The following is a 90475-nucleotide window of genomic DNA, read 5'->3' on the forward strand; positions in this document are numbered from 1 at the left end:
TAAGTAATCTACCTTACCCAAGATAACGTTGGTCTTCTTCGGGTTATAATTCAATACTAAGCTAGTGACACCATCAATTTGTTTAATCGCCTCTGCTACTTTTGGTAACTGAGGAAAATCTTTGTGCAAGCAAACTAAAATCACCATGATTTCACCGGTAGCCTTGCTCCGACGAACATCTAAATACCGTACTTCACCTTTGTTGTGCACTTCATCATATGCAGGTACGCGGTACTGACACAATATATCCCTAACTGCAACCAAAACACGGTCAATTTCCGGATCAGTAGTAAAGAAATTAGTTAGTGGCACTAAATCGTGTGAATGACGTCTGAAAAAGCCGATTTCAAGTTGCCCATTAACTTCTCTTACCGGAACTTGTGCCTTGTTACGGTAGCCCGTTTCTTCAGGACTAGGCAAAGTTTCGCCTACTTCTACATCATCTAAGTGTGCCTTTTTCAATAAGTTCACTACTTGGTTACGTTTGAACTCTAATTGCTTATCATATTTGATATGTGCTAAAGATGCTAACCCTGTTTGAACCCACTGGTTAAGCTTAATGTTCACTCGGTCAGGACTTTCCTTTACAATTTCTTCAATTTTAGCAAAAGCAAAGTTCTTTTTGACCTTTAAAATTTTGGCTTTAACTGTCTCACCTGGCAGGGCATTAGTGACAAAAACAGTCATGCCTTCATAATGGGCTACACCCATTGCTTCATATGATAAGTCAGTTATTTCTAAGTCGATAATTTGATTTTTTTCCATTTTTTGTCCTTTTTTACAAACAATAATTAACATTACTATTTTACTAAAAAAACTGGTTAAAGTAACGACATTGCTCATTCTTAACATTGATTTAATTTACAACAAGATCGCTTCACTCTTTACTCAAACTGTGTTAGGTTTATTATTAATCTTATTTATAGAGAGGACGTTAACTATGAACGATTTTGATACTAATTCAAATAAGCGACAAATTCACAGTATTTCTGAAACCAACGGCTTTTTAACCAAAATGTATTCACTAATGGCTGTAGCCGTATTGATTTCGGCCTTAGCAGCTTACTTAACAATGACCGTTTTCAGATCTGCAGTAATGAATATGCCTGTAGCTATGATGTGGCTCATTTTGCTAGTTCCACTTGGTTTATCAATGGGAATTAGTTTTAATGCTAACCGTAGTCCGATTGCTAGCATGATTATGTTGGCCATTTTATCTATTATCTATGGTTTTGAGTTTGCATTAATCGCTGGTTTTTACACCGGCTCTCAAATTACTACTGCTTTTGTTTCATCAGCAGCTGTCTTTATTGCAATGGCACTCTTTGGTACATTTACCAAGAAAGATTTATCTAATTGGAATGCCTATCTGGGTGCAGCTTTAACTGGCTTTTTAGTAGCTTGGCTTGTTAATATGTTTTTAAACAGCCCAGCAGTTACATACGTATTTTCATTTATTGGTGTAATTATTTTTACTGGTTTAGTTGCTAGTGATGCTAACAAAATGAAAATCATTTATAGCCAATACGGCAATCAAGTTTCAACTAATGGCTTAGCTGTTCTTGGCGCATTGCAACTCTACCTTGATTTCGTGAACATCTTCATGTTCTTATTAGAAATTTTTGGTGGTAGCGGCAATAGCAGCAATAACTAATTTGAAGCTAACCTAACTATTTAAAGACTTTGTCACTTAATCAGGTGGCAAAGTTTTTTTATGTTCCAAAAACTCCATATACAATTATGATGAGTAAATTACTATCTTTCTTTAATGTTTTTCTTAATATAGCTTGAATTAAGTCTTCAACACTCTTATACTTTTAACATATACATTAATTTATATAAATATTTTTTATATAGCTAATTAAGCGGGAGGTTGCAATATGATTGGTTGTAGTAGTTTTACACTGGAAACAAAAGATCATAAACACCTATTGTCACGAACAATGGACTTTATGATGGAAATGGCAGAGCAAGTTGTCTTTGTTCCAAAGAACAAAACTTTTGCCGTTTCTTATGACGATAAAGAAGAAATCACTAGTAAGCATGCTTTTATCGGTATGGGCAGCATTCAGGAAGTTGATAATGCACCAGTAACTTGTGATGGTGTTAACGACGCTGGTGTTACTGCTGGTGTCCTATACTTCCCTGGCTATGCAAGCTATAAGGAAAAGGCTACGGACAACACTTGGGCTGTTTCACCAGACAAAGTAATTTCAGCTGTTTTGTCTCAAGCTGCTTCACTTGCAGAAGTTAAAGAGTTATTTGACGAGAAGATTTCAATTGTTAATGAAGCTAGCGTAACTTTGAAAGTAGTTCCACCACTACACTTCATTTTCTCCGATACTTCAGGCAAGAGTTTAATTGTTGAACCAGAAAAAGATGGTGTTCATGTTATTGAAGACTCAATCGGTGTTATGACTAACAGTCCTGACTACCACTGGCATGAAACTAATTTACGTAACTACCTATCTGTTCAACCAAAGCAACATGAAGATATTGAATTTTTGGGTAAAACATTGAAACCTTTCAGTCAAGGTTCAGGAACATTTGGCTTACCTGGTGACTTTACGCCAGTTTCACGTTTTGTCAGAACAGCTTTCATGAAGAACAATGTTGAGCAGCCAGCAGATGAACTTTCAGCAGTTACTCTTTCTCACCATATTTTGGAATCAGTTAGCATCCCTCGTGGAATTGTTGTTACTACAGATGATACCTTTGACTATACTTGCTACACTGCTTATATGTGTGCTGAATCAAGAAGTTACTACTACGCAACTTACGGCAACCAACGAATCAGATGTGTAAGATTAACTCCTGAATTGGAGAAAGAAACTGATTATCGTGAATTCAAGGTTCAACCAAAAGAAGACATTGATTACGCTAATTAATTAAAAATAAGCAATAAAAAAGATCGCTCGTTTATGAGCGATCTTTTTTATATTTGCGTTTTATTCTCCAACAAAGAATTCAATTCGTTGCTGTAAATTTTTAAAAGTAACTGGACAGTAATCACCAATTTCACCATCAAGATTGACTGGTAGCTTTTGTCCTAAGCTTTTACCTACCAGCTCAATCTTTAAGCTACGGGTTTTAGTGTAAATAATATCCGGATCATCAACGTGCTTACCGTTCATGGCTAAAGCCATCAGTTTCAACAATTTAACTGGCTCAGATGGCTTAACAATAATCAATTGAAACAGTCCATCACTAAGCTCTGCATCAGGCATAATTTGTTCAAAACCACCAATTGAATTGGTCATACCCAATAATAGCATTGATAGTTTACCTTCATACACACCGGCATCATAGGTAAGACGTAGTTCATTTTCAGTCAAATGAGGTAACATCTCCGCTCCTTTGATTAGGTAAGCAGTATAGCCCAAAGCTGATTTAACTTCGGAAGGAACATCATAAGTTAGTTCTGTTAACGAGCCACAAGCGGCGATATTAACAAAATACTGTCTATCCTCACCAAATGTTGCTTCACCGATATCCATCTTACGGGTTTTGTTGTTGAGAATGACCTTAGTTGCACCTGATATACTATCACGCGGTATGCGCAATGCACGAGCATAGTCGTTAGTTGTTCCTGCAGGAATAATCGCCATTTTTGGACGCTGTTCCAAAAAGGCAATCCCATTAACAACTTCATTGATTGTGCCGTCACCACCAGCTGCAACAATTAAATCAAAGCCAGCTTTGGCTGCACGCGTTGCTTCTTTTTGAGCACTTTGTTTTTCAGGTGTTGTTCGATAAGCACTTGCTTCATAGCCTGCTTGCTCTAACACGTCTAAGATGTCAGCGACATTCTTGGGCATCTGTTCGTGACCAGATACAGGATTATAGATTAATCTTGCTTTTTTAGTCATAGTTACTACCTTATTACTTAAAAATTGACATTAACGTTTTTGCAATTCATCGTTTAGCAATTGGTTAATCACTTTAGGATTGGCTTTACCACGAGTTTGCTTCATGATTTGACCAACTAAGAAGCCAATTGCACGATCCTTACCGTTCTTGAAGTCTTCAACGGATTGTGGGTTGTTATCAACGACTTCCTTAACCATTGGTTCCAAGACACTGGTATCAGATAACTGAACCATTCCTTGATCTTCAACATATTTCTTCGGATCAGTTCCGTTAGCAATTGTTTCAGCAAAGACCTTCTTAGCAATCTTGGAAGAGATGGTACCATCTTTAATCAACTTGATCATTGCTGCCAAGTTCTCTGGCGTCAACTTAATGTCAGCAAGTTCAACACGGTTATCATTTAGGTAACCATTAACTTGGGTGTTCATCCAGTTGGCTGCTAATTGAGGATCAGCACCGGCAGCAACAGTTTTATCAAAGAAGTCAGAGCTTTCCTTTGTTTGAAGAAGAACATTTGCGTCATATTCCTTCAAACCGAATTCATTGACGTATTGGTTGTAACGTTCTTCAGCCGAACGAGGTAAGCTGGACTTAATTTCTTCAATCCATTCGTCACTGATGTGATCAGGTGCAATATCTGGTTCAGGGAAGTAACGGTAATCTGCGTCACCTTCCTTAACACGCTCCAAAACAGTTTTACCAGTTGCTTCATCAAAACGACGAGTAGAAATTTGAACACGACCACCCGAAAGCAAAACTTGAGCTTGACGTTTTTCTTCATATGCAAGTGATTTACGTACGTGTTCAAAAGAGTTAAGGTTCTTCATTTCGACCTTGGTACCAAGTTCTTTTTGACCGGCAGGTCTAATTGAGATGTTGGTATCAACACGCATTGAACCCTCTTCCATCTTAACGTCGGAAGCACCAGTGAATTGAACAATTTTACGCAATTTTTCCAAATATGCATAACCTTCATCAGGATCAGAAATTTCAGGTTCAGAAACAACTTCAAGAAGTGGGACACCTTGACGGTTTAAGTCAACATATGAAAAACCGTTAGTTCCGTGAGTGTTCTTACCGGCATCCTCTTCAATATGCATTTCGTGAATACCAATACGTTTCTTCTTACCATGTACTTCGATTTCAACATAACCATCACGAGCAAGTGGTTGGAAGAACTGTGTAATCTGATATGCCTTCGGACTATCTGGGTAGTAGTAGTTCTTTCGATCAAAGTGTGTTGTTGGCAAAATATGTGAGTGCGTTGCTAAAGCAACCATAATTCCCAAACGGTAAACATCTTTATTAACGTATGGTAAAACACCAGGCATACCCCAGTCGATTACGTTGGTTTCTGTGTTAGGCTTTGCACCATAACTAACTGGTGAAGGTGAGAAAATTTTACTCTTAGTTTTTAATTCGAAGTGGACTTCGAATCCAATTGTTGATTTAAAGTTCATTAATTAATCCTCCATTCCAGCTGGTGTTTTTTCATAAAACTTATTGTTACGTTCAATGAAGTCTGCAACTTGGAAAATGCTACCTTCATCAAAGCGCTTAGCCATCACTTGCAAACCAACTGGCATGCCATCAACAAGACCAGCAGGCACACTAGCAGCTGGAATTCCAGCCAAGTTAGCAGAAATGGTTAAAATGTCGTTATTGTACATTTTAATTGGATCAGAAATTTCACTACCAATGTTAAATGCAGGCGTAGTTGTGGTTGGCCCAACAATTACATCGTTATCAGCAAAAATCTTATCAAAGTCATTGCAAATCAATGTTCTAACCTTAGAAGCTTGTCTAAAGAAGCGGTCATATGAACCAGCTGATAAAGCAAACGAGCCCAGCAAAATACGACGTTGAACTTCTTCGCCAAAACCTTCTGAACGAGATTTTACATATACATCCAACAAGTTCTTGGCATCTTCAGCACGGTAACCATAACGAATACCATCAAATCTCTGAAGATTTGATGAAGCCTCACTTGAAGCGATAATGTAGTAGTCAGGAACAACATATTTTGTTAATGGTAATGAAACTTCATTAATAATTGCACCAGCATCCTTTAAAACATCAATTTGTTTTTGGATTACTTCATGCATCTCACCATCAACGGCATCCATGTATTCTTTAACCACGGCAACACGCAAGCCCTTAACGTCCTTACCAATGTACTCTGTAAAGTCTGGCACTGCTCTTGTGGAAAGAGTTGAATCATGATCATCTGCACCAGCAATAACGTTAAGAACTTGTGCAGAAGTCTTTGCACGTTTACTCATAACACCAATTTCATCAAGCGATGAAGCAAAGGCAATAAGACCCCAACGTGAAACACGACCATAAGTTGGTTTAATACCAAAAATACCGTTAAAAGCTGAAGGCTGACGAATTGAACCACCTGTATCAGAACCTAGTGCAGCAACTACTTGACCAGCAGCAACAGCTGCAGCTGAACCACCAGAAGAACCACCTGGAACCTTATCAAAGTCCCATGGGTTATGAGTAGCACCAAAATATGAATGCTCTGTTGAGGAACCCATGGCAAATTCATCCATGTTAGTCTTACCAACAAAGGTGACATGAGCCTTCTTCAAGCGATCAATAACAGTTGCATCATAAACAGGAATATAGTTATCCAAGATATGACTAGCTGCAGTTGTTTTGACATCTTTAGTGATGATGTTGTCCTTAATAGCAATTGGAATACCAGCTAATTTATTATTAGCAAAATCCAAGTCTTCATCAGGCTTTGCATCCTCTTGAACTGTAATCCAAGCATTTAGCTTTTCATCAGTCTTCTTAATATTCTCAACGGTGTCTTGCGCCAATTTGTCTGCAGACAAAGTTCCTTGGGCAAGTTTTTCATTTAATGAATCAATATCTTCGTTTAAGTAGTTCATTACTCGTCCTCATCCTTATTAATAATTACAGGAACCTTGATAAAGCCATTGGCCTGTTCAGGAACATTTTTCATTAATTCTTCGCGAGTTTCCCAGTGCTCAGGTTTATCTTCTCTAAACACAGTGTCACGATCAACTACTTGTACTGTTTCTTCAACACCATCAGTATCAACTTCTGATAATTGATCAGCCATGTTGATAATTGAGCTCATTTGCTCAGTAACTTTACCTATCTCTTTTTCATCAATTTCAAGTCGCGATAATCCCGCAACGTGCTTAATTGTTTCTTCTGTAATTTCCACGCATATACCTCCTTATTCGCCGCCATAAATATGGACTTGATAACTACTATCTCCTGATTCTTTCGCAACCAAGGCTTGAACATCATTAACAGAACCGATCTTTATTTCAAGAGGAACATTGTTAGGCAGATATTTTTTCGCCGTAGCCAAAACAAGACGAGTAAAACTCTGAATTTGTTCATAACCATAAAATTGAGTAGTAATTGAAATATTTTCTTGAACCAATTTTCCGTTTTCATAACGCAACGATGCTGTCACACCACTGATATTTGGAAAATAATTTTGAATTGATTCTTTAAAACTGTTAAAGCTGGATGCATCGTTACTGTTGATTGCCTTTTTACCACCAATCGTCGGTAACACTTCTGTTTGGGTATTAATAGTTTTCCATTTAGATATTTTACTACTATTAGCAGCCGCTGTCCCGCTCAAAAAGTAAGTTCCACTGACCAGTGAGTCCTTACTCTCTTTTGAAAAAAGGCCAATTGTGATTGGAATATTCTTCAAAGCTTTTTTCTTGCGCAAGCGTGCCACAACTTCTTGGGCTATTTTTTGCCCATATTGCTTTTGGTTTGAACGAGAGATGGCCATTTGATATTCAGGGCCATCTTTTTTCTTCTGGTAATAATCAACCGAATTAATCGCTAGGCCAATGCTCATCCCCGCAATATGATAACTTGAGCCTGAACCATTCAAAAAGTCTTGTTCAATTATTTCTTCAAGATAATATGGATTATATTTTTTCTTTGAACCAAGTTCAGGATTTAGCCCTAAAGGATTGCTCTTCGATTTACGCCCCAGCCAATCATTGGCCACAGTCGTATTAATATATTGTCCCTCTTGGAAAACATAAGAATTAGGTGAATATACACCCTTCGAAATTTGAACCAATCCACGTTCAAGTTCGCGCGTATCAACTGAATTATCATTACTAGTTGCAGTTAAACCAGTAATTGGACTAGTTACATAGTGACCATTTTTTAACAATACTGTATAGCCATTGTTACCAGTTTCGGTGGTTTGATAGGTTTTAGTATTCGTATTTGTTGAAGTTTTGGCATTATTAGCCAAATTGGAATTTTTTAGATTCCCACAAGCACTCAAGCTAAGTGCCGCACCTAAAACTGCTATTATCTGTAAATACTTTTTCACTTTAATTGTTCCTTTATTTAACTTGAGCAACTGCTTCTTCCTCAGTTAATAACGCTACACCAAGCTTTTGGGCCTTAGTATACTTAGAACCTGCATCCTTACCATAAATTACATAATCGGTTTTCTTTGAAACTGAACCAGTCACTTTTGCACCTAAAGCCTGTAATTTTTTCGTAAATTCACTTCGTGTGAAATGGGATAGTGTTCCAGTTAAGACAACTGTTTTACCCTTAAAGTAATTGTCAGGAATGTCTTCAATTTGCTCTTCTGTTTCGCCTAAGTAATCCATATTAACGCCACTAGCTTGCAATTCTTTAACTAGTTCAACCACTTCATCCTGAGCAAAATAGGTTGTTAGCGATTCAGCAATTGTCATACCTATTGTATCGATAGCAGCAACCTCTTGCACGTCAGCTTCCATAATCTTTGCCATATTTTTAAACTTTTGCGAAATTAAACGGGCTGCCTTTGCACCGACATGATCAATTCCTAGACCAGTAAGCAAAAGTTCAACAGAATTACGCTTTGAATTATTAATTGCTGTTAACAGATTATTGATAGACTTATCTTTAAAATGATCAAGCTTAGCCAAGTCACTTGCTTGCAAGTGATATAAATCTGCCACGTTATGGACAAGATCGTTAGAAATTAGTTGGCGCACAATTTTGGGACCAAGACCATCAATATTCATTGCTGGCCGAGAAGCAAAGTGTGTAATTTCCTCTTCCATCTGTGCTGGACAAGATGGGTTCACACAACGTAAAGCCACTTCATCTTTTAAGTGAATCAATTTTTCCCCACAAGATGGGCATTCAGTAGGGATTGGATATGGTTCAGAATCGTTAGGTCGTTTTGCTAACACAACTTCGGAAATTTCAGGAATGATATCTCCTGCCTTGTGCAGCATAACGGTATCACCAATTCGCACATCTTTTTGTTTTAACAAATCTGCGTTGTGCAAAACGGCATGTGAGACCGTTGTTCCAGCAAGTTGTACAGGATCCATTATAGCAGTAGGCGTTACAACACCGGTACGACCAACCGTCCATTTAATTTCATGAACCACAGTTTCCTGTTCTTCTGGCGGGAATTTATAGGCAATTTCCCAACGCGGAATTTTAACCGTGTTGCCCAGTTCACTTTGTAAGCCAAGGTCATCAACTTTTAAAACAATTCCGTCAATTCCATAAGCAAGTGAATCTCTTTTGGCTGTATATTCGTCGATAAAATCAAAAATTTCATCCATCTTCGAAAGACGACGACCAGTTAAATCAGTGTGAAAGCCTAGATCAGTCATTTTTTCAATTGCTTGGTGTTGGCTCGTAATTTCTTCAGGGGGATTAACCCAAGTGTAAATATAGGTGCTTAGATTGCGATGCTTCGTAATATTGGCATCAAGTTGGCGCAATGAACCCGCAGCAGCGTTACGTGGATTAGCAAAAGTTGTTTCGCCTTTTTCATCACGCTCTTGGTTTAACTTCGCAAAAGCTTCTTTTCCCATGTAACACTCACCACGCACTTCTGTCGTGAGTTTTTCAGGCAAGGTTTGTGGAATGTCGGAAATAAAACGTGCATTAGCCGTTACGTCTTCTCCAACTTGGCCATTACCACGGGTTGAAGCCCGCATTAATTTACCATCTTGATATTCAAGGTTAATTGATAAACCGTCAATTTTTAGCTCAACGTTATATGCAACCTCATGACCAACTTGCTTTTGCACCCGTTCATCAAATTCACGTAATTCCTGTTTCGAGAAAACGTCACCCATTGAAAGCATAGGAATCTTGTGCGTAACTTTGGTAAATTCACTACCGATTTGTCCACCAACTCGTTGAGTAATTGAATCCTGCGTTACGAGTTGGGGAAACTGTTGCTCGAGTTCGACCAAACGCTGATAGTTTTGATCATAAACATTATCTTCAACTTCTGGTGCATCATTGGAATAATATGCGTTAGCCCATTCGTCAAGTTTATCTCTGAGGGAAGCAACTTCTTTTCTAGCCTCATCAAGAGTTAAGTCTGCCATTTTGTTCCTCCTGATTAATTTTTATTTATGTCTTTCGCTTTAATTATACCTTTTTAATAGGAGCAAATGCTGCTAGAAGGCGCTTAATTCCTTTATTTGGAAACGCAATATCGAGCTCCATGTCTTCGCCTTCGCCGTTAACTTTCGTTACAACGCCGTGGCCCCAAGCTTTATGTTCAACTTGATCGCCAACATTCCAGCCTTTCTTTTCGGCACCAATTGCACCACCAGCAGGTTTTGCCTTTGGTGTGTAAACTTGAGCACGCGCACGTTCATCAACGTTAGCAAAAGGAGCTGTTTGAACTTGGAAATCAGCATTTCCTACACCCTCTGGAACTGAGTTTTGCATGTCAAGATCATCGACATCAATTTCTTCCAAAAATCTTGAAGGTGGATTGTTTTGCATCCGACCAAACATCATTCTGGAATAAGCATTGGTCAAAAAGAGCTTTTCTTTGGCTCTAGTAATTCCAACATAGGCAAGTCTGCGTTCTTCTTCTAGTTGATCATCTTCTAAAAGGGCACGAGAAAGTGGGAATAATCCGTCTTCCATCCCTACCAAAAAGACCACTGGGAATTCCAAACCTTTAGCTGCATGCAAGGTCATTAATGCGACCTGATCATCATTATTTTCTAAATCATCCTGATCACTTAACAATGAAACTTCTGCTAAAAAGTCACTTAAAGCGTTAGCATCATCTTCTTCAGGTTCATATTGATCGTCAAAACGTTTAGTAACTGAAAGAAATTCATCCAAGTTTTCTAGTCTTGTTTCGGCTTCAATTGTATGTTCTGCCTTAAGTGCATCTGTATAGCCAAAATCCTGCAAAATCTTTTCGGTTAGGCCTGTAACACTATGATCTTTGGCATATTCAATTGCATCACGTAATTTAGCACCAAAGTCACTCATTTTAGCTGCAGCACGGGTTGAAATGCCTGATATATTAATGTGCTTAAAAGCGTCGATCAATGACAAGTTGTTTCCTTGTGCGACATCCATAAATTTGTCAACACTAACACGACCAATTCCCCTTTTTGGCGTATTGATGATACGATTAAAACTCATTGAATCGTTTGGATTAGCAACCAGCTTGAGATAAGCCATGATGTCCATAATTTCTTTTCGATCGTAGAACTTGTGACCACCCACAATTTGATATGGGACATTTGACTTCACAAAAGCTTCTTCGACTGTTCTTGACTGGGCATTGGTCCGATACAAAACAGCAAAATCTTTGTAGGAGCGGTTATTATCATCAACTTCATCTTGAATCTTGGAAATGATAAAGTGAGCTTCATCGTCACCACTTTGGGCACGGTAATAAGTAATCTTTTCGCCATCGCCCTGATCAGTCCACAAGTTCTTTTTCTTGCGATTACGATTATTGTCGATTACTGCGTTGGCTGCGGACAAAATATGACCAGTTGAGCGATAATTCTGCTCTAATTTGACAGTTTGAACTCCAGTATCACGGTAATCATTTTCGAAGTTCATGATGTTTTCCATATTGGCGCCACGCCAGCCATAAATAGACTGATCTGCATCACCAACAACACAGATATTCTTATATTGTGCCGCTAATTCATGACATAATTCATATTGTGCTTGGTTAGTATCCTGATACTCATCAACGAGCATATAACGGAATTTATTTTGATAATAATGTAAAACTTCAGGATCTTTTTTAAAGAGAACCAATGTCTGCATAATTAAATCATCAAAATCCATAATTTGGTCATGTTTCAACCGTTTTTGGTATTCCTGATAGACTTTAGCAGCCATTTTTTCAAAAGGTGATGCAGCACTATCCTCAAATGCTTGTGGCGTTAAAAGGTCATTTTTAGCATTTGAAATGGCAGACAAGATACCTCTGGGTTCATACATTTTAGGATTAATGTTCAGTTCTTTTTCAATGTGCTTAACCAAAGTCAATTGTTCGGCTGAATCCGCAATTGAAAAATTACGACCATAACCTATCTTATCTGAATCACGCCGTAAAATACGGACACATAAAGCATGGAAAGTTGACATCCAAATATCATTTGCGGCAGGACCAAGGAGTTTTTGTTCACGCTCGCGCATTTCGCTGGCTGCCTTATTGGTAAAAGTAATTGCCAGAATATTCCAAGGCAAGACTTGTTTTTCTTCTACTAAGTAGGCAATTCGTCTTGTTAATACGGAGGTTTTGCCTGAGCCTGCACCAGCCACAACCAAGAGTGGACCCTCTGTCGTTTTTACGGCCTCTTTTTGTTGCGGATTTAATCCTGCCAAAATCGATTCTTCGCTCATTATAATTCCCTTCACAAATAAAATTATGTAACTAATTCATTGTACCAAAAAAGCAGGCAGCTTTTAGCAAGAATACCTGTTATTTATCAAAACGATCAAGGTTGTACTCCTCGATTAATTTAATTAATTTGGCCGCGTAATCAGGATCTGTGGCATAGCCGTCCTGAACTAATGCATGCGCCTGCTTTTGATAGTTTTTAGCAGCTAGAACATGCTTATACTGTTGACTATTCCATGTAGTACCTTTTTGGAAAAGACGAGCATGCGCACGAATTGACGCTTCATAGGAGTCATAGATTTGGAAGCGTGCCTTCACGACAATCCACTTACCCTTTTGGTATTCCTTTGTCTTCAAAATCGCTGAGGTATTAGGATTGCTGCCTTTCACGCCAAACAGATTATTGTACTTTTGTGACAGACTGCTCTGACCATAGTCACTCTCAAGGCATGCCTGGGCAATTGTAATACTTGGAAGTAACTCAAATTCCTGATCAACTTCCTTGGCAATTGGTCCAATTTCTTTAATAAATGCTTTGTGCTGCCTAATAATCTTTTGTCTAGCTTCTTCACGGGCAAGTTGCTCTTGTCTAATTTGCTCTGTTTGAATTGCTTGCCGCCGATAATATCTAAACGCTACAAAAGCAATAATTAAAACAAATAAAATGATAAATGTTCGCAAAATAATAATAAAATTTGATTGCTTTTTGCCCCTACGTTTTTTTGGCATAGAAATTCCCTTACTCTTTTAGTTATTACTTTTTAGTATAACCTCTTTCGGACATAAAAATGTGCAATGTAATTAATTTTTAAAATAAAAAAGCACCTTTTTAGTAAAGGTGCTTTTATCGGATACAAAAAATAGAGCCGAAGCTCCATTAATTAGTGCGGGCAAGAAGACTCGAACTTCCACGATCAAAAAGCGATCACAAGATCCTTAGTCTTGCGCGTCTGCCAATTCCGCCATGCCCGCAACACATTCAATACTATACCTCAAAATGAAGTTTTGCACAAGACTTTCTGGCAGTCTTTTTTACTAATCAACCATCTGTTCATTAACATAGCGCGCATATAAAGGATGTGATTTCATTAATTCATGATGAGTACCATGGCCCGTTATCTGACCATGTTCGATAAAGTAGATTTGATCAGCATTCACAATTGTGGCTAGCCGGTGGGCAATGACCAGCGTGGTACGATTTGTCATTAATTGGTCAAGTGCCTGTTGCACCTTGCGCTCTGATTCAGAATCCAAACTAGCAGTTGCTTCATCTAACATCAAAATCTTGGGATTACGCAAAAATGCACGTGCAATTGCAATTCGCTGTTTTTGTCCACCAGATAGTTTGATGCCTCGTTCACCTATTTCAGTGTCTAATTGATGCGGAAAAGCACGGACAAAGTGATCGGCATAAGCAAGCACTAACCCATGCCAAAGCTGCTCATCAGTCAGTTTTTGATCTAGTCCATAAACCAAATTATCTCTAATCGTACCAGAGAAAATAGCGCTATTTTGGGACACGTAACCAATTTGTGAACGCCAACTCGCTAGTTCAATCTCATCAATATTTTGCTTGCCAATCAAAATTTGTCCAGTTGTTGGGTGATAGAAGCGCTCAATTAAGGCAAAAATGGTCGACTTTCCTGCGCCACTTGGTCCAGCAAACGCAATTACAGAATTGGGTTTGGCAACAAACGAAATTGAACTTAAAACTGGTTCATCCGTCTCATAATTGAAACTTAGGTTTTCTGCCTTCAAAGTTCGATTAGCTATATCTGTTGGCTGACTTAAGTAACTTTTTTCTGATTCAATTTGTAAAATTTGTTGGATCCGTTCGGTGGAACCCAACGCTTTTTGAATCTGGGAGAAAAAGGTTGCAAAGTTGGCAAATGGCGCAATCACATTAAACAAGTAAAGTAAAAAGGCAACAAGTGATCCGCTTGTTAATGAACCTTGCCCGACACGAATAAGTCCAAAAGCTAAAATGCCAGCAAATGCTGCCATCATCAGCGTTGTCATAATTGGCTGTAAGATTGCTTCAACACGGGCATCGATTACTCCGATGTTAAAGATCTTATTAATCATCCTTTTCCCACTTTGCTCTTCAAACTTTTCGCCGTTACTTGATTTAATCAGTCGAACTTCTGCTAATTTCTCACTGACATCACCGTTGAATTCGGCTGTTGCAGCTTGTAGCTTACGTCCAAGTCGCGCCATAATACGACCGACCGGAAAAAGGATCAGAATGACAACTGGCACAATTGTAAAAATTAAGACCGCCATTTGCCAGTCCATCACAAAAAGAATAATTAAAGAAAAAAGCAGTTGAATGGCACCGGTAATAAAGTTGGGAAATTGTGAAGCAATCAGGTCTTTAATTACTCCAGTATCATTAACAAGACGTGAACTAGTTTCCCCAGCCTTATTTTCATCAAAATAAGAAATCGGTAATTTTAACAGGTGCGACCAAAGTTTTTCACGTAAGCTTTTTACGACACTTTCACCAAAGTAGCGCAAAATATAACCACCAAGTGTGCCCAAAACTAGCTGAGCAACAAAAACAACAATGATTAACACCATACTCCGGTAGTTGAACTTATTCCATTTACTTGTATCAACTAAATTACGTGTCAATAATGGCAGTAGCAGATTAGTTGCACTCGTAACTAAGCTGAAAAGCAAACCGGCGGCAAAAAGCCCTTTTTTCACTTTTAGTCCTTTTAAAAGTTGTAAAAAGTCTTTCATTTTAACCGTTTTTGTCTTAGTTTGGTCAGACTTAAATGTCATTAGTAGTACCGGCTTCCTTAATTAAAAAAAGCTTTTCAATTACTGAAAAACTTTTTCTTTATTCTAACTACAATTCGTTATCTTCATTATGCCAAAATTCACGCCAAAAGTCGCGGTCGCCATGCCAATTTTTGTCAAAATCACAGTACTTCTTAAAATCTTCACTATTATAATCATGACAGTGATCACGATAATGATGGTGCCCATGCATCCGGTGACAGAGATCTCTCATCTCTTCTTTTGAATACTCATGATTTTCAGCATACTTGCGCCATTTGCTATAAGCCTTCATACGGACTGTTGGATCAACAAACTTTTGCGCATGTTGCTTAAAGTCCTCGTCCCAACCATCAGCTATTTTTTCCAAGTAATGGCTAAATTGGGTTTGCTCTTCTTCATCTAGACCGGCAAAAAATGAACCTGTATCTTGGGCCTTCTTTAATTCGTCTAAACGAGCTGCTTCTTCTCGGCCTTCTTCAGTTAAATAAACCCTTTTAACTCGTTTATCCTGCTCATCTGTCTCACGTCGAATGGAGCCCTTAGCTTCCATTTTCTTTAAAAGCTCAGCTAAGGATCCAGGTTTAAGCGCCAGAATTTCAGCTAAATAGTTTTGGGTTAAGCCATCTTCGAGTCTAAGGACTGCCAAGACACGTTTTTGACCAGAAATAGGCTGCTTATTCTCAAACATAAAGTAGCGACTGGCACGCATAATAAAATAAAGTTGCTTCATTAACTTATCACTTGTTTGACTCATGATAAAACTCCTTTTGTTTTTCTATTTTTATTTTTGTTAGGTACCTAATTTCTATAATTTGATTATAGTTTGGCACCTAACGATTTGTCAAACAAAATCTATGAAAACGGTAACTTTATTTTTAAATTAGCTTTTTAACAGCCTTAAAGGGCCTCCACATTTACCGCAAGCATAGCGGCGTACGTTAATGCGGCGAACACGTTTAAACTTTTGGCCACAGTGCTGACATTTATAAACAAATTTTGGGTTTTGCTTCTTGCGCAATCCAATATCAGGTGCATAGCGACTGCCTCCAACCTTTTTCAGCAATAACTTAAAATCTGTATCACGGTGGCGGTAACCGCGGTTTTGCAGGTGTAAATGATAGTGTGTTAGTTCATGTTTAATGATTCCAACCAATTCATCATGATATTGCGGTTGTAAAAAATGCGCGTTTATCTCAAGGTGATGATCAGTTAAATGATAGCGTCCCCCAGTTGTGGTCATTCGCCGATTAATCTTGGCTTGATGCAAAAAAGGACGGTCAAAGAATGACAATGAAACATGTTCAACTAATTCTTGCAATTCTGATTCAGTTAGTTCACCTGAAGAGTTTGGCATAAAGCGCCGCCTCTTTTTGCGTTTTAATTCTTACTTTGAACGCTGTAACAAGTTTTCTTTTTAGTGGCTTCTCGCCTTCCATCCAAGTACCAGTAAATACATGGATAGTCTTAGAATCAGCTGATGGGTTGCATAAAACGCCATCTGGGTAAACATGAATTCCCTCTTTAAGCTCTTGTTCTTGGTTGTTAGGCTTAGCACCATACTTGTTTTTTAAAATTTCCGAAACAGAGACTGTGTTAACCCCAGCCAATTGATCGGCTCGATCGAAAGTAAAGTCGCGATCATCGTAATAGTCCAGCATATCCTTCAGTAGTGGATGGTGTTTTTCAGCACCAAAAACTGCCGTAAAAGGATTGTCCTTGTTTTCAAAACCAACAAAAGCGCGATTATTAAGCAAACTTGTCAAATCGTCAAGGACGAGTACATCAGTATCCAAATAAATGCCGCCGTATTCATAAACAGCCTTGGCACGAATATAGTCGGAAACGAAGGCCCATTTTTTTGCTTGATAGGCTTGTTCAACGTATTTGTTTTCATGAATGTCAAAATTATCCTCGTTCCATTCGATAATTTTATAGTCCTGCAAGTGTTTGCGCCAAGTTTTTAGACATCGTTGAATATTTTTGGGCTTAGGATTGCCTCCAACCCAAACATAATGAATTATTTTCGGAATCATTTTTAACCTCTAGTAAAAAGTTTCTTAACTAACATAATAATGTCCTGATTAAAATCAAGCTTAAATAGGAACATAAGGGCAAAATATAGGATGAACATTACAATTGATTTGATGGCCATATTGAAAAAGGCTGACGAAACAAGCTGCGGAATAAGCATCCCCACTACTAAGACAATCAGAGCTATCAACAGATATTTCGGAATCTCTTTAAAGGAATACTTAAAATCATATCCGTCACGCACTATCCACAACCGCAAAATCAAAACGATGAATTCAGTAATCAAAATTGCAATCATCGCCCCCGTTGCACCATATAATCTGTCCAAGAAGTAACTTAGAACTACTTCAAGAACTGCACCAACTATTACTGGGATGGCATAGTCTTGATCGCGATGGTTTGCCAAGGCGAACTGGTTAGCAAAAACGCCCCCAGTTGGTATCATCACTATTGTTAGTGCAAAGAAGAACATTAACGGCGTCATCGGAATAAACTTATGACCAAAAAAGAAAGGAACAAATTCTTTTGTATTAGCCATGATAATCACTGCAAACAATGTTCCCAGCATGACCGTTGCTTCAAGCGATTTTTTCAGAATAACACGCTGCTCTTTTTTACCTTCACCAGCCATTTTGGGCATAATAACTAGTGAAATACTTGTAACAACTCCCAAAACCATATTTGAAATACGCTGAGAATTGTCGTAGTAGGCCACCTGAGTTGAATTTTGGAAAAGACCTAAAATCGGCTTATCAAGTGAAGTATAGATTTGCGTCGCAATTTGCGGAATTAATAATGTAATAATGGATTTAATTGTCGCTTGATACTGATAAAAGTGCTTAACTGGCCCCCCAACATAGCGCCGAATATCAAACCAGAAAACAAATGAACCAAGCATCGTTGAGACCGACATAATCAACATATATTTCCACAAGTCGCCTGGTTGCTTAACCCATAATAAAATCAAAACAACTGAAACTAGTTTAACCGCCGTATTTTTTAAAACAACACGGCCAAAGTCTGCCAATCCTTGGAAAAACCATGAAATATCAACTTGAGCTGAGATTAAATATGGCACCATCAACAAGATGTATTGCCAATACTTAATATGGAAAAAACACGCAACTAAAACAACAATTAGAATCGTAACCAAGCCAGCTAATGCTTGAAAATACCATAAACCCCAAAATGCTTCAGTTAATTCTTGTGGGCTTTTAAATGCCCGTGTTTGCGAAATTGTCCTCATCCCAATATATGAAACTGATAATGTACAAAAGATCATTAAGAACTGGACAATATTATTAACATTACTATAAATACCATAAGTTTTGGGACCTAAAATTCGCGATAAGTATGGCACCGTAATTAACGGCACTAGCACAAGGAAAATTTGGTAAACCGCATTATACAAGATATTTAAAAAAGTTTTTTTCACAACTTACCCTCTAATGCTCTTCATTAACTTAACTACATTTTCGCAATTTGAATCAGCTTGAACTTGGTTGGATAGGTTTAGCCAATAATGTCGCTTTTGCTGAAACTGGTCAGATTTGTCCAATGCTTCTAAAAGCTCTTGCTGGGTTTTCACACATATTCCAGGGACAACATCTTCATATGGTCCCATTAGTAAACCGCGCTTTTCTTCATATTGCTTCAAGTAGTTAGTGAGGAAAATAATTGGCTTATCAATTGTTAAATAATCAAAGTAAATTGACGAGTAATCAGTAATCAAAAAATCAGTATTGCCTAACAATTCGTACAGGTCAACATCTTGCTGGTTGAGATAATCATTGTTAAGAAAGGTAATATTAGAAAAATTACTATGAAGATCTTCAAATAAGCGCATTTCATACGGATGCAATTTAACAATTAAATACTGCTGATTTTGTTTTAAATTATGATTCAATTGTTCAATATCAAAGTCAGCCAGCGTTAAAAAGTTACCCTGTTCAACCTGTCTCATAATCTGACTGTCTTCCATTTCATAGCGAAATGTTGGCATGTAAATATCAATTTTGGCATCAGCATCTTCGACTTTAAACAAATCCATCAGTAGCTGCTTTTTGCTAATGGCAGGACTTTTCAAAGCATCGAGTCGAGGAAAGCCAGTTTTTTGATACTTATTAGTTTCAATGCCGCAGCACGCACTCATCAAACTTTCGTATAAGTCACTACTTGAACAAACAATATCAGCATTTTTTTGCCATAGTTTAGCGTTGCGCTGATCCGTTTTTCTGGTAGTATTATTTGCCATTATTCCCATTCGTTTAAGTGGAATACCATGCCAAAACTGGATGTTAATCTGCTTAGCATGAACTTTAAACGGCTGGTGCGTAGTCAAAACAAATTTGGCTGCACCGATTTCGCGCCAAGTTTTAAGCGGTAAATGCGAAGACGGCCACGGTTCAACAAGTGTAACTTCATATTCTGGATGGCTTTTTTCCAGGTACTTGCCAAACAAATAGCCATTTGAGCCTGACCTACCTGCCCCATTAAGAATGACCACTTTATTATCTTGCATTGGCATAAAACGAGCAACTAGCTTCATTAATGCCAGATATAATCGAAACAAAAAACTCTTCATTATTTAACTTCCCAATTTCTTACTTAGTATAAGAGTACAGAAAAAGCTTGAGCGAACTCAAGCTTTTTTGCTTTATTTTTTAGTTTTTTAATCATTAAAAAAGATTTTTGCATCAGCCAAAATAATCTCATATCGACTAATGAAACTTTACCATTAACATTCTCAACTCACTAGTTTTCAAAAAAGACCAGTTGATTGCCTAGTAAATCGCAAGTGGCTCCTTATGATCAGGCTTTGGGTAAGCTTGGTCTAAAGTTTGCAAATCTTCTTGAGTTAATTCAATCTCTAATGCTTTTACGTTAGACAATAAATGCTCTGAGCTACTGCTTTTAGGAATCGCTAAAACATCTGGTTGCTGCATTACCCATGCTAATAAAATTTGATAAGCAGTCGCATGATGTTGCTCAGCAATTTGCAAGACTGACTGATTTTTCATCATTGTACTTCCCATTTTTACACCTCGTCCCAATGGGCTGTATGCAATTAGTGGAACTTGCTTTTCTCTTTGCCAAGGAAGCAAACTGTATTCAATTCCTCGAGTTTCCAAGTTATACAAGTCTTCATTAGCAGCGCAATTACGTCCGCTAGGTAATTGCCATAGTTCTTCCATATCAGCTAAGTCAAAATTTGAAACCCCCCAAGCATGGATAAGGCCTTCATCTTGTAAAGACTGTAGCTCAGCAATAGTCTCTTCTAATGGTATTGCTCCGCGCCAATGGTAAAGATACAAATCAAGATAATCTGTTTGAAGTCGCTTTAAACTATTTTCTAGACTTCGTCTCATATGTTCCGCAGACGCATTTGAAGGTAAAACTTTAGAAATCAAAAAAATATTAGACCGTTGGTAAGTTTTGATTGCCTCACCTACCAACTTTTCAGAACGACCATTGCCATACATCTCAGCCGTATCAATTACGCGTAAACCCGCATCAAGTCCAGCACGAATTGCAGCAATTTCTTCAGTTCTTATTTCTGGTTTATCGCCCATTTCCCATGTACCAATCCCTAAAGCAGGGACTTCATGATGAGCAATTTTAACAGTCTTCATAAAATAGCTCCTTTCTACAAATATTATTTGCATACTACTCATTTTTGATTTTAGCACACTCTTTATTGTAACCGATAACAATCCGAATTCTGAAGAAGTCCCACAATTCCTTTTCTTATCTTTTGAAACTTGTGCATTTTACACAAGCAAGGAAATTGTATTTCAACAATATAGTCAATAAAATGAGACTAGTAAGAGGTGGGAAAAATGAATAATTCTTTTACAAATATCAATTCAACTAAATTAACCTTTAAACAATGGCTAATAATTCTGGGCTCAAACCTTCTAGCCTATTGCTGTTTAATGATGCCTGGCATCCAAATCCCAGATTTTTTAATCTTCGATGAAAACCATCCAACTTTTGTAAGTGGTATATTTCAAATACTAATAGTTGCGCTTTTTCTTGGAATCCAAATTTTGGGTGTTCAACTAGCTACTGGTAATAGATGGCACCGCTTATTTCATGGTATTAAGCTAAAAGAGTGGCTCTGGGTTCTAGCTTTCTTTATTTTAGCTTACATTATTTCTGTTTTATCGGGGATGATTGCGCAAAAACTATTCGGATCTGTTTCTGGTAATGCCGCAGCAGGCTTAACAATGAAAACACCACACGTCTGGCTTATCTTCCTTTATCAAAGATTTAGTAGCGCTATCCAAATTTTAGGTGAAGAGTTCTTGGCAATTATGCCACTATTGGCAGTCACGCAACTAGCTACCTCTGCAAAGTTGCCGCACCCGCTATTATGGGGAAATATTGCTTCTACTTTAATTTTTGCGCTACTTCATCTATCAACATACGATTATAACCTTGGCTATGTCATTTTAGGTTTAGCATTTACACGACTAGTTCTAAACTGGTCTTTTACAAAAACTCATAATATTTGGGTTAGCTTTTTAGTTCACTTCTTATTCGACACATTATCCTTTTTGATTTTATTACTAGCTACGAAATAAAAATAATCTAGTAATTAAAAGGCAGCTAACTGAATTAGTTATTCAGCTGGCTGCCTTTTGTCTTATTGAAATCAATTTATTTTTCATTGTTTAGACGAAACTTCCCATCAACATTCGAATTGATGATATAAGTCATTTCATCTCCACGTACCACATAATGTGAAAATTCCAATGGCTGATCGAACTGATTATAAACTGTCTTATTGACCTCAAATAATGGTATTACCTTATCGAGTTTAAGCAGACTAGTTTGTTTTGCAGTTGGCAGACTTGTACTAATTTCACGATATGAATTTGCTGGTAATTCATGATATTTCTGTTCAAGATATTCATATAAAGAAGAGTCAGAGTTAATATTAACTAGCAAATCAGGAAACCGCTCAGCAGATAACCAAGCTTCATCTATCCCCAAAGGTGTTTTTTCAATTTCAGAAAGTCGTTTGATGTAAATTAAATCCGCATCATCAGGTAACATTAATTTCCTGGCAATATCGACGTTCTTGATGATTTCACGCTTCAAAATTTTGGTCTCACTCTTTTTATCAAGCGAAAGCGCAAATTCTGAAAAGCCTTGAATCTGGTCTAACTCACCTATCATCTTCTTAGCGTTAACATATGAGCCCTTACCTTGAACGGTGACAACTAATCGTTCCTCAGTTAACAACTTTAAAGCTTTACGAACCGTTATCCTACTTACGTTGTACTTTTGACACAAGTACTGTTCACTAGGCAATTTTTGTTCCGGCTTTAACTCATTATTTTGAATTTGCTTTTTTATATCAAGATATATCTTGCGATAAAGCGGAACTACTGTTTCAATTGTCTCATCAGATCTCATTACAACACTCCTCAATACCACAATATTACTAAATTAAAATTGAAATAACAAACACTAAGTGCTTACTTTTTATTGTTAAAAACAGGAAAACCGTTAGCCAAAGTGCTAACGGTTTTTATTCTATCTTACTTTATAGATCTCTTATATTTTCTTAGCTTCTTCAAAGCCCATTCATAGTGACTAGAAGTATTGGCAATAAAATATGTACCTAGAGCATTATTGCCTGTCCATGGGAAAACATTCTTTTGGAATAGTTCATCATTTGTATAGGAGTCAATTAAAGCCATTGTTTTCTTATGACTTTGAGCAAGTAGCTCTTCCATTTCTTCAAGAGGAATTGATTGGTTGTTCTTCCAAAACTCTTGGTTCATTTCGCCATAATTACGCCAATTATAGCCCTCTGGTAAATATTCTTTTGGTTTGCCAGCTTGATTACTATCAATCCAGTCAATTAATAATTTTTGCCATTCATATAAATGAGCTAATACGTCTCTAACGTTGTGGTCGCGTTTCCAATGTGCTTCTTTTAATTTACTAGTATCAAAATCAAAGTCAGCTGTACGTGCCTCTTCAGGTAATGAAGCAATTAAATCAACTATCTTTTGATATGCTGTATTACTTGCTTCAATTAAATCAGTTTTATTTGTTGGTCGTGCCATCGATAAACTCTCCTATAAACTTGTTTTACGTTTCGACCAGCCAAGTATAATTAAATAAGTAAACTTTTGCAATTGTTATTTAACCGTGCTTCTACGACCACGAGCCATCATCCAAAACCATGTGCCCATTGCCAAGGTCAACCATCGTCTTATTTACATATTGATGCCGATGTGCATGATAATCAGACAGCTGCTTTTTCTGCTCAGCAATCGGATCTGTAATCGGAATTGCGGTCAACAAACTTTTAGTATAGGGATGCTTCGGGTGATCAAAGATTTCATCTGTAGGACCTGACTCAACGATGTGCCCTAAGTGAATAACTCCAATGTGACTTGAAATGTGCTTAACCATTGCCAAGTCATGCGCAATAAACAGCATCGCACTTCCAGTTTCTTCTTGAATATGTTGCAGCAAGTTAACAACCTGAGCCTGAACTGAAACATCAAGGGCTGAAATTGCTTCATCGGCAATAATTAAACGAGGCTGCATAATAACAACACGCGCAATGCCGACCCTTTGTCTCTGCCCACCAGATAGTTCTTGTGGGTAACGGTTGATAAAAGAGCTATCGAGACCAACGACTTTTAGCATTTTAAGAACGCGCTCTTGCTTTTCCTCTTTACTTAATTCTGGATAGTGGATATCGAGGCCAAGCTTTATAATGTCGCCAACTTTTTTCCTTGGATTTAACGATGACATCGGATCTTGAAAGATCATCTGCATATCTTTACGTAACTTTGAAGTACGCTTTTTATCTAAAGTGCCACCTATCTGTTCACCTTCAAAAATTACTTCACCGTATGTTGGTTTGTAAAGTCTGATAATTGAACGACCAATTGTCGTTTTCCCACTACCGGATTCACCAACAAGGCCAAAAGTTTCACCGCTAGCAATATTAAAAGAAACATCATCAACGGCTTTAACTACTTTTTTCTTCCCAATTGGAAAATACTGTTTTAAATGGTGTACTTCAAGAATATTATTCGCCATCAGTTTCAGCTTCTTTCTTCATTTTTTCAATTCTCCTTTTAAGTACCGTCGGTATTTCTACTTTAGGTGCTCTTTTATCGAGAAGCCAAGTAGCAGCATAATGATGATCATTAACTTCAAACATTGGAGGTTGTTCTTTAAAGTCAATATTTAATGCATACTTGTTTCGTGGTGCAAAAGCATCACCAACAACTGGTTGGGTTAAATCTGGAATTGTCCCAGCAATTGTTGGCAACTCTTTAACCGATTCATTAACATCAGGTACTGATTCAAGTAGACCCCAAGTGTATGGGTGACGCGGATCAAAGAAAATATCTTCAGTCGTACCAGTTTCGACAATCTTACCAGCATACATAACATTAACATTAGTAGCAATATTGGCCACAACACCTAGGTTGTGTGTAATAAAAATTACTGATAACTTACGGCTTTTTTGAATATCTTTAATTAAATTCAAAATTTTAGCTTGAATTGTAACATCAAGGCCTGTTGTCGGTTCATCACAAATCAATAAACTAGGATTCCCCGACAATGCAATCGCAATAACAATTCTTTGCCGCATCCCTCCTGACAGTTGATGTGGATACTGTTTCTTTACCACGTCAGCATTTTGAATTCCTACTGTCTCAATTAATTCTAGAACACGTTTATTTAATTGTTCCTTATTAATTTTGGGATTCGATGCTTTTACTGCCTCAGCAATCTGCTTTTCAATTTTCATTGTTGGATCAAGTGAAGTCATTGGATCTTGAAAGACCATGGCAATTTCCTTACCCTTAATCTGACTTTGGACTTCTTTGGGACTTATCTTTAAAAGGTCAACTGTCTTTTGTCCATTTTCAGTTTGGTAGGTAAAGTTAATTTCACCTGATTTAATTACTTGATTAGCTTCCTTTTCACCCATAATCGGTTTAACGCTAGCTGACTTCCCACAACCAGATTCACCGACTAAAGCAACAGTTTCCCCTTTATTTACCTTGTAGTTAATCCCTCTAACTGCTTGTACATCACCGTGTTCGGTATGATACTCAACTTGTAAGTTTTTTATTTCTAGAACTGTTTCAGTCATGGTTTCACCTAGCTTCCTTCAATCGCATCACGTAAGCCATCAGCAATGATATTGAAACTTAACATGATTAAGGCCAAAAATAGGACTGGGAAGAATACCATGTAAGGATAAACGATCGCCTGCGTATAACCATCATTAATCATCGTTCCCAATGAAGCTAGTGGAGCAGGAACACCTAAACCAATAAAGGCCAAAAATGCTTCCAAAAAGATTGCATTTGGAATTGACAGCATGAAAGTTGTAATAATCTGACCAAGTGTGTTGGGCAAAATTTGCGAGAAAATAATCTTAAAATTAGATTCCCCCATTGTTCTGGCCGACAAAACATATTCACGCGACTTCAATTCAAGTACTTGAGCCCGAACTATTCTACTCATGTTAATCCAACCAACAATCATCATCGCCGTAATAATACTAATTAGCCCTGGTTTCATTACCAAAACTAAAAGCGTAACGATAATAATCATTGGAATTGTACTTAAAATTTCAGTAATTCGTTGCATGAATAAATCAATTTTGCCGCCGAAGTAGCCTGAAATAAGTCCATAGCTCGTACCTATTACTAAGTCGATAGCCATCGCAACCAAGGCAACTCGTAATGAAACGGAGGTTCCGGCTGCTACCCTAACAAAAATATCTCTCCCTAAATTGTCTGTACCAAACCAATGGCCATTTGTACCTGGAGCTAAATTTGATTGATTTGGATAAGGTGTAGTTGGAGAAAACTGGCTAAAATGCGGTGCCAAAAAGGCAATTAACGTAATAATAACCAGTACCACAACACTGACAACTGCTCCCTTATTTCTTAAAAAGCGATGCCAAATTAATTGACCATATGAATATGATTTACCCGAATAATGGTCCTCGACTTCGGGATTTTGGGCAAATTCAAAATCATTATTTTTATTATCTGTCATCTTATTCACCCTCATCTAATCTAATCCGTGGATCAATTAAACCGTATAAAATGTCAACAACTAGCATGATACCAATGAACAAAACTGCGTAGAAAAATGTGATTCCTAAAACAACATTGTAATCATTAGCTTGAATTGCACTGATGTACAAAGTACCTAAGCCAGGAATAGCAAAGGCTTTTTCAATAACCATACTACCAGCAATTAAATCGATCATTAATGGTGCTAACACAGTAATTACAGAAATTAAGGTGTTCCTGATTACATGGTGCATAATTAATTGATACTTTTTAATTCCCTTTGAATCAGCTAATCGATAATAGTCAGAATCCATAATCGTAATCATGTCATTACGGACATATCGTTCGATACTTGCCATTGTAAATGTACTCAATGCAATTGTTGGTAAAATACTTGAAACAAACGGTTGAGTCTGTTGGTAAGTTCCAGGTAAAACCATTAATTTGTATGAGAAGATTAGCGAGATAATCAAGGCCACAACGAAGTTGGGTAAACTAATTCCTAATACCGAGATTCCTGTCATTAGGTTATCCCAGATAGTTCCTTTTTTAACTGCTGCAAGAACACCCATGAAGAAACCAATAATTGAACCTAATACAGTTGCTTGTAAACCAATTTGTAATGAAATCTTGAAGTGTTGAAAAATCATGGTTGTTACTGGAGTGTTTACTTGGACTGTGTATGAAACACCAAAATCACCAGTAATCATATTTTTCAAATAATTAAAGAATTGTAGCCAAATAGGTCCATCTAGCCCGTATTTACGGTAAAGGGCAGCAACTTGAGCGTGTGACATTTTTTCATCATTAAATGGAGAACCTGGCATTGCCTTTTCCATTACAAATAAGATTAATGTAATTAAGAATAAGGTTACTACCGCGATTAAAAGTCTTTTTAAGACATATTTCTTCAAGTTCTTCCCTCCCTTTCATCTAATCAAACAGAGCTGAGATTAAATCCCAGTTCTATTTGTTTTCTAATTTAATTTATTTAATTTGAACGTACTTAAAGAAGTATGGAATACCAGAAATGTGCATTGGCATATCTTTAATGTTTGAACGTTTTAAGACTGGAGCACCATTTTGGTATAATGGTGGACAAGCTGCACTATCAATTAGGATATCATTTGCTTTTAGCAATTCTTGGTATCTCTTAGAAGCATTAGCTTCTTTATTAGCTTGGTCAACTAAACTATCAAATTCACGGTTTGACCACTTGCCATAGTTGCTGGCATTATTAGTTGTGTACATGCCTAAAATAGCTGACGGATCGCCATAGTCAGGAGCCCAACGAGTAATCGCTACATCATAATTTGATTTTGCCATTTTATCTAATCTGGTCTTTTTAGCAACTTGTTGTAAGTTTACCTTCATTCCAGGTAAATTTTTTTCAACTTGAGCTTTTATGTATGCCGCAATATTAGAATATACAGGATCACTGTCATCATAGAGCAAAGTAAATGATCTTAACTTAGTTTCAGTTTTTGCCTTATTCCAATATTTCTTAGCTTCAGCAGGAGAATACTCAGAATACTTAGTTGAAGATTCATCAGCAAAGTCCTTACCAGTAGTTGGATTCTTAGCTAACCCCTTCATAACCATTGAATGAATAGGAACTGAGCCATCCTTCAAGATATGAGTAGTAATTTCTTTACGATTAAGGCTAACTGAGATTGCCTTACGCAAGTCTGCGTTATTCATTCCCTGTTTTTTAACGTTAAACATTAAATAGTGATTGAAATTACTTATTTCGTTAGTATAATTTTTGTCTTTGCGATACTTAGAAACAAGTTGACCACCTAAGCGAACATAGTCTGCACTACCGTTTTCAAACGCAATCGCTGCTTTTTCTGGATCTGTAATAATGTCAATTTTAACTTCTTTGACTTTGACATTCTTTGCATCCCAGTACTTTGGATTTTTAACTAGTTGTACAGTATTGTCACCTAATTTCCAATCTTTAACTTTGTATGGTCCGGTTACTAACAAATGATTTGAATCTTGGGCAAATTTTTTACCAGTTTTTTCAAAGTATTTTTGATTAACAGGTGCGAAAGTACTGAAGGAGAGAATTTTACTTAAATAAGGAACTTTATGCTCCAATTCAACCACTAACGTCTTTGGTCCTGTTGCTTTAACTCCTAAAGCGCTAGTTGGCTTCTTACCAGCTATAATGTCAGCTGCATTTTTAATTCCAGTTGCAACTAGTTCGTAGTTATACGGGGAACCAATCTTAGGGTCTGAAAATCTTCTCCAGCCAAAGACAAAGTCGTTAGCCGTCACTGGATCACCATTAGACCACTTGGCATCATCTCGAATTGTAAAAGTTTTAGTTAACCCGTTGTTACTTGTTTCTACCTTTGAAGCTGCTCCTAATTGTGGCTTATCATTTGCATCAATTGAATACAAGCCTTCAGTCGTGTTTGTAACTACCATACATGAAGTAATTTGATATGCTACTGACGGATCTAATGAATCTACTGGTACATTTTGCACCACAGTAATCTTATCCTGATTTTTAGTTCCTGAATTAGAACTCTTTTGACATCCTGTTAGCAACATTCCAACACACGCAATTGCGGCTGAAACGATCACTGCACTTTTTTTCATAAATTCCACTCTTTTCTATATGTTTCAAGGTAATGGGATACTATCGAAAAATTAAAAGATATAGCTCTAGCCGATTAGTAGAGCCAGGCACTATCTGTTTAGACTCCCAATTCTTCATCGCCATATATGATAAGATAATAAGATATTTTTCATCTGTCAACCTAAACTATAAAAATAATTTAATGTTTTTATTATCAAGATTAAGCGAAGATTTTTTACCTTGATCATATTTTGTGAGTAAAAAAGAGGCCTAGGCCTCTTTTTACAGTCATTCAATTTACTTAATCGATGCATACTTGAAGAAGTATGGAACACCTGCAATATGCATTGGTAAGTCTTGGATGTTAGCTCTCTTTAAGACTGGAGCACCATTTTGGTACAATGGCGGACAAGAAGCACTATCAATTAAAATATTATTTGCCTTTAGTAAAAGTTGATATCTTTTAGCTTGATCTATTGTCTTGTTTGACTCTGCCATTAACTTATCAAATTCAGAGTTAGCCCATTTACCGTAGTTACTATCATTCTTACTTTGGTACATACTTAAAATTGCTGTTGGATCAGCATAATCTGGCCCCCAACGTGTAAGTGTAACGTCGTAAGTTGCTTTTGACATTTTATCAAGTCTAGTCTTCTTGGAAACTTGTTGTAAATCAACTTTCATTCCTGGAAGATTCTTTTCAACTTGTGCCTTCACATATGCGGCAACGTTAGCGTAAGCAGGATCACTATCATCATACAATAAGGTTATTGATCTTAAGTCAGTCTTGGACTTAGCTTTGTTCCAGTACTTCTTTGCATCAGCAGCTGAGTACTCTGACAAATCAGTCGTAGACTCATCGGCAAAGTCCTTACCATTTGAAGGATTCTTAACTAAATCTTTCATTACCATTGAATGAACTGGAATAGAACCGTCTTTCAAAATATGTTTGGTAATTTCCTTACGATTAATGCTACTAGAGATTGCCTTACGTAAGTCCTCGTTATCAAGGCCTGGTTTCTTTACATTGAACATAAGGTATTGGGTAAAGTTACCAACTTCATTTTCGTAATTTTTATCCTTACGGTACTTAGGAACAAGTTGTCCGCTAAGGTGAACATAGTCAGCACTACCATTTTCAAAAGCAATAGCTGCTTTTTCAGGATCAACAATTACATCAAGTTTTACTTCGTTTAGCTTAACGTTTTTAGCATCCCAATATTTCTTGTTTTTCACTAATTGGATACTGTTATCGCCAAGTTTCCAGTCCTTAATCTTATATGGACCTGAAGCAATCAAGTGATCTGAATCTTGAGCGAATTTCTTACCTGCTTTTTCGAAGTACTTTTGATTGACTGGTGCAAAGTCACTAAATGCAAGCAGCTTGTTCATATAAGGTACTACATGATCTAATTCAACGACTAAAGTCTTTTCATTTGTAGCTTTAACGCCTAATGAATTAACAGGTTTCTTTCCCGCAACGATGTCATCCGCATTTTTAATTCCAGCTGCACCTGGTTGGAAGTTGAAAGCTGAGGCGTTCTTAGGATTAGCCAAGCGGCGCCATGCAAAGACAAAATCATTTGCTGTAATCGGGTCGCCGTTTGACCACTTAGCATCTTCACGAATCGTAAAGGTCTTAGTCAAACCATGATTACTTGTCTTCACGTTTGAAGCCAAACCAAGTTGAGGCTTATCGTTTGCATCAATTGTATAAAGACCTTCAGTCGTGTTGGCTACAACTACAGACGAGCTGTTTGAATAGGCCAAGATTGGATCTAGCGAATCCACTGGGGCATTTTGTACAACTGTAATTTTATCTTGCTTTTTTGAACTAGAATTGCCTTTGTTCTGACAACCAGTCAACAGCATCCCGAAGCATGCAACGGCTGCTGTAGCAAGTACTGCACCTTTTTTCATGTTCATCACTCTTTTCTAAAAAGATTTCTGGTGACCAAAGCCTCCAGATAATTGACAGGTAACTGCAGCGTTTTTGCTTGCAGCTTCTGCCGCTAATACTAAATTATTCTTATCTAAGTAAGAAACTAGAAAACCAGCAATAAAACTGTCACCTGCACCCATCGTGTCGACAACTTTTATTTTTTGCGGTTCTTGGTAATAAGATTCTTGTGAAGTTAGCAAAAATGCAGGTCTTTCTCCCCTTGTAATAACAACAACTTCTGGACCTAAGGTTAAATATTTTTTGGCAAATTCTACAGCTTGGTCATCACTCATGTCTGACCCAGAGAAAAATGCAAAATCAACATTAGGAAGTGTCTTTTTAAAGTAGTCCTTATCCCGAGAAATGGAAAAGTCAAAGGAAACTTTTACTCGTTTATGTAATTCTGGTAGATACTCATCAATTCCAGAATCAATTCCTGCATGAACAACATCGAAACCATCGATTGTTGTAAAGTCATCAGGAGTTAATCGTAAGTTTAATAAGTGTAAGCCTGAATTCTTCGGACCAGCTTCAAAGGTTCGATCCCCTTCAGCAGTTAGGAAAACTCGCGGCTGCGCCGTAGGAGCATAAACTTTACGACAGTTAACTAATTCAACCTGCTCTTCTTTTAATGATTCTTCAATATGGCTAGCACGATCGTCATTACCTAAAATGCCGAGATAAGCAGAAACTTCTGCTCCAGCTTTTTTTGCATCAACAGCAACATTGACACAATTTCCACCAGGAAAATAAACTCTCTGCTTAACATAGGTGTCAGCTACATTATCTCCAATTGAAATTATTTTCATTGGACTAACACTAATAATCTAAATGCCACATGTAACGACGAGCTTCTAGAGAATGACCTCTTTCATATGAAAAGCCTTCAGCAAGTTGACGGAAGACTACACCTGAAAGAATCTGTGAATAATATTCTTTAAAGTCGTCATCAATTTCGTGCATATCAAAGTCTGCATTATCAATTACATAAACTTTCTCGCTGTGCTTCTTAGCAAAGTCAACCGCACGTTGGTCCATCTTGCGAGTAACACCCATTCCTTCACAGATAATGAAAGGAACATCAAAGTCGGTAATTTCAAAAGGACCATGGAAATATTCAGCTGAATCAATGCAGCTACTGTTAATCCATTGCATTTCTTGGAGCCAGCATGCTGAAAATGAGTATGTCTCACCCAAGTTAATGCCTGAGCCAATTGCGTAAATCAACTTCTCACGCTTTAATTCACTGGTCCACTTCTTAGTTGTATCACCGAATTGTTGGCGAGTTCTTTCAGCAATTGCTTCCAAGTCGTCAAGTGCTTTCAAGCCCTTGTCATACTTAGCATCACCAGTCACAGCCTTTAACAGACCAAAAATAAAGCCATAAAGTACACCGGTGTTTAAATCAGAAGCGTCTGTACCTTTTCCCCAACTGTAATGCAAAGTATAGTCAGAGTTCTTCTCCAAGTCTGAATCAGGTGTGAAGGCAATTCCAATTGTTAAAGCGCCTTTTTCTTTAGCAAATTTGGCAGCTTCATTAGTTTCTGGAGTACTACCTGAGTGAGAACAAGTTACAACTACACTATGCTCGCCCAAGTCATGAGGATCACGTGTGGTAAATTCACGTGATGGCAAAATAGTTGCAGGAATGTCGCACTCGCGGTTAATAATGTACTCTGCTGGTTGCATAAAAGCCATTGAACCACCACATGCCGCAAAATAAATATGATTGATGCCGTCAATCTTTTGACAGGCTTTAATCGCATTTGTTATTTCTTCTTGATATTGTTTCTTCATTGTTTACCTCTTATCTATTAATTGTTATATGATGTTATATAATAAGATAAGTGTATATTTTTAATCTGTCAATACTTTTTCTAAAAAAAATCTAATTAATTGTTTATTTATAATCGGATACTCAGTCATAAAAAGCTTTATATCAACAAAAACACACAAAAAAAGGATTTCACAGTGTGAAATCCTTTTTAAGAAAATAAATCAAAATATTTAATTTTAAGTCAAATGTTTTCCAATTACGTTGCCAATCACTGAAAGTGTAAAGCAGACGATGAAGTATAGTACTGCTAAAGCAGCAAACATTGGCAAAATATAATTAGAATTTTGTCCATAAATAACTTGTGCATGCTGCATCATTTCTGGAACAACGATAATTGTTGCTAACGAAGTATCCTTAATTAGCGAAACAAATTGACTAATAATTGTTGGAATCATGTTCTTATATGCCTGTGGCAATACAACATGCCATAATGCTTGAACAAAGGACATTCCCGTTGATCTTGCACCTTCCATTTGTCCGGTAGAAACTGATTGAATTCCTGAACGAACAATTTCTGCAATCATGCTTGATTCAAAGACCGTCATTGCAATAACTGCTGCTGGAATCGTTTCTGGTCTCAACCCAAAGTTTGGCAAGCCAAAGTAGGTAAAGAAGATAATCAAAAGTAACGGTACGTTACGGATAATATCAATTATAAAACCAACGATTTTTGAAACAAACTTGATTTTTGAATATCTAATAATTCCCAAAATTGAGCCAATAATGAAACTCAAAATAACTGAAATTACTGAAATATAGATAGTAACCCAAAGGCCCATTAATAGAAAGTGCACGTTTAGCCATGAAAAGGCGCTAATCCAATTTTGCATTTCACTGAACCTCCTCTCAGGCTAATTTCTTTTCCAAATACTGCATGTAGTAGCTAAGTGGTAATGTAACAATCAAATACAAAACCCCAACGACTAAATAGCTGTTAATCTGGTCAAAAGTAGTCGAAGCAATTGAGTTTGCTTGGTACATTAAATCAAATCCTGCAACGAAGGCAAGAACTGATGAGTTTTTGACTAAGTTAACAAACTGGTTCCCAAGTGGTGGAATAACGATCTTGAATGCTTGTGGCAAAATAATGTAACGCATTGCTTGCCAATAAGTCATACCTGTAGAACGAGCACCTTCCATTTGTCCACCAGAAACAGATTGGATACCTGAACGAATCGTTTCAGCAATAAATGCAGAAGTATAAAGCGTTAAACCAATTGTTCCTGCAGTAAAACCATTAATCTTCATCACATATTTTGGAATAACAAGATAGAAGAACATCGTAATTACCAGCAGTGGAATGTTACGCAATATTTCTACGTAAGCACGTCCAATGAAGCGAGCTATTTTACTAGGAACAACTTCCATAATTGCAAATACAGTTCCTATAATCAAACTGAAGAATAATGCAATCACACTTGAAAGTATCGTCCAGCCTAAACCAACAAATAATTGACCACTAAATCTTGTAAAAATATCAATCATCGGCGATACAGCTCCTTATACTTAAATCCTGGAACATCGCCAAACCACTTTTTGATTAAGCGGTTGTATTCACCATCGTGCTGCATCTCAAGAACTGCCTTGTCAACAGCCTTAGTAAATCCGGTTTGTCCCTTATTAACCGCAACACCATAAGGTTCAACGGTGAAAGTTCCACCACGAACTTCATAGCCTGGGTTCTGAACTGCTAACCCAAATAAGATACCATTATCAGTAGTCAAAGCATCACCTTGACCTGATTTCAATGCATTCATAGCTTGAGCATAATCTTGTAGTTCAATCACTTTTGCCTTAGGAGCTATCTTTTTAATGTTGTCCACTGAATTAGCACCAACTACCCCAATAACAGTCTTACCATTTAAATCTTTGGCACTTTTAATTGAGGAATTTTTAGCAACTAATATTGACTGACCGGCATCAAAGTATGAGTGTGAAAATGAAATAATCTTTTTACGCTCTGGAGTAATCGTCATCGTAGCAATTATTGCATCGACATTACCATTCTTCAGAAGCGGTATTCTTGATTGTGACGTAGTTGTGACAAATTCTGCCTTGCCTTTGGGCCCTAAGATACGCTTAGTAATTGCTTTGGCCATGTCAACATCAAAACCTTTTTGTTGACCATCGCGGACATCAATCAAGCCAAAAAGTTTAACATCACCTTTAACACCCCAAGTAATCGTATTAGACTCTTTAACATTATCTAAAACAGATTGATCACTTAGGCTCTTACCACATCCAGTTAGCATCAATACACATGCTAGTAAAGGAAGCAACCAAAATTTCTTTTTCATAATCGGCCTCCTTAGTGAGAGATGATCTTACTCAAGAATTGTTGTGCCCGTACTGTCTTAGGTTGTTCAAAGAAACTTGCGCTATTCTCATCTTCAACAATTTGACCTTGGTCCATGAAGATAACTCGGTTGGCAACCTCTTTAGCAAAACCCATTTCGTGGGTAACAATCAAGGATGTCATTCCGCTCTCATTTGTAACTTTCTTAATAACTTGCAAAACATCATCAATCATTTCTGGGTCAAGCGCACTAGTTGGTTCATCGTAAAGAATAAGCTTAGGACGCATGGCCAATGTTCGAGCAATGGCAACACGCTGTTTTTGACCACCTGAAATTTGTGAAGGCATATTGTGTGCCCATTTTTCCAGACCAACCATTTCGAGCAGTTCCATTGCTCGTTTTTTGTTTTCTTCTTCTGGAATATGGCTAACAATTCTTGGTGCCAACATAATATTTTCAAGTACATCTTTATTTTTGTACAGGTTGAAGTGCTGGAAAACCATCCCAACATCACTTCGAAGAATGTTAAGGTTAGTCTTTGGATCAGACAAATCATGACCGTTAACAATCAATTGACCTTTTTGGATTGTTTCAAGGCCGTTCACGGTACGTACTAAAGTACTCTTACCTGAACCTGATGGTCCAATTAAAACCACCGTCTCCCCTTCATCAATTTCCAAATTAATGTCGTGCAGTGCATGAAAATGGCCATAATATTTTTGCACGTCATGGAACTCTATCATCGACATTGTTATCGCCCCTTTCATTATCTTGCAATAAAATAAGTCATTGAGACCATTTTACTATAGCCGTTAAGATTTTTAAAAATTATACACCTTTTTTAATGAAAATTTATACATTTTTGTAATTTATTTCTTACAAATCACAAAGTTTCTTAGGTACCAAATCATTGTTAAATCTTATATTAGCAGTGATTTTAGTGCTACCACACATTTCATTATAGCTTTTTTATAACGGCTTGTTCAATCTTACACATTTGAAATCAAAAAGTAAATACTTTGTTTGACTTTTAAAAATCACCCTCTTAGTTTAGACTTAGTCAAAAAGGAGAAAGCTAATGGACAAACTTGAACGTTATCAACTGCTACTTAAACAAGCACAAAGCCTACTTGAAGATGAGCACGATTTGATCGCCAATATGAGTAATATCAGTGCCCTTCTGTTTAATAATTTGCCTGATGTCAGCTACGCTGGTTTTTATCGTTATCAAAATCATGAATTAATTTTGGGACCTTTTCAGGGTCCTGTTGCATGCATGCACATTGCAATAGGCAAAGGTGTTTGCGGTACAGCCGCTAAAACAAGAGAAACGCAAATTGTCCCTGATGTTCATAAATTCGCTGGCCATATTGCTTGCGATGCTGCTACCAATTCAGAAATCGTCATTCCAATCATGAAAAATGAAGTTTTGATTGCCGTCTTAGACCTTGATAGCAAGGTCTTTGCACGTTTTGACGATATTGACGCAGAATACCTAACTAAAATTGCTAACTGTATTTAAACCAGCTTTTTAAAATTAATAAATGCAAAAAAACTGGTAAACTACTGCTTCTATAGCGTAATTTGCCAGTTTTTTAGTTATTTTATTTTTGTCCAGTTTGACGTTGGAAGAATTTAACAATTTCAACAATGATAATCATACAAGTTCCTGCTCCTAAGACAATTAACCATTGCATGCCATTTAATTCTGTAACATCAAAGAACTTAGTCATAAATGGTAATTCTACTGCGGCCATTACTATTGCTGAAATTAGGATAGCCCAGTTAAACCATTTGTTTGTAAGTGTGTGCTTAGAAAAGATTGATTGATGGATATATTTTGAGTTAATCGCATGGAATAATTGGATTAATCCTAAAGTCAAGAATGCCATAGTCAATGCATCCGCATGCTGTAAGTTAGCACTGTTAACATGCGGACCAAATTTCAAGCCTAATTGATAAGTTGCTAAAACTAAAATACCTTCCAAAATTCCTTGGTAGACAATTGAACTAGAAACACCACCACTAAAGAAATTGGATTTCCGACCACGTGGTGCCCTCTTCATGATGCCTTTTTCCACTGGTTCAAGTCCAAGCGCAATAGCTGGCAATGTGTCAGTAACAAGGTTGATCCAAAGAAGTTGAACGGGTGCTAAAATGTCCCACCCAAGCATTGTCATCATGAACACTGTCAAAACTTCACCAACATTACAACTCATTAAGTATAGAATTGCCTTTTGAATATTGCTGAAAACTTTACGACCTTGCTTAACAGCTTCAACGATTGTGGCAAAGTTATCATCGGCCAAAATCATATCGCTGGCACCCTTGGAAACTTCAGTACCTGTGATACCCATACCGATGCCAATATCAGCTTGCTTCAAACTAGGAGCATCGTTAACACCATCACCGGTCATCGCAACAATTTTACCACGAGCTTGCCATGCCTTAACAATTCGAACTTTGTGCTCTGGCGAGACACGAGCATAAACGCTGTAATCAGGTACATGTTCTTGCAAGTATTCATCACTAACTTCATCAAGTTGAGCACCAGTAACCACGCGTTCATCTTGGCCTGGTTTTAGAATTCCAAGTCGCTCAGCGATTGCTTGTGCAGTCACTTGGAAGTCTCCGGTAATCATAACTGTTCTGATTCCTGCATCATGTGCTTCTGCGATTGCCTTTTTAGCTTCAGGTCTTTCTGGATCAATCATCCCAACCAAACCAACAAAAATTAAATCTTGTTCAACGTTATCAGTAGAAGGAGCATCGTATAGCTGATCAACTGTCTTATACGCTAAACCTAAGACTCTTAAGGCTCTTCTTGCCATTTTTTGGTTAGAAAGTAAAATTTCTTCTTTTTGTTCAGCAGAAATCGGTTCTACCTTGCCATTAACTTCGATTTTAGTAACTCGTTTAAGTAATTGGTCAGGTGCTCCCTTAACGGCAACAAAATATTGTCCACCATTTTCATTAACCGTACTCATTAACTTACGACCAGAATCAAAAGGAACTTCTTGAACCCGTTTGTGCTGGTCAAGTAGCTGATGAACATCAATCTTTTGATCTAAGGCATATTGAATAAGTGCCGTCTCAGTTGGATCTCCCAACAATCTATTTGTGTCATCAAGCTTAGAGTCGTTAGCTAAAACCATTGACAACAACGTAGGGTTAGCTTCAGAAATCTTCTGGTCTGCTTGATGAGCTTCATTGTCATAGTAGACCTGCTCAACTGTCATCTTATTTTGAGTTAATGTACCAGTTTTATCTGAACAGATAATATCAGTTGCACCCAAAGTTTCAACTGCAGGTAATTTACGCACAATCGAATTGTGCTTAGCCATTACTTGCGTTCCCAGCGCCAAAATGATGGTAACAATTGCAGGTAGTCCTTCTGGGATTGCCGCAACTGCTAACGAAACTGCAACTAAGAACATATCAATTGCTAATTTTTGTGTTGGCTCTGTACCCTGCTTGGTAAAGAAACCGACAACGAAAACAACCGCACAAATCAGCAAGATCATAATTGTTAATGTCTTACCTAATTGGTTAAGGTTGCGCTTAAGTGGTGTATCCGTTTCATCGGTATTATTAAGCATGGTGGCAATTTTACCGACTTCAGTATTCATCCCAATTTCAGTGACAATTCCTTCACCACGACCATAGGTAACATTTGTATTGGCAAACGCCATATTATCCTGATCGGCTAAAGCAACTTTATCCTCATCAATTTGGTCGTGCTCTTTATCAACAGGTACTGATTCCCCAGTTAATGCAGACTCCTCAATCTTCAAGCTTTCAGTGATTGTCAAACGCAAGTCTGCGGGAACGACATCTCCAGCTTCAAGTAAAACAATATCACCTTGCACTAATTCGGTACTTGGAATCTCAACCACTTGCCCATTTCTTCGCACATGCGCATTCGGCGTGGCCATTTTTTTCAGAGCATTAATTGCTTCTTCAGAACGAGTTTCTTGGAAAACACCCAAAACAGCGTTCAGGATAACAACAACCATGATAATCGCAGCGTCTGTCCACTCTTGAGCGACAAAGCCTGATAAAAGCGCAGCAATGATCAAAACAATGATCATAAAGTCCTTAAATTGTGCAATAAAACGTTGCAACATACTGGTTTTCTTCTTACCAGCAAGGCTATTAGGACCATATTTTTCCTGAAGCTGCTTTACTTGCTCCGAATTCAAACCATTTTCACAAGATGTTGAAAGCTCTTGTTCAATATCTTTAACTGACTGATTATAAAAATTTTGGGGCATTTTTTCCTCCTAAAAATAAAAAAGAGACTTATATGTTTAACACACACAAGTCTCACTAATTAAGATAAGTCCAGAAGTATATCTTCGGTTGTTGGGCTTATCGCAGGTAATTGCTGTTACTCCCTTATGATGTTTTTATTATAAATAAAAATCTTCAGATTAACAAGGAGAAAGCTAATTAAAATGAATAAAATAGACCAGCCAATGCCCCATTAAGAATGCTGACTGCTGTTGCCACCAAAAATAGTCTTAATGCATGACTTGCAATAGCTTCACCATGCTCTTCATCAACCATTGTATGCATGATACCTAATGTAGTACCCAAGTTTGGTAAGTTAGCAAAAGAAATCAAGAAAACACTAACAATTGCTTGCGTCTTAAGCGGAACTGCGTGCATATTAATTTGGTTTATTGCGACAAAGATATTGGTAAATGCTTTGGTAGCCAGAACTGTACCAGCACTAACAATTGAATGTGGATCTACTCCCATGATAAAAGCTACAGGAGCACAAACATAACCAATTAAGGCCGTTAAGGTTTTACCACAAACTGATTTGAAAATAATGTTGACAAAAGTAATTAACGAAACAAAACCAATAATTGAGATTGAAATGTTAATTGCCAGTTTAAATCCAAGGTTCATGCTGTCAATCAAACGCGTAATCAATGACTTTTGATTAGTGTTCTTAGTCGAAATTTCATAGTTAACTTGCGAAATATCGTATGGTGCAACTATTTTAGCAACAATAATCGAAGTGAAGAGGTTAAGTATCAAAGCAACAATAATAAATTCAGATTTAATAATATGCATATATGAAGCAATCATTGTTACTGTAGTATTTGATAAAGTATAAATTGATAGCGTAAATAATTGATTTGGTGACATGTCTTTCATTTGATCCTTGAAAGGAACAAAAACACCATTACTTACAAAAGGATAACTTAAAATCGTAAACGCATTAATTTCATCAATATGGAACAGCTTTTTCAGAACTTTACCAACATATTTAATAATAAAAGGTAAAATACGCAAATACTGCAACAATTCAATCAGTGCACAAATAAAAATCAATGGTAATAAGACATTTAAGAAAAATTGTGAAGTAGCACCAGGATTTTTCAAATCACCGAAAACGAAGTTTACACCCTTACTACTAGACTGACTGATAATGTTTAAACTACCGGATAATCCCTTAATGATCCAATTACCAATTGTTGTCTTTAAAATCAAAAACAGGATTACTAATTCTGTTACAAAAAGATAAATAAGTGATTTGTAGTCGATGTGCTTGCGATCAAAACTTACCAGATAAAGTAGACCCAACACTATAATAATTCCAATTACTCCCATTACTTTCTCCCTAATTGCGCTGCGTTAAATAGTATGAATATTCATCAAAAATATTATCAACAAATTGATCCGTCAACCGATATTCTGGTACTTCATAAGAATTCGTCAGAACCAAAAAATCGTGAGCATTAGAATCATAATTTTCTTGCTTAAGAGCCCAATCTTGTTGGCTGAAAACCTGATATTCTGACGAAGTCAGGCGATAAATTCTAACACCATATGGAATGGTAAAAGAATCTATTACTTGCTGCCTAGTTTTCCCTTTTAAGCTAATAAAAATTCCTAAATGCTCGCGAGCAAATTTTTGTTTTAAAAACTCTACTAAATGACTGAGATCAAAATCTTCTGCAAGCCAATTTTGATAATCTTCTTCTGAATAAAAATCGCCTGTTTTGGCTGGCAGAGTCTCAGTTAAGACGATTTCTTCTTGACGTTTTACAATTTCATTTTGATTGTTAAATTCAAACGTCATGTGACCAAAACAATTACCTCGGTATCCGCCTTGAACAACAAGGGTATCACCTATTTGACCATGATTAATACGATGCTGGTGACCACAGCTAAAACCATCAATTCCTGGTGTTTGCGATACTAATTTAAAAGTTTCGTCCTCACCCGTTGCATAGTTAGTTTCATCGTGTGTCCTCAAATCTCGTTCAATCCCGCCGTGATAGCCGACTAAAATCAAATCGACTTGGTCGCGTAAAGCTGCTACCTGTTTTTGTAATTCAGGTAATGCTTCCTTAACTACTACTCCAGTGGTTACATCAAAGTCACTGATCATTGACATTCTACTTGTCAGTAAACCAATTACTCCCACTTTGATGCCATCAATTTCTTTAATGGTAGACGGTGAAAAAATCCAATTTCCTTCTTCATCAAAAACATTACAACAAACATAGTCAGCATTTAAATGGCTAACCTGACGCTTTAAATAATTCAGTCCATGATCAAAATCATGGTTCCCAGGTACCATGACATCAAATCCAACCTTATTGGCATAATCTACTATTGGAGATACTTGCATTTGATCACAAAAATAAGTGGTCAAAGGATTACCAACAAAAAAGTCCCCACTATCCATTAATAGCGAGTTAGGATATTTTTCCTTTATTCCTTGCAACGCTAAGGCAGGTGGCTGCCCCTCATTAGAAATAAAGCCATGGATATCTGTCGTAGTTAACACATTTACTAGTTTATTCACTGTTTCCTCCTTTTTTAAATTTGTTAAAAAATACCAACAATTTAATTTTATACTAAAGGATTTATAAATAGCAATATACTTCTAAAATGTTCTTTTTAAGTTCATTGACAATTACTATAGAGTTAAATTATAATATTGCTTATTTTTTAAAATATAATGAGATAATCCAAAAGTTATTCTCATTAATTTTTATAAGTGGGAGAATGTATGAATAATATTAATGGTGAATCAGAGGCAATTTTAAAATATGTTGGTGGACCAGATAACGTCAATAATTTGGTCCATTGCGTAACTAGATTGCGCTTTGACTTAAAAGACGATAGTAAAGTCGATAAAGACAAATTGAATTCCTTGCCTTGCGTTTTAAGTGTCGTTAAAAGTGGAGGTCAAGAGCAGGTCGTAATTGGTACTAATGTGGCAGATTATTATGACGTCATTCAGAAAAAACTGAGTGATCACAAGACAGCTAACTCTAAAGAAGAAAAAACAGATAAAAAAGCTAAGTTGTCAATAACTAAAACTATTTCCGGGGCTTTTATGCCACTTCTTTCGGTGATGGCTGGGGCTGGAATGGTAAAGGCCGTTCTAACAGTTTTAGCTAATTTGCATTGGTTATCTGAAACTAGTACAGCCTATCTTGTCTTATCTGCAGCTGGGAATTCAGTCTTTTACTTCCTACCTATTTTCGTCGGTATTACTTTAGCCAAAGAATTTAAAGCAGATCCATTTGTCGGTGGAGCTTTGGGTGCAGCACTGTTAGAACCAAATTTTACTCAATTGGTCGGAAAGCACGGGCTTAGTCTTTTTGGCATGCCATTAGACGCAATTGACTATTCCACCACAGTATTTCCAATTTTCGTTATCATTGGAGTTTACATTTTACTTGATCGTTTATTGAAAAAGATTATTCCGCAACAGGTTCAGATTTTCCTGAATTCAATGATTTGCTTAATTATCTTAGTACCAGCAACCGTACTAATCTTTGGTCCATTTGGTGATACTGTAGGTAAATGGATTTCAGCTATTATCATGTGGCTATTCGGTAAAAGCAGATTAGTTGCTGGCTTGCTGCTAGGCATGGTCTATCCTTTCTTAACCGTACTTGGTTTACACTGGGGCCTAGTGCCAATCACATTGCAAAACCTCAAAATGTACGGTGGTGATGTAATTGGTGGTGTGGCAGTTGCAGCCGTTTGGGCACAAATCGGTGTTTCCCTCGGTATCTTTTTATACAGTTTACTCAAAAAGAAAGATGCCAAACTCAAGGGACTATCAGGATCTGTTACAATTACAGGTATTTTTGCCGGTGTAACTGAACCTATTTTGTACGGTTTAATTATGCCCTCAAAGAGATTAATGATCATCACAGCAATTGCAGGTGGAATTGGTGGTGCCATTAATGCCTCACTTCACGTAGTTGTTCGAGCATTCCAAATTGACAACATTTTCTCAATCTTGATGCTAATGTATAAGCCAATTGGCTTTATGATTTTAGGCTCCGCAATATCTCTAATTACGGCAGCAATATTAACCTTCTTTTGGGGAATCAATCCAAAAGATCAATAACAATTTTCAAAGCAAAAAACGTGGTTCCGGGTGGAATCACGTTTTTTATTTATAAGTAAAATGAGATGTACACTTAATTTATTTTAAGCCTGTCCATTTCCATTCTGTTACTTCTGGCATATCTTTACCATTGTCACGAATGTATTGGTGGTGCTTAGCTAATAAGCGATCCATTTCTGCAACAAAGCCTGCGCTCTTTTCAGCGTATTCTGGCATACTCAAGACTGCATCCTTTGCTAAATGGAAACGATCAAGTTCATTAACAACTCTCATATCAAATGGAGTAGTAATGTCGCCTTCTTCTTCATAGCAGTGAATATGAACATTGCTACGATTACGACCAAACCAGATTGATTGCATCATTGCCTTGTAGCCATGCCATGCAAAAATTACTGGCACATCAGTAGGGAATAATTCTTCAAATTCCTTGTCGGAAATTGCTTCTGGATTATCTGTTGTATTCATTAACTTCATTACATCAATGACGTTAATGTAACGAATTTTCATTTCTGGGAAATTCTTATGCAAAATGTCAATAGCAGCTAAAGACTCCATAGTTGGCTCAGTTTCAGTTGAAGCAAAGACAACATCAGGCTTAGCATTTTGATCAGTTGAAGCCCAATCAATATATGATAAACCGTGGTTAGCAATCTGAGTTGCTTCATCGATTGAGAACCATTGTGGACGTTCTTGCTTAGAAGTAACCAAAACGTTGATACATTCACGATCAGTAAATGCTTTTTGCGATACTGCTAATAAAGAGTTCGTATCAGCTGGTAAGTACTCGTGAATCAAATCTGGACGATTCTTTTCATATAAGTGAGTTAAGATACCTGGATCTTGGTGAGTATAACCATTGTGATCTTGTTGGAAAACAGTTGAAGTTGCAACAAAGTTCAAAGATGGGTAATCCTTACGCCAATATTGTTCCTTGGCTTTTCTTAACCACTTCATGTGCTGGGTTAACATCGAGTCAACAACACGTCCAAATGATTCGTAAGTTGCAAAGAAACCATGACGACCAGATAAAACATAGCCTTCAAGCCAGCCTTCGTCTTGATGCTCGGATAATTGAGAATCAATTAAACGACCACTTGGTGCCAAGTTCTCATCGTTTGGTGTATGAACTGAACCTTCCCATTGACGCTTTTGCTCATCAATAAATTTGAACAAACGATTTGATTTGGTTTCATCAGGTCCAAAGCCACGGAAATTGTCTGGGTTAAGTTCTGCAATTTCATTCAAATATTTTGCCCATTCAGTCATATCTTCTGCTTCAACTGAACCAGGTTGATCAAACTCTAAGGCATATTTACGATAATCTGGAAGGTTGAGGCGCTTAGCTTTGTCACCACCACCATTTGTAATTGGGTTGACTGCCATTCTGCTATCACCAGTAACATTATCAGCAGTTACCAATTCAGTTGGTACACCATTTTCATCAAACAATTCTGCTGGTTTATAGCTTTCAAGCCAATCAACCAACATATCTTTATGTTCCATGTCATCTTGAGCAACAGGAATTGGAATTTGGTGTGCTCTAAATGAGTTTTCAATAGGATTACCGTCAAGATCGGTTGTAGGTCCTGTCCATCCCTTTGGAACGCGGAAGATAATCATTGGCCAATGTGGTAAAGTCTCATCATTATTTTCACGAGCATTCTTTTGAATGGCTTTAATTTCTTCAATTACAGTATCCATTAATTTTGCCATTTCTTCGTGAACTTGCATGTGATCTTTATAGCCGTCAAATTCACCACCATTATATGCAGAAATAATGTAAGGATGCCAACCCATACCTTCAAAGTACTTGGTTAGTTCTTCATCTGACATTCTTGAAACGATGGTTGGGTTAGAAATTTTAAAACCGTTGATTTGTAAAATTGGTAGTACAGCACCATCTTTGATTGGGTTAATGAACTTATCACTAAACCAACTTGCAGCTAGTGGGCCAGTCTCAGCTTCACCATCACCGATTTCAACTGCTGCAATCACATCAGGATTGTCTAAAATTGCACCGGTACCATGTGAAAGTGAGTAGCCAAGCTCGCCACCTTCATGCATTGAACCTGGGGTTTCAGGAGCAGCATGAGAAGCAGAACCACCAGGAAAACTAAAGCGTTTGAATAACTTAGCCATTCCCTTTTCATCTTGTTGAATTTCTGGGTAAAGCTCACTGTATGAACCGTCAAGATATGAGTTAGAAACCATTACTTGACCACCGTGACCGGAGCCTTCGATATAAAACATATCCAAGCCATACTTTTTAATGACGCGGTTTAAATGTGCATAAATAAAGTTTTGTGGTGAGATTGTCCCCCAGTGTCCGATTGGTTTAGGCTTAACTTCACTTGCTTTAAGGTCATGCTTTAAAAGCGGGTTATCCATCAAAAAGAGTTGACCAACTGACAAATAGTTAGCTGCACGCCAATGGGCATCTACGCTCTTTAAAAATTCCTTTGAATCATAATCTACTGCCATATTATTTCTCCTATTTAGAAATTATTTACTTAAACTTTCTTTATACGGTTATTATACCAATTTTGTATTCAATATCAACCATTTCAAAAATTGGTTCGTTCCAATTTTAAAATAAGCATTTAAGCAAATTCCTTTTTTAAAAATATTGATTTACCAGTCTTTTTAACTTTAAACTTCAGTATAATTTTAGTTAAACACAAACAAACACATAAAATCCAATATGAAATACTGACTATTTGATTCTTAAAAAAATAAAAAATGCTAGATTATTTTTAGGAGAAATATTATGACTCAAGAAGAACGAATTCGCGAAATCAAAAAATTATTAGAACAAAAACATCACTTAGTTACAAAAGATTTAGCAGACTACTTTAATGTTTCGTTTGATACAGCCCGGCGAGATGTTCTTAGATTAACTTCCACAGGTCAAGCGATTCGAGTTCACGGTGGGTTACTGGCTAACAGTCACGACAATGTACCTAATTTCATTACCAGGAATCACATCGATTCCCCTATTAAAACGAAAATGGCACAGATGGCGCTCCGCTTTGTTCATCCAAATCAATACGATTTTATTGGTGCTTCAACTACGCTGAAAAAGCTATGCGAATTAATTTGTGGTATGGATTTGCAGATTGTGACAAATTCAATTGATAATTCCCTGGAATTGATGCAATCAAGACTCCCTGATGTTCGTCTTTTAGGTGGAAAAATCGACAAAGAACATCGCTTTAATTATTCAGTCACATCGATTGATACTTTAAAGCGAATGAGCTTTAATACAGCATTTTTTGGCACATCAAACGTCAAAGAAGATGGTGCTTATCTCACAAAGATGAGTGATGCAGAATTAACTCGTGTCGCTGCTTCGAGGGCAAAACAAGTTGTGGTAATCGCAGAAAATTATAAGTTCAACAGTCAAAATACTTCTCCGTTTATGTCAATCCCCTTGAGTCAGATCGATGTACTTATTACTGATAATCCGTTACCCCAAGAGCTAAAAGAAAAATTTGCGCCTAAAACACAAATTATTTCTGTACTAAGGAAGTGATGTAATGAGTGTTCACTTAATCGGTGCTTCATCTCCAAAAGAAAAAATGCTGATTAATGAAACATACAAAGAATTAGATCAATTTTATCGTAGTTTTTTTAATAATATTTATAACGAATTAAATATTGCAAAATATCGGCCAATTCGAGATGCAATCGGACTAGTTATGCAAAAATTCGAGTCAAATGATCATCCGCTGCAATATACTGGTAAATTAGTGCTGTATATTCAGGCTAACACTGCGCTTAATCATCTGCACTTATCCAATTTTCAGCAAAAGCTCCTACATAGTTTAAGTAACAAAACCAAACAGATAAGTTTAAATTTTGTTTACACTAGTCCCATCACGGACATAAGCGAATTTAAATTTAGTAATATTTAATTTCCTTCCTTTAAATAGAATGTATCCAAAAAAGCAAGTAATGCTTGAACCTATATGGTCCACTTTTACTTGCTTTTTATCTTATATTGAAAGTTTAATTGAAATTAAATCGTATGGAGAAATTTGTTGCTCGTCACTTGGCTCTTCAAGTGCGTTAACAACTTGACCTTTATCCCTAATAAAGTCTGGTAACATGACTGCTTGATTAGTCAAATTTTCCAATCTTAGAATATAACTATTTGAATCTGTCACCGAAGGATACAGCGCTGAAACCATTATTTCTTTCGGTAAGTTCAATAGTTCAATGTGTTCAGGTATCCTAGGAGTCTTTTCTATTGCCCAAATCTTGTTATCTAAACGATTGATAAAAACATTTAGACCTTGTAACTGGTATGAAATATTTGGCTGCAACCATTTATTTGTCAATTGATTATTTTCTTCTTCACTAAATTTGCCATCATCAAGTTTAAATGCAAATACAAATTTATTTTGTCCCTTTTCTTGAGCTGAAGGAGTTGCCATCATAATATGCCCCTGACTAGTCGTGTCACCAGATGCTCTTCCAGGCCGCCACTTTAAATTAGGTTTTCCTAATTCTCCTGTTGTTGCCATCAGCGTAACTTTAAGTCTTCCGTCTTCATATTGATACTCTTTTTGACCATATCCCCAAAAAGTGAAATGTTTATCTGCATCAATTAAGTTAAGAGATTTATCAAAATTGTATAAATTGACTGGCTTCTCAACAAACTCTTTTTGCCAATCAGAATCAATTGGCTCGTTTTTAGTTGTAACATAGCCTGCCTGAATCTCTGCTCTGACTTCTTCGGTATTTATTTGTGGTGAAAAACAAACTCTTAATCGATGAGAATTAATTTGATTATCAACCAGTAATTTAACCGCAACTTGTCCCAACTCATTAAACCAAATATCTAATGAATACGATAATTTACCATATCTAGGATTTTCTTCTGTATAATCAACCAAATCCAGTGGTAAACTAGCACTTCCTCTCAGAGTCATTACATCATGCTTGCCTTTGCTAATACCTACACTTTGAAAAGGTAGCGCCTGTTCTTTAAAGTCTTTATACGGGGAAAAATCATAAGTATCACCATCATTGGGTTGATCCAGTAAAGAAACAAAGTTTTTGATTTTAGTGTCATCATTAATTAAGGTAATCTCACCATCACAAAATTCAATAGCTTGCTTACCATTCGAAATAATGCCGTAACTACCAAATTTCCCCGCGGTAATTTCTGGTAATTTTTCATTGCTACCTATTACTTTGAAAACTTTATAGCCAAAGGCTGGTAATTGAACTTTACCTCTGACTCTTAATTCATAATAACTAGGTTCATCAGTATAATCCTCTCCATGGGGCGTTTGCATTAAAATGTGCTCTCTTGCAGGGTGATACTTACTAGAAACAATTTCTGCATCTTCCATCCCCTTAATTTTGATTTTTTTGGTTGGAGCAACAATATCCACTTCTTTATAACCGTCAAATTCATGTGGATCTGTATTAAACACTAGTAATTGAGATGAGGTTAATTTTAAGCATTGAGCAATTTTTTTCTTAACCATGTTCTCAATCCCGTCAACTAGCTCATCAACTTCTTTATATCGCTGCCAAATATCTTTTGCTACATTTTCTGAAACACTGCCACCAAGAGAATCATGTGGTTGACACTTTAATAATTTTTTCCAAGCTTTGGTCAGCAAACCATTACCGATATTAACTCCTACCTTGTGACCAATTACGCATAACGGCTCCACTCGTTTCAAAAGTTTCTGCTCTAGTCTAAAATTTTCTCTCTTCAATTTGCTTCTGACTGATCCAATTGACCGATGAACACGCGCATATGTAGGTAGGCGCAATTCTCCTCGATATTCTGGCAGACTCTCAGACCTATGACGAATTAATTCGACAAATTCAGGATAAGTAGAAATTTCGGTATAATATTTACTAATACTATTAATTTGTTCAACCGTCTGATTGATATTTTTAACTATATTCATCTGATCAATTCCAGAGGGAATTAAAACATCTTCATTTTGGTCATGCTCAGATTCAAATTTAATTGCTGGATCATATTTTTGTTCAACAAATTCATTTAACTTTTGTTTTGCTTCTGGCGTAATTTGACCTGTAAAATACCCAAATGGAAAATTAAGTGCAACTATTTCTTTGTTACCTATTCCATGCCAGCGAAAATAAGTCGAACCTGCTTGTCTTTTAAAGTTAATTCCTCGCCAGAAGACCATATTATCAATACCAACTTGTTTTAATAAGGTCGGCATCTGCGCATTAAAACCAAATGAGTCAGGCAAATAGCCAATCATCATTGGCTTACCATAGTTTCCTTCTGTATCCTTAATGCCAATAATTAAATTGCGAATAATTGATTCCGCAGTTGGCATCAGAGCATCAGTTTGAGTATACCAAGGGCCAATAAATAGCCTACCTTCATTCACTAAACGTCGAATTCTGGCCTTAGCTTCTGGATGAATTGCAACATATTCATCAACAATTGAAACTTGTCCATCCAAGCAAAAATTTGCAGTTGGATGTGCTTCCAGTTCGTCTAAAACTTCTGTAAATAATTGCTCTCCTAAAACTTGCTCATCCATAATCGAAAAATACCATTCTCGATCCCAGTGGGTATGATTTACCAAATAAGCAGTTGTCATTTTTATCTCCTTTATTATTTTAAAAAAGAGTGCACGTCAATTAACAAGTTGGTTAATACATGTGCACTCTTTTTAGGATTATTGTTTTAATAAATTTTTAGCTAACGCAAAGTCGCCAACTGTAGCTGAACCATTATTAGCAATAGCTGGCATAACAATGTACTGGTCTAAATTTGGGACTTTGACATAACTATTCAGCATCTTAGCAAAATCAGATCTAACTTTCTTTAAGAATGCTTCACTAACTACGCCCCCACCAAAAACAATTTTATCAGGACGTAAAATCAATGTAACTTGTAAAACTGCTTGGGCCACATAATAACTCAATATGTTCCAAACAGAATCAGTCAATGGTACTTCTGATCCTGGCTTGCCAACTCTTGCCTCAAATGTTGGTCCAGACACAAGTCCTTCCAAGCAGTCCTGATGAAATGGACATATTCCTAGAAAATCAACATCATCGGGATGCCTTTTTAACAAAACGTGTCCCATTTCTGGGTGTCCTTGACTGCCAACTAATTGACCATCAATTATGGCTCCACCACCCACTCCAGTACCAATCGTGTAGTAGACCAAGGAATCAATGTCTTCATTCGAAAGCAATGACATAACATATTCACCATATGCAGAACCATTTACATCAGTTGTAAAGAACATTGGAACATCAATGTCTTTTTTCAAAAAGCCAAGGAAATCAGTATTTTGCCATCCATTTTTGGGCGTGTCCGTTATGTAGCCATATTTAGAAGCCGTTTTGCGTATTTCAATTGGGCCAAAAGAGGCTATTCCAATCGCTTCTACAGGATACTTTTTAAAAAAAGCAGTTACTTGCTGAAGCGTTTCTTGCGGAGTTGTAGTAGCTATTCTAATTGAGTTTTTTACTTGATAATTTTCATTGCCAACAGCACAAACAAATTTTGTCCCGCCGGCTTCTACTGAACCTAATAACATTATTTTTACTTCTTATTTCTTTGACAAATTTCAATAGTTTCATTATTAGGACCATAAAAGTTAAAGTAACTAATTCCATGCTCCCAAAAAGGTAAGTGCATCACCTGTTGATCAATTAGCTTAAAACCTGCATTTTTAATCTTTTCGAACGCTTCATCAATTTCATCGGTATCAATAGCATAATGGTTAATTGCACCATTTACCGGGTTGGTCTCAGCTTCCCAAACTTCAAGCATTAAATCACCTAATTGGAAAAAGCCCGTCGCACTACCATTATTATCTTCTTGATTTATTAACTTAAAGCCAATCTTTTCATATTCAGTTACACTCTTAGCAAAATCATTAGTTGGAATCCCTACATGGGAAATCCCTTTAAAAATACTCATATTCAAAACCTCATTAAATCAAATCATACTTTTGTAAACCTTTAATTATCCCTAGTTTATCATTTGTATCAGTGACATACGTAGCAGAATTTTTAATTGCATCATTTCCATTACCCATTGCAATACCATAGTCCACTGCTTCAAACATGCTTAGGTCATTGTTACCGTCTCCAAAAGCGTAAGTTGGAACATGAAGATCCTCACTTTTAATTAGGTCAGAAATTCCTTTTCCTTTTGAATTACCTTTTAGAACTGTATCAATTGAATTAGGACCAGTTATCATAAAGTTTAATTCAGGGAAATGATCACTATACTGTTGATCAGCACAATGCGCTATTACCAAAATTTGATTAACGGGGTTTGTCCGGTAAAAATCGGGTGCTACTTGAGGAAATGATGAAGCAATGTTTTGATAAAAATGCCGAGATAGCGGCTGATCTTCAGAGATAGCAATTTGTTCATAATTGTAAAAACCAATGATGTCATCTCTGCTGTTTGCATAAGTCAGTACCTGCTGACACAAGAGTGACGGAATAGTTCGATTAAACTTCACTTGACCATTAAACTCTACATATTGTCCATTAGTCGCAATCAGAGAATCAATTTCACATTCCGCCATAATTTCACGAACTTCAAAAGCGGCACGACCTGTACAAACTATTGGAATATTTCCGTTAGCTTTTAAGCTTCTTACAGCAGCACTTACTTCAGGTAAAACAGTAGAATTACTCGATAGAAGAGTTCCATCCAAGTCAAAAAATACTAGAGAATTAATTTTATCTGCCATAAACAATTACTTTCTCAAAGTAATATTTGAAAACTCTGCTTTACCGTTAGATACGGCTAATGTCAAATCATCACCAAATTTTTGGTACACACGTGCAATTAAACTAATACCATTTACAACGATAACAGCTATGTCATCATCAACCATCAATTTAATGTGCATTTTTTCGAATTCACTCTTTGCAAGTGGGCGATCAAGTCCCTTATTCATCATTTGGAACCATGGCCACTCCGGACTTTTATCAAAGACAAGTCTCCGATCGTCAGCTGACAGCAGATATTGATATGATTCATCAGTTTCGACATTTTTAAAGAATCGCAAAGCAATATTGCTAATGCCGTCTTGACAAGTTACATCCATATCTAAAACAAAATGTTTACCAACGTTTTGAGCAATTATTTTTTCAGTTCTTCCAGTTTGATTATCAATTAATAAATCAGCAAGGTGTGTTTCTTCTGTAAATTGGTTGGTTAATTCATCAGGTAATTTGGTAGCTAGAGTTCCATCATTTCTTTGCACTAATTCTAATGGAACATACGTACCGCCCCATTCCCAGTTAACCTTGTCACCTTTGCCTTCTTCTCTGGTCGGTACCCAACCAAATAAAACTCTTCGTTTACCATCAAAGGCCGTTCTAGCAGCATAATATGCACGACCGTCAAAGGAATCATCTTGAGGCTTTAACCATGGACCATCAATATTCTTGCTCATCCGGTACCTAGTTTTGCTTTGCTCGCTATATTCTGTATATAGTAAGTACCACCAATCTCCCATTTTAAAGAGATCTGGCATTTCCAGCCCTGTGTACAGATTTGGCGCAAAAAAGTCGCCTTGGAATGTCCAGTCTTTAAGATTTTTGGAAGTGAAGGAAACAATTCTGCCAGTTAATTTGGATTTTGGACCTGCTAATCTTGTCCCCAAAATCAGCAAATATTCTTGCTTATCTTCATTCCAAATTACCCAAGGATCTCTCCAATCTGTTTTGTCATAACCTTCTTGAGCTGGTAATAACAATTTATCAACATTTTTTTGAAAATGATCGAAATCAGTACTTACACCATGAAGTAAGACTTGGGAAGCTCGTCCTTCCTGCTCAGCTTTTTTATTATAGCCTGTGTAAAAAGCTTGTACTTTTCCATCAGCTTCAAAAACAGATCCTGCATAAATCCATTGTGCTGGATCGTCTGCGCTACCTGCAGGTATTGCATCCCCATGATCATCATAATTAACAAAATCAGTTGTAGTTGAGAGCGACCAGCCAAATGGTTCATCATTATCAGTCAGAGGACCAGGTTTTCTAGGGTCTCTTTGGTGATACAAATAAAACTTTCCGTCTTTACCAAAGGGCATAATATCGCCCATCCATTTATCTTCTGTAGGTTTATAAAAAACTTTGTACATTTTTACTCCTTTTATTTAATTTGCCGCAGCTTCTGCTGCAACTTTTTGGTCACGATGCATTAATTTCTTAAGGAAATTGCACATTACTGCTCCAACTACAACGCCAATTACGATCGATAAGCAATACAGCAAAATATTTGAGTCAAATGGAGCCGCCATAAATGTTGATAGAGCTGTTTTTTGCGTTGTACCAAAGAAAGCGTTTAATGCACTAGCTAGTCCTGAGCCAACCATACAACTAGGAATAACAGCCAGTGGATCTGAAACTGCAAACGGAATTGCACCTTCTGTTGTGGCAATAATACCCATAATTAAAGCTGTAGTAGAATTTTCTTTTTCGTCTTGACTATAATACTTTTTACCCATGAAACTTGCTAAAGCCATGATTAATGGAGGAATACCAATTGCAATAAAGCAAGCTGTACTAATTGCATATCCACCTGAAGTGTATGAAGCCATACTAAATGTATATGCAACTTTGTTGATTGGACCACCCATATCTGTAGCCATCATCGCTCCAATAATTGCAGCAACTAAGATTTTGTTTGAACCACTAATACTTGCTAGCCATGAAGTTAAACCGTTTTGCATTCCTCTAACAGGATCACTGAAGACATAGAAGATTACTAAACCACCAATTAACACTGAAGTTAGTGGAATGATGAAAATTGATTTTAGCGAAATTAAACTCATAGGCATTGGTAACTTTTTCAGCCAATATACTAAATAGCCGACTAAAACACCAACTACCATTCCACCAATAAAGCCCATACCTAATTTGTTAGCAACCAAGCCAACAATAAAAGCAGGTGCAAGCCCTGGTCTATCAGCAATCGAGTATGAAATATAGGCGGCGATCATTACAGGAATAAATCCTAATCCCTGCTGACCGATCATTCTTAAAATTCCCCAAATGTTACTGGTTTGATTCCAAACTCCGTTGCCACCACCAATAACGGCAATTGAAACAATCAGTCCGGAAGCAGAAACCAGTGGAATCATGTAAGACACTCCTGTTTGGAAGTGGTCTACTAAGTCCTTAAAAAATTGTTTTAACTTGTCCATTTATATAACCTTTTCTTTCTGTCTTTATCAGTTGTCAATAATTTCGTGCGCTTTTTCAATCGCTTTGCTACCGTCTTTCACGACCTCTGATGTTCCCATTTTCACAATTTTTTTACCATCAAAGCGTTCTTTTTCTCTAACATTTGTATCGACCGCAAAAATGACGGCATCTGCTTCAGCAATATCCTTAGCACTAAGTTTATTTTCAAAACCCATTGCACCTTGAGTTTCAACTTTTATTTGATCACCATTTTTTTTGGCATATTTCTTCAAGTTTTGTGCTGCCATATATGTGTGTGCTACTCCTGCAATACAAGCAGTTACTGCTACGAATTTACTCATAATTTTTCTCCTAATCTTCTTCTATTTTTTTAAAGATATTAACTAACTTATCTGGATCATTTTCTGCCTTGATTTCTTTGACAAAATCGTCATCCATTAATTTTCCTGCGACTGTAGCCAACATTTTCAGATGTTCTTTACCAGTATCTTTTTCTCTAGCCGCCATCAAAAAAATTATTGAAACTTTGCTACCATCTAAGGAATTCCACTCTAGTGGCTTGGTTGTTTTTGCAAACATTAGCGACGCTACATTGACAGTAGAACTTTTACCATGTGGAATAGCGATATTATTGCCTATTCCTGTTGTTGTCTGACTTTCACGTTCTAACACATCATCTCTAAATTTTTTTGCATCACTTACAATTTCATTTTTTTCCATTATTTTTGCTAATTGCGTGATTGCATCTTCTTTAGAAGATGCATTTAAACCAATGACAATATTATCTTTCGAGATAAAATCATTACTTTTACTATTCAAATTCTTCACTTCCTAAAAGCCTAATTATTTCCTGTTTTGATGTTAATCTACACAAACTTTTTAACATTTTTTTATCTTCAAGAATTGCATTGAAGTAGTTATAAATTTGGTCAATTGAGCCTTTGATACTTTCGTTCATTGCCATAAAGAAAACGATATTTACCTTACCTTTATCCCAATCAATACCATGTGAATTAAGATAAATTGCAATCCGAGGAGTTTTAACATATTTAATTGGCGCATGTGGCATTGCTACAAAATCCATTTCAGTACTCGCAACTTTTTCCCTTTCAATCGCAGCCTCTGCAATTCCAGAAAGTGCATAGTGTTTATCGCATAGACGTTTGCAAACTTTTTTTATTGCTTGATCACGATTGATTTTTTGGTTATCAACTATGATTAAATCGGGCTCAACCAATTTCATAAATTCTGTTGCTTTTTCTTGAAATTTATTCAGCTTGTCAAGAGCAGTTTGTATCTTTCTTTTAGACTGAACGTCTAGAAATGGTGGTACAACTACTACATTTTTTTGCCTAATATCTAAATCTACTGTACTTATTATTAAATCTTCAGTAATTGGTGCTGCCATTAATTCAGAAACAGATACCACCCGGTTAACTTCTAGTTCATCAGAAAAATATTTCTTAATTCTTTGCTCTAAAAGTCTGGCAGTTCCCAGTCCTGTGCTACAAACAATTACTGTCTTTACTCTTTTTTCTTCTCTCCTTTCTAAGAAACTCTCAATATGTAGGGCAATATATGCAATTTCATCATCATTGATGCTTACTGAAAATCTTTTTTCGATTTCAATACTTAAATCAACTGCTTGGTTGTATGCATAAGGAAAGTTCCCTTTAATACTATCTTTGTATGGATTTTTTATACTAAGCCCCAGCTCAAATCGATGCAAAGCTGGTACTAAATGTAAAATCAAATTATTAACAAGAACTTCATCATAGTGGGTTAAATTGCTTTTTAGAAACTGGCTTAATTCCCCATTCTTAGAGTTTTCCTTATCTTTTTTTGGACTTGAATGTGCTTTTTGATCCGATTCAGCTGCAAGAATATGAATATTAATGTACGCCTGTTCAGCTACGGGAATAGCAAAACCAAAGTTTTCTTCAAGCAAATTTGAAAGCAAAATTGTATTTTTGGATAAAGGATGACTACTCAGTTCAGAATCAGCCTTTATAATTTCCTTGTTCTTTATTCTTTGAATTGCAATCACTAGATGGACAGCCAAAGACTGAAACTGATAATCATTGAGTTTAATTGAACTGACCTTCTGAAACTGATTAAGTGTAGTTACAACATCTTTAAAAATCACCTGATCAAAAATGCTTTTCAGTTCATTTGGAACATTGATAACCATCTTTAAATCAGTATTATGTTTGACCTTTAAGCTATCACCCCAATAAAAGCCAAGGAGCTGTGTCATTAATTTCCTTCGAATATTTTCAGAAGCCTTAATAAAAATCCCCTTTTCATCACTCTGTAACTTAGCTCCTTGCTTTTCTATTAGACTTTTAATTTGCTTTAGGTATCCTTCCAAAGTTGTTCTACTCACATAATAACGATCAGAAAGTTTTTGAATTGTTATATGTTCATTAGTTGTTAATAGCAATGAAAGTATTGCCAATTTTATTTCTTGCGGACTTTCATTATTTGCCTTTAGTTCACCATCTTGTAAAGAAGAACGAATTTTTGCGGTATCACCAGCAAAATAAATGCCTACGCTTTGTTTTCTAACGAGTTCGACATTAAATGGCTTAATTTCTTCGGCAATTTCATTTAAATACTTATTAACAGTCTTTCTAGACATTCCAATATTATGTTCAATATTTTTGTAATGAGTTACACCTTCATCCAAGATTTGCTTTACAATTTTTACTTCATTCTCATTAATAGGATCACCTTCCTCCTGAATACGCTTTCAATTATAGGTCAAGGATATTCATTTAGATACATGGCAAAGTAAAACAATGAAAGTATACTTTTATAAACAAAAGACCGAGAAATTGATTCTCGGTCTTTAAGATATGCTCTATTTATTTAAATTTACGAACGTGTTGAACTTCATGTATTGGTAATGAATACGCATCGTTGATACCTCAAATGGTGTACCATCATCCAAAAAGAAGATACCCTCAATTACTCCAACAGGTTCTGTTTCTTTTAACTTTAGTTTCTCTTGATCCTCATTACTTGAAGGTTCAACTGTGATATTGAGAAAGGCTTTAGTAACAACCTTATTCTGTGAATCCTCTAAGTAATTAAACAGCGATTTTTTCAAATGTTCAGGCTTTAATTCAGGAACAATTTTAATCGGAAGGTAGCCTGTCTCAATTAAAAATGGTTGTTCATCAAGAAATCTTAATCTCTTAAACTCATAAACAAAATCATCTTCATTTAAAAACAGATCTTGCCTGATTGCCTCTGGAGCTTTGATGACATTATAGTCTAGTAATTTAATGCTCTGCTTTTTGCCAGGGACTTTTAGACTATCAGTTAACCCTAAATTAGAGCCCTCATAGCGAAATAAGGATTGGTTCTTTAAATATAAAGGATTAATGAAAGTCCCACTTCCCCTTTTTTTAAAAACAATTCCTTGCTGAGATAGAAGCTCCATTGCTCGTTTCATTGAAGAACGACTAACCTGATAATGTTCAGCAAGACTTCGCTCGTCTGGGAGACGCATCCCTTCATATTTGTTATCCAATATATTTTGTTTTATATCGTGCATTACTGTGCGATAAACGAAATCTGCCATTTGCTACCTCAATTACTTTGCCTTTTTAATTGCACTAATAAACCAGTCTTCAAAAGCTTGACGATCAACTTTCACACCGACTTCTGCATTAGCAGGCTGATGATAAAAATCGTCAAAATCAATTAGTGAAGCTCCATAAGAGTACATGCTTTTGGTGTCAACTGCAACATATGCAGACTTAAAGGTGTACATTTCTGGCTTGATTAACATTCCAGCTGCAAGGGCATCGTATATTTCACGCCCATCACCTTCTGTTTCATCATGCAGATCAGTCAAGATTTGATATAACATTTCCCCTGTCTGATTCAACGTTTTAATTTGCTTTAGCGTATCAGGTGTAATAAAAGCTTGATGTCCTAGTTCTAGTGGTGCAAGCAAAATTTTCAGTCCACTAGAAAAAACAATCTGTGCTGCTTCAGGATCACCAGCAACATTGTACTCACTATACGGACTCCAATTGCCGCGACCTATTGCGCCACCCATTATTACCAGCTGCTCAATATTAGCTAAATCCTCTGGGTATTGTCTGAAATACAAGGCAAAATCAGTTGCTGGTCCAATTTGCATTAAAATTACTTTTTCACTGCTATTTGCAACTACCTCATGAATGGCATCTGCCGCAATCCCAGCTTTTAATAGCGACATATCCGGTTCAGGAAATTCATAGCCACCTAAGCCGCTTTTACCATGAACATCTGAAGCATCAATTTGTTGTCTCAGAAGTGGACATGAAGCGCCTGAAACTACAGGCACATTCGTATTCAAAAAAGCCTCTAATTTCAATGTATTAGTCAATGTTTTTTTAAGTGGCACATTGCCCCAAGTAGCGGCAATTAGCTTAACATCAAGCATATCTGAAAACAGAGCAATTATAATTGCTGCAACATCGTCAATACCAGGATCAGTACTGATAATTAATGGTTTTTTAGTCATTAAAATCCTCTTCTTTAAAGCGAACGCAATTCATCATGCATAATATGCAGAATTTCACTACATTTACTGCTTCTTTCGATCTTCAATTTGGCCGTTTGAATGCGCAATAATCACTTCATCACACACCTCAAGGAAAAGCCCGTTTTCAACTACACCAACAACTTTATCTAGGTAATCCGCTAAACCGTATGGGTCTGGAATTGGATCAATATTCAAATCAATGATGTAGTTACCATAATGAGTAACAAAGCGCTTTTCGCCATTCATACGCCATTGTGGCTTCAAGCCATCTTCTTTAAACAAACGGAAATTCTGCTCGCAAGAAATTGGCAAAACTTCGACAGGTAATGGAAAATCACCCAATTGATCAACGAGTTTTGATTCATCCACAATCCACATATTTCTTTCCGAATTAACCGCAACATTTTTTTCTAGTGTCAGTGCACCACCGCCACCCTTAATTCCATCGAAATTACTTGCAAATCGGTCAGCTCCATCAATTGTTAAGTCAAGATGGTCAACTTCAGCCAATTCACTAACTTTAAAACCACAGCTCTCCAATTGTTTCTTGCTTCTACTTGAAGTTGTCACTACTGTGGCTATGTTTAGACCTTCTTGGTCCTTACGTTTTCCAAGCTCTTCAATCAAAAAGGCAACAGTCGAACCTGTTCCAACGCCTAATTTCATTCCATTTTCTACTAAACTAGCTGCCTTTTCGGCTGCTTTTTGCTTTAATTTGTCCTGTTCCTGCTTATCCATTGTTTTTTGCTTTCTTTTCATCAACTATTTGTCATTGAGTAAGTTAATTTCATTATAGCAAAAATAATTTTAAAAGAAGACAACAAAAAAGGCAGTTAACAAAAACTGCCTTTTAAAACTGGTTTTTATTCTGGATCAATTTCAGGTGCCTTATTTATTTCTCCTGACATCATCCAAATCCGTTTTTCAACATCAGCAAGGAAACCTGTTAATAAATCATTTGTCGCATAGTCTCCTTCTTCATCACTAACCTTTATTCCCTCACGATAAAGATTTTCAAGGTAGTGGTAGCCATCGATGATTTTAGCGTAGCGCTCATCAATTGTTTCATCCCAGTTTCCTTTTTCATCCTTGATATTTGTTTTTGCTGCGATCTCACTCAAAGTAGATACTGGCGAACCGTCTAATGTAATTAAACGTTCAGAAACTTCATCCAGTTGATCAGCTAATTCATCCATTACCTTATCTAAATATGGGTGCAATTTCAAAAAACGGTTGCCACGCATATACCAATGATGTTGATGAACAATCATGTGTAATTGTGTCAAATCAGCAACTAATTGATTTAAAACTTCTTTAGTCTTTGGATATTTCATATAAAAGTGCCTCCCAAATCTAATAAATTTGTTACACCTTTATTATATCGAGTGCACCTTGTTAATACTAAAATATTGATTGTAAATCGTGTTAAAGCAAAAATATTAAGCTAATTGCCTGCCGCAGATACTCTTTTGAATCAAGTCCAGTGCTGCCTTAGTCTTAGCAGTACAAGTTTGATTGTCATAAACCTTATCACGAGCAGATGAAATATATTTCTTTTGTCCACCATCAAGTTCCAATTCAATTCCATAAGGGTTTTTAATAACAGAAACTTTTGTCAGGAACGGTAAAGAAATAATTGGATCAAACAAAGCAACAGAAGGTAGCTTTTCTACACCACTTTCACCAAAAGTTTTTGCATCTTCAACTTCATCCATGTTTAAGCTCTTCATTGGGGTATTAGGTCCTAAAAAAATCATCTCAAACTTTTTCAGCCGAGTACTAAAGTCATAGTATCTAATTTGGTTAGCAGAAATTTCATAATAACTGTAATCATATTGAAGTGCTGTTGGGTAATAAATGCCTGAAACAAATAGAAAAACTGCCACTGAAACACCTAAAGACCAAATAACTGCATTAACACCAGTTGTCTGGAAAAGAATTAATGCAAATGGAAATACAAAAAGTGCCCAAAAAATTGAGAAAAACAATGGCCAGTAATTCATCTTTTTACCAAAAGTGATCATATAAATCGCTCCCTTCTATTAATTTACCAGTATTCTAGTCCCTTTTAATAGAAAGTTAAAGCAGTATAGCAACTTTTTTAAAATAATCCCGATATGTTCTTCAAGGCGATTAAATTATAAACCTAGTAAAGTCAGCAACAGATTTGCGAACCTTTGGCCTTCCAGGCTCATTTGCTTTTCCAAATGGAATAATTAATATTGGCAACCAATCATCAGGAATAGATAAGAGCTCCTTAATTCCAGCAAAATTTACACCTCTCATTGGGGTGCCATCATAGCCATATGCACGAATAGCGGATAATAAGTTCATTGAGAATAAGCCACAATCTAATTTAAGCGCTTCTGGACCTTTGTCGATTGGGGACATTTCATAAAATTTCGTCATTTTTTCTTTGAATTTTTCTATTTCTTCAGGAGATAAATGCTCATTACGCGCTTTATAATCTGCTAAATGATCCACATCATATTCAAGTGGATCCCCAAAAACGATAAATATTGCTGCTGCATCTTCAATCTGACTTTGATTAAAAGATAGGGGTACCAATTGTTTTTGTACTTCCTTGTTCATAACTGTAACAACCTTCCAAGGCTGTGTGTTATTTCCTGACGGCGCTTTTGCCGCCAAAGACAGTATTTCTTCTATTTCCTGCTTTGAAATACGATGACTAGTATCAAATTTTCTAATTGATTTTCTCTCAGCTAAAAAATCAATAAAATCTTCCTTCATAGTTTATTCTCCTTATATTCTTTGATATAGTAACTTTAAACTACAGTAAAAAATAAACAAGTACTAATCTTTTTGTTACTGTAAATGGAGGAATATTAATGAATCAAGTTTCACAGACCAGTTGTGGCATTTCCAAAGTAATGAGTCAGTTAGGTGGAAAATGGAAATTTTTGATAATCTGGCGAATTCATCAGAATGAAGGAATTAGATTTAATCAATTACAACGAGATACTAACGGAATCACTAATGTAATGCTCAATAGATGCCTAAAAGAACTTACCCAAGACGGTTTCGTATTAAGAAAAGACTTTCATTCCGTACCACCACATGTGGAATATTACCTTACCAAACAAGGAAAGAGTTTCATTAAGATAATGGAGGCTATGAATGATTGGGGTGAAAATAATCTTTAATAGACTTTGGACTTTTTGATATATCTTTACACACAAAAAACACTCTATTTCATTAAATAGAGTGTTTTTATTAGTTAATATTAATTTTATTCAGCGGTAGCAGTAGCTCCTTCTTTTTCTTGTTTTAGTAAGACATTATCATAGTGTTTAATGAATGGGTACCAAACAAGGAAAGCAACTATCGCACAGACAATTGAAAGGACTCCACCTTGCCAACTAGTTGTTGCAATAAAGCCCCCCAGACCGACAGGCGTTGGCCATGGTTGCTGAACTCTAATTACTGGAACTAAGTGCGACGTAATAGCAAGGTAGGCCACAATTCCTGAAGCAAGCGGAGCACAGATAAATGGAATCATCAAATCGATATTGTAAACAATTGGCAACCCAAATATTAGTGGCTCATTGATGTTGAAGATAGCAGGTACAATTTCAACTTTACCAAGTTCTTTCAATTGAGAAGATCTAGCTCTAAGAACTAACCAAATTGCAACACCAAGCATTGCTCCGGAACCACCAATAGTGATAAATGAGTTAGTTGGGTCTCCTGCAAAGAAGTGTTGCCCACCTCTTTGAGCATTGTCAGCCATATTAGCTAAAACGATTGGAGTCGTAAACGAGCCAATAATAGTTGCACCATGGATTCCAAACCACCATAAGAAGTGGATTAAGAAGACAATAATCAAGAAGCCCCACCATGTGTCTGCAATATTACTAATGAATGAAAATGGAATAAATAGCAAGTTAAACATGTCGGTGCCAGCAATGACTAAAGCGCCATTAAGTATAGCGACTACAACAGCTACACAAAATGCTGGAATCAAAGCACTAAATGAGTTTGCGACTCCTGCTGGAACTGAATCCGGCATCTTAATTTGCCAGTTATGTTTAACTGTATAACGGTAAATTTGAACCGTTAGCCAAGCTATTACCAAACCAACAAAGATACCAACAGCACCTATTCTGTATATACCTGCTGTTGAAGCTTGATAACCACCAACCACCATCTTAGTCTTGGTGATAGATTGCAAAAATTGCATTCTTCCATCTTTCCAGACTAATTGAGCAACGGTGATGAAAAAGCCCATTAAGAACATCATTAATCCGTTCATTGGAACTAAATTGATTTGCTCTTCATCACGATAAATTTTTGTATATGAAAATGCAAACGTTCCTGAGAAAACTAATGCAATAATCCCCATTGTCGCATTATAAACAGACTGAAATAAGTCAGTAAAACGCCCAATTGTATTAGCATAAAAGCTAATAAAACCATTAACACGAATAACTTGTGGTAATACTGTCAAGATTAAGAAAAATGCACCAACAATTGAAAACGAGATAACGCTGTATCCTGCATCCATGATTGCTCGAACAAATCTTGTAGCAGCAAATTTACCGGCAACTTCAGCAAACCGATCCTTCAACGGCTTTTTTGTTGTTTCTGCCATAATAATATAAACTCCCCTCTATTTCTTAGTTTGTATCCTAACTAAGTTAATATTATTGTAAGCCTTTTCATGAATAAAATAAATATCTATTTTTCCTTTTTATATGTTTCAATTAATTTTTTATATTTATCTTTCCCTATTATAATATTGTGAATTCTCCTTTCACAAAAATAAGCAAGAATAATCCCTGCAAACAGAAAGGCAAGCATCAAATAAAGCGAATCTGAATTGGTAACAAATGGAAAAAGTTGTACCCTTATTGGCACAAATAAACATATTGCTAAAATCAAATTTAAACCAATTTGTGTCCAAAAATAGTAACGTGTCACTGGAACGTCAAGTTTGCGATTATGCATCTTCGTTAGCTGCTCAATTCCAGCTGCAGCCGAAAAAAGCGTTACTAGGCCTGATAACAGAATACCAACCCATGTCCGATACTGAATTAGGATTAAAAACCAAAACAAATTCACGAATAAGAATATAACTACACTATACCGTAGCATTAAATACCGACTAAAATAGAGATATTTAATGCTATCTGCGTGTTTCTTTTGCTCAACCGTTTTTGGTTGCGAATTATCTGCCATTACTTTCTCCTTAGATATGCAATATATTCTGTATTATTATAACGCTAAAAATAAAAAATGATTACATTTATAATAACTTGATTGGATTACCTTATTTGTTTAAAATATATTTGTTAAGCGCTATCAGTAAAAATATTAAAAAGGAGATTTAAATGTACTCAGCAAAAATGCCAGACGGCTTTTTATGGGGCGGCGCTGTTGCTGCTCATCAATTAGAAGGTGCTTGGGACGTTGACGGCAAAGGTATGTCAGTTGCCGATGTTATGACTGTTGGTTCAGCCACTAAGCCTCGTGAAATTACAGATGGAGTAATTCCAGGTAAAAACTATCCTAATCACAGTGCTATTGATTTTTACCACCACTACGAAGAAGATATTAAGCTAATGGCTGAAATGGGCTTCAAAGCTTTCAGAACATCGATTGCTTGGACAAGAATTTTTCCAAATGGTGACGACGAAAAGCCAAATGAAGCAGGATTGAAGTTCTATGATGATTTATTTGCTACTTGCCATCACTATGGCATCGAGCCGGTTATCACCCTTTCTCACTTTGAAATCCCATACAATTTAGTAAAGAAATATCATGGCTTTACTAACCGCAAGTTGATTGATTACTTTGTACGCTTTGCAACAGTTTGCTTTAACCGTTACAAAGACAGCGTTAAGTACTGGATGACTTTTAACGAAATTGATAATCAAGCAGCCTATAATGAAGACTTCTTAATGGCTACTAACTCAGGACTTATCCTTGATGGTATGACTGATCAAGAAAAAGAAGCAGCAATGTACCAAGCAGCTCATTATGAATTAGTTGCTTCAGCCTTAGCTGTCAAAATCGGACATAAGATCAATCCTGATTTCCAAATTGGCTGTATGATTAATTACTCACCAGTTCGTCCACTAACTCCTTCATCAGATGATGTATTATTAGCTGACAAGTTTGAGCAAAGACGTGACTGGTTCTCAGATGTTCATGTTTTCGGTGAATATCCAAAAGAAGTTGAAGCATACATTACTCGTAATGGTTACCGTCCAGACATCACTGATGAAGATCGTGTTGTTTTAAAAGAAGGTACAGTCGATTACGTTGGCTTCAGCTATTACCAGACAACTACTGTATCGGCCGAAAAGGTTAAACCTGATAAATTAAACGATTTATCAAAAGCAATCGCTAAGAATCCAACTTTGGAACGTAGTGACTGGGGCTGGGAAATTGACCCAGAGGGACTTAGAATTGCATTAAACCACTTAACTGATCGTTACCACATCCCACTATTCATTGTTGAAAATGGCTTGGGTGCATATGATAAAGTTGAAGAAGATGGCTCAATTCATGATGATTACCGTGTTGATTATATGAGAAAGCATATTTCCGAAATGGAAAAAGCCGTTGAAATTGACGGTGTTGACCTGATGGGTTATCTTCCATGGGGACCAATTGACCTAGTTTCTGCAGGAACTGGACAAATGGACAAGCGTTACGGCTTTATCTATGTTGACAAAAATGATGCTGGTGAAGGAACATTGAAGCGTTCACGCAAAGATTCCTTTAACTGGTATAAAAAAGTTATTAGTTCAAATGGTGAAGATTTAGACTAGTAAATTTAAAAATCAATCAAAAAGCGAAGTTCTTACTAACTTCGCTTTTTTGTATCTTACAAAATAGGGAAAATATTTTTTAGAACTCGATTACTGTTTAATTAAAATAAAAACCAGATAACCTTATTTAAAGGTTATCTGGTTTTTAGAAGATATAAAAGTTTTACTCTTTAGTTATCTTATTTTTTCAAAGTACCGTTTTCATACAATTTTTCGTACAAGTCAACCATTTCACCGGCTAAATCTCTGAAAGTAATTGCATTCATTAAATGGTCTTGTGAGTGAACTACTAACAAGGTGACTTTAGTATGGCCTCCCTGAGCTTCCTTGGTAAGCATACCAGTTTGAGAATTGTGAGCTTCATTTAATGACTCATCTGATTCCTTTAATTTTGCTCTAGCACCTTCAATGTCACCAGTTTTAGCCAAACGAATTGCTTCAAAAGCTAAACTCTTTGCATTACCACCATTGGCAATTAAACCCATTGCTGATTCTAAAGTAGCTTGTTCTTCTTGTTCAGGTGTCATATTTTCTGCCATCGTATTCCTCCGTTTTAACCGTTAATTAAATCTTCTGCTTGTTGTAAAACTTTTACGCCATCCATCATACCATAAGCGCGCATATCAATTACGGCAAAAGGAATATCTTTTCCATCTTTACCTTGACCCTGTACTTTGTTCTTGAAGTCACTTTCCATGTAACGAATTTGTGGCCCAAGTAAAATACAATCTGGATGATCCTGCTCAATATGTTGAGTAGCTTCTGAAGCTGGGCAAGCAAAAATATTTGCATCAATTCCTTGATCTTTAGCAGCTTGTTGCATCTTGGTTACTAGCAATGATGTACTCATTCCTGCACTACAATTCAGCATAATAGTTTGTTCTGCCATAATAATTTTTTCCTCCTAAAATGTATCCGTAATTTAATTACATTATAACACTTTTAGGTTAGCGCTTACTATCAAAAAGATAATATTTAATCCTATTTTCGTCTTTAATAAAAAATTGGTTTACTACTTAAAAAGTAGTTACAACAACGAAAATTCCCACAACTAATAAAATCAGCCCGAAGAATAACGAAAAGGCCATCGAAGCTGGGGCGAAGCCATTGCTAGTCCCATTTTTAATTACACCCTTGCTATATCTTAAGCTGAAAAGCAATTCAACTACACCTAAGATAATTAAAACAATTCCAACTAAGCGACCAGTAACATTGCCCTTTAATAAGGTTGCCAAACTAGAAGTTAAAAGCATGATTCTGTCCTCCTCAATTAAGTAAGTATCTTTATCTTTAGTAAAAGATTAGTAATTGAAAGTTATTAGACTTGCACTGTCTTTTTCTAAGGAGTGGTACTACATCTATTTATACTTTTATGATAGCACTTCCAGCAAATAATGGCTCATTTTTAGCAAAAAAAAGCCATATCTCGGTCAAGTACCGAAATATGGCTTTTGAATCATTTTTTTAATAAGATTATGGTTTAATACTCAAGCAAACGGTAGTAGCGTCTTGTTTTAGCAGATTTGCCTGTTTTAATTGAATACATGTTGAAAAGCGTGTCAAAGTAATGGTTTAAAGCATAAGCTTCAATGAACACCTGTAAGTCACTATCAAATTTATCTAGTTTAAAAACCTTCATATCAATGATCAAAGGATTTTTAGCAAATTGTTTAACAAAGTTTACTACACGCATGTCTTCTTGGCGATTCGAATTACTGTTAACAACAACACTAACACTTTGATTATTATCAATAATTTCAAAAGGTCCATGGAAAAACTCACCAGAGTTAATTGCTTGTGCTTTAATGTGCTGAATTTCTTCCATTAAGTAATTTGCAAAGCAGCAAACTTCTCCCCAAACATTTCCTGAACCAACCCACATTTGCATCTGATCAATATCAGTATTATTGACGTGATCTAAGGCAGCAGGAACAAGTGCTTCTATCCCTTCAGCTACATTTTGTGCCATTTCTTTAAGCTGCTGTTTTTGGCTTTCATTTGTTTTATTATCTGTCTCTTGTGCAAAGTGAATTAAAAACCAACCTAATTCAATTAAATTTGCATCCGTATCAAACGATTTAATACGCTCATCAATAAGACCTTCTTTTTCTAAGGTACTGTTTTCGTCTCCGATAAAACTAATAATCGTTGACTTAGGAAAATCTTTTCTGATTTTTTCAATTGCTTCAACCAACTCTGTCGTTTCACCGGTTTTTGTACCAGCTAAAATTAAACTATCATTGGTTATATCATCATGATATAGGTCACATAATTCTTCAGGTGTAGTGACAACAAAAGGAATAGACAATTTTTTAAACATTAACGGACGTAAGTTAACAAACTTGGTATATGAACCTCCACATCCAGTAAAGAAAATATTTTTGATATCCTTTTTTCTTAATTTTGCTAGAACTTCATCAACGTGATCAAGTTCCTTCACGGCAGAATTATAATTAGTTAAAAACTCATTTTTATCGAAATACATTTATTTTTTCCTTTCAATCCATTAAGGCTTTAAGAAACCACAGAATGTGCCCAAAATACTAATAGCTAAGATTGCTAGCAAAATCCACATCATCTTGACATGCTTTTTCTTTAGTAACCAAGCAATGAAAAAGGTAATTGCTAAAGGCATTAAATCGGGCATAATTGAGTTAAGCAATGACTGAATTGTTTCGGGATTTTTACCACCACTAAGTTGAACAGGGATATTAATAACAACCATTGAAGCCACCATAGCGCCAATAACAGTATTTCCCAAAATATTAATGGCATACGTAATTGAATTCATCAAGCCAGATGCCATCTTGTCTACAAATGTTGTTCCTAACTTGTAACCCCACATTGTGCCATAATATCTAACTAATAAATTTGGAATGTTATAAATTAGAATGAACAAGATTGGTCCCAAAATGCTTCCTTTTTGAGCAAGAGAAACACCGATACCACTCGCAATAATTCTTAGACTACCCCAGAAAATTGAATCACCAATCCCTGAAAGAGGGCCCATTAATCCAGTTTTCATTGTGTTAATTGAACTAGGATCAAATTCTGGATCATTGGCATTTTTTTCTTCCATTGAGGCCAATACACCAGCAATAAATGGTGATGTGGCTGAAGTACAGTTAAAAAATTCAAGATGCCGCTTAATTGCCTGTTTTCTATCTTCTTTTTTGTCGTAAAGCTTATTAATAATTCCCGTCATAGTATAGGCAAAACCCATACTCATCATTCGTTCATAATTAAATGATGCTTCCATTGGCATGCTACGCCAAAAAATTCCTTTTAAGTCTTTTTTGGTGAGTTTCTTTTCCTGAGTATTCTCTTTAATATTAGAAGTCATCTTCTTGCACCTCCGTAGCGCTATTTGAGTTTCCACCATTACTGTTATGAATTTCTTCAGTAATCAGATACATGATGCCCGCAAAGATAGCTCCAATAATTGATGCTGCAATCATGTCTAGCTTCAAATATGCCGCACAAACAAATCCAATAAAGAAAAATGGTGCAACTTTTTTCGAGAAAGTCATGTTAATTAACATTGCAAAACCAACGGCTGGCAAAATTTGCGTAGCAACAGTTATACCGTCAATCAAAAACTTCGGAATCAATTTAACGAATGCACCAACTAAGTTGCTACCAAGAGCAAACGAAATAGTCGTTACTAGTGCCATCATAATGACTCTCGTGAATGATGCCCAAATATGCATATTTCCTGCTTTAGTCACTTCACCTTGGTCCGCATAATCATCTGCTTTATGTGCCATTGCAGGGAAGATAACAACATAAAGCAAATTTTTAATTAATAACCCTAGGGTTGCAATTGGTAAAACCAATGTAAGAGCCACACTGACTCCATAACCATTTTTTAATGCTAAAGCTGTTGCCAAAATTCCTCCGATTATTTCATCAGGAGGGACGGTAGCTCCAACACCCATTAAACCTAGAAAGGCTAATTCAAGTGTTGCTCCAATAATTAATCCTTGTTGGACGTTTCCAAAAATCAAGCCAATAAATAAACAAGTAACAATTGGTCGTCCAATAAAAGATGAACCAAGAAAATCTTGCATATTAGCAATTAAGGAAACAAGAAAGATACCAATAATTTGTAAAACCATTTTTTTCTTCCTCCTAATTAATCAGTGAAGAAAATTCTGTATCAGGATCGCCTGGCGCCTGTTTTACAAGAACCTTTACTCCATCATTTTCAAGTTCAGTAAGTTGTTCAATGTCCTTCTTTGTTACATAAACTGACTTTGCAATGTTAGTTGAACCCTCTTTTTCACTCGATAATCCTAAGTCAATTAATTTTATTTCAGGAACAAGTTTAGCCAAACGGTACGCGTCATTGATGGTTTCAACCACGATAAAAACACGATATTTATCAGTTACGCCACTTGCGATTGCTTTAGCAGAATCCTCTATTGTTTTAAATATCAACTTAGCATTCTCTGGTTTAGCCAATTGAAATGTCTTTTTACGAAAACTATCTCCTGCAACCTCATCATTTGCAATTAAAACTGCATTAGCCGATAGGTTATTGGTCCATGCGAAAGCAACCTGTCCGTGTAATAACCGATAATCAATCCTCGTCATCGCAATCATAATTTATAATCCCCTTTCAAATTAAAAATCTTCTTCTTCATTTTGATCTTTTAATTCAACTAGCTGTAATCCTTCTCTACCTGTTTCAACTAAAGAAGCTAACTTAGCTTTAATTTCTTCCAAATCGTCATCTGGATAAGCAATTGAATAATTAAGCAGTTCTAATACAAAAGGCAAATTCATACCAGAAACAAGAAACCAATTTGGTTTTTCAGCAACAAATTTGGTAAGCTCATTATTAACAGAACCACCCACAACATCAGTAACAAAAACAATTTTTTGATTTGAAATCTCATCAGTTGTTTCTTTCAATTGGTCGCAAAAGTTAACACTATCATCTAAATATGCAGTTATGTAGTGCAGGTTTTTTGACTTTCCCATAATAAGTGAAGCAGTATCATACATTCCACGAGCTAAAGTGGAATGGCTTGCTAATACTATTTCCATGCGACTTTCCTCCCTTCTTTTCTTCATAACTTTAATTTAGTACTTAATATTATTTTAGGCAATAGAAAAAGGAACCGCTTTCTAAAGTAGTTCCTTTTTTGCAACCAATTTTAAGACCAATTTATCTTTTTACTTTTATTTTATAGCTAATAAAATCGGGGTTATACCATGACTTTGTGTATTCAACCATCTCTTTTTTATCTGAAAAACCGCGATACTCCAAGAATAATAAATAGGCGTATTTAGATTTATCTAACTTAATTGTATCCTCTACAAACTGATTGTCACTAATTGGCCGAGCTTCAATTCTAGTCTCAAATTTTGTCGGTTTATGATTCTTAAAGTCCATATAATCGTATAAAGACATATTACTAAAATCATATCGGTGTGCATCTTCAAACAAACTAAAAGGAATATACGATTTCTGAACGGCCACAACAGTATTGTCTACTATGCGTGTTCTAATTAGTTCATAAAAGTCGCTATATTTATCATCAAAAATAATAGCTAAATCTTTATTATCATAGATTAATTTAAACGACTCTACTCTATTGACCACTTCTTGGCGATTAATTTTAACAAGCTGTGTAAATGAATTCGGGGAATCATCTCCTATTTCAAATGAGTTATTTACATTCTCATTCACTAGATACGTTCCATCTCCCCTTCTTTTTTCTAAAATATTATCTTCAACTAATGAATTAATTGCATTTTTTATAGTTGAACGTGTGTAGCCTAATTTCTGGGCAAAAACTCGTTCATTCCAAATTTTAGAGTTTGGTTTAAACTCGCCGCTGGCAATTATGTCCAATATTTTTTTCTTGGCTTCTTGATATAAAAATGAACTCATAGCTACCCCTTTTGCAAACAAAAAACATCAGGTAACATCGCATCTTCCTCATACCTAATTATGTCATTATTCGCATTAACAAAAAGAGCCTTTCGTAAGATAACTTGAAACTTTTCTTGCGTTTGATTGCTTAAAAACAATTTTTCTTCGTCATTACTGGGCCAAGTAAGCATAATATCATTATAAATTTCTGTACTTTTTTGTATTTTGTCTGTTTCCTCTTCAATATCATCAATACGTGGATTGCTAATGAACTTTTGTGGGATTATTGAAGTAATTACAGAAACTATTTTTCCATTTTCAATAATTGTAAAAAGTCTTTTCCTCAATGATCCAGTTTCTCCTTTAAAAATGGAATTATAAAATCCAGAAGCCTCGATTGTAGTGTCCGAATATATTTTTACCCTAATATCTTTATCAACTACTTGAAATTCAAATGGTGTTAAATACTTCTTTAAATCAATTATTTTCATTTAGAGGCCCTCCACATTACTTCTCCTGCTGCGCAATAAAAATACTGAATCTTTTATTAGGTTGAAGTTTACCATTATTCATATTTTCTACCAAATACTATTTTATTCTTCCTGAACACAAAAAACGATTAGTTTAATTTATCAAGTCTTTTATTTTTTAGACTTATTAAGTTGTAATAAATTTTAAAAACTCACGTAGAACCTTTCTTTTTCCCCTAAGTATTGGTAATTCAAGGAAAAGTAAAGTAAAATGTTTATTGATAAAAAAGGAGTAGCTCTATGTCTAAACTTGAAAAACCTGTTGTGATTGGAATTACTGGTGGTTCTGGTAGTGGAAAAACAACAATTGCCCATAAAATTGTTGATCAAATGCAAGAAAATGAACATGTCTTGATTATGACGCAAGATTCCTACTACAAAGACAACACAGGCATCCCAATGGATATCAGACAGAACATTAATTATGATCATCCCGATGCCTTTGATGTTCCCCTTCTAGAAGAGCAAATTGGTTGTTTGTTAAAGCATCAACCAATTGAGATGCCTGTTTATGATTTTAAGGAACATACAAGAAGCAAGAAAACAATCCATACGGAACCTGTTGATATTATCATTTTGGAAGGTATTCTTGTATTAGCTAGCAAGGAAATCCGTGACTTAATGGATATTAAAGTATATGTTGATACTGACGACGACATTCGTTTTATTAGGCGTTTAGAGCGCGATATTAAGGAACGTGGTCGTTCAATTGATTCGGTAATTGAACAATACCTTGATACTGTTAAGCCAATGTACCACCAATTTATTGAGCCAACCAAACGCTATGCGGATATTATCATCCCTGAGGGTGGCGAAAATAACGTTGCAATTGACATGCTGACTACCAAGGTCCATTCTGTCTTAAGTCAAAACGCTAAATAATTATCTCAACATAAAAAGACCAAGTTCATTAGAACTTGGTCTTTTTTTTTAGTCAATTGCTAGACGTTCGATTACTTCGGTATATTTTGGATACTGCGTTAACAATTCTTTTCTCTTAAGCATCTCAAAGTCATGATAATCAAAACCTGGTGAAACAACACAGCTAACTAAGCAAAAACTGTCAGGTTTAGTTACTTCAGAAGCAAAAATCGTTTCTTTAGGTACTTTAAATTGCATCACTTCACCCTTGGTAACATCCTTACCTAGTCTAACAGCTTGATACTCTCCTTCGGGTGAAATACAGTGGATGGTGATTGGTTCCCCATCATGGTAATACCACAGTTCATCGTGATTTAAACGGTGAAAATGAGAGCAACTGGTATCATCTAGTAAGAAATAAATTGAAGTGTAGTAATAGCGATCACCTTTACTATCTTCAGCGTAAAACTGCTCGTCACTAGTATAAATTTGGCGAAACCAGCCACCCTCTTGGTGGGGTTCAAGGTTTAAATTCTTGATATAATCTTCGCGATTCATTTTTTCTCTTTTCTTCAAATACTATTTATCACAGGCAAAAAACTAAACTAAGTAAATGTTTTGCATCTGCTCCTTAAAATCAGCTGGCAAGTCAAGACCTTCCACAAAGTAGCGGTCAAAGTCGCCATAGTTCTTTTGGACAGTTTCAAAGTAACGTTCCAAATACTGACGTTCAACCGTTAAGGCAATCGCAACATCTTTGATATTCTTAGGATCCATTTTGTCTTTTAAATAGTCCAAAATTTCTTGATTTGCTTCTTTACGAGCCTCAATTGTTTTCAAGTAATCTTCAAAAATTTGGTCTTCGCTAACATCCAAACTCTTCAAGATTAATGCTGCTGCAACACCAGTCCTGTCTTTCCCAGCAAAACAATGAAATGCAACTGGTACAGGATCATTAATTAGGTCCATCAGAAATTGATGGTAACCTTCACGTGCAGAATTTGATAAGGCTAGCTCTTCGTATGTCTTGAGCATATCAGATTCCACATGACTGTTAGCCGAAACAATTTCATCTACACTTGCCTGATTTGTACCTGAATCTTTTAAAACATCTAAAATCACATAATCAAGACCTGGCCAAACATAGTCTGGGTATTCTTTTCGTTCATCATCACCACGTAAATCAACAAGTCTCTTAAGTTGATAATGATTTTGAACCAAATCTTTTTGCTCGTCGGTTAAATCAAATAACTGACCGCAACGAAAAAGCATCTCCTCTTTAACCTTTTTACCTTCGGCACCAACATAGCCACCTAATGAACGCCAATTTGTGATATTCTCTGCCATAATTCTCCTTATAGTATCTTTGCACTCTACTTACTCATATAAGCATTAATTATAATTTTTCTTCACAATTTAGTCCATGGCTTTTGTAGCATTAAAAAACGCTAATTATTATTAGCGTTTACCTTATTTAGTCAATCTTAGGCTTTAGTGCTCTATCAAATAAGTTGGTAATTAGTTTAATCAATACCCCATCAAAAAGCAGCGCCGATAGCAGCATTGTCACAAACATAATAATTTGCAGTTTAACGCTGAATTTACTCCAGCCATATAAAAAGTATGTTGGTATAAAACTACCTAGCCCTGCAAAAAAGGCACCCGTTAAAACACTTTGCCAAGAAAACTTTTGATATCTTTCTTTTTTAGGGAAAAAGCCAATTTCATTAGTAGCGCCTTGAATTAGTCCAGAAAGGACCGTTGTAGCGCCCCATTGACCACCAATCACCATTTCCACAATTGCAGCCAAAGTTTCACCAACAACGCCAGAGCCTGCTGTAGGTACAAAGTACATTGCAAGGGGTCCTGCAAGTAACCAGAGGCCAGAAAAGACTGCATCAGTCACTGGTGCGTAGCCTGTTGGCAATAACATCATTTTTACCAGGTTAAACGCCCAGTTAAACCCATAGGTGTAAATTACCCCTAAAATAATTCCAATTAACGCAAGTAAAATAATCGATTTGACATTCCACTTTGAAGATCTTGTAAACATAAAAATACTCCTAACAAACTTCACCAGTCATTAGGAGTACATGAAAAATCTATTTCAACACTTCCCTAGCGCAGGTATTATCCCGTTCAGGTTCAGAGGGTATTTCTCAGCTAAATGTGGCACCCCTAGTGACTTTATTTTTTCTATTATAACATAGCCAAGTATGCTTGACTTAAAAGATTAGTAATCAACCTTGAATTTAAAATTGACTAAAACTAGCTAATTTCTCTTTGGTTAAATCACGGATAATAGCAACAGTTAAATCAACTGATGCCTTGAAGTCCTGATATGCACTAAAGCAATATGGTGAGTGCTCATAACGTACAGGAATTCCAATAACAATTGTTGGTGCACCATTTTCGTAGTAAATTGCTGCACCATCTTGTCCACCACCAGTACGAACTGAACGAGTGTAAGGAATATTGTTTTTATCAGCTATATCACAGGCATATTGTTGGAATTTAGGATTAGGTAAAAACGATGTATCCATGTCACGAAGCATTGGCCCACGTTTTAATCCAGTTTGAGATAACCATTCTGGAGTAAAGGTATCATCAGCGGGACATGATTCAAGAACGATTGCCAAGTCAGGCTTAACAGCCTTAGCAGTAACATATGCCCCTCTTAAACCAACCTCTTCTTGACTAGATAAGGCAGCAACTACGTTAAAGTCAACTTGCTCACCATTTAAATTGTCAAGTACATCAGCCATTGCAGCAGCACCAAAACGATCGTCAAAATCTTTACCAAAGAAAAGACCAGTTTTTTCATTGTACTCGCATTTTACATCGACAAAGATTGGGCAGCCTGTATCAATTTGATAATCATTAATCGTTTCTTCACGTGAACTTGAGCCAACATCAATCGACATGTCTGCAACATCGGGAACATTATTACGTTCTTCTTCAGTCATAAAGTGAGGCGGCTTAGTTGCAACAACGCCAGGAACATATTCACCAGCACGATTTAAAATTTTAACCCGCAAAGCTGGAATATTATATTTTACCCAACCACCAAGTGGGACAAACTTAATCATTCCGTTTGGTCGAACAGCCTGAGTGATAAAGCCAACCGAATCTGAGTGTGCATCAAGCTGAATAACTGGACGATCTGGTTGATTCTCCTTTTTTGAAGCATATACGTTCAACATTCCATCCACTTTAACATCGGCAATGTCTTTAACAGTTTCAGTAAATAATTTTACAAACTCTTCTTCAAAGCCAGAAGTTGAATTGGCATCTGAAAAAGCCTTTAGCATTTTGATTTCTTGCTCTTTTTTCATACTTTTAATACCTTTCGCTTGATCTAATTACTTCTTCCATTGTAGCAAAAACTGTTAGCCCATAACCATTAAATTAAAAAGCATTTATAATAATCTTACTATTTTTCATTTAATTTAACTTTTTGTACGTAAAATAGGCAATAAACTGTGAAAAAGTCTAATTTACGGTACTTTTTTATATGAAAAATGATATAATCGGTTTTATCAAGTAATTTTGAGTTTATTTAAGTGAAGGGTAGATAAATGCCGAAAAACGACAATATTGATAATATTATTGATCACAAACTATTTTCTGAAGATGATATTCATCAAATGTGTGTAAGACTAGGTCAACAACTAACTGAAGATTATGCTGGAAAGAATCCATTAATTGTTGGAGCACTTAAAGGTGCAATTTTCTTTTTAACTGATCTGGTTCGTGAAATGGATGTAAAAGAGCAAATCGATTTTATGGATGTTTCAAGTTATGGTGATGGGCTTGAGTCTTCAGGCAAAGTTGAGATTGTTTCTGACTTAGCAACTGATGTAAAAGATCGCGATGTCTTAATTGTTGAAGATATTGTTGATACAGGATTAACTTTAAAATTTATGAAGGACTTACTCAAAAAGCGTGGTGCTAAAAGCGTAAAATGCTGTGTTCTACTAAATAAAGAAGCTAACCGTAAAAATGATATTGAAATTGAATATTATGGTTCCAAGGTTGGTAATGAGTTTGTAGTCGGCTATGGTCTCGATTTTATGAGCTTTTACCGTAACCTGAGTTACATTGGTGTTTTAAAGCCTGAGGTTATCAAATTAGCTCAAAAATAATTATTTTTAGCACTTAAAAAGGACTTATCTTTTAAGAGATAAGTCCTTTTCTTTTTATTCTTGTTTTTCTTCTGACTTTTGCTTTTTATCTAACTGCTTAACCACAAACCAGCGCATAAAACCTTGCTCAATACTCTCAAGTTTAAATTCAAAGTTTTCTAATTCAACAGTTTCATTCTTCTTCAAATCAGGATAATGCTCCATCATATATCCACCTATAGTGATGATGTCGCTGTTCTGAAAACTCTTTAAATCCTTGTGGAAATATCGCGCAAAATCGTATAACGTAGTCTTGCCGGAAACATGAATATTATCATGCTTATCCTTGATAATGTAGTCATCTGAAACATCATCAATTTCATCTTTAACCGTTCCAAATAACTCTTCATAAATATCTTTATCAGTTACAATTCCGCTAGTTCCACCGTATTCATCCACAATCAGCACAATTGGTGTGTGCTTCTTGATCATCAGATGCAAAATGTCTTGAATCGGCATTGATTCAGGAACAGTAATCATCGTCCTAATAATCCGCGTAACTGGAACATTTTCATCAATTTGACTTTGCTGGACCACGTCGAAGGCATAGATATAGCCAACCACTTCGTCTTTATCATTATCACGAACAACTGGAATTCGGCTAGAGCCTTCATCAAGATACATTTTTAGCGCTTGCTTAATTGTGTCTTTCGAGTTAATAACAACTAGCCTTGTTCGGTCAGTCATAATGTCTTTGGCGACTTTATCATTTAACTCAAAAGCGCGTTGCATGTAAGTCAAATCGTTCTTATCAAGCGCACCGCCATGAACGGCTTTACGAGAAAGCTTGATAATTTCTGATTGCGAATAAACTTGATTTTCTTCATCAGCCTGATCAAAGCCAAGCAGTTTTAACAGTCCATTAGAGCTGGTATTAAGCAGCCAGACGAATGGATAAACCAGTGTATGGAAAAGCTGAAGTGGTGTACAAATTGCTAGTAAGATTTTTACTGGCATATCAATTGCGATATTCTTGGGAACAATCTCTGTTACCACCACTTCTAAATACGTCAAGAAAATCACTCCTAAAAGTGCACTGATAGAACGCACAAGAGAATGATTTAATTGGGTTAAATTAAATAATCTAAAAAATAAAGCCGCAAACGTGTCAGCTGAAAACCAACCTAAAACAACACCGACAAGTGTAGTTCCCACCTGCGTTGTTGATAGATATTCATTTAAGTTGTGAGTCATATGCAAAGCACGCTTAACTTTACGCTTGCTTCCCACATTATTACTCAACATGTCTTCAAGCTGACTTGATCTTGTTTGGACTAAAGCAAATTCTGCAGCAACAAAAAAAGCTGCAAAGACAAAAATTACTAAAGTTGCTATTAAATTAGTAACTATTTGGGTTGTACTCAAAATTTATATCACCTTTTAAAAAATCCTTTGATATATATCTTAGCATTAATAGCACTTTATTTTTATAAAAAGAAGATTTATTTTACGAGTTTATAAATCTTTTCAAATGGTAAACGATCTGGAATAAACTTTGGATCATTGACCTCGGCTGTTTTATCTTTATATCCTAAACCGATAGCCATTCCTACAATTTCATTGTTAGGAATTTCTGCATATTTCCGAACTAATTCGGGAAATGAAACCATTGAATGAGCCGGCATAACAGCCAAGCCTTCATCAACTGCTAAAAGCATAATGCTTTGAGAAAAAATGCCCAAGTCAAACACTGACCACGCTGGTGAAGCTTTTGGAATTGTTAGAAAAACAACATCTTGAGCATTGAACATTGTATCATTTGAATTTTTAAATAAATCCATCTTATTGTGAAAAAAATAAGGCTGAGAAGCACCAACCACAGCCAAATTTTGACTAGGATATGGATCCCAATTAAGTGCTAATATTTTAGCAAAATCTTCATGAGGCTCTACACCTTCATCTATTTGCTTTTTAACCTCTTCTTTTAAGCAACTAAGTGGTTCACCTGTTAGAACATATGCCTTCCACGGCTGTGAATTAAGTAATGAAGGGGATTGCTGTGCTTTCTTAATAATTTTAGCAAGTAATTTTTCATTGACTTTTCTGTTAGTAAATTTACGAGTTACTCGTTCCTGGTCATATACATCATTAAATTCCATTACAATTCAATTCCTTACATACTTTACTCTATACTTAGCATACGAACAAAGTTCATTTAGTCAGACAATTATACCTTTAAATAACAAAATTAATCATAAAAATAAAAAAAACACAACAAATGCAGCGCTTTTTGCATAATTTCACTATATTCAGTTATTATTGCGTCATAAATAACTCTTATCCATACTAATAATATAATAAATATCCATACATAATGCAATGCTTAACAAGAAAGATATCATAAAAAAATTAAGGTTTGTTTTTATTAAATAACAGTTAACTATTATTATTTAAATCTATAATAAATGTTCATGTATACTTATGCGTTTGATTATAAAAGACCAAGTTTTTAGCAGCAACCATTTATATACTAAAAATAAGTTCTTTTACAAAAAAAGCAGTTTAATTGATTACCCAATTAAACTGTTTTTCTAAAATTTGTATTGTCGACGTAATTCACGTTCCTGGTCACGCTTCTTGATAGTCTCACGTTTGTCATACTTTTTCTTTCCCTGGCCCACGCCAATAAGAACCTTGGCAAAGCCATGTTTAAGATAGACTTTGAGCGGAATTATTGCAATACCACGCTCTGCTTGTTCTTTAGCCAAGCGTACAATTTCTTTTTTGTGTAAAAGTAACTGCCTTCTGCGTAGTGGCTCATGATTATAACGATTACCTTCTTTGTATTCACTAATGTGAACATTTTCTAGATAAGCAGAGCCATTAATAATTTGGACATAACCATCGCGAAGATTTATTCGTCTGGCACGTACTGATTTGATTTCTGTACCCGTTAATGCAATACCAGCTTCGTATGTCTCTTTAACGAAATAGTCATGATGCGCTTTTTTGTTTTGAGCAATTAAATTTTCTTGCTTTTCTTTTTTCAATTTTCCGTCCTAATGATTATATTTACTTATATGTGGATGATTACCATTTTTCCGAAAATTGCTACGATTTCTATCATTATTGCGGCGACCGTGGTCGTTGTGAAAGCCACGGCTCCCACGACGACGATTGTTGTTACCCCGATCGTGATGTGCCTTTTTAGGTGCGTTAGGGTCATAAATTTCAAAGTCTAGCTGATGCTGCTCAATATTTGCATTAGTTAGCGTCACCTTGATTGGCATCCCAACATGATACTGCTTATGTGTCCCGCGACCAGTTAATGTCATACTCTTTTCATTAAAACTGTAAAAATCATCAGTTAAGTTAGAAATATGAATTAAACCTTCAACAGTGTTAGGTAATTGAATGAACATCCCAAAGCTAGTCACAGAAGAGACAACTGCGTCAAAATGTTGACCCACTTGATCAGCCATATACTCAGTCATCTTCAGATCATTAGTTTCGCGCTCAGTATCAATTGAGACACGTTCCTGGGTTGAAGTTTGTTCTGCAACTTCAGGCAAGCAATTTGCAAAGTGATCTCTGACTTCCTTATCAGTTCCTTCTTCAGCGTATGCATGAATCATTCGGTGCACCATTAAGTCAGAATATCTTCTGATTGGAGAAGTAAAGTGCGTATAGAATTTAGCCGCAATACCAAAGTGTCCTAGCGGCTCTTCCGAATAATGAGCTTGCTTTAAGCTACGCAACATCATCATTTGCACAACGGCTTCTTCGGGAGTGCCTGTAGTTTTTGATACCACCTTTTGTAAATCGAGTGGCTTAACATGGTTTGGATCTGCAGTAATATTTAGACCGAATGCGCTACAAAATTCGAAGAAGCTCTTAATTCTTTCGCCGTCCGGAGTTTCGTGCACACGGTAGAGAAATGGCACATGCTTTTTATAGAAGGCTTCAGCAACTGTCTCGTTAGCAAGCAACATGAAAGATTCAATCATTTTTTCTGCTGTACCACGATCATGCAAGACGATATCGGTTGGTTTGCCTTGATCGTCTACAATGATTTTTGCTTCTGGCTCTTCAAAGTCAATTGCACCACGTTGATGACGCTTTTTATAGAGTGCGTTATGCAATTCAGCCATTTCTTTTAACATTGGCGCTAACTCAACGTACTTTTCTTCCAATTCATCATTATTGTCAGGGTCTAACACCTTGTTAACATTATTATACGTCAAACGGCCATGTGAGCGCATGACTGACGGATGAATATCGTAACTAACTCGATCACCTTCAGGGGTTAATTCCATCTCACACGAAAGTACTAAACGATCAACACCCTCATTTAATGAGCAAATACCATTTGAAAGTCTAAACGGCAACATCGGAATCACGCGATCAACTAGGTAAGTACTATTACCACGTGTATATGCTTCTTTATCCAGTGGGGTATTCTCTTTAACATAATGCGCAACATCAGCAATATGAACACCCAAATGATAATTTCCGTTTGGCAGTTGCCATAAAACAACAGCATCGTCAAAGTCCTTAGAATCGTCCCCATCGATAGTAACAGTTGGTTGGTCACGAATATCTTCGCGATTAGCCATATCCTCTGGTGTAACATGATCAGGAATATTGTTTGATTGCTCTAACGCATCCTCATTCCATTCAGTTTTAACATCATGAGCTGACACAATTGCCATTATGTCAACGCCAGGCAAACTCTTGTTACCAATGACCTGAATTACCACACCGGTCATTGAGTCAGGATTGTCTTGGTCAGGATAATTGCTAATTGAAACCTTGACCATATCACCTTTTTGCGGTTTAAGCCCGTTTTCACCAATGTAAACACGGTAATTTGCTAATTTTTTGTTCGTACTTAATACGTAACCGATAAAGTGACTTGTCTTGACTTGTTCATCCGTCATTGGGTGGAATTCACCAACTAGTGACGTTAAATTACGTTCAACAATTTCCTGAACTTGTCCTTCTGGACCTTTTCCATTCCAAGGATTGCCACCAGCGGTAATTTTCACGCGGACCTGATCGCCATCAACTGCGTAGGCAGTATAATCTTTGGCAACAAAAATATCATCAGTCTCTTCATCTTCAACCCTAACAAAGCCAAAACCTTTGCTATTAGACTTAAAAATTCCGTCGACTATTGTATTTTCTTGAGCCAGTTGATAATGTCCGTTACCATCCGTGATAAGTTTCTTTTCTTGCTCAAGAAATGACAGAGCCTTGACGATATCAGAAAAGTTACCTAAACGGTCTCGTTTAAGCATCCGATCAATCTGTTCTACTTGATATTGTTTTTTAGGGTTGCGGCGAAAGATCTCTAAAACATTAGCGAGAATTTTTTCGTTCTGTGCCATTCACTTAAGCTCCATTCTTTGATAAAAAGATAAAAAAAATCCTCCCATCGTTTGATCGGGAGGAACCATTACTATTTTGAAGACAAATAAGCTAATACAATAGCAAAAATGAAAAAGAGAGCTAGTAATACTGATGTCACTTTCTCCATAAATGCTTCAAAACCACGTTTCTTCGTTTGACCACTAAATACTGCACCGCCGGATAAGGCATTTAATGCATCTTGTTGCTTCTGCGGCTGCATCATTGTTGCAATGATAATTAAAATTGAAACAATAATTAGTAGCGTCATAAATAAATTGTACAATACGCTGCCTCCAATATACAGATACGATTACTGATAAATTTTAGCACAAAATATGTTTTATTTCGAGCTTTTATTTTTCTAACTCTGGCGCATCAGTTTTGAACTGCTTCTGAGTTGTTTTCTTGTGATTTTGATACCACAAAGATGTTTTAGTTTTAGAAGAGTATAGCTGTTTAAGCGCCTTTTTTTCATTATAGTCATAATCATGTGGATTTACTTTTTTGAAGCCTTTAGGCTTATAAAAACGTAGCAAATCACCCGCAATGACACGATCAGACAATGACAATTGAGTAGTTACCTTATTTGAAATTGCTACCAGCTTAGTCTTAAGCTTTTTGTCTGGTTTCTCAATCTCTTCACCGGTTTTGGTGTAGTAATAGGTACCGCCCACCTTAGCATATTCAGGCGTAATAAAGTCACCATTACGCTGGGCAACAATCTGCGGCGCCTTTGAGCTAAGCAAATCGTGCCCGAATTGAATAGTGTCCTTGTCGTTAATGCCAAGCAAGTTTAACAACGTTGGCAAAACATCTATTTCGCCGCCATATGTGTCCTTTATGCCACCTTTTAGTCCCTTCATATGGAACATTAAAGGTACTCGTTGAAACTTCAAATTGTCAAAATTGGTGAACTCGTCTTGCTTAAGTAATTCGGCACTGGCCTTATGGTGATTTCCAGAAATACCGTAGTGGTCACCATAAAGAACAAGTATTGTTTTCTTATCAAGACCAGTTTTCTTCATCCATTGTAAAAATTCACCAATTGCCTGATCCAGATAATGCGCCGTTTGAACATAACCGTCAACAGTTTCATCCCCAGTGTCAGTTGGATCAATTGACTGATTCTTTTTATCCAAATCATATGGATAATGATTAGTGACAGTAATTAACTTAAGATAAAACGGTTGAGGCAAACGCTCAATATACTTGATTGATTGCGATAAAAAGATTTTATCCTTTAGACCGTAACCAATATAGTACTTTGGCTTGTTCTCGTAATAAGACAGTGGCATAAAGTAATGGTAGCCGAATTGCTTATAGGCATTATTTCGATTCCAAAATGATCCTGCACCACCGTGCATTACAGCAGTAGTATAGCCTCCAGCTTGATTTAAAATTGCTGGTGCACTTTCAAATGTGTTTGAAGTACCATAACTCGACATTGCTGAACCTGATTGCAGCCCATATAAAGAGTTCTCTAGCATCATTTCAGCGTCAGAAGTCTTACCTTGACCAACCTGGTTATAGAAATTGGAGAAACTCAAAGTATTCTTCGAATGATACAGCTTATTTAGGTTAGGTGTTACTTCCTTACCCTTCCATTTATAGCCAATCAAAAACTGTTGGAAACTCTCCAAGTGAATTACAATTACGTTTTTACCTTTAGCTACACCGGTATATTCAGGATTAGGTTTAACATAATTAACCTTCAAGTACTTTTTAACAGAACTCAAATCAGAAACATTTGCCTTGGCCATCTGTTCACTTGTCTGTGCTGTTTTAAAGGCATCATACACAGCATATTGATTCATCCCTAGATACTTAACAATATAGCTGTTATCAAACGTTCTAGTCAAAAGCCCTGAGCGATCTTTTTGCGCCATCATCAGATTAACGCCGATTAAAGCCACGGCTAATCCTTCAAGTAAAAGATTAAATTTCAGTTTTAAAGGCCTTAAATCGTATTTGATAACTTTACTTGCCATCAAACCTATAATGACTGCTACATCAAGAAAAGTTAAAAAATCACTTATTTTTGTTATGCCAACAATACTTTTACCTAGATTATCTGCAGTTGAACCAGACGTCTTAATAATTGAAAGTGACAAAAAATTGGAAAATTCACGGTAATATAAAATATTCGCAAATAGCCATGTACTAAGGATTAGATCAATTGCAATAATAATCCAATACGATTTTCGTCCTTTGAAGAAAAGACCTATCCCTAGTAGCAATAGTGCAGCAGGCAGTGGGTTAATGAACAAAAGAAAGTTTTGCATCGCTCCGACTGCACCGAGATTGAATTTAGTTAAATAAATCAAATACGTTTTTAGCCAAAACGTTATCAAGACAATGGTGAAAAAACCTAGCTTATTAGTAACTAACCATTGAAAGAAAGACTTAATCCGTGTCATTCCATTCTCCTCTCACTATGATAATATAGTACCCTTTAGGCCAATTATGCATAGTGGTTTTAGTAAAAATTAATCATTTGGTGTATTAGTAATTTTTTTCGGCTTAAAAATCCAACCAAAAATTCCCAGAATCATTCCTAAAAAGTAGGTTACAAACCGCCATAAGAACATCCCCAAAACTAGCGCTCCTTTTGAAGAAACAAAAGTCGCAAACAAAGTCTGGAAGCTGTATTCAGCTCCACCAGAAGCTCCAGGAATTGGAATAATTGCCATAAACATGATAATCATAATGTTCATTTGCGTTACACTTGCCCAACTTGCAGGCACACCTAAGGTAACTAATACCATGTAAGGAACTGAGTAAAAACACAAAAGCTGTAAAATAGTCAAAAGCCCACTAAGAAACAATTTCTTTTTCTCGCGCTTGAGTTTTTGACTTTCAGTATAGAAAGTATCAATTTTATCAACTGTATTCTTTCGCCATACTTCAACGCGATCTGTTGAAATAAACTTTGCTAATAAGTCCATTATCCAATTGGCAGCTTTTTTGGTCCAGTTATAGGCAAATAAAATAGCTAATAAAAAGACAATCGAGCTCACATGAATTAAGAAGCCAATTCCAATAAAGAATGCCAGACCAGCAAACTTTGTTGCAACCATCTTAAAGCCAGTGATTATTGTTACCACATAAGCGAGAAAAACCACGATTTGATAAATAATGAACTTCATTAAAAGAAGCGATGTTGCTCGGCCACCCTCAATTCCCATTTGGACCATTGCTGCAAGCTGAGAAGGCTGTCCGCCAGTTGACATTGGCGTAATAGCATTGAACAGTGCCTGAATGATAGGAATTCGAAAAAAGGACCATTTTGAACGTTTTGGTTCGTCTTTGCGATGAGCTAAAACTGCTAAGATGCTTGCTTCGAACACATAGGAAAGTATCATCAATGCAAATACTAAAATTAACGCACCATAATTGATTCCATGAGCTGCATTAGCCAGCTGCGTAACTGGAGTATCCTTAAGATCAACGTACAATACACCGCAGCTGATTAGTAAAACAATGGCAATGCCCCATAAATGTTTCTTATTCATTAGTGAATTTGTCCTAGTCTTCTGCCAATTTCATATTGCTCATGATAAAAATCATTCCAAATCTTGGCTAAATTATCTTCTGAATATTTTTCACTGGCCATATTTGATAAGTTAGCGTACTTATTTAGCAATGTCTTATCATACGCTACTCGATGCAGTTGCTCATTCATTTCCTCAAAGTTTTCGCCCTTCATGTAGTAGCCATCGATAATTGCTTTATATAAATCAAGATCTCTCAGTAGCACTGGCGTACCACAGCTAAAAGCTTCAAGAACTGACATCGGAAATAGTTCATCAAAAGATGGTAAAACGAATAAATCTGCAATATTTAAATAATCAACTAATTTTTGCCGGTCAATTATTCCTGTAAAAATCAGGTTTTGTGGCGGATTATCGACTAGCTCTTTAAAGTGATCGTAACCATCCGTAATTTTTCCAAAAGAAAAGCCACCAGCCCAGATGAACTGAATTTCCGGATTCGCTTCAGCCATCTTTGCAAAGTCATCAACACCTTTTCTAGCTTGAACTTGACCGTCACCAAAAACAACAAATTTATCTAATGGAATTCCCAATTGATTTCGAAAGGCATTTTTTTCAGCCTGTTGTTCAGGATAAAACTCTTCTTTTGAAACGAAGTTAGGAATATATTTTACCTTTTCGCGTCTAATGCCATACTTAACTAATTTATCAATAAAAATAGGATTAACGACAACGATTTGGTCCATTCTCTTATAGAAGTCTATTACGTAATTATAAAAGACTTTTTTAGCTGGAGCGGGTAACTTGATTGAGCCTTCAAGTGTTTCAGGTAGAAAGTGAACATAACCAATTTTTCGCCCACGTGCTGGAGAAAAACTATTAGCATAATAAGTTGGGTTAATTGTATGATAGTGCGTTAAATCACTTCGACCATACTTATTATTCGTAACATAAAATTCTTCTACTAAATGCGTTCTTAATAAGCTAATTAATTCATTGTAAGCAGAACCGACTCCCTGGCCTTTAACTGAATCAGCTTGCGAAAACATATTGATTCTAATCATTGGTATCCTCTTCTTCGAGATCCTCTTGGTAATTTTCAATTACCTCTTCATAAAATTGATGAACATCACTACCAAAACGTTTAGCGGAAATTTGATCTAGCTTTTTAGCTAGCTTATCAGCTGGAATTTCGCTTGGACCTTCTCTTAAGTAATCTAAAATTTCATCACGCATCTCACTTGGTCGTGTGAAAACTTCACCAAAACATTTATCATCAAATACCCGTTCAGTGTAATCAGTGTCATAAACAACACACCTAGTGCCCGAAGCAAGAGCTTCAATATAAGTTAGTCCTTGTGTTTCAGTATCACTAGCAGAAACAAATAAGTCTGCCATTTTGTAGAATGAACCAACATCTTCATGAGGAACATCTCCTGCAAAAATGACATTATCTTCTAGTGTCAAACGCTCAACCTGCTCTTGTAGGACTTCTAAATCAGGACCGTCGCCTGCAATTACTAAACATGCTTTTGGAAATTCATCTACAATTTCCGGCAAAACATTCAATATCCGGTTAATTTTCTTTTCTCCAGCAATTCTGCTTAGGGTCAAAAGTACTTGTGCATCCGGTTCAATTCCTAAATCGTGACGAACGTCGTTAGTAATAGGCTGATTTAGGCTCTCAATGTCCACTCCCGTTGGAATTACCTTCATAGGGATAGTTACCTTATAGCGCTTTAAAAGCTTCTCTACGCGCTCGCTAGGGGCAATAACGCCATCCATATTTTTGAGGTAGACATTGGTAAATTGCTTAACATGGTATGGGCGCAAAAGATGACCATTGAGCACATAATGTAAATAGTCTTCATACATCGTATGATACGTGTGAATGGCCGGAATCTTTAATTGATGCGCAACATATTTCCCAATCATTCCCAGCGCAAACTCCGTCTGCGTGTGAACAATATCAAGTTTTACTTCACGAGCAACCTTAGTTGCTTCAAAAAAGCCTCTAAAAGCTACACGTCGATCAGTAAAAGAAATAAACGGTACACTACTGAAGCGAAAAACATTTGCTTCAACTGCTCCCTTTTGTACATGTGGATCAGTAGTCGTAAAAATAAAAACATTATGCCCCTGTTTTTCAAGGGCATCCTTTAATGTTTTGATTGATGTTGCTACACCACTAATTTGCGGAAAATACGTATCGGTAAAAATACCAATATTCATTTGAATACCTCCATAAAAGGTATTATAAAGATTACACCCTGCATGTGCAATTTTTATAAAAACAAAAGCAAAAAAATATAAAAGAAAAGCAGCTTCTAGTAAGAAGCTGCCATATAATAGCGGTGATCGGGGTCGAACCGATACGTCCTAAACGGACACCAGATTTTGAGTCTGGCGCGTCTGCCAATTCCGCCACACCGCCATAGTAAAACAAAAAATAATAGTTCAATGGACTGAACCTTTAAAGGCGGGGATCGGATTTGAACCGACGATTAAGGTTTTGCAGACCTCTGCCTTACCACTTGGCTACACCGCCATTGAATATTCTCATAATAGATTGGGATAGCTGGATTCGAACCAGCGCATAATAGAGTCAAAGTCTAGTGCCTTACCGCTTGGCTATATCCCAATGCTAGGGCGGAATATGGGATTCGAACCCATGTATGCCGGATCCACAAACCGGTGTGTTAACCCCTTCACCAATTCCGCCATGAAGTTTTAACAGGGATAGTAGGAATTGAACCCACACTAGCGGTTTTGGAGACCGATGTACTACCTTTATACGATATCCCTATTATGGAGGAGGGTGGATTCGAACCGCCGAACTCAGAGAGAGCGGTTTTACAGACCGCCGCGTTTAGCCACTTCGCTACTCCTCCAGGCTGATGGCGCGGGACGGAATCGAACCGCCGACACAAGGAGCTTCAATCCTTTGCTCTACCAACTGAGCTACCGAGCCATCCTACGGTCCATATCAGATTTGAACTGATGATCTTCTCCGTGACAGGGAGACGAGATAAACCACTGCTCCAATGGACCATATTGCGGGAGGTGGATTTGAACCACCGGCCTTCGGGTTATGAGCCCGACGAGCTACCAGACTGCTCCATCCCGCGATTATAATAATAAATAAATGTACAAAACCCAGTTTAATGGACCTTGTAGGACTCGAACCTACGACAGGACGGTTATGAGCCGTCTGCTCTAACCAACTGAGCTAAAGGTCCGAGCTCTAGCAAATAGCGGCGGGGGGGATCGAACCCTCGACCTCCCGGGTATGAACCGGACGCTCTAGCCAGCTGAGCTACACCGCCAACAAAATGTAATCGTTATTCAATTACAAATCGGGAAGACAGGATTCGAACCTGCGACCCCCTGGTCCCAAACCAGGTGCTCTACCAAACTGAGCCACTTCCCGGGATATGCGCCCTGAAGGATTTGAACCTTCAACCTTCTGATTCGTAGTCAGACACTCTATCCAGTTGCGCTAAGGGCGCATCATTAGATGCCGAGGACCGGAGTCGAACCGGTACGGTTGAAACCAACCGCGGGATTTTAAGTCCCGTGCGTCTGCCAATTCCGCCACCCCGGCATGTAATGAAAGCGGAAGACGGGATTCGAACCCGCGACCCCCACCATGGCAAGGTGATGTTCTACCACTGAACTACTTCCGCATAATTATGAATGCCGATTATACGATTTGAACGTACGACCCCCTGTTTACAAGACAGATGCTCTACCAACTGAGCTAAATCGGCAAAAATGTAAATATGGTATTAATAATATTTGGCGAATACGGGTGGTGGGACTTGAACCCACACGTCCGAGAACACTAGAACCTAAATCTAGCGCGTCTGCCAATTCCGCCACACCCGCAAAATGGGGCCATGAGTCGTGACGGGCTTGAACCGTCGACCCTCTGATTAAAAGTCAGATGCTCTACCGACTGAGCTAACGACTCGGTATGGAGGATACAGGGCTCGAACCTGTGACCTCCTGCTTGTAAGGCAGATGCTCTCCCAGCTGAGCTAATCCTCCATAAAGCACGGCAGCGTCCTACCCTCGCAGGCAGTCTCCCACCAACTACTCTCGGCGTGAAGAAGCTTAACTGCTGTGTTCGGCATG

At 36.6% G+C, this 90475-nt stretch carries 85 protein-coding genes, 20 tRNA genes and 1 riboswitch (1 of these 106 only partly in view); of the genes, 11 read left to right on the forward strand and 94 right to left on the reverse strand.

Annotation, left to right across the window (positions count from 1 at the left end):
* Nucleotides 1-765, reverse strand: partial view of a 23S rRNA (uracil(1939)-C(5))-methyltransferase RlmD gene (gene rlmD, locus H3T48_RS06220; protein WP_198188904.1) — the 5' portion only. Its footprint begins 582 nt before the window's first position; the window shows 765 of its 1347 coding nt (coding positions 1-765); its start codon is at nucleotides 763-765; its stop codon lies beyond the left edge, outside the window.
* A gap of 175 nt (nucleotides 766-940) precedes the next feature.
* On the opposite strand from rlmD, the gene H3T48_RS06225 reads away from it, so the two are divergent.
* Together H3T48_RS06225 and H3T48_RS06230 are read left to right on the forward strand one after the other, a co-directional pair.
* Nucleotides 941-1654, forward strand: coding sequence for a Bax inhibitor-1/YccA family protein (locus H3T48_RS06225; protein ID WP_122034564.1), 714 nt, complete (start codon nucleotides 941-943; stop codon nucleotides 1652-1654).
* Between the two features lie 226 nt (nucleotides 1655-1880).
* A complete protein-coding gene (locus tag H3T48_RS06230) occupies nucleotides 1881-2888 on the forward strand; it encodes a choloylglycine hydrolase family protein (RefSeq protein WP_122034562.1) in 1008 nt (335 codons plus the stop codon).
* Nucleotides 2889-2948: 60 nt separating this feature from the next.
* Here the strand turns inward: H3T48_RS06230 and H3T48_RS06235 are convergent, their stop codons facing one another.
* The 16 genes from H3T48_RS06235 to H3T48_RS06310 form a co-directional block, all read right to left on the reverse strand.
* Nucleotides 2949-3869: a diacylglycerol kinase family lipid kinase gene (locus H3T48_RS06235; RefSeq protein WP_046306347.1), complete on the reverse strand. Its 921-nt coding sequence runs from the start codon at nucleotides 3867-3869 to the stop codon at nucleotides 2949-2951.
* Between the two features lie 30 nt (nucleotides 3870-3899).
* A complete protein-coding gene (gene gatB, locus H3T48_RS06240; protein ID WP_046306345.1) occupies nucleotides 3900-5330 on the reverse strand; it encodes an Asp-tRNA(Asn)/Glu-tRNA(Gln) amidotransferase subunit GatB in 1431 nt (476 codons plus the stop codon).
* Between the two features lie 3 nt (nucleotides 5331-5333).
* The gene (gene gatA, locus H3T48_RS06245) at nucleotides 5334-6773 is read right to left on the reverse strand and encodes an Asp-tRNA(Asn)/Glu-tRNA(Gln) amidotransferase subunit GatA (RefSeq protein ID WP_074425649.1); all 1440 of its coding nucleotides are present in this window, start codon (nucleotides 6771-6773) and stop codon (nucleotides 5334-5336) included.
* Nucleotides 6773-7075, reverse strand: a complete 303-nt coding sequence (gene gatC, locus H3T48_RS06250; RefSeq protein WP_122034557.1) for an Asp-tRNA(Asn)/Glu-tRNA(Gln) amidotransferase subunit GatC — start codon at nucleotides 7073-7075, stop codon at nucleotides 6773-6775. Before gatC ends, gatA begins: the two co-directional genes overlap by 1 nt.
* Before the next feature lie 12 nt (nucleotides 7076-7087).
* Complete coding sequence (locus tag H3T48_RS06255) at nucleotides 7088-8227, reverse strand: CamS family sex pheromone protein (RefSeq protein WP_198188905.1); 1140 nt, start codon at nucleotides 8225-8227, stop codon at nucleotides 7088-7090.
* Nucleotides 8228-8240: 13 nt separating this feature from the next.
* Nucleotides 8241-10253, reverse strand: a complete 2013-nt coding sequence (gene ligA, locus H3T48_RS06260) for an NAD-dependent DNA ligase LigA (protein ID WP_198188906.1) — start codon at nucleotides 10251-10253, stop codon at nucleotides 8241-8243.
* A 43-nt stretch (nucleotides 10254-10296) separates the two neighbouring features.
* Nucleotides 10297-12543, reverse strand: coding sequence for a DNA helicase PcrA (gene pcrA, locus H3T48_RS06265; RefSeq protein ID WP_198188907.1), 2247 nt, complete (start codon nucleotides 12541-12543; stop codon nucleotides 10297-10299).
* Nucleotides 12544-12622: 79 nt separating this feature from the next.
* Entirely contained in the window at nucleotides 12623-13270 is a 648-nt protein-coding gene (locus tag H3T48_RS06270) for a glycoside hydrolase family 73 protein (protein ID WP_074425652.1), read from the reverse strand.
* 156 nt (nucleotides 13271-13426) lie between these two features.
* Nucleotides 13427-13513 (reverse strand) — tRNA-Leu (locus tag H3T48_RS06275).
* A 63-nt stretch (nucleotides 13514-13576) separates the two neighbouring features.
* Entirely contained in the window at nucleotides 13577-15328 is a 1752-nt protein-coding gene (locus H3T48_RS06280) for an ABC transporter ATP-binding protein (RefSeq protein WP_198188908.1), read from the reverse strand.
* Nucleotides 15329-15395: 67 nt separating this feature from the next.
* Nucleotides 15396-16082 (reverse strand): MarR family winged helix-turn-helix transcriptional regulator, encoded by a 687-nt coding sequence (locus H3T48_RS06285; RefSeq protein ID WP_198182950.1) that lies wholly within the window; start codon nucleotides 16080-16082, stop codon nucleotides 15396-15398.
* A gap of 126 nt (nucleotides 16083-16208) precedes the next feature.
* Complete coding sequence (locus H3T48_RS06290; protein WP_198188909.1) at nucleotides 16209-16682, reverse strand: SprT family protein; 474 nt, start codon at nucleotides 16680-16682, stop codon at nucleotides 16209-16211.
* Nucleotides 16663-17361 (reverse strand): glycosyltransferase family 32 protein, encoded by a 699-nt coding sequence (locus H3T48_RS06295; protein ID WP_198188910.1) that lies wholly within the window; start codon nucleotides 17359-17361, stop codon nucleotides 16663-16665. The genes H3T48_RS06290 and H3T48_RS06295 overlap by 20 nt, the downstream gene beginning before the upstream one ends.
* Before the next feature lie 2 nt (nucleotides 17362-17363).
* Complete coding sequence (locus H3T48_RS06300) at nucleotides 17364-18794, reverse strand: oligosaccharide flippase family protein (RefSeq protein WP_198188911.1); 1431 nt, start codon at nucleotides 18792-18794, stop codon at nucleotides 17364-17366.
* 3 nt (nucleotides 18795-18797) lie between these two features.
* Complete coding sequence (locus tag H3T48_RS06305) at nucleotides 18798-19943, reverse strand: CDP-glycerol glycerophosphotransferase family protein (RefSeq protein ID WP_198188912.1); 1146 nt, start codon at nucleotides 19941-19943, stop codon at nucleotides 18798-18800.
* 199 nt (nucleotides 19944-20142) lie between these two features.
* Nucleotides 20143-20991 carry an aldo/keto reductase gene (locus H3T48_RS06310; RefSeq protein WP_198188913.1) on the reverse strand — a complete coding sequence of 283 codons (849 nt, stop codon included), beginning with the start codon at nucleotides 20989-20991 and terminating at the stop codon, nucleotides 20143-20145.
* A gap of 207 nt (nucleotides 20992-21198) precedes the next feature.
* On the opposite strand from H3T48_RS06310, the gene H3T48_RS06315 reads away from it, so the two are divergent.
* Entirely contained in the window at nucleotides 21199-21945 is a 747-nt protein-coding gene (locus tag H3T48_RS06315; RefSeq protein ID WP_198188914.1) for a CPBP family intramembrane glutamic endopeptidase, read from the forward strand.
* A 76-nt stretch (nucleotides 21946-22021) separates the two neighbouring features.
* Here H3T48_RS06315 and H3T48_RS06320 read toward each other — a convergent pair whose 3' ends face one another.
* From H3T48_RS06320 to H3T48_RS06385, 14 genes are all read right to left on the reverse strand, one after another.
* The gene (locus tag H3T48_RS06320; protein WP_198188915.1) at nucleotides 22022-22783 is read right to left on the reverse strand and encodes a GntR family transcriptional regulator; all 762 of its coding nucleotides are present in this window, start codon (nucleotides 22781-22783) and stop codon (nucleotides 22022-22024) included.
* Nucleotides 22784-22908: 125 nt separating this feature from the next.
* On the reverse strand, nucleotides 22909-23442 hold the full coding sequence (locus H3T48_RS06325; RefSeq protein WP_198188916.1) for a ClbS/DfsB family four-helix bundle protein: 534 nt from the start codon (nucleotides 23440-23442) through the stop codon (nucleotides 22909-22911).
* A 91-nt stretch (nucleotides 23443-23533) separates the two neighbouring features.
* Nucleotides 23534-24433 (reverse strand): ABC transporter ATP-binding protein, encoded by a 900-nt coding sequence (locus H3T48_RS06330; RefSeq protein WP_187157637.1) that lies wholly within the window; start codon nucleotides 24431-24433, stop codon nucleotides 23534-23536.
* Nucleotides 24423-25502: an ABC transporter ATP-binding protein gene (locus H3T48_RS06335; protein ID WP_198188917.1), complete on the reverse strand. Its 1080-nt coding sequence runs from the start codon at nucleotides 25500-25502 to the stop codon at nucleotides 24423-24425. The genes H3T48_RS06330 and H3T48_RS06335 overlap by 11 nt, the downstream gene beginning before the upstream one ends.
* A gap of 8 nt (nucleotides 25503-25510) precedes the next feature.
* Nucleotides 25511-26419: an ABC transporter permease gene (locus H3T48_RS06340; RefSeq protein WP_074425665.1), complete on the reverse strand. Its 909-nt coding sequence runs from the start codon at nucleotides 26417-26419 to the stop codon at nucleotides 25511-25513.
* Between the two features lies 1 nt (nucleotide 26420).
* Nucleotides 26421-27353, reverse strand: coding sequence for an ABC transporter permease (locus H3T48_RS06345; RefSeq protein ID WP_198182967.1), 933 nt, complete (start codon nucleotides 27351-27353; stop codon nucleotides 26421-26423).
* Between the two features lie 73 nt (nucleotides 27354-27426).
* Nucleotides 27427-29049 (reverse strand): peptide ABC transporter substrate-binding protein, encoded by a 1623-nt coding sequence (locus tag H3T48_RS06350; protein WP_198188918.1) that lies wholly within the window; start codon nucleotides 29047-29049, stop codon nucleotides 27427-27429.
* 277 nt (nucleotides 29050-29326) lie between these two features.
* A complete protein-coding gene (locus H3T48_RS06355) occupies nucleotides 29327-30949 on the reverse strand; it encodes a peptide ABC transporter substrate-binding protein (protein WP_198188919.1) in 1623 nt (540 codons plus the stop codon).
* Nucleotides 30950-30964: 15 nt separating this feature from the next.
* Entirely contained in the window at nucleotides 30965-31780 is an 816-nt protein-coding gene (locus H3T48_RS06360) for a PfkB family carbohydrate kinase (protein ID WP_198188920.1), read from the reverse strand.
* A gap of 10 nt (nucleotides 31781-31790) precedes the next feature.
* Nucleotides 31791-32768: an SIS domain-containing protein gene (locus H3T48_RS06365; protein ID WP_198188921.1), complete on the reverse strand. Its 978-nt coding sequence runs from the start codon at nucleotides 32766-32768 to the stop codon at nucleotides 31791-31793.
* A gap of 216 nt (nucleotides 32769-32984) precedes the next feature.
* A complete protein-coding gene (locus H3T48_RS06370; RefSeq protein ID WP_046306301.1) occupies nucleotides 32985-33638 on the reverse strand; it encodes an amino acid ABC transporter permease in 654 nt (217 codons plus the stop codon).
* Between the two features lie 16 nt (nucleotides 33639-33654).
* Nucleotides 33655-34293, reverse strand: coding sequence for an amino acid ABC transporter permease (locus tag H3T48_RS06375; protein WP_046306299.1), 639 nt, complete (start codon nucleotides 34291-34293; stop codon nucleotides 33655-33657).
* The gene (locus tag H3T48_RS06380) at nucleotides 34290-35105 is read right to left on the reverse strand and encodes a glutamate ABC transporter substrate-binding protein (protein ID WP_046306296.1); all 816 of its coding nucleotides are present in this window, start codon (nucleotides 35103-35105) and stop codon (nucleotides 34290-34292) included. The genes H3T48_RS06375 and H3T48_RS06380 overlap by 4 nt, the downstream gene beginning before the upstream one ends.
* A gap of 11 nt (nucleotides 35106-35116) precedes the next feature.
* A complete protein-coding gene (locus H3T48_RS06385; RefSeq protein ID WP_046306293.1) occupies nucleotides 35117-35854 on the reverse strand; it encodes an amino acid ABC transporter ATP-binding protein in 738 nt (245 codons plus the stop codon).
* Nucleotides 35855-36183: 329 nt separating this feature from the next.
* On the opposite strand from H3T48_RS06385, the gene H3T48_RS06390 reads away from it, so the two are divergent.
* Nucleotides 36184-36627 carry a GAF domain-containing protein gene (locus tag H3T48_RS06390; RefSeq protein WP_198188922.1) on the forward strand — a complete coding sequence of 148 codons (444 nt, stop codon included), beginning with the start codon at nucleotides 36184-36186 and terminating at the stop codon, nucleotides 36625-36627.
* Between the two features lie 82 nt (nucleotides 36628-36709).
* Here the strand turns inward: H3T48_RS06390 and H3T48_RS06395 are convergent, their stop codons facing one another.
* The 3 genes from H3T48_RS06395 to H3T48_RS06405 form a co-directional block, all read right to left on the reverse strand.
* Nucleotides 36710-39379, reverse strand: a complete 2670-nt coding sequence (locus H3T48_RS06395; RefSeq protein ID WP_198188923.1) for a calcium-translocating P-type ATPase, PMCA-type — start codon at nucleotides 39377-39379, stop codon at nucleotides 36710-36712.
* 178 nt (nucleotides 39380-39557) lie between these two features.
* A complete protein-coding gene (locus H3T48_RS06400) occupies nucleotides 39558-40730 on the reverse strand; it encodes a nucleoside transporter C-terminal domain-containing protein (protein ID WP_074425675.1) in 1173 nt (390 codons plus the stop codon).
* 10 nt (nucleotides 40731-40740) lie between these two features.
* Nucleotides 40741-41934, reverse strand: a complete 1194-nt coding sequence (locus tag H3T48_RS06405) for a metallophosphoesterase (protein WP_198188924.1) — start codon at nucleotides 41932-41934, stop codon at nucleotides 40741-40743.
* A 207-nt stretch (nucleotides 41935-42141) separates the two neighbouring features.
* Here H3T48_RS06405 and H3T48_RS06410 point away from each other — a divergent pair, with 207 nt between their 5' ends.
* Nucleotides 42142-43500, forward strand: coding sequence for a PTS transporter subunit EIIC (locus H3T48_RS06410; protein ID WP_198188925.1), 1359 nt, complete (start codon nucleotides 42142-42144; stop codon nucleotides 43498-43500).
* A gap of 78 nt (nucleotides 43501-43578) precedes the next feature.
* Here the strand turns inward: H3T48_RS06410 and H3T48_RS06415 are convergent, their stop codons facing one another.
* On the reverse strand, nucleotides 43579-45981 hold the full coding sequence (locus H3T48_RS06415) for a phosphoketolase family protein (RefSeq protein WP_198188926.1): 2403 nt from the start codon (nucleotides 45979-45981) through the stop codon (nucleotides 43579-43581).
* 286 nt (nucleotides 45982-46267) lie between these two features.
* Between H3T48_RS06415 and H3T48_RS06420 the strand changes: the two genes are divergently transcribed.
* Together H3T48_RS06420 and H3T48_RS06425 are read left to right on the forward strand one after the other, a co-directional pair.
* Nucleotides 46268-47032 (forward strand): DeoR/GlpR family DNA-binding transcription regulator, encoded by a 765-nt coding sequence (locus H3T48_RS06420; RefSeq protein WP_198188927.1) that lies wholly within the window; start codon nucleotides 46268-46270, stop codon nucleotides 47030-47032.
* 4 nt (nucleotides 47033-47036) lie between these two features.
* Nucleotides 47037-47414: a bacteriocin immunity protein gene (locus H3T48_RS06425; RefSeq protein WP_232349896.1), complete on the forward strand. Its 378-nt coding sequence runs from the start codon at nucleotides 47037-47039 to the stop codon at nucleotides 47412-47414.
* Between the two features lie 81 nt (nucleotides 47415-47495).
* On the opposite strand, the gene H3T48_RS06430 is transcribed toward H3T48_RS06425, so the two are convergent.
* From H3T48_RS06430 to H3T48_RS06500, 15 genes are all read right to left on the reverse strand, one after another.
* Complete coding sequence (locus H3T48_RS06430) at nucleotides 47496-50105, reverse strand: glycoside hydrolase family 38 C-terminal domain-containing protein (protein WP_198188928.1); 2610 nt, start codon at nucleotides 50103-50105, stop codon at nucleotides 47496-47498.
* A 78-nt stretch (nucleotides 50106-50183) separates the two neighbouring features.
* Nucleotides 50184-51056 carry a fructokinase ScrK gene (gene scrK / locus H3T48_RS06435; RefSeq protein WP_198188929.1) on the reverse strand — a complete coding sequence of 291 codons (873 nt, stop codon included), beginning with the start codon at nucleotides 51054-51056 and terminating at the stop codon, nucleotides 50184-50186.
* Nucleotides 51057-51061: 5 nt separating this feature from the next.
* Nucleotides 51062-51442, reverse strand: coding sequence for a VOC family protein (locus H3T48_RS06440; RefSeq protein ID WP_122034499.1), 381 nt, complete (start codon nucleotides 51440-51442; stop codon nucleotides 51062-51064).
* A 13-nt stretch (nucleotides 51443-51455) separates the two neighbouring features.
* Nucleotides 51456-52229 carry a Cof-type HAD-IIB family hydrolase gene (locus H3T48_RS06445; RefSeq protein WP_198188930.1) on the reverse strand — a complete coding sequence of 258 codons (774 nt, stop codon included), beginning with the start codon at nucleotides 52227-52229 and terminating at the stop codon, nucleotides 51456-51458.
* Between the two features lie 6 nt (nucleotides 52230-52235).
* Nucleotides 52236-53630: a family 43 glycosylhydrolase gene (locus tag H3T48_RS06450; protein WP_198188931.1), complete on the reverse strand. Its 1395-nt coding sequence runs from the start codon at nucleotides 53628-53630 to the stop codon at nucleotides 52236-52238.
* Nucleotides 53631-53645: 15 nt separating this feature from the next.
* A complete protein-coding gene (locus H3T48_RS06455) occupies nucleotides 53646-54695 on the reverse strand; it encodes a PTS fructose transporter subunit IIC (RefSeq protein ID WP_122034492.1) in 1050 nt (349 codons plus the stop codon).
* 27 nt (nucleotides 54696-54722) lie between these two features.
* Nucleotides 54723-55037, reverse strand: coding sequence for a PTS fructose transporter subunit IIB (locus H3T48_RS06460; protein WP_122034490.1), 315 nt, complete (start codon nucleotides 55035-55037; stop codon nucleotides 54723-54725).
* Nucleotides 55038-55047: 10 nt separating this feature from the next.
* Entirely contained in the window at nucleotides 55048-55515 is a 468-nt protein-coding gene (locus H3T48_RS06465) for a PTS sugar transporter subunit IIA (RefSeq protein WP_198188932.1), read from the reverse strand.
* Nucleotides 55508-57385: a transcription antiterminator gene (locus H3T48_RS06470; protein ID WP_198188933.1), complete on the reverse strand. Its 1878-nt coding sequence runs from the start codon at nucleotides 57383-57385 to the stop codon at nucleotides 55508-55510. Before H3T48_RS06470 ends, H3T48_RS06465 begins: the two co-directional genes overlap by 8 nt.
* 174 nt (nucleotides 57386-57559) lie before the next feature.
* Nucleotides 57560-58285, reverse strand: coding sequence for a GntR family transcriptional regulator (locus H3T48_RS06475; protein WP_109715211.1), 726 nt, complete (start codon nucleotides 58283-58285; stop codon nucleotides 57560-57562).
* Nucleotides 58286-58297: 12 nt separating this feature from the next.
* Complete coding sequence (locus H3T48_RS06480) at nucleotides 58298-59218, reverse strand: nucleoside hydrolase (protein WP_198188934.1); 921 nt, start codon at nucleotides 59216-59218, stop codon at nucleotides 58298-58300.
* Between the two features lie 63 nt (nucleotides 59219-59281).
* Nucleotides 59282-59977 carry a ribose-5-phosphate isomerase RpiA gene (gene rpiA, locus H3T48_RS06485; RefSeq protein ID WP_074425683.1) on the reverse strand — a complete coding sequence of 232 codons (696 nt, stop codon included), beginning with the start codon at nucleotides 59975-59977 and terminating at the stop codon, nucleotides 59282-59284.
* A gap of 125 nt (nucleotides 59978-60102) precedes the next feature.
* Entirely contained in the window at nucleotides 60103-60573 is a 471-nt protein-coding gene (locus H3T48_RS06490; RefSeq protein ID WP_046306275.1) for a DNA starvation/stationary phase protection protein, read from the reverse strand.
* Nucleotides 60574-60678: 105 nt separating this feature from the next.
* Nucleotides 60679-61242 carry a hypothetical protein gene (locus tag H3T48_RS06495; RefSeq protein WP_198188935.1) on the reverse strand — a complete coding sequence of 188 codons (564 nt, stop codon included), beginning with the start codon at nucleotides 61240-61242 and terminating at the stop codon, nucleotides 60679-60681.
* Between the two features lie 130 nt (nucleotides 61243-61372).
* Nucleotides 61373-61990, reverse strand: a complete 618-nt coding sequence (locus H3T48_RS06500; RefSeq protein ID WP_198188936.1) for a nitroreductase family protein — start codon at nucleotides 61988-61990, stop codon at nucleotides 61373-61375.
* 98 nt (nucleotides 61991-62088) lie between these two features.
* Between H3T48_RS06500 and H3T48_RS06505 the strand changes: the two genes are divergently transcribed.
* The gene (locus H3T48_RS06505) at nucleotides 62089-62403 is read left to right on the forward strand and encodes a helix-turn-helix domain-containing protein (protein WP_046306268.1); all 315 of its coding nucleotides are present in this window, start codon (nucleotides 62089-62091) and stop codon (nucleotides 62401-62403) included.
* A gap of 86 nt (nucleotides 62404-62489) precedes the next feature.
* Here H3T48_RS06505 and celB read toward each other — a convergent pair whose 3' ends face one another.
* Both celB and H3T48_RS06515 read right to left on the reverse strand, forming a co-directional pair.
* Complete coding sequence (gene celB / locus H3T48_RS06510; protein WP_198188937.1) at nucleotides 62490-63851, reverse strand: PTS cellobiose transporter subunit IIC; 1362 nt, start codon at nucleotides 63849-63851, stop codon at nucleotides 62490-62492.
* An 86-nt stretch (nucleotides 63852-63937) separates the two neighbouring features.
* Nucleotides 63938-64438 carry a PTS cellobiose transporter subunit IIA gene (locus H3T48_RS06515; RefSeq protein ID WP_232349897.1) on the reverse strand — a complete coding sequence of 167 codons (501 nt, stop codon included), beginning with the start codon at nucleotides 64436-64438 and terminating at the stop codon, nucleotides 63938-63940.
* Nucleotides 64439-64590: 152 nt separating this feature from the next.
* Between H3T48_RS06515 and H3T48_RS06520 the strand changes: the two genes are divergently transcribed.
* Nucleotides 64591-66036 (forward strand): 6-phospho-beta-glucosidase, encoded by a 1446-nt coding sequence (locus H3T48_RS06520; RefSeq protein ID WP_074425688.1) that lies wholly within the window; start codon nucleotides 64591-64593, stop codon nucleotides 66034-66036.
* Nucleotides 66037-66215: 179 nt separating this feature from the next.
* On the opposite strand, the gene H3T48_RS06525 is transcribed toward H3T48_RS06520, so the two are convergent.
* The 10 genes from H3T48_RS06525 to H3T48_RS06570 all read right to left on the reverse strand — a co-directional run bounded on the left by H3T48_RS06525 (nucleotide 66216) and on the right by H3T48_RS06570 (nucleotide 72411).
* On the reverse strand, nucleotides 66216-66575 hold the full coding sequence (locus H3T48_RS06525; protein ID WP_046306262.1) for a PTS lactose/cellobiose transporter subunit IIA: 360 nt from the start codon (nucleotides 66573-66575) through the stop codon (nucleotides 66216-66218).
* 14 nt (nucleotides 66576-66589) lie between these two features.
* Nucleotides 66590-66925 carry a PTS sugar transporter subunit IIB gene (locus H3T48_RS06530; protein WP_046306261.1) on the reverse strand — a complete coding sequence of 112 codons (336 nt, stop codon included), beginning with the start codon at nucleotides 66923-66925 and terminating at the stop codon, nucleotides 66590-66592.
* Nucleotides 66926-67052: 127 nt separating this feature from the next.
* The gene (locus H3T48_RS06535) at nucleotides 67053-67289 is read right to left on the reverse strand and encodes a hypothetical protein (protein WP_046306260.1); all 237 of its coding nucleotides are present in this window, start codon (nucleotides 67287-67289) and stop codon (nucleotides 67053-67055) included.
* A gap of 227 nt (nucleotides 67290-67516) precedes the next feature.
* Nucleotides 67517-68521, reverse strand: coding sequence for an SIS domain-containing protein (locus H3T48_RS06540; RefSeq protein WP_198188938.1), 1005 nt, complete (start codon nucleotides 68519-68521; stop codon nucleotides 67517-67519).
* A 21-nt stretch (nucleotides 68522-68542) separates the two neighbouring features.
* Complete coding sequence (locus H3T48_RS06545; protein WP_122034449.1) at nucleotides 68543-69379, reverse strand: PTS system mannose/fructose/sorbose family transporter subunit IID; 837 nt, start codon at nucleotides 69377-69379, stop codon at nucleotides 68543-68545.
* The gene (locus tag H3T48_RS06550; protein WP_198188939.1) at nucleotides 69369-70154 is read right to left on the reverse strand and encodes a PTS sugar transporter subunit IIC; all 786 of its coding nucleotides are present in this window, start codon (nucleotides 70152-70154) and stop codon (nucleotides 69369-69371) included. The genes H3T48_RS06545 and H3T48_RS06550 overlap by 11 nt, the downstream gene beginning before the upstream one ends.
* A gap of 13 nt (nucleotides 70155-70167) precedes the next feature.
* Entirely contained in the window at nucleotides 70168-70641 is a 474-nt protein-coding gene (locus H3T48_RS06555) for a PTS sugar transporter subunit IIB (protein WP_046306256.1), read from the reverse strand.
* A gap of 21 nt (nucleotides 70642-70662) precedes the next feature.
* Nucleotides 70663-71088 carry a PTS sugar transporter subunit IIA gene (locus H3T48_RS06560; protein ID WP_187157611.1) on the reverse strand — a complete coding sequence of 142 codons (426 nt, stop codon included), beginning with the start codon at nucleotides 71086-71088 and terminating at the stop codon, nucleotides 70663-70665.
* A gap of 121 nt (nucleotides 71089-71209) precedes the next feature.
* Nucleotides 71210-71938: a GntR family transcriptional regulator gene (locus H3T48_RS06565; protein WP_046306254.1), complete on the reverse strand. Its 729-nt coding sequence runs from the start codon at nucleotides 71936-71938 to the stop codon at nucleotides 71210-71212.
* 2 nt (nucleotides 71939-71940) lie between these two features.
* Complete coding sequence (locus tag H3T48_RS06570; RefSeq protein WP_187157610.1) at nucleotides 71941-72411, reverse strand: hypothetical protein; 471 nt, start codon at nucleotides 72409-72411, stop codon at nucleotides 71941-71943.
* 279 nt (nucleotides 72412-72690) lie between these two features.
* Here H3T48_RS06570 and udk point away from each other — a divergent pair, with 279 nt between their 5' ends.
* Entirely contained in the window at nucleotides 72691-73332 is a 642-nt protein-coding gene (udk, locus tag H3T48_RS06575; protein ID WP_187157609.1) for a uridine kinase, read from the forward strand.
* A 48-nt stretch (nucleotides 73333-73380) separates the two neighbouring features.
* Here the strand turns inward: udk and H3T48_RS06580 are convergent, their stop codons facing one another.
* The 4 genes from H3T48_RS06580 to H3T48_RS06595 all read right to left on the reverse strand — a co-directional run bounded on the left by H3T48_RS06580 (nucleotide 73381) and on the right by H3T48_RS06595 (nucleotide 76646).
* Entirely contained in the window at nucleotides 73381-73887 is a 507-nt protein-coding gene (locus H3T48_RS06580) for a cupin domain-containing protein (protein WP_370567533.1), read from the reverse strand.
* Between the two features lie 24 nt (nucleotides 73888-73911).
* Entirely contained in the window at nucleotides 73912-74658 is a 747-nt protein-coding gene (locus H3T48_RS06585; RefSeq protein WP_187157607.1) for a tyrosine-protein phosphatase, read from the reverse strand.
* A 127-nt stretch (nucleotides 74659-74785) separates the two neighbouring features.
* Nucleotides 74786-75364, reverse strand: coding sequence for an ECF transporter S component (locus H3T48_RS06590; protein ID WP_187157606.1), 579 nt, complete (start codon nucleotides 75362-75364; stop codon nucleotides 74786-74788).
* 45 nt (nucleotides 75365-75409) lie between these two features.
* Nucleotides 75410-75501: riboswitch (TPP riboswitch) on the reverse strand.
* Nucleotides 75502-75563: 62 nt separating this feature from the next.
* Nucleotides 75564-76646 (reverse strand): M42 family metallopeptidase, encoded by a 1083-nt coding sequence (locus H3T48_RS06595; protein ID WP_187157605.1) that lies wholly within the window; start codon nucleotides 76644-76646, stop codon nucleotides 75564-75566.
* Nucleotides 76647-76889: 243 nt separating this feature from the next.
* On the opposite strand from H3T48_RS06595, the gene hpt reads away from it, so the two are divergent.
* A complete protein-coding gene (hpt, locus tag H3T48_RS06600; protein ID WP_122034432.1) occupies nucleotides 76890-77456 on the forward strand; it encodes a hypoxanthine phosphoribosyltransferase in 567 nt (188 codons plus the stop codon).
* Between the two features lie 54 nt (nucleotides 77457-77510).
* Here hpt and H3T48_RS06605 read toward each other — a convergent pair whose 3' ends face one another.
* From H3T48_RS06605 to H3T48_RS06740, 28 genes are all read right to left on the reverse strand, one after another.
* The gene (locus tag H3T48_RS06605) at nucleotides 77511-78860 is read right to left on the reverse strand and encodes a hemolysin family protein (protein ID WP_122034430.1); all 1350 of its coding nucleotides are present in this window, start codon (nucleotides 78858-78860) and stop codon (nucleotides 77511-77513) included.
* Nucleotides 78861-78937: 77 nt separating this feature from the next.
* Nucleotides 78938-79594 carry a nitroreductase gene (locus H3T48_RS06610; protein ID WP_187157604.1) on the reverse strand — a complete coding sequence of 219 codons (657 nt, stop codon included), beginning with the start codon at nucleotides 79592-79594 and terminating at the stop codon, nucleotides 78938-78940.
* Nucleotides 79595-80026: 432 nt separating this feature from the next.
* Nucleotides 80027-80485 (reverse strand): SsrA-binding protein SmpB, encoded by a 459-nt coding sequence (gene smpB, locus H3T48_RS06615; RefSeq protein WP_187157603.1) that lies wholly within the window; start codon nucleotides 80483-80485, stop codon nucleotides 80027-80029.
* A 9-nt stretch (nucleotides 80486-80494) separates the two neighbouring features.
* Nucleotides 80495-82825 carry a ribonuclease R gene (rnr, locus tag H3T48_RS06620; protein WP_198188940.1) on the reverse strand — a complete coding sequence of 777 codons (2331 nt, stop codon included), beginning with the start codon at nucleotides 82823-82825 and terminating at the stop codon, nucleotides 80495-80497.
* A 71-nt stretch (nucleotides 82826-82896) separates the two neighbouring features.
* Nucleotides 82897-83130: a preprotein translocase subunit SecG gene (gene secG / locus H3T48_RS06625; protein WP_046306231.1), complete on the reverse strand. Its 234-nt coding sequence runs from the start codon at nucleotides 83128-83130 to the stop codon at nucleotides 82897-82899.
* 70 nt (nucleotides 83131-83200) lie between these two features.
* Nucleotides 83201-85264, reverse strand: a complete 2064-nt coding sequence (locus tag H3T48_RS06630) for an LTA synthase family protein (RefSeq protein WP_187157601.1) — start codon at nucleotides 85262-85264, stop codon at nucleotides 83201-83203.
* Between the two features lie 69 nt (nucleotides 85265-85333).
* Nucleotides 85334-86359: a lysylphosphatidylglycerol synthase transmembrane domain-containing protein gene (locus tag H3T48_RS06635; RefSeq protein ID WP_074425709.1), complete on the reverse strand. Its 1026-nt coding sequence runs from the start codon at nucleotides 86357-86359 to the stop codon at nucleotides 85334-85336.
* On the reverse strand, nucleotides 86359-87402 hold the full coding sequence (locus H3T48_RS06640; RefSeq protein WP_198188941.1) for a glycosyltransferase family 4 protein: 1044 nt from the start codon (nucleotides 87400-87402) through the stop codon (nucleotides 86359-86361). Before H3T48_RS06640 ends, H3T48_RS06635 begins: the two co-directional genes overlap by 1 nt.
* Nucleotides 87395-88570: a glycosyltransferase family 4 protein gene (locus H3T48_RS06645; protein ID WP_074425711.1), complete on the reverse strand. Its 1176-nt coding sequence runs from the start codon at nucleotides 88568-88570 to the stop codon at nucleotides 87395-87397. The genes H3T48_RS06640 and H3T48_RS06645 overlap by 8 nt, the downstream gene beginning before the upstream one ends.
* 117 nt (nucleotides 88571-88687) lie before the next feature.
* Nucleotides 88688-88772: transfer RNA gene (locus H3T48_RS06650), tRNA-Leu, on the reverse strand.
* 43 nt (nucleotides 88773-88815) lie between these two features.
* Nucleotides 88816-88886: transfer RNA gene (locus tag H3T48_RS06655), tRNA-Cys, on the reverse strand.
* Between the two features lie 21 nt (nucleotides 88887-88907).
* Nucleotides 88908-88979, reverse strand: a tRNA-Gln gene (locus H3T48_RS06660).
* 7 nt (nucleotides 88980-88986) lie between these two features.
* A tRNA-His gene (locus H3T48_RS06665) sits at nucleotides 88987-89059 on the reverse strand.
* A 13-nt stretch (nucleotides 89060-89072) separates the two neighbouring features.
* Nucleotides 89073-89143 (reverse strand) — tRNA-Trp (locus H3T48_RS06670).
* A 4-nt stretch (nucleotides 89144-89147) separates the two neighbouring features.
* A tRNA-Tyr gene (locus tag H3T48_RS06675) sits at nucleotides 89148-89229 on the reverse strand.
* 7 nt (nucleotides 89230-89236) lie between these two features.
* A tRNA-Phe gene (locus H3T48_RS06680) sits at nucleotides 89237-89309 on the reverse strand.
* 6 nt (nucleotides 89310-89315) lie between these two features.
* Nucleotides 89316-89389: transfer RNA gene (locus H3T48_RS06685), tRNA-Asp, on the reverse strand.
* 3 nt (nucleotides 89390-89392) lie between these two features.
* A tRNA-Met gene (locus tag H3T48_RS06690) sits at nucleotides 89393-89466 on the reverse strand.
* A 37-nt stretch (nucleotides 89467-89503) separates the two neighbouring features.
* A tRNA-Ile gene (locus tag H3T48_RS06695) sits at nucleotides 89504-89577 on the reverse strand.
* Between the two features lie 13 nt (nucleotides 89578-89590).
* Nucleotides 89591-89664 (reverse strand) — tRNA-Met (locus tag H3T48_RS06700).
* Nucleotides 89665-89694: 30 nt separating this feature from the next.
* A tRNA-Pro gene (locus tag H3T48_RS06705) sits at nucleotides 89695-89768 on the reverse strand.
* Nucleotides 89769-89773: 5 nt separating this feature from the next.
* Nucleotides 89774-89847, reverse strand: a tRNA-Arg gene (locus H3T48_RS06710).
* Between the two features lie 9 nt (nucleotides 89848-89856).
* Nucleotides 89857-89942: transfer RNA gene (locus H3T48_RS06715), tRNA-Leu, on the reverse strand.
* Between the two features lie 10 nt (nucleotides 89943-89952).
* Nucleotides 89953-90024: transfer RNA gene (locus tag H3T48_RS06720), tRNA-Gly, on the reverse strand.
* Nucleotides 90025-90035: 11 nt separating this feature from the next.
* Nucleotides 90036-90108, reverse strand: a tRNA-Thr gene (locus H3T48_RS06725).
* A gap of 36 nt (nucleotides 90109-90144) precedes the next feature.
* Nucleotides 90145-90226 (reverse strand) — tRNA-Leu (locus tag H3T48_RS06730).
* A 12-nt stretch (nucleotides 90227-90238) separates the two neighbouring features.
* A tRNA-Lys gene (locus H3T48_RS06735) sits at nucleotides 90239-90311 on the reverse strand.
* Nucleotides 90312-90315: 4 nt separating this feature from the next.
* A tRNA-Val gene (locus H3T48_RS06740) sits at nucleotides 90316-90388 on the reverse strand.
* Nucleotides 90389-90475: the final 87 nt, after the last annotated feature.

Source organism: Lactobacillus sp. M0403, assembly GCF_016101265.1.
Classification (GTDB): domain Bacteria; phylum Bacillota; class Bacilli; order Lactobacillales; family Lactobacillaceae; genus Lactobacillus; species Lactobacillus apis.

Excerpts from the sequence above, each read along its gene's own strand:
- H3T48_RS06225 (WP_122034564.1), top strand. The coding sequence starts at position 941 with ATGAACGATTTTGATACTAATTCAAATAAGCGACAAATTCACAGTATT.
- H3T48_RS06230 (WP_122034562.1), top strand. The coding sequence starts at position 1,881 with ATGATTGGTTGTAGTAGTTTTACACTGGAAACAAAAGATCATAAACAC.
- H3T48_RS06235 (WP_046306347.1), bottom strand. The coding sequence starts at position 3,869 with ATGACTAAAAAAGCAAGATTAATCTATAATCCTGTATCTGGTCACGAA.
- gatB (WP_046306345.1), bottom strand. The coding sequence starts at position 5,330 with ATGAACTTTAAATCAACAATTGGATTCGAAGTCCACTTCGAATTAAAA.
- gatA (WP_074425649.1), bottom strand. The coding sequence starts at position 6,773 with ATGAACTACTTAAACGAAGATATTGATTCATTAAATGAAAAACTTGCC.
- ligA (WP_198188906.1), bottom strand. The coding sequence starts at position 10,253 with ATGGCAGACTTAACTCTTGATGAGGCTAGAAAAGAAGTTGCTTCCCTC.
- pcrA (WP_198188907.1), bottom strand. The coding sequence starts at position 12,543 with ATGAGCGAAGAATCGATTTTGGCAGGATTAAATCCGCAACAAAAAGAG.
- H3T48_RS06270 (WP_074425652.1), bottom strand. The coding sequence starts at position 13,270 with ATGCCAAAAAAACGTAGGGGCAAAAAGCAATCAAATTTTATTATTATT.
- H3T48_RS06280 (WP_198188908.1), bottom strand. The coding sequence starts at position 15,328 with ATGACATTTAAGTCTGACCAAACTAAGACAAAAACGGTTAAAATGAAA.
- H3T48_RS06285 (WP_198182950.1), bottom strand. The coding sequence starts at position 16,082 with ATGAGTCAAACAAGTGATAAGTTAATGAAGCAACTTTATTTTATTATG.
- H3T48_RS06290 (WP_198188909.1), bottom strand. The coding sequence starts at position 16,682 with ATGCCAAACTCTTCAGGTGAACTAACTGAATCAGAATTGCAAGAATTA.
- H3T48_RS06295 (WP_198188910.1), bottom strand. The coding sequence starts at position 17,361 with ATGATTCCGAAAATAATTCATTATGTTTGGGTTGGAGGCAATCCTAAG.
- H3T48_RS06305 (WP_198188912.1), bottom strand. The coding sequence starts at position 19,943 with ATGAAGAGTTTTTTGTTTCGATTATATCTGGCATTAATGAAGCTAGTT.
- H3T48_RS06310 (WP_198188913.1), bottom strand. The coding sequence starts at position 20,991 with ATGAAGACTGTTAAAATTGCTCATCATGAAGTCCCTGCTTTAGGGATT.
- H3T48_RS06315 (WP_198188914.1), top strand. The coding sequence starts at position 21,199 with ATGAATAATTCTTTTACAAATATCAATTCAACTAAATTAACCTTTAAA.
- H3T48_RS06320 (WP_198188915.1), bottom strand. The coding sequence starts at position 22,783 with ATGAGATCTGATGAGACAATTGAAACAGTAGTTCCGCTTTATCGCAAG.
- H3T48_RS06325 (WP_198188916.1), bottom strand. The coding sequence starts at position 23,442 with ATGGCACGACCAACAAATAAAACTGATTTAATTGAAGCAAGTAATACA.
- H3T48_RS06330 (WP_187157637.1), bottom strand. The coding sequence starts at position 24,433 with ATGGCGAATAATATTCTTGAAGTACACCATTTAAAACAGTATTTTCCA.
- H3T48_RS06335 (WP_198188917.1), bottom strand. The coding sequence starts at position 25,502 with ATGACTGAAACAGTTCTAGAAATAAAAAACTTACAAGTTGAGTATCAT.
- H3T48_RS06340 (WP_074425665.1), bottom strand. The coding sequence starts at position 26,419 with ATGACAGATAATAAAAATAATGATTTTGAATTTGCCCAAAATCCCGAA.
- H3T48_RS06350 (WP_198188918.1), bottom strand. The coding sequence starts at position 29,049 with ATGAAAAAAAGTGCAGTGATCGTTTCAGCCGCAATTGCGTGTGTTGGA.
- H3T48_RS06355 (WP_198188919.1), bottom strand. The coding sequence starts at position 30,949 with ATGAAAAAAGGTGCAGTACTTGCTACAGCAGCCGTTGCATGCTTCGGG.
- H3T48_RS06360 (WP_198188920.1), bottom strand. The coding sequence starts at position 31,780 with ATGAAAATAATTTCAATTGGAGATAATGTAGCTGACACCTATGTTAAG.
- H3T48_RS06365 (WP_198188921.1), bottom strand. The coding sequence starts at position 32,768 with ATGAAGAAACAATATCAAGAAGAAATAACAAATGCGATTAAAGCCTGT.
- H3T48_RS06370 (WP_046306301.1), bottom strand. The coding sequence starts at position 33,638 with ATGCAAAATTGGATTAGCGCCTTTTCATGGCTAAACGTGCACTTTCTA.
- H3T48_RS06375 (WP_046306299.1), bottom strand. The coding sequence starts at position 34,293 with ATGATTGATATTTTTACAAGATTTAGTGGTCAATTATTTGTTGGTTTA.
- H3T48_RS06380 (WP_046306296.1), bottom strand. The coding sequence starts at position 35,105 with ATGAAAAAGAAATTTTGGTTGCTTCCTTTACTAGCATGTGTATTGATG.
- H3T48_RS06385 (WP_046306293.1), bottom strand. The coding sequence starts at position 35,854 with ATGTCGATGATAGAGTTCCATGACGTGCAAAAATATTATGGCCATTTT.
- H3T48_RS06390 (WP_198188922.1), top strand. The coding sequence starts at position 36,184 with ATGGACAAACTTGAACGTTATCAACTGCTACTTAAACAAGCACAAAGC.
- H3T48_RS06395 (WP_198188923.1), bottom strand. The coding sequence starts at position 39,379 with ATGCCCCAAAATTTTTATAATCAGTCAGTTAAAGATATTGAACAAGAG.
- H3T48_RS06400 (WP_074425675.1), bottom strand. The coding sequence starts at position 40,730 with ATGGGAGTAATTGGAATTATTATAGTGTTGGGTCTACTTTATCTGGTA.
- H3T48_RS06410 (WP_198188925.1), top strand. The coding sequence starts at position 42,142 with ATGAATAATATTAATGGTGAATCAGAGGCAATTTTAAAATATGTTGGT.
- H3T48_RS06415 (WP_198188926.1), bottom strand. The coding sequence starts at position 45,981 with ATGGCAGTAGATTATGATTCAAAGGAATTTTTAAAGAGCGTAGATGCC.
- H3T48_RS06420 (WP_198188927.1), top strand. The coding sequence starts at position 46,268 with ATGACTCAAGAAGAACGAATTCGCGAAATCAAAAAATTATTAGAACAA.
- H3T48_RS06425 (WP_232349896.1), top strand. The coding sequence starts at position 47,037 with ATGAGTGTTCACTTAATCGGTGCTTCATCTCCAAAAGAAAAAATGCTG.
- H3T48_RS06430 (WP_198188928.1), bottom strand. The coding sequence starts at position 50,105 with ATGACAACTGCTTATTTGGTAAATCATACCCACTGGGATCGAGAATGG.
- scrK (WP_198188929.1), bottom strand. The coding sequence starts at position 51,056 with ATGTTATTAGGTTCAGTAGAAGCCGGCGGGACAAAATTTGTTTGTGCT.
- H3T48_RS06440 (WP_122034499.1), bottom strand. The coding sequence starts at position 51,442 with ATGAGTATTTTTAAAGGGATTTCCCATGTAGGGATTCCAACTAATGAT.
- H3T48_RS06445 (WP_198188930.1), bottom strand. The coding sequence starts at position 52,229 with ATGGCAGATAAAATTAATTCTCTAGTATTTTTTGACTTGGATGGAACT.
- H3T48_RS06450 (WP_198188931.1), bottom strand. The coding sequence starts at position 53,630 with ATGTACAAAGTTTTTTATAAACCTACAGAAGATAAATGGATGGGCGAT.
- H3T48_RS06455 (WP_122034492.1), bottom strand. The coding sequence starts at position 54,695 with ATGGACAAGTTAAAACAATTTTTTAAGGACTTAGTAGACCACTTCCAA.
- H3T48_RS06460 (WP_122034490.1), bottom strand. The coding sequence starts at position 55,037 with ATGAGTAAATTCGTAGCAGTAACTGCTTGTATTGCAGGAGTAGCACAC.
- H3T48_RS06475 (WP_109715211.1), bottom strand. The coding sequence starts at position 58,285 with ATGGCAGATTTCGTTTATCGCACAGTAATGCACGATATAAAACAAAAT.
- H3T48_RS06480 (WP_198188934.1), bottom strand. The coding sequence starts at position 59,218 with ATGACTAAAAAACCATTAATTATCAGTACTGATCCTGGTATTGACGAT.
- rpiA (WP_074425683.1), bottom strand. The coding sequence starts at position 59,977 with ATGGATAAGCAGGAACAGGACAAATTAAAGCAAAAAGCAGCCGAAAAG.
- H3T48_RS06490 (WP_046306275.1), bottom strand. The coding sequence starts at position 60,573 with ATGAAATATCCAAAGACTAAAGAAGTTTTAAATCAATTAGTTGCTGAT.
- H3T48_RS06495 (WP_198188935.1), bottom strand. The coding sequence starts at position 61,242 with ATGAATTACTGGCCATTGTTTTTCTCAATTTTTTGGGCACTTTTTGTA.
- H3T48_RS06500 (WP_198188936.1), bottom strand. The coding sequence starts at position 61,990 with ATGAAGGAAGATTTTATTGATTTTTTAGCTGAGAGAAAATCAATTAGA.
- H3T48_RS06505 (WP_046306268.1), top strand. The coding sequence starts at position 62,089 with ATGAATCAAGTTTCACAGACCAGTTGTGGCATTTCCAAAGTAATGAGT.
- celB (WP_198188937.1), bottom strand. The coding sequence starts at position 63,851 with ATGGCAGAAACAACAAAAAAGCCGTTGAAGGATCGGTTTGCTGAAGTT.
- H3T48_RS06515 (WP_232349897.1), bottom strand. The coding sequence starts at position 64,438 with ATGGCAGATAATTCGCAACCAAAAACGGTTGAGCAAAAGAAACACGCA.
- H3T48_RS06520 (WP_074425688.1), top strand. The coding sequence starts at position 64,591 with ATGTACTCAGCAAAAATGCCAGACGGCTTTTTATGGGGCGGCGCTGTT.
- H3T48_RS06525 (WP_046306262.1), bottom strand. The coding sequence starts at position 66,575 with ATGGCAGAAAATATGACACCTGAACAAGAAGAACAAGCTACTTTAGAA.
- H3T48_RS06530 (WP_046306261.1), bottom strand. The coding sequence starts at position 66,925 with ATGGCAGAACAAACTATTATGCTGAATTGTAGTGCAGGAATGAGTACA.
- H3T48_RS06535 (WP_046306260.1), bottom strand. The coding sequence starts at position 67,289 with ATGCTTTTAACTTCTAGTTTGGCAACCTTATTAAAGGGCAATGTTACT.
- H3T48_RS06540 (WP_198188938.1), bottom strand. The coding sequence starts at position 68,521 with ATGTATTTCGATAAAAATGAGTTTTTAACTAATTATAATTCTGCCGTG.
- H3T48_RS06545 (WP_122034449.1), bottom strand. The coding sequence starts at position 69,379 with ATGACTTCTAATATTAAAGAGAATACTCAGGAAAAGAAACTCACCAAA.
- H3T48_RS06550 (WP_198188939.1), bottom strand. The coding sequence starts at position 70,154 with ATGGTTTTACAAATTATTGGTATCTTTCTTGTTTCCTTAATTGCTAAT.
- H3T48_RS06555 (WP_046306256.1), bottom strand. The coding sequence starts at position 70,641 with ATGATTGCGATGACGAGGATTGATTATCGGTTATTACACGGACAGGTT.
- H3T48_RS06560 (WP_187157611.1), bottom strand. The coding sequence starts at position 71,088 with ATGGAAATAGTATTAGCAAGCCATTCCACTTTAGCTCGTGGAATGTAT.
- H3T48_RS06565 (WP_046306254.1), bottom strand. The coding sequence starts at position 71,938 with ATGAGTTCATTTTTATATCAAGAAGCCAAGAAAAAAATATTGGACATA.
- H3T48_RS06570 (WP_187157610.1), bottom strand. The coding sequence starts at position 72,411 with ATGAAAATAATTGATTTAAAGAAGTATTTAACACCATTTGAATTTCAA.
- udk (WP_187157609.1), top strand. The coding sequence starts at position 72,691 with ATGTCTAAACTTGAAAAACCTGTTGTGATTGGAATTACTGGTGGTTCT.
- H3T48_RS06585 (WP_187157607.1), bottom strand. The coding sequence starts at position 74,658 with ATGGCAGAGAATATCACAAATTGGCGTTCATTAGGTGGCTATGTTGGT.
- H3T48_RS06590 (WP_187157606.1), bottom strand. The coding sequence starts at position 75,364 with ATGTTTACAAGATCTTCAAAGTGGAATGTCAAATCGATTATTTTACTT.
- H3T48_RS06595 (WP_187157605.1), bottom strand. The coding sequence starts at position 76,646 with ATGAAAAAAGAGCAAGAAATCAAAATGCTAAAGGCTTTTTCAGATGCC.
- hpt (WP_122034432.1), top strand. The coding sequence starts at position 76,890 with ATGCCGAAAAACGACAATATTGATAATATTATTGATCACAAACTATTT.
- H3T48_RS06610 (WP_187157604.1), bottom strand. The coding sequence starts at position 79,594 with ATGGAATTTAATGATGTATATGACCAGGAACGAGTAACTCGTAAATTT.
- rnr (WP_198188940.1), bottom strand. The coding sequence starts at position 82,825 with ATGGCACAGAACGAAAAAATTCTCGCTAATGTTTTAGAGATCTTTCGC.
- H3T48_RS06630 (WP_187157601.1), bottom strand. The coding sequence starts at position 85,264 with ATGACACGGATTAAGTCTTTCTTTCAATGGTTAGTTACTAATAAGCTA.
- H3T48_RS06635 (WP_074425709.1), bottom strand. The coding sequence starts at position 86,359 with ATGAATAAGAAACATTTATGGGGCATTGCCATTGTTTTACTAATCAGC.
- H3T48_RS06640 (WP_198188941.1), bottom strand. The coding sequence starts at position 87,402 with ATGATTAGAATCAATATGTTTTCGCAAGCTGATTCAGTTAAAGGCCAG.
- H3T48_RS06645 (WP_074425711.1), bottom strand. The coding sequence starts at position 88,570 with ATGAATATTGGTATTTTTACCGATACGTATTTTCCGCAAATTAGTGGT.